This window comes from Pseudothermotoga sp. U03pept (assembly GCF_051235805.1).
Lineage (GTDB): Bacteria > Thermotogota > Thermotogae > Thermotogales > DSM-5069 > Pseudothermotoga_B.
Genome location: NZ_JBPNXV010000001.1, coordinates 1 through 115,343, shown reverse-complemented (window position 1 = coordinate 115,343; position 115,343 = coordinate 1). Strand labels below are relative to the sequence as shown.

General features: G+C 43.2%; 116 protein-coding genes, 5 tRNA genes, 1 other RNA gene and 1 other annotated feature (1 of these 123 running past the window's edge). Of the genes, 32 read left to right on the top strand and 90 right to left on the bottom strand.

The annotated features are described in order from the left end of the window. The 5 genes in view from ACSFC1_RS00610 to ACSFC1_RS00590 are tightly spaced (at most 6 nt apart) and all read left to right on the top strand, a layout consistent with a single transcriptional unit that may run on beyond the window. Window positions 1–179 carry the final stretch of a restriction endonuclease gene (locus tag ACSFC1_RS00610; RefSeq protein WP_435564202.1) on the top strand. The gene continues 301 nt to the left of window position 1, outside the view, so 179 of the gene's 480 nt are visible here — the last part of the coding sequence; its start codon lies beyond the left edge, outside the window; it ends in the stop codon at window positions 177–179. Between the two features lie 6 nt (window positions 180–185). Beyond that, window positions 186–1,451, top strand: a complete 1,266-nt coding sequence (gene ablA / locus ACSFC1_RS00605; RefSeq protein WP_435564201.1) for a lysine 2,3-aminomutase — start codon at window positions 186–188, stop codon at window positions 1,449–1,451. Further along, complete coding sequence (locus ACSFC1_RS00600) at window positions 1,439–2,341, top strand: hypothetical protein (protein WP_435564200.1); 903 nt, start codon at window positions 1,439–1,441, stop codon at window positions 2,339–2,341. The genes ablA and ACSFC1_RS00600 overlap by 13 nt, the downstream gene beginning before the upstream one ends. A 2-nt stretch (window positions 2,342–2,343) precedes the next feature. Next, window positions 2,344–3,444, top strand: coding sequence for a DNA polymerase III subunit beta (gene dnaN / locus ACSFC1_RS00595; protein ID WP_435564199.1), 1,101 nt, complete (start codon window positions 2,344–2,346; stop codon window positions 3,442–3,444). Window positions 3,445–3,446: 2 nt separating this feature from the next. Beyond that, window positions 3,447–4,286, top strand: a complete 840-nt coding sequence (locus ACSFC1_RS00590) for an ABC transporter ATP-binding protein (protein ID WP_435564198.1) — start codon at window positions 3,447–3,449, stop codon at window positions 4,284–4,286. Here ACSFC1_RS00590 and ACSFC1_RS00585 read toward each other — a convergent pair. The 5 genes from ACSFC1_RS00585 to ACSFC1_RS00565 form a co-directional block, all read right to left on the bottom strand. After that, window positions 4,264–4,995, bottom strand: coding sequence for an amino acid ABC transporter ATP-binding protein (locus tag ACSFC1_RS00585; protein ID WP_435564197.1), 732 nt, complete (start codon window positions 4,993–4,995; stop codon window positions 4,264–4,266). The genes ACSFC1_RS00590 and ACSFC1_RS00585 overlap by 23 nt on opposite strands. Next, the gene (locus tag ACSFC1_RS00580; RefSeq protein ID WP_435564196.1) at window positions 4,992–5,714 is read right to left on the bottom strand and encodes an amino acid ABC transporter permease; all 723 of its coding nucleotides are present in this window, start codon (window positions 5,712–5,714) and stop codon (window positions 4,992–4,994) included. The genes ACSFC1_RS00585 and ACSFC1_RS00580 overlap by 4 nt, the downstream gene beginning before the upstream one ends. Before the next feature lie 32 nt (window positions 5,715–5,746). Then, window positions 5,747–6,505 (bottom strand): transporter substrate-binding domain-containing protein, encoded by a 759-nt coding sequence (locus ACSFC1_RS00575; RefSeq protein WP_435564195.1) that lies wholly within the window; start codon window positions 6,503–6,505, stop codon window positions 5,747–5,749. A gap of 275 nt (window positions 6,506–6,780) precedes the next feature. Further along, entirely contained in the window at window positions 6,781–8,112 is a 1,332-nt protein-coding gene (locus ACSFC1_RS00570) for a TldD/PmbA family protein (protein ID WP_435564194.1), read from the bottom strand. Beyond that, window positions 8,109–9,497, bottom strand: a complete 1,389-nt coding sequence (locus ACSFC1_RS00565) for a TldD/PmbA family protein (protein WP_435564193.1) — start codon at window positions 9,495–9,497, stop codon at window positions 8,109–8,111. The genes ACSFC1_RS00570 and ACSFC1_RS00565 overlap by 4 nt, the downstream gene beginning before the upstream one ends. Before the next feature lie 393 nt (window positions 9,498–9,890). Between ACSFC1_RS00565 and ACSFC1_RS00560 the strand changes: the two genes are divergently transcribed. After that, window positions 9,891–10,964: a THUMP domain-containing class I SAM-dependent RNA methyltransferase gene (locus ACSFC1_RS00560; RefSeq protein WP_435564192.1), complete on the top strand. Its 1,074-nt coding sequence runs from the start codon at window positions 9,891–9,893 to the stop codon at window positions 10,962–10,964. Window positions 10,965–10,995: 31 nt separating this feature from the next. Here the strand turns inward: ACSFC1_RS00560 and ACSFC1_RS00555 are convergent, their stop codons facing one another. The 13 genes from ACSFC1_RS00555 to ACSFC1_RS00495 form a co-directional block, all read right to left on the bottom strand. Next, entirely contained in the window at window positions 10,996–15,945 is a 4,950-nt protein-coding gene (locus ACSFC1_RS00555) for a DNA-directed RNA polymerase subunit beta' (RefSeq protein ID WP_435564191.1), read from the bottom strand. 26 nt (window positions 15,946–15,971) lie between these two features. Beyond that, a complete protein-coding gene (gene rpoB, locus ACSFC1_RS00550; RefSeq protein WP_435564190.1) occupies window positions 15,972–19,487 on the bottom strand; it encodes a DNA-directed RNA polymerase subunit beta in 3,516 nt (1,171 codons plus the stop codon). Window positions 19,488–19,643: 156 nt separating this feature from the next. Next, the gene (gene rplL / locus ACSFC1_RS00545) at window positions 19,644–20,033 is read right to left on the bottom strand and encodes a 50S ribosomal protein L7/L12 (RefSeq protein WP_435564189.1); all 390 of its coding nucleotides are present in this window, start codon (window positions 20,031–20,033) and stop codon (window positions 19,644–19,646) included. A gap of 15 nt (window positions 20,034–20,048) precedes the next feature. After that, window positions 20,049–20,591 (bottom strand): 50S ribosomal protein L10, encoded by a 543-nt coding sequence (rplJ, locus tag ACSFC1_RS00540; protein WP_435564188.1) that lies wholly within the window; start codon window positions 20,589–20,591, stop codon window positions 20,049–20,051. Between the two features lie 10 nt (window positions 20,592–20,601). Continuing rightward, window positions 20,602–20,739: a sequence feature (ribosomal protein L10 leader region), on the bottom strand. Continuing rightward, complete coding sequence (gene rplA, locus ACSFC1_RS00535; protein WP_435564187.1) at window positions 20,730–21,434, bottom strand: 50S ribosomal protein L1; 705 nt, start codon at window positions 21,432–21,434, stop codon at window positions 20,730–20,732. (Overlaps the previous feature by 10 nt.) A gap of 20 nt (window positions 21,435–21,454) precedes the next feature. Then, window positions 21,455–21,880: a 50S ribosomal protein L11 gene (rplK, locus tag ACSFC1_RS00530; RefSeq protein ID WP_435564186.1), complete on the bottom strand. Its 426-nt coding sequence runs from the start codon at window positions 21,878–21,880 to the stop codon at window positions 21,455–21,457. A 46-nt stretch (window positions 21,881–21,926) separates the two neighbouring features. Next, window positions 21,927–22,991, bottom strand: coding sequence for a transcription termination/antitermination protein NusG (gene nusG, locus ACSFC1_RS00525; protein ID WP_435564185.1), 1,065 nt, complete (start codon window positions 22,989–22,991; stop codon window positions 21,927–21,929). Window positions 22,992–22,996: 5 nt separating this feature from the next. Next, the gene (gene secE, locus ACSFC1_RS00520; protein WP_435564184.1) at window positions 22,997–23,194 is read right to left on the bottom strand and encodes a preprotein translocase subunit SecE; all 198 of its coding nucleotides are present in this window, start codon (window positions 23,192–23,194) and stop codon (window positions 22,997–22,999) included. Window positions 23,195–23,220: 26 nt separating this feature from the next. Next, a tRNA-Trp gene (locus ACSFC1_RS00515) sits at window positions 23,221–23,297 on the bottom strand. A 9-nt stretch (window positions 23,298–23,306) separates the two neighbouring features. Beyond that, on the bottom strand, window positions 23,307–23,453 hold the full coding sequence (rpmG, locus tag ACSFC1_RS00510; protein WP_435564183.1) for a 50S ribosomal protein L33: 147 nt from the start codon (window positions 23,451–23,453) through the stop codon (window positions 23,307–23,309). 27 nt (window positions 23,454–23,480) lie between these two features. Then, a tRNA-Tyr gene (locus tag ACSFC1_RS00505) sits at window positions 23,481–23,567 on the bottom strand. An 8-nt stretch (window positions 23,568–23,575) separates the two neighbouring features. Beyond that, window positions 23,576–23,651 (bottom strand) — tRNA-Thr (locus ACSFC1_RS00500). A gap of 114 nt (window positions 23,652–23,765) precedes the next feature. Beyond that, window positions 23,766–25,580, bottom strand: coding sequence for an aldehyde ferredoxin oxidoreductase family protein (locus tag ACSFC1_RS00495; RefSeq protein WP_435564182.1), 1,815 nt, complete (start codon window positions 25,578–25,580; stop codon window positions 23,766–23,768). Between the two features lie 129 nt (window positions 25,581–25,709). On the opposite strand from ACSFC1_RS00495, the gene ACSFC1_RS00490 reads away from it, so the two are divergent. Both ACSFC1_RS00490 and glyS read left to right on the top strand, forming a co-directional pair. After that, window positions 25,710–26,555 carry a glycine--tRNA ligase subunit alpha gene (locus ACSFC1_RS00490; protein WP_435564181.1) on the top strand — a complete coding sequence of 282 codons (846 nt, stop codon included), beginning with the start codon at window positions 25,710–25,712 and terminating at the stop codon, window positions 26,553–26,555. Continuing rightward, window positions 26,552–28,567, top strand: coding sequence for a glycine--tRNA ligase subunit beta (glyS, locus tag ACSFC1_RS00485; protein WP_435564180.1), 2,016 nt, complete (start codon window positions 26,552–26,554; stop codon window positions 28,565–28,567). The genes ACSFC1_RS00490 and glyS overlap by 4 nt, the downstream gene beginning before the upstream one ends. A gap of 22 nt (window positions 28,568–28,589) precedes the next feature. On the opposite strand, the gene guaB is transcribed toward glyS, so the two are convergent. Then, window positions 28,590–30,077, bottom strand: coding sequence for an IMP dehydrogenase (gene guaB, locus ACSFC1_RS00480; RefSeq protein WP_435565954.1), 1,488 nt, complete (start codon window positions 30,075–30,077; stop codon window positions 28,590–28,592). Window positions 30,078–30,126: 49 nt separating this feature from the next. Here guaB and ACSFC1_RS00475 point away from each other — a divergent pair, with 49 nt between their 5' ends. From ACSFC1_RS00475 to ACSFC1_RS00450, 6 genes are read left to right on the top strand one after another with little or no spacing between them, the layout of a single operon-like run. Next, window positions 30,127–30,396: an acylphosphatase gene (locus ACSFC1_RS00475; protein ID WP_435564179.1), complete on the top strand. Its 270-nt coding sequence runs from the start codon at window positions 30,127–30,129 to the stop codon at window positions 30,394–30,396. Window positions 30,397–30,412: 16 nt separating this feature from the next. Then, window positions 30,413–31,024 carry a dTMP kinase gene (gene tmk, locus ACSFC1_RS00470; RefSeq protein ID WP_435564178.1) on the top strand — a complete coding sequence of 204 codons (612 nt, stop codon included), beginning with the start codon at window positions 30,413–30,415 and terminating at the stop codon, window positions 31,022–31,024. Next, window positions 31,024–32,133 carry an ABC transporter permease gene (locus ACSFC1_RS00465; protein WP_435564177.1) on the top strand — a complete coding sequence of 370 codons (1,110 nt, stop codon included), beginning with the start codon at window positions 31,024–31,026 and terminating at the stop codon, window positions 32,131–32,133. Before tmk ends, ACSFC1_RS00465 begins: the two co-directional genes overlap by 1 nt. Window positions 32,134–32,138: 5 nt before the next feature. Next, complete coding sequence (gene yfcE / locus ACSFC1_RS00460) at window positions 32,139–32,696, top strand: phosphodiesterase (protein ID WP_435564176.1); 558 nt, start codon at window positions 32,139–32,141, stop codon at window positions 32,694–32,696. Further along, window positions 32,693–33,664, top strand: coding sequence for a hypothetical protein (locus tag ACSFC1_RS00455; protein WP_435564175.1), 972 nt, complete (start codon window positions 32,693–32,695; stop codon window positions 33,662–33,664). Before yfcE ends, ACSFC1_RS00455 begins: the two co-directional genes overlap by 4 nt. Next, on the top strand, window positions 33,661–34,797 hold the full coding sequence (locus ACSFC1_RS00450; RefSeq protein WP_435564174.1) for a trans-sulfuration enzyme family protein: 1,137 nt from the start codon (window positions 33,661–33,663) through the stop codon (window positions 34,795–34,797). The genes ACSFC1_RS00455 and ACSFC1_RS00450 overlap by 4 nt, the downstream gene beginning before the upstream one ends. A gap of 20 nt (window positions 34,798–34,817) precedes the next feature. On the opposite strand, the gene tsf is transcribed toward ACSFC1_RS00450, so the two are convergent. From tsf to ACSFC1_RS00275, 35 genes are all read right to left on the bottom strand, one after another. Beyond that, a complete protein-coding gene (tsf, locus tag ACSFC1_RS00445) occupies window positions 34,818–35,414 on the bottom strand; it encodes a translation elongation factor Ts (protein WP_435564173.1) in 597 nt (198 codons plus the stop codon). Between the two features lie 42 nt (window positions 35,415–35,456). Next, a complete protein-coding gene (gene coaD / locus ACSFC1_RS00440) occupies window positions 35,457–35,942 on the bottom strand; it encodes a pantetheine-phosphate adenylyltransferase (protein WP_435564172.1) in 486 nt (161 codons plus the stop codon). Window position 35,943: 1 nt separating this feature from the next. After that, window positions 35,944–36,558: a metallophosphoesterase family protein gene (locus ACSFC1_RS00435; protein WP_435565953.1), complete on the bottom strand. Its 615-nt coding sequence runs from the start codon at window positions 36,556–36,558 to the stop codon at window positions 35,944–35,946. Between the two features lie 8 nt (window positions 36,559–36,566). Further along, window positions 36,567–37,418: a prolipoprotein diacylglyceryl transferase gene (gene lgt / locus ACSFC1_RS00430; RefSeq protein WP_435564171.1), complete on the bottom strand. Its 852-nt coding sequence runs from the start codon at window positions 37,416–37,418 to the stop codon at window positions 36,567–36,569. Window positions 37,419–37,421: 3 nt separating this feature from the next. Beyond that, window positions 37,422–37,853 carry a hypothetical protein gene (locus ACSFC1_RS00425; RefSeq protein ID WP_435564170.1) on the bottom strand — a complete coding sequence of 144 codons (432 nt, stop codon included), beginning with the start codon at window positions 37,851–37,853 and terminating at the stop codon, window positions 37,422–37,424. Then, window positions 37,850–38,413 carry an aminoacyl-tRNA hydrolase gene (gene pth, locus ACSFC1_RS00420; protein ID WP_435564169.1) on the bottom strand — a complete coding sequence of 188 codons (564 nt, stop codon included), beginning with the start codon at window positions 38,411–38,413 and terminating at the stop codon, window positions 37,850–37,852. The genes ACSFC1_RS00425 and pth overlap by 4 nt, the downstream gene beginning before the upstream one ends. Further along, window positions 38,410–39,066: a 50S ribosomal protein L25 gene (locus tag ACSFC1_RS00415; RefSeq protein ID WP_435564168.1), complete on the bottom strand. Its 657-nt coding sequence runs from the start codon at window positions 39,064–39,066 to the stop codon at window positions 38,410–38,412. Before ACSFC1_RS00415 ends, pth begins: the two co-directional genes overlap by 4 nt. 16 nt (window positions 39,067–39,082) lie before the next feature. Further along, window positions 39,083–40,033 (bottom strand): ribose-phosphate pyrophosphokinase, encoded by a 951-nt coding sequence (locus tag ACSFC1_RS00410; RefSeq protein WP_435564167.1) that lies wholly within the window; start codon window positions 40,031–40,033, stop codon window positions 39,083–39,085. After that, on the bottom strand, window positions 40,033–41,385 hold the full coding sequence (gene glmU / locus ACSFC1_RS00405) for a bifunctional UDP-N-acetylglucosamine diphosphorylase/glucosamine-1-phosphate N-acetyltransferase GlmU (protein ID WP_435564166.1): 1,353 nt from the start codon (window positions 41,383–41,385) through the stop codon (window positions 40,033–40,035). The genes ACSFC1_RS00410 and glmU overlap by 1 nt, the downstream gene beginning before the upstream one ends. 13 nt (window positions 41,386–41,398) lie before the next feature. Next, the gene (gene priA / locus ACSFC1_RS00400; RefSeq protein ID WP_435564165.1) at window positions 41,399–43,594 is read right to left on the bottom strand and encodes a replication restart helicase PriA; all 2,196 of its coding nucleotides are present in this window, start codon (window positions 43,592–43,594) and stop codon (window positions 41,399–41,401) included. 6 nt (window positions 43,595–43,600) lie between these two features. Then, window positions 43,601–43,819 carry a hypothetical protein gene (locus ACSFC1_RS00395; RefSeq protein WP_435564164.1) on the bottom strand — a complete coding sequence of 73 codons (219 nt, stop codon included), beginning with the start codon at window positions 43,817–43,819 and terminating at the stop codon, window positions 43,601–43,603. A gap of 2 nt (window positions 43,820–43,821) precedes the next feature. Then, on the bottom strand, window positions 43,822–44,355 hold the full coding sequence (pyrR, locus tag ACSFC1_RS00390) for a bifunctional pyr operon transcriptional regulator/uracil phosphoribosyltransferase PyrR (RefSeq protein WP_435564163.1): 534 nt from the start codon (window positions 44,353–44,355) through the stop codon (window positions 43,822–43,824). After that, window positions 44,349–45,197: a hypothetical protein gene (locus ACSFC1_RS00385; RefSeq protein ID WP_435564162.1), complete on the bottom strand. Its 849-nt coding sequence runs from the start codon at window positions 45,195–45,197 to the stop codon at window positions 44,349–44,351. Before ACSFC1_RS00385 ends, pyrR begins: the two co-directional genes overlap by 7 nt. Beyond that, window positions 45,136–46,317 (bottom strand): tRNA guanosine(34) transglycosylase Tgt, encoded by a 1,182-nt coding sequence (gene tgt / locus ACSFC1_RS00380; RefSeq protein ID WP_435564161.1) that lies wholly within the window; start codon window positions 46,315–46,317, stop codon window positions 45,136–45,138. The genes ACSFC1_RS00385 and tgt overlap by 62 nt, the downstream gene beginning before the upstream one ends. Continuing rightward, the gene (locus ACSFC1_RS00375; RefSeq protein ID WP_435564160.1) at window positions 46,274–46,912 is read right to left on the bottom strand and encodes a cyclodeaminase/cyclohydrolase family protein; all 639 of its coding nucleotides are present in this window, start codon (window positions 46,910–46,912) and stop codon (window positions 46,274–46,276) included. The genes tgt and ACSFC1_RS00375 overlap by 44 nt, the downstream gene beginning before the upstream one ends. Next, entirely contained in the window at window positions 46,909–47,658 is a 750-nt protein-coding gene (gene deoC / locus ACSFC1_RS00370; protein WP_435564159.1) for a deoxyribose-phosphate aldolase, read from the bottom strand. Before deoC ends, ACSFC1_RS00375 begins: the two co-directional genes overlap by 4 nt. Before the next feature lies 1 nt (window position 47,659). Further along, a complete protein-coding gene (locus ACSFC1_RS00365) occupies window positions 47,660–48,208 on the bottom strand; it encodes an HD domain-containing protein (RefSeq protein ID WP_435564158.1) in 549 nt (182 codons plus the stop codon). Between the two features lies 1 nt (window position 48,209). Then, a complete protein-coding gene (locus ACSFC1_RS00360; RefSeq protein ID WP_435564157.1) occupies window positions 48,210–49,418 on the bottom strand; it encodes a hypothetical protein in 1,209 nt (402 codons plus the stop codon). Continuing rightward, window positions 49,372–50,058, bottom strand: a complete 687-nt coding sequence (radC, locus tag ACSFC1_RS00355) for a RadC family protein (protein WP_435564156.1) — start codon at window positions 50,056–50,058, stop codon at window positions 49,372–49,374. The genes ACSFC1_RS00360 and radC overlap by 47 nt, the downstream gene beginning before the upstream one ends. Then, entirely contained in the window at window positions 50,039–50,578 is a 540-nt protein-coding gene (locus tag ACSFC1_RS00350) for a Maf family nucleotide pyrophosphatase (protein WP_435564155.1), read from the bottom strand. Before ACSFC1_RS00350 ends, radC begins: the two co-directional genes overlap by 20 nt. Next, window positions 50,502–51,107, bottom strand: coding sequence for a Gx transporter family protein (locus ACSFC1_RS00345; RefSeq protein ID WP_435564154.1), 606 nt, complete (start codon window positions 51,105–51,107; stop codon window positions 50,502–50,504). Before ACSFC1_RS00345 ends, ACSFC1_RS00350 begins: the two co-directional genes overlap by 77 nt. Then, entirely contained in the window at window positions 51,104–51,445 is a 342-nt protein-coding gene (locus ACSFC1_RS00340) for a NusG domain II-containing protein (protein ID WP_435564153.1), read from the bottom strand. The genes ACSFC1_RS00345 and ACSFC1_RS00340 overlap by 4 nt, the downstream gene beginning before the upstream one ends. Before the next feature lie 10 nt (window positions 51,446–51,455). Next, entirely contained in the window at window positions 51,456–52,508 is a 1,053-nt protein-coding gene (locus ACSFC1_RS00335; RefSeq protein WP_435564152.1) for an FAD:protein FMN transferase, read from the bottom strand. After that, entirely contained in the window at window positions 52,478–53,467 is a 990-nt protein-coding gene (gene amrS, locus ACSFC1_RS00330) for an AmmeMemoRadiSam system radical SAM enzyme (RefSeq protein WP_435564151.1), read from the bottom strand. The genes ACSFC1_RS00335 and amrS overlap by 31 nt, the downstream gene beginning before the upstream one ends. Before the next feature lie 11 nt (window positions 53,468–53,478). Then, a complete protein-coding gene (gene amrA, locus ACSFC1_RS00325; protein WP_435564150.1) occupies window positions 53,479–54,003 on the bottom strand; it encodes an AmmeMemoRadiSam system protein A in 525 nt (174 codons plus the stop codon). Window position 54,004: 1 nt separating this feature from the next. Further along, the gene (locus ACSFC1_RS00320) at window positions 54,005–54,808 is read right to left on the bottom strand and encodes a 6-phosphofructokinase (protein ID WP_435564149.1); all 804 of its coding nucleotides are present in this window, start codon (window positions 54,806–54,808) and stop codon (window positions 54,005–54,007) included. Between the two features lie 20 nt (window positions 54,809–54,828). Then, a complete protein-coding gene (locus ACSFC1_RS00315) occupies window positions 54,829–55,578 on the bottom strand; it encodes an anaerobic ribonucleoside-triphosphate reductase activating protein (RefSeq protein WP_435564148.1) in 750 nt (249 codons plus the stop codon). Window position 55,579: 1 nt separating this feature from the next. Next, entirely contained in the window at window positions 55,580–57,361 is a 1,782-nt protein-coding gene (locus tag ACSFC1_RS00310; RefSeq protein ID WP_435564147.1) for a ribonucleoside triphosphate reductase, read from the bottom strand. A 139-nt stretch (window positions 57,362–57,500) separates the two neighbouring features. Continuing rightward, window positions 57,501–58,862, bottom strand: a complete 1,362-nt coding sequence (locus ACSFC1_RS00305) for a M14 family zinc carboxypeptidase (RefSeq protein ID WP_435564146.1) — start codon at window positions 58,860–58,862, stop codon at window positions 57,501–57,503. Window positions 58,863–58,875: 13 nt separating this feature from the next. After that, window positions 58,876–59,820 (bottom strand): oligopeptide/dipeptide ABC transporter ATP-binding protein, encoded by a 945-nt coding sequence (locus ACSFC1_RS00300; RefSeq protein ID WP_435564145.1) that lies wholly within the window; start codon window positions 59,818–59,820, stop codon window positions 58,876–58,878. After that, window positions 59,802–60,779: an ABC transporter ATP-binding protein gene (locus ACSFC1_RS00295; RefSeq protein WP_435564144.1), complete on the bottom strand. Its 978-nt coding sequence runs from the start codon at window positions 60,777–60,779 to the stop codon at window positions 59,802–59,804. Before ACSFC1_RS00295 ends, ACSFC1_RS00300 begins: the two co-directional genes overlap by 19 nt. Then, a complete protein-coding gene (locus ACSFC1_RS00290) occupies window positions 60,776–61,621 on the bottom strand; it encodes an ABC transporter permease (protein WP_435564143.1) in 846 nt (281 codons plus the stop codon). The genes ACSFC1_RS00295 and ACSFC1_RS00290 overlap by 4 nt, the downstream gene beginning before the upstream one ends. A 10-nt stretch (window positions 61,622–61,631) precedes the next feature. Next, on the bottom strand, window positions 61,632–62,606 hold the full coding sequence (locus tag ACSFC1_RS00285; RefSeq protein WP_435564142.1) for an ABC transporter permease: 975 nt from the start codon (window positions 62,604–62,606) through the stop codon (window positions 61,632–61,634). Window positions 62,607–62,664: 58 nt separating this feature from the next. Beyond that, a complete protein-coding gene (locus ACSFC1_RS00280) occupies window positions 62,665–64,227 on the bottom strand; it encodes an ABC transporter substrate-binding protein (protein WP_435564141.1) in 1,563 nt (520 codons plus the stop codon). Window positions 64,228–64,246: 19 nt separating this feature from the next. After that, window positions 64,247–64,624, bottom strand: a complete 378-nt coding sequence (locus ACSFC1_RS00275; protein ID WP_435564140.1) for a hypothetical protein — start codon at window positions 64,622–64,624, stop codon at window positions 64,247–64,249. Window positions 64,625–64,889: 265 nt separating this feature from the next. Between ACSFC1_RS00275 and ACSFC1_RS00270 the strand changes: the two genes are divergently transcribed. Continuing rightward, a complete protein-coding gene (locus ACSFC1_RS00270; RefSeq protein WP_435565952.1) occupies window positions 64,890–65,363 on the top strand; it encodes a methylglyoxal synthase in 474 nt (157 codons plus the stop codon). On the opposite strand, the gene ACSFC1_RS00265 is transcribed toward ACSFC1_RS00270, so the two are convergent. From ACSFC1_RS00265 to groES, 5 genes are all read right to left on the bottom strand, one after another. Continuing rightward, a complete protein-coding gene (locus ACSFC1_RS00265) occupies window positions 65,314–66,345 on the bottom strand; it encodes an NAD-dependent epimerase/dehydratase family protein (RefSeq protein WP_435564139.1) in 1,032 nt (343 codons plus the stop codon). The two genes, ACSFC1_RS00270 and ACSFC1_RS00265, sit on opposite strands and share 50 nt — an antisense overlap. A 2-nt stretch (window positions 66,346–66,347) precedes the next feature. Continuing rightward, window positions 66,348–66,779 (bottom strand): MarR family winged helix-turn-helix transcriptional regulator, encoded by a 432-nt coding sequence (locus tag ACSFC1_RS00260; RefSeq protein ID WP_435564138.1) that lies wholly within the window; start codon window positions 66,777–66,779, stop codon window positions 66,348–66,350. A gap of 110 nt (window positions 66,780–66,889) precedes the next feature. Continuing rightward, window positions 66,890–67,154: signal recognition particle sRNA large type (gene ffs / locus ACSFC1_RS00255), an RNA gene on the bottom strand. Between the two features lie 735 nt (window positions 67,155–67,889). Further along, window positions 67,890–69,509: a chaperonin GroEL gene (groL, locus tag ACSFC1_RS00250; RefSeq protein WP_435564137.1), complete on the bottom strand. Its 1,620-nt coding sequence runs from the start codon at window positions 69,507–69,509 to the stop codon at window positions 67,890–67,892. Window positions 69,510–69,524: 15 nt separating this feature from the next. Beyond that, window positions 69,525–69,794, bottom strand: a complete 270-nt coding sequence (groES, locus tag ACSFC1_RS00245) for a co-chaperone GroES (RefSeq protein ID WP_435564136.1) — start codon at window positions 69,792–69,794, stop codon at window positions 69,525–69,527. A gap of 261 nt (window positions 69,795–70,055) precedes the next feature. On the opposite strand from groES, the gene ACSFC1_RS00240 reads away from it, so the two are divergent. Then, complete coding sequence (locus ACSFC1_RS00240; protein ID WP_435564135.1) at window positions 70,056–70,916, top strand: YitT family protein; 861 nt, start codon at window positions 70,056–70,058, stop codon at window positions 70,914–70,916. A gap of 82 nt (window positions 70,917–70,998) precedes the next feature. Continuing rightward, window positions 70,999–71,199 carry a hypothetical protein gene (locus ACSFC1_RS00235; RefSeq protein WP_435564134.1) on the top strand — a complete coding sequence of 67 codons (201 nt, stop codon included), beginning with the start codon at window positions 70,999–71,001 and terminating at the stop codon, window positions 71,197–71,199. On the opposite strand, the gene ACSFC1_RS00230 is transcribed toward ACSFC1_RS00235, so the two are convergent. Beyond that, window positions 71,177–72,292 carry a lysylphosphatidylglycerol synthase transmembrane domain-containing protein gene (locus tag ACSFC1_RS00230; protein WP_435564133.1) on the bottom strand — a complete coding sequence of 372 codons (1,116 nt, stop codon included), beginning with the start codon at window positions 72,290–72,292 and terminating at the stop codon, window positions 71,177–71,179. The two genes, ACSFC1_RS00235 and ACSFC1_RS00230, sit on opposite strands and share 23 nt — an antisense overlap. On the opposite strand from ACSFC1_RS00230, the gene ACSFC1_RS00225 reads away from it, so the two are divergent. Together ACSFC1_RS00225 and ACSFC1_RS00220 are read left to right on the top strand one after the other, a co-directional pair. Beyond that, window positions 72,291–73,298: a rod shape-determining protein gene (locus ACSFC1_RS00225; RefSeq protein WP_435565951.1), complete on the top strand. Its 1,008-nt coding sequence runs from the start codon at window positions 72,291–72,293 to the stop codon at window positions 73,296–73,298. The genes ACSFC1_RS00230 and ACSFC1_RS00225 overlap by 2 nt on opposite strands. Then, window positions 73,299–73,958: a hypothetical protein gene (locus ACSFC1_RS00220; RefSeq protein ID WP_435564132.1), complete on the top strand. Its 660-nt coding sequence runs from the start codon at window positions 73,299–73,301 to the stop codon at window positions 73,956–73,958. It begins immediately after the preceding gene. On the opposite strand, the gene ACSFC1_RS00215 is transcribed toward ACSFC1_RS00220, so the two are convergent. From ACSFC1_RS00215 to ACSFC1_RS00185, 7 genes are read right to left on the bottom strand one after another with little or no spacing between them, the layout of a single operon-like run. After that, the gene (locus ACSFC1_RS00215; RefSeq protein WP_435564131.1) at window positions 73,918–74,790 is read right to left on the bottom strand and encodes a tetratricopeptide repeat protein; all 873 of its coding nucleotides are present in this window, start codon (window positions 74,788–74,790) and stop codon (window positions 73,918–73,920) included. The two genes, ACSFC1_RS00220 and ACSFC1_RS00215, sit on opposite strands and share 41 nt — an antisense overlap. Next, the gene (locus ACSFC1_RS00210) at window positions 74,774–77,110 is read right to left on the bottom strand and encodes an alpha/beta hydrolase (protein WP_435564130.1); all 2,337 of its coding nucleotides are present in this window, start codon (window positions 77,108–77,110) and stop codon (window positions 74,774–74,776) included. Before ACSFC1_RS00210 ends, ACSFC1_RS00215 begins: the two co-directional genes overlap by 17 nt. Before the next feature lie 13 nt (window positions 77,111–77,123). Beyond that, the gene (locus ACSFC1_RS00205) at window positions 77,124–77,954 is read right to left on the bottom strand and encodes a polyprenyl synthetase family protein (protein WP_435564129.1); all 831 of its coding nucleotides are present in this window, start codon (window positions 77,952–77,954) and stop codon (window positions 77,124–77,126) included. Beyond that, on the bottom strand, window positions 77,944–78,498 hold the full coding sequence (locus tag ACSFC1_RS00200) for a bifunctional nuclease family protein (RefSeq protein ID WP_435564128.1): 555 nt from the start codon (window positions 78,496–78,498) through the stop codon (window positions 77,944–77,946). Before ACSFC1_RS00200 ends, ACSFC1_RS00205 begins: the two co-directional genes overlap by 11 nt. After that, window positions 78,495–79,238: a lysophospholipid acyltransferase family protein gene (locus ACSFC1_RS00195; protein ID WP_435564127.1), complete on the bottom strand. Its 744-nt coding sequence runs from the start codon at window positions 79,236–79,238 to the stop codon at window positions 78,495–78,497. Before ACSFC1_RS00195 ends, ACSFC1_RS00200 begins: the two co-directional genes overlap by 4 nt. A gap of 15 nt (window positions 79,239–79,253) precedes the next feature. After that, entirely contained in the window at window positions 79,254–79,910 is a 657-nt protein-coding gene (locus ACSFC1_RS00190; RefSeq protein ID WP_435564126.1) for a HesA/MoeB/ThiF family protein, read from the bottom strand. Between the two features lie 3 nt (window positions 79,911–79,913). Continuing rightward, window positions 79,914–80,207 (bottom strand): hypothetical protein, encoded by a 294-nt coding sequence (locus ACSFC1_RS00185; RefSeq protein ID WP_435564125.1) that lies wholly within the window; start codon window positions 80,205–80,207, stop codon window positions 79,914–79,916. 35 nt (window positions 80,208–80,242) lie between these two features. Between ACSFC1_RS00185 and ACSFC1_RS00180 the strand changes: the two genes are divergently transcribed. The 4 genes from ACSFC1_RS00180 to ACSFC1_RS00165 all read left to right on the top strand — a co-directional run bounded on the left by ACSFC1_RS00180 (window position 80,243) and on the right by ACSFC1_RS00165 (window position 85,308). Continuing rightward, entirely contained in the window at window positions 80,243–81,019 is a 777-nt protein-coding gene (locus ACSFC1_RS00180; RefSeq protein ID WP_435564124.1) for a PfkB family carbohydrate kinase, read from the top strand. Then, window positions 81,016–81,960, top strand: a complete 945-nt coding sequence (locus ACSFC1_RS00175) for an MDR/zinc-dependent alcohol dehydrogenase-like family protein (RefSeq protein WP_435564123.1) — start codon at window positions 81,016–81,018, stop codon at window positions 81,958–81,960. The genes ACSFC1_RS00180 and ACSFC1_RS00175 overlap by 4 nt, the downstream gene beginning before the upstream one ends. Before the next feature lie 133 nt (window positions 81,961–82,093). Next, complete coding sequence (locus ACSFC1_RS00170; protein WP_435564122.1) at window positions 82,094–82,723, top strand: redox-sensing transcriptional repressor Rex; 630 nt, start codon at window positions 82,094–82,096, stop codon at window positions 82,721–82,723. Window positions 82,724–82,785: 62 nt separating this feature from the next. After that, the gene (locus ACSFC1_RS00165) at window positions 82,786–85,308 is read left to right on the top strand and encodes an adenosylcobalamin-dependent ribonucleoside-diphosphate reductase (protein ID WP_435564121.1); all 2,523 of its coding nucleotides are present in this window, start codon (window positions 82,786–82,788) and stop codon (window positions 85,306–85,308) included. Window positions 85,309–85,807: 499 nt separating this feature from the next. On the opposite strand, the gene ACSFC1_RS00160 is transcribed toward ACSFC1_RS00165, so the two are convergent. Together ACSFC1_RS00160 and ACSFC1_RS00155 are read right to left on the bottom strand one after the other, a co-directional pair. Next, window positions 85,808–86,569, bottom strand: a complete 762-nt coding sequence (locus ACSFC1_RS00160) for a TspO/MBR family protein (protein WP_435564120.1) — start codon at window positions 86,567–86,569, stop codon at window positions 85,808–85,810. Window positions 86,570–86,880: 311 nt separating this feature from the next. Further along, window positions 86,881–87,336, bottom strand: a complete 456-nt coding sequence (locus ACSFC1_RS00155; RefSeq protein ID WP_435564119.1) for a hypothetical protein — start codon at window positions 87,334–87,336, stop codon at window positions 86,881–86,883. A 280-nt stretch (window positions 87,337–87,616) separates the two neighbouring features. Here ACSFC1_RS00155 and ACSFC1_RS00150 point away from each other — a divergent pair. Beyond that, a tRNA-Leu gene (locus ACSFC1_RS00150) sits at window positions 87,617–87,704 on the top strand. 359 nt (window positions 87,705–88,063) lie between these two features. Continuing rightward, window positions 88,064–88,140: transfer RNA gene (locus ACSFC1_RS00145), tRNA-Met, on the top strand. A 101-nt stretch (window positions 88,141–88,241) separates the two neighbouring features. Here ACSFC1_RS00145 and ACSFC1_RS00140 read toward each other — a convergent pair. The 8 genes from ACSFC1_RS00140 to ACSFC1_RS00105 all read right to left on the bottom strand — a co-directional run bounded on the left by ACSFC1_RS00140 (window position 88,242) and on the right by ACSFC1_RS00105 (window position 96,147). Continuing rightward, window positions 88,242–88,733, bottom strand: coding sequence for a hypothetical protein (locus ACSFC1_RS00140; protein ID WP_435564118.1), 492 nt, complete (start codon window positions 88,731–88,733; stop codon window positions 88,242–88,244). Window positions 88,734–88,827: 94 nt separating this feature from the next. Next, a complete protein-coding gene (locus tag ACSFC1_RS00135) occupies window positions 88,828–90,462 on the bottom strand; it encodes a hypothetical protein (protein ID WP_435564117.1) in 1,635 nt (544 codons plus the stop codon). A gap of 225 nt (window positions 90,463–90,687) precedes the next feature. Further along, window positions 90,688–91,515: a MurR/RpiR family transcriptional regulator gene (locus ACSFC1_RS00130; protein WP_435564116.1), complete on the bottom strand. Its 828-nt coding sequence runs from the start codon at window positions 91,513–91,515 to the stop codon at window positions 90,688–90,690. Beyond that, window positions 91,505–92,395 carry an ROK family protein gene (locus ACSFC1_RS00125; RefSeq protein WP_435564115.1) on the bottom strand — a complete coding sequence of 297 codons (891 nt, stop codon included), beginning with the start codon at window positions 92,393–92,395 and terminating at the stop codon, window positions 91,505–91,507. The genes ACSFC1_RS00130 and ACSFC1_RS00125 overlap by 11 nt, the downstream gene beginning before the upstream one ends. Continuing rightward, window positions 92,392–93,210 (bottom strand): carbohydrate ABC transporter permease, encoded by an 819-nt coding sequence (locus ACSFC1_RS00120; RefSeq protein ID WP_435564114.1) that lies wholly within the window; start codon window positions 93,208–93,210, stop codon window positions 92,392–92,394. The genes ACSFC1_RS00125 and ACSFC1_RS00120 overlap by 4 nt, the downstream gene beginning before the upstream one ends. 4 nt (window positions 93,211–93,214) lie before the next feature. Then, window positions 93,215–94,105: a carbohydrate ABC transporter permease gene (locus ACSFC1_RS00115; RefSeq protein WP_435564113.1), complete on the bottom strand. Its 891-nt coding sequence runs from the start codon at window positions 94,103–94,105 to the stop codon at window positions 93,215–93,217. Between the two features lie 69 nt (window positions 94,106–94,174). Beyond that, entirely contained in the window at window positions 94,175–95,467 is a 1,293-nt protein-coding gene (locus tag ACSFC1_RS00110; RefSeq protein ID WP_435564112.1) for an ABC transporter substrate-binding protein, read from the bottom strand. After that, the gene (locus ACSFC1_RS00105; protein ID WP_435564111.1) at window positions 95,464–96,147 is read right to left on the bottom strand and encodes an N-acetylmannosamine-6-phosphate 2-epimerase; all 684 of its coding nucleotides are present in this window, start codon (window positions 96,145–96,147) and stop codon (window positions 95,464–95,466) included. The genes ACSFC1_RS00110 and ACSFC1_RS00105 overlap by 4 nt, the downstream gene beginning before the upstream one ends. A gap of 592 nt (window positions 96,148–96,739) precedes the next feature. On the opposite strand from ACSFC1_RS00105, the gene ACSFC1_RS00100 reads away from it, so the two are divergent. The 6 genes from ACSFC1_RS00100 to ACSFC1_RS00075 all read left to right on the top strand — a co-directional run bounded on the left by ACSFC1_RS00100 (window position 96,740) and on the right by ACSFC1_RS00075 (window position 104,547). Beyond that, on the top strand, window positions 96,740–97,783 hold the full coding sequence (locus tag ACSFC1_RS00100) for a GntR family transcriptional regulator (RefSeq protein WP_435564110.1): 1,044 nt from the start codon (window positions 96,740–96,742) through the stop codon (window positions 97,781–97,783). Window positions 97,784–97,936: 153 nt separating this feature from the next. Then, a complete protein-coding gene (locus ACSFC1_RS00095) occupies window positions 97,937–99,238 on the top strand; it encodes an ABC transporter substrate-binding protein (RefSeq protein ID WP_435564109.1) in 1,302 nt (433 codons plus the stop codon). Between the two features lie 230 nt (window positions 99,239–99,468). Further along, entirely contained in the window at window positions 99,469–99,618 is a 150-nt protein-coding gene (locus ACSFC1_RS00090; RefSeq protein WP_435565950.1) for an RRXRR domain-containing protein, read from the top strand. 106 nt (window positions 99,619–99,724) lie between these two features. Beyond that, the gene (locus tag ACSFC1_RS00085) at window positions 99,725–100,597 is read left to right on the top strand and encodes a carbohydrate ABC transporter permease (protein WP_435564108.1); all 873 of its coding nucleotides are present in this window, start codon (window positions 99,725–99,727) and stop codon (window positions 100,595–100,597) included. Window positions 100,598–100,610: 13 nt separating this feature from the next. Beyond that, the gene (locus tag ACSFC1_RS00080; RefSeq protein WP_435564107.1) at window positions 100,611–101,441 is read left to right on the top strand and encodes a carbohydrate ABC transporter permease; all 831 of its coding nucleotides are present in this window, start codon (window positions 100,611–100,613) and stop codon (window positions 101,439–101,441) included. Between the two features lie 31 nt (window positions 101,442–101,472). Continuing rightward, window positions 101,473–104,547: an alpha-mannosidase gene (locus ACSFC1_RS00075; protein ID WP_435564106.1), complete on the top strand. Its 3,075-nt coding sequence runs from the start codon at window positions 101,473–101,475 to the stop codon at window positions 104,545–104,547. 67 nt (window positions 104,548–104,614) lie between these two features. Here ACSFC1_RS00075 and upp read toward each other — a convergent pair whose 3' ends face one another. The 13 genes from upp to ACSFC1_RS00010 form a co-directional block, all read right to left on the bottom strand. Beyond that, a complete protein-coding gene (gene upp, locus ACSFC1_RS00070; protein ID WP_435564105.1) occupies window positions 104,615–105,244 on the bottom strand; it encodes a uracil phosphoribosyltransferase in 630 nt (209 codons plus the stop codon). A 40-nt stretch (window positions 105,245–105,284) separates the two neighbouring features. Further along, window positions 105,285–106,142: a signal peptidase I gene (lepB, locus tag ACSFC1_RS00065; protein ID WP_435564104.1), complete on the bottom strand. Its 858-nt coding sequence runs from the start codon at window positions 106,140–106,142 to the stop codon at window positions 105,285–105,287. A gap of 1 nt (window position 106,143) precedes the next feature. Continuing rightward, the gene (gene rplS / locus ACSFC1_RS00060) at window positions 106,144–106,503 is read right to left on the bottom strand and encodes a 50S ribosomal protein L19 (RefSeq protein WP_435565949.1); all 360 of its coding nucleotides are present in this window, start codon (window positions 106,501–106,503) and stop codon (window positions 106,144–106,146) included. A 9-nt stretch (window positions 106,504–106,512) separates the two neighbouring features. Further along, a complete protein-coding gene (locus ACSFC1_RS00055) occupies window positions 106,513–107,082 on the bottom strand; it encodes an RNA methyltransferase (RefSeq protein WP_435564103.1) in 570 nt (189 codons plus the stop codon). Continuing rightward, on the bottom strand, window positions 107,072–107,812 hold the full coding sequence (trmD, locus tag ACSFC1_RS00050) for a tRNA (guanosine(37)-N1)-methyltransferase TrmD (RefSeq protein WP_435564102.1): 741 nt from the start codon (window positions 107,810–107,812) through the stop codon (window positions 107,072–107,074). The genes ACSFC1_RS00055 and trmD overlap by 11 nt, the downstream gene beginning before the upstream one ends. Further along, a complete protein-coding gene (rimM, locus tag ACSFC1_RS00045) occupies window positions 107,812–108,318 on the bottom strand; it encodes a ribosome maturation factor RimM (RefSeq protein ID WP_435564101.1) in 507 nt (168 codons plus the stop codon). The genes trmD and rimM overlap by 1 nt, the downstream gene beginning before the upstream one ends. Beyond that, window positions 108,315–108,539 (bottom strand): KH domain-containing protein, encoded by a 225-nt coding sequence (locus ACSFC1_RS00040; protein ID WP_435564100.1) that lies wholly within the window; start codon window positions 108,537–108,539, stop codon window positions 108,315–108,317. The genes rimM and ACSFC1_RS00040 overlap by 4 nt, the downstream gene beginning before the upstream one ends. Then, the gene (gene rpsP, locus ACSFC1_RS00035; RefSeq protein ID WP_435564099.1) at window positions 108,523–108,819 is read right to left on the bottom strand and encodes a 30S ribosomal protein S16; all 297 of its coding nucleotides are present in this window, start codon (window positions 108,817–108,819) and stop codon (window positions 108,523–108,525) included. The genes ACSFC1_RS00040 and rpsP overlap by 17 nt, the downstream gene beginning before the upstream one ends. Before the next feature lie 14 nt (window positions 108,820–108,833). Next, a complete protein-coding gene (ffh, locus tag ACSFC1_RS00030) occupies window positions 108,834–110,135 on the bottom strand; it encodes a signal recognition particle protein (protein ID WP_435564098.1) in 1,302 nt (433 codons plus the stop codon). A gap of 204 nt (window positions 110,136–110,339) precedes the next feature. Then, a complete protein-coding gene (locus ACSFC1_RS00025; RefSeq protein WP_435564097.1) occupies window positions 110,340–110,816 on the bottom strand; it encodes a metallophosphoesterase in 477 nt (158 codons plus the stop codon). 181 nt (window positions 110,817–110,997) lie between these two features. After that, entirely contained in the window at window positions 110,998–111,693 is a 696-nt protein-coding gene (locus tag ACSFC1_RS00020) for an ABC transporter ATP-binding protein (protein ID WP_435564096.1), read from the bottom strand. After that, the gene (locus tag ACSFC1_RS00015) at window positions 111,677–112,429 is read right to left on the bottom strand and encodes an ABC transporter permease (protein ID WP_435564095.1); all 753 of its coding nucleotides are present in this window, start codon (window positions 112,427–112,429) and stop codon (window positions 111,677–111,679) included. Before ACSFC1_RS00015 ends, ACSFC1_RS00020 begins: the two co-directional genes overlap by 17 nt. Beyond that, on the bottom strand, window positions 112,407–113,315 hold the full coding sequence (locus ACSFC1_RS00010; RefSeq protein WP_435564094.1) for an ABC transporter substrate-binding protein: 909 nt from the start codon (window positions 113,313–113,315) through the stop codon (window positions 112,407–112,409). Before ACSFC1_RS00010 ends, ACSFC1_RS00015 begins: the two co-directional genes overlap by 23 nt. Before the next feature lie 326 nt (window positions 113,316–113,641). Here ACSFC1_RS00010 and ACSFC1_RS00005 point away from each other — a divergent pair. Beyond that, the coding region (locus ACSFC1_RS00005; RefSeq protein WP_435564093.1) for a methyl-accepting chemotaxis protein at window positions 113,642–115,343 on the top strand (1,702 nt) is incomplete at its 3' end.

The window sequence follows — 115,343 nt, the reverse complement described above, 5'->3', positions numbered from 1 at the left end:
CCCTTATAGCAGCAGCTATCTATGGAGTGGACAAAATTGGCATCATAACCAACGGCGAAATACCACAGGCTGTGAGAGATTTTGCCGAAGAAATTCGTGCGAAAACCTTTGTGACCAAGGTTGCTCTGATTGGAAAAGGCGAGATAGAGAGAATGCTCAGAGGCGAGAGAGTGCTGTAAGGAGGCATGAGCGAAATGAGAGATTTCAGAGAAATCCCGATTTGGAAAGACGTATCAGAAGCAGAGTGGAACGATTGGCATTGGCAACTGAGAAACAGGATAATGGATCTCGACACGCTTCAAAGGGTAGTCAATCTAACCGAACAAGAACGAGAAGGCGTGAGACATTCTCTGAAATTCCTGAGGATGGCGATAACGCCGTACTACGCGACCTTAATGGACTCAGAAAACCCTAAATGTCCTGTTCGCATGCAGGCTATTCCAACTGCTAAGGAGTTGAACATATCGAGTGAAGAAATGTCCGACCCACTTCATGAAGACATCGACTCGCCGGTAAAAGGGCTCACTCACAGATATCCAGACCGTGTGCTTTTGCTGTTGACCGATCAGTGCGCCATGTATTGTAGACATTGTACTAGAAGAAGATTTGCAGGCGAGACCGATGCCCCACTTCCCGATGAATATCTCGATAAGGCTGTTGAGTACATCAAGTCTCACAAGAAGATAAGGGATGTACTCTTGTCTGGAGGAGATCCACTGACTCTCTCAACAGAGAGACTCGAAAGTGTCATCTCAAAGATTCGAGAGATAGAACATGTGGAGATCATAAGAATAGGAACTCGTACTCCTGTTGTCCTGCCAATGAGAATCACAGAGGAACTCGTGAACATGCTGAAGAAATATCATCCCATCTGGTTGAACACTCATTTCAACCATCCCAAAGAATTCACCGACGCGTCCAGAAAAGCTCTTACGATGCTGGCAGATGCAGGGATCCCACTGGGCAATCAAAGTGTTCTGCTTCGAGGTGTGAACGACTGTCCACAGACGATGAAGAAACTCGTGCACGAGCTGGTCAAAAACAGAGTCCGACCTTATTACATATACCAATGTGATCTGTCACGAGGCTTGTCTCATTTCAGGACAACTGTCGCAAAAGGTATAGAAATAATCGAGTATTTGAGAGGTCATACCTCTGGTTTTGCGGTACCGACCTATGTAATAGATGCCCCTGGAGGCGGAGGAAAGATACCCATAGAACCGCAATATCTCATCTCAATGGGTGAAGGTAAAGTGGTAGTCAGAAACTACGAAGGAGGCATCTTCGTCTATCATGAACCTCGCGATTATAGAAGCGAGTGCCAAGAGGACTATATCGAAGATGAAAGAAAGAGTACAGATGGAATAGCATCACTGTTGACTGGAAAGCGAAAATATCTGATTCCAGAAGATTCAGAGAGAATTCGGAGGTCACGAGATTGGCAAAGGTAATCTACGTTGTGGGCAATGCCAAGAATGTGGGAAAGACAACAGTTGTAAAACATCTCATACAGACAACAAATAATATCTGTGTTGCAAGTATCGGTTTTGATGGTGAAGAGTTCGACAACATAACTGGCTCGCCTAAGCCATATATCGAGCTCAAAGAAAACGATTTTGTTCTCACTTGTGAAAAATTTCTAAATGGCTCACACTTTTCAATCATGGAAATAATCGATGAAAATCCATTAGCAGGGACAATACTCTTAGCAAGATCGTTGTTACCTTCACGCGTCATAGTTGCCGGAGCAACACCAAAAGCGATTGAGATTGTCTCAAGAAGAGATGACTTCGAGACACTCATAGTTGATGGAGCTTTGGATAGAGTTGTACACGCAGGATTTACAGAGAAAGCTCGCTTAATCTTCGTGATAGGTTCAGATCCACAAATGGGTGAAAGAGAGCTCACAAGATCGATAGAACGTGTCTTTCAAGCTGTGAGACTCTCGCTTGCTCCTGAAGATGTGAGGGAGACCTTCAAAGACTGTGAAATGGTTTGTGGGCTGAAATCTGATGGTTCTGTTGTAAAGATGGGTGATTCGTTGCTCAACTACAGCGCCCATGAAAAAGAAGAATACGAATGGATCTTTGTCCCAGGTGTGCTCGTAGAAGAGACGGCGAGAAAGTTCAGTTCGGTGAAGTTTTGTTTGGCAAATCCATTTTCATTTTTCGGGACTCTGTCGAAATTTGATAATATATATACTGTGAAAGAGTTGATACTCGAAAAGATCTACATAAATCTTTTTGACAGACCATGGCTTGAAGAAAAAGTTGTTAGACTTATAGAGTCGTATGGATATCGCCCATATGACATAATGTATATTGATTCTCAGGAGGGATAGCGATGAAAATCACCGTAGAGGCAAGTGAACTTTCCAATAAGATCTCGATTGTTTCAAAAACGGTGCCTTCCAAGACGATCAAGCCCATAATGGAATGCATTCTTTTTGACCTTTCACAAGAAGGAACATACCTTCACGCAACTGATCTGGAAACAGGAGTCAAAGCCGCCTTAGATTGTGAGACAGAGGAATTCGGCAAATTCGCCGTTGACGCAAAGATACTCTATGAAATTGTGAGAACTTTACCCAACGAAGGAAAGGTCCAACTGAGCTTCTCTTCGGGTTTGCTGAGTGTGGAATCTGGTCGCAGTAGATTTAGGGTTCCAACGATGGATCCAAGTGAGTTCCCCCAGGTTACACTCCCAGCGGAGGGTTATTCACTTGCCGTTGAAGCCAAAACAATCAGTGAAATGATAGAGAGAGTGATCTTTTGCGCCGCAAAGGACGAGTTCATGAGAAATCTGAACGGTGTCTTTTGGGAGATCGGCAACGGCTTCTTGAGACTCGTTGCTTCCGATGGTTTCCGCCTGGCTTTAGCTGAGGAAAGACTTGCAACACAGAGTGAGTCAAACTTCCTGATATCTTTGAAGAGCATGAAAGAGCTGCAGAGCATCTTACAGAACTGTTCCCAATCTACCGTTACGATTCGTTACGACGGAAAAAGGTTATCTCTGAGCACTTCGAATATCGAAACTGTTATGAGAGTTGTGGAAATAGACTTTCCTGACTACAAGAAGGTCTTGCCCAAAGCCTTTAAGAGCAAAGTGATACTTTCGAAAAATGACTTACTCGAGGCTCTCAGGAGAACTATGGTCATAGCAAAGAGAGGAAGCGAATCGGCAAAATTGGAAATCAATGAAGAAGTTCTGTCTTTGAGCAGCAGGAGTCCTGACTCAGGTGAAGTGAACGAAGAAATCTTTGTGAGAAAAGAAGGCGAGGATATCGTCGCCGCATTCAATCCAACCTTTCTCTTGGAAGCCTTAAGACACATTCACACAGATGAAGTTGAATTCAACTTTGTGGACAGTACAAGCCCTCTGCAGATAAACCCTCTGAACGTAGAAGGTTATCTGTACATAGTAATGCCGATAAGGATTGTGTAAAGATGAAAATAAGTTGTTCAAAGGTCAGTAAATCATTTTGTGGTAAGAAGGTTCTTGAGGATGTAACCTTCGAATCTCAAGAAAAATGCATCGCGTTTTTGGGTCGCAACGCGGTTGGTAAAACTACTCTGCTCAGAATCTTTGCCACAGTTGTTAAGCCACAGACAGGGTCTGTGAAGATAGACGATGTAGACTTGGTGAAAGAGCCGAACAAGATCAGAAAGATTCTGAGTTTTGTACCAGAGAAACCTTCATTAATAGGGGAGCTCAGTGCTTGGGAAAATATAAAGCACTTCGCGAATATAAGGAAAATAAAGGTTAGGCCGGATCAAATCATGGAGAGATTTGGCATACCCATCACAGACCAACCCGTTAAGACCTTTTCAAAGGGTCTGCTACAAAGACTCGTGATTGCAATCGCTCTGATGAGTGAGCCACAATTGGTCATTCTCGATGAACCCACGAATGGGCTTGACCAAGAATCGACGCAATCTTTGTGGCAGTTGCTTTTGGAAATGAAAAAGAAAGGCACCACGATACTGCTCAGTACCCACGACGAAGTCGAAGTAACCACATTGGCAGATTATGTGGTGATTTTGGATGAAGGCAAGGTCGCCTTCAGTGGGCTTGTGAACGAATTGCCCACAGGAAGGTTTTACATCGTCCAGGTGGAAGGTGTCTTCCCTTCTGATAGTTGTGTTCTTTCTACCTTGAATGGAAAAACCTCACTCCTTGCAGAAAAAGAAAAGCTTCCTGAGCTGCTCGAACGGTGTAAAGTACTCAATGTCAAAAACATAGGTACCAGAGAATTGATCGAACTCAAGAATAAACGCTTGCTATGAAATTTCTCGCACTCTGAGAAACAGGTTGGCTGAAAAAACTATCTGGATCTGAGTCCTCAATAATGATCCCATCTTCCATGTACAAAATCCTCGAAGCGACGCTCTTGGCAAAACTGACTTCGTGTGTAACGACTATCATTGTGTGACCGTTCAACGCCAATTTCTTCATGACTTGGTGAACTTCTCCAACAAGGGTGGGATCGAGCGCCGATGTTGGTTCATCGAAGAGTATGAGGTCAGGCTTCATCGCTAAAGCACGTGCAATCGCAACCCTTTGCTTTTGACCACCCGAAAGTTGTGAAGGATAACTGTTGACTTTCTCAGTTAATCCAACGATCTCAAGGGCATTCATAGCAACTTGATATGCTTCATCTCTTGAGAGCTTTTTCACCTTCACCAATCCGAGCATGACATTTTCTATGGCAGTCATATGACTGAACAAATTGAAATGCTGAAAAACAAAACCAATTCGAGACCTAACACGTCTGAGAAGATTCAAATCGTTGTTTATTTTCTCGTCCTTGAAAAAGATCTCACCACTGTCTGGGGGCACCAGATAATTTATGGTTCTGAGTAATGTTGATTTGCCAGCACCAGATGGTCCCATGATTACCACGATCTGCCCTTGAGATACTTCGAAGGAAACACCTCTGAGAACCTCTGTTTTTCCATATTTCTTGTGAACATCAACAACCCTGAGTAAAGTCACGGTATTGCAAGCCTCCTTTCGAGCCAGTGCCCTAAGAAGGAGAGAACACTGGTTATGGCGACGTAGAAAACCGCTATGGTAAGATAACTTTCAAAAGATGCAAGTGTCTGTGTTCCAACTTGACGTCCAGTCATGGTCAGCTCTGCCAGGGCTATCACCGATGCCAAAGAGCTGTCTTTCACCAAACTTATCGATTGTCCTATCAATGCCGGTAGAGAAATTCGAATCGCTTGGGGGAAATGCACATATATGAAAACCTCCGATCTCGTCAGACCCAAAGCAAAGGCAGCTTCAAGTTCTCCTTTGTCAACGGCATCGAGACCAGAGCGAATGATTTCAGCAAGGTATGCACCCTCAAAAGCTGATAGGCCAAAGACGGCTGCCCAAAATCTGTCGAAAGGAAATACACTCCCAAGGCCATAATAAGTCAGAAGTATGACAACAAGTAAAGGTGTATTTCTGAAGAAAAAAACGTACAAAGAGGCAAACTCTCTCAAGATGCCGATAGATCTTCTCATGAGTGCAAAGATTATGCCTATCGAAAAGGAAAGCAGCAGCGAAAAACCACTCAAGCTCATCGTGGTTATTAATCCATTCAAAAATACAACACGATATCGAACAACAACGGACCAATTGAACGGGTAAACCTGCGCGATTGAAAAATAGATCACAATGAGAAGGCAAGCTGTTAGAAGAATCGCGTAGATCTTTCTTTTCACAGTTTCACCTCCACGAGCGAGGGCTTACGCCCTCACTCAGTTTCAAGCCATTTTCTGTACAGTTCATCGATCAAACCAGTTGTTCTTGCCCACTGCACAAAAGTATCAAGCCATCTGAGTGTCTCCAGGTCACCTTTCCTTATGGCAATTCCAAGATCTTCAAGGCTCAACAATTCTTGAACCATTCCGAGCGTATCGTATTTTTGAGTTAAGAACTTAACGTAGATCGAATCATTCACCATGATCTCTGCCCTCTTTGAGACCACTTGGAAGGCTGCCTCATCCATGGTTGAAAAAGTGAGAATCTTCGCCTTTGGAAACATTCTTCTGGCAGTGAACTCCCCGGTTGTACCGAGTTGAACGGCTATGTTTATCTGTTTTTGAGAAAGTTCTTCGTAAGTCGGTGGAGTTTTATAGACTGATTTGTTGTACAATATAGCCTGGCCTACTGTGAGATAAGGCAGCGAAAAATTCACCTTAAGAGCGCGTTCGGGCGTTATAGTCATACCGGAAAAGATCATGTCAAACTTTCCAGAGAGAAGGGCAGGTATGATACCGTCCCAGTTGACGATCACAAATTCAACTTTTACTCCAAGAATCTCAGCCATCTTGGTGATGAGCTCGATCTCAAGCCCGACGCGCTCTCCCTTTTCATTGGTACCATACAGCGGCATGTAGCCTTCGTCTTGACCAATCCTTAGAACACCCCTTTTCTGGATCTCTTCGATCAAAGAACCAAAGACTATCAACCCTGCCAACGCTAAGATTAGAAAAACCAAAAACCTTTTCACCAAAACCACCTCCATATAAAATAAAAACCGGGCTGTTTTTCACAGCCCGGTTGTCAACTTTTTCTTCCCTAATCAGGTGGCATCCAACGAAGCACCACCCGGGGGATCAACCGGGCTATACTTCGCAGGATGCTTTATTTCAATTGTTAGAGGTTGGAGCCAAGTATTACGATCTGTCACATTTGATCACCTTCACAAATGTTTTTCATATGATACTACAGTAACAACAATCTGTCAATATCAATTTCAGATCAAAATGCAGCTCTTGTTCGTTGTCAAGACAGATTACCCGCGACATCTATGCTGTCGAGCAAAACTGACGGAAAGTATGCAGAACCAGAAACCAATTCTGAATCGTTTCCAACTTCCTCTATGCTTTTGAGTAAATCGATGAAATTACCAGAAATAGTTATCTGTTCCACCGGTTTTACGACTTCACCTCTTTGTACGTAATATCCGACTGCGCTAACTGAAAACTCGCCAGAGACCGTCCTGACGCCAGAGTGCAATCCATCAAGGCCAGTTATTATGACACCTTCATCCATCTTTTTCATGAGTTCTGGGAAACTACTCTCACCAGGCTTGACAATACTGTTCAATGGTACACACTTGAAGGTGAAAACATTTCCCGTTGGTTGCACTCTGTCTTTTTTCGCAGATTTGAGAGAGTGAAAATAGGTCGTCAAAACTCCTTGGTCGATGAACAACTTCCTTTTGGTTGGTACACCTTCGTTGTCAAAAGATCTCTTTATCGGTGTTTTGTCAAAGAGCGGATCTTCCAAGACAGTCAGTTTGTCACTCGCTATCTTAGAGTTGATCTTACCCTTGAGTGGAGAAAGTCCTTTCTGAACACTTTCTGCGGAAAAAATCGGCATGAAGGCAGAAAAGAGGTCTGCAAAGACATCATTTCTCAGTATTGCTCGGTATTTACCGCTGCGAAGACTTTCAGCTCCAAGTTGTGAAAGTGCCTCTTTTGCAGCCTCAGATGCCACTTTGTTCAAGTCTATCTCGTTTGGGCTTGAACCAAAAACGGCTTTCCAGCCTTTCTTTGGCTTATTACCGTCCGATGCCACAAGATAGACAAAACAAGCACCCAAGCCAGTGCTCTCAGAGAGTTCAACTCCTTTGGTGTTGAAGATAGTGATTTGGTAAGCTTCGTGTGAGTAAGAACTCATGATCACCATGGCAATTCTTTTGTCACAAGAGAGTGCCTTCTCTTCTAAGAACTTTGCCATTCTTATCTTCTCTTTCACGGAGATCGATGCAAACTGATCTTCAAATCTCTGTGAAGGTGAATACTCTCCTGATCCATCGTAGATAGAATCTTCTTCGAGAGTATCTGTTATTAAAAAATTCTCGTATGCGCTGTCTACCAAGAATTTCACCGCGTCTTCATCAATGACTTCCGAAGAAGAAAAAGCAGACTTACCGTCTTTCAAACCTTTGAAGGTGACGACAAAAGAATCTGCATCTGTATAATTTTCGACATTCTGTTTGCTCACCGTAACACCAAATTCCTTGATTTTCATAAAGAGCAGTTCACAATCGTCAAAACCTTTTTTCTTCGAATAGGCGAAGACCTTGTCTTTGAAGGTTTCTACTCTCATCTATTTCGCCCCCCAACTATGAGTTCAGAGACTCTGATCGTGGGCTGCCCCACATCTGCAGGAACACTACCAGAGACAGACCCACACATTCCTTGACCGCGTGCTAGATCATTTCCAACCATGTCTATCTTCTGAATCACCTCAGAACCCTTCCCAATCAAAGTTGCTCCACGAACAGGTTTTGTTATCCTACCTTTTTCGATGAGATATCCTTCTGCCACGGCGAAGTTGAACTCACCAGTCGCAGGGTGAACAGATCCACCACCCATCTTCTTCGCATATAACCCATAGTCGGTAGCAGAAATTATCTCCTCTGGCAAGTATTTGCCTGGCAAGATAAAGGTGTTGCTCATCCTCGAAGTCGGAATGAACTTATAGTTTTGTCTACGAGAACACCCGTTTGGCTTTATGCCGAGTTTGGTTGAGTTGAAACGATCGACCAGATAAGTTTTCAGTATGCCATTCTCTATCAAAAGATTTCTCTGAGTAGGTGTGCCCTCGTCGTCTATGTTGGCTGATCCCCAGGCATTGGGTATCGTTCCATCGTCCACTGCAGAAACGCAGTCAGCAGCGATCTTTACACCCAACTTCCCAGCGAATACAGATGCACCCTTTGCCACAGAGGTAGCCTCTAAGGAATGACCACAGGCTTCATGAAAGATAACTCCACCGAACTCGTTTGCAACGACGACTGTCATCTTTCCGGCTGGTGCAAACTCGGCTCTGACCATTCTATCGGCAATCCTCGCGGCTTCAGCACCTATGTCCAAAGGATTCAGCAAGTTGAAAAACTCAATTCCCATAGCTGCACCAGGTCCATAAAAACCAGATTCTTGCTCTCCATCCTTTGAAGCCACAGCGTTAACTACCAATCTCGTTCTGACCCTGCGATCTTCTGCCATCAACCCATCTGAATTAGCTATGAACACCCTTTGATCGTAATCTAAGTACCTAACAACGACCTGTGTTATGAGATTAGAATAGCCCTTTGCCCCTTCATGAGCCAACTTCATTATTCTGGCTTTCTCCGATTTACTAACCTCTTGTGGATAATAGAAGATTATGTGAGAGTTCTTGATATCGCTTCTTGACATATCTATTGGCTTTTCAAGATCTTCATTGATATCAAGGGCATCGGTCAATCTTTCAAGCATTTTGAAAAGCTGCTCTTCTGAAGGATCATTGGTGTAAGCGTAAACCTGCTGATAGCCTTTGAAAATTCGCAATCCTATTCCAAACTCTCGACCACTTTTGGCTGTCTCCACCCTGCCGTCGATCATTGACATAGCCGTCTCGAACCTGTCCTCGGCGAAGACCTCGACAAAGTTTGCCCCCTTTCTCACCCCGTGGTTTATCAAATTCTCAACAACCTTTTCATTCAACAACAGATCCACCTCCTAAAAGGATTGTATCACACGATTCTTAGCAAAGCGAATCAATTTCGTTTGTACTCTTTCAAAAAGAAAGTGTGTTCCCTTATAGTTTACTTTGATCTGATCTCGATCCTCTTCAAGATTGCATACAGAACACTTAAACCCCCTGTCTGATCAAGACCCACCGCACTGTTTGGTTTCATCCAAGCTCTCGCCTTTTGTCTTCTTGACGCTTTTCATTGTGTTTTCGTTCGATCAACTGACCCTTTAAAACAGAGACTAAAGAACTGTGTCTGCTTTAATTACAGCAATACTCTATTATCATAAAATGTAGCCGTTCATCACAATTCCATGAAAGTGATATGCTTCTTGGCTGAATCTCTGTAGAATAGACCAAGAGGTGAGATGGTGGAGTTAGTTGCACTTTGCAGTTCAGGTCTTGAAGGGGCTGTTTGCATCGAATTAAGGAGACTTGGCTTGAAGATTGAAAAGGTTACGGCTGGGCATATACATTTTCACGGGCAGTTGTGGGATATACCAATGCTGAATTCATCCCTGTACAGCGCCGACAGAATCATGATTCACATGAAAACCTTCGAAGCCACTACCTTTGATGAACTGTACGAAGGTACAAAGTCCGCAGACTGGCAAGAGATAGTCCACAGAAATGGCAGGATTTTGGTTGAGAAAGTCAAAGTGAGAAACTCAAAACTCTCCGCAACAGGTGCCATTGCCTCAGTTGTCAAGAAAGCAATCTACGACAGCATAAAGTCAGCGAAAGAAACAGATGACATTGAGTATCCAATATACATCTACACAAAAAACGACATCGTGACTTTGATGATCGACACAACTGGAAGAGAAGGTTTGAGCAAGCGAGGTTACAGAATAAAAACCTCAAAAGCTCCTCTCAGAGAAACGATCGCCGCAGCATTGATCCTCATGAGTGGATGGGACGAAAAGACACTCTTGATTGATCCGTTCTGTGGAAGTGGAACAATACCTATTGAAGCTGCAAGAATTGCCATGAGAATACCAAATCTCAGAAACTTTTCCTTCGAAAAATGGCAGATCTTTCAAAATTTCCAAAAACGAGCAACTGGACCGAGGAAAATTCAAAGCTCAACTATATCGATGGGTTTTGATAAGGACTGTGGAGTGCTCAAAGTCGCTAATGAAAACGCACATAGGGCAAGGGTGTCAGACAAGATAATCTTCAAGTGCAAATCTTTCGATAAACTGAGCCCATTCACACCAGGACAGGCTCACGTTGTGACCAACCCACCTTTTGGAATGAGGCTGAAAGAGGGAGATTCACATTTCTACAAGGATCTTTCAAGACTCTTCTGTCTATTCGAGAATTGCAGAATTTGTTTGATAACACCAAAAGAAAACTTCGAAGATATGGTAAAGAAAAGGGCGACCAAGAAATTCAAGTTTCAGAACAGTGGGATATGGACATGGTGTTACATTTTTTGACAAACAAAAAAGGGGCATCTCTGCCCCTTTTTCATGCCATCTTTTCTGCTTCCGCCGCTCTTGGTGTCTCTTCTATCTGGATGTTTGCAAAGGTTTCCAGACCAGTTCCTGCAGGTATGAGCTGACCAACAATGACATTCTCCTTCAATCCATCTAAGAAATCTAAGCTTCCTTCGATTGCCGCCTCCGTCAACACTTGTGGTGTTTGCTGGAACGAAGCAGCACTCAGCCAACCTTTCTGCTCCAAAGAAGCTTTGGTTATTCTCAAAAGTCTTCTGCGATATCTCATAGGTTCTTTCGGTGCTATTTGATAGAAGGTTGGCTTTCCCTCCTCGTATATACAAACCTCTTTCACACCAGTTTCAACAGCTTTATTCAAAATCTCTTCGGTCAGCTCACTGCCTTCTGGAGCTATTTCCTCAATTTGGTCTTCTACCTTACCGACAATCTTTCTGGCGAGAATTTTGCCCAGAACAAAGTTTCTGTTACTCTGAACATTCGCATTCGCTTTGAGTATTTCTTCATTTATCTTCTCGGCTTCAGATACAACCAACAGTTGACCTGGTAGGTAATCTGTATCTCCAGGATCGATTACTTCAACTCTTCCAAGCATCTGCTTTATTATGATCTCGAAGTGTTTGTTGTGTATCTCGACTCCTTGTTCGACATAGACCTTCTGCGTCTCTTTGAGCAAGTACACCGCTGTGGCTTCAACACCAAGTGTGTCCATGAGTTTTCTGAGTCTTACCGCACCCGTTGTCAGCATCATGCCAGGAAGTACCTTCTGACCAATCCTCACCTTGACTTTTGTCTTCTCCTGTACTTCGTATTCGTGTATACCACCAAGGTAGTCCTCAACGTAGATCTTTTGTTTGCCTTCAACATCTCTTATGTCCTTTACAAAACCAACTTCCATTGCGAAAACACCTTCTGGTTCCTTCAACTTCTTTCTTGCCTCAAACAATTCTTCCGCTCTGGGCAAACCCTGAGTTATATCTGCTGTCGTTGCTATACCACCCGTATGGAAGGTCCTCATAGTGAGCTGTGTACCTGGCTCACCTATTGACTGTGCTGCGATGATGCCTACAGCTTCTCCTACATTCACAACTCTGTGACTCGATAGATCCATTCCGTAGCACATCGCACAGACTCCTCTTTCTGCTTCACAGGTGAGCACAGATCTGACATAGATATTCGGTCTTACCTTGATGCGGCTTATTCCATTTTCTTCAAGCAACTTTGCCGTCGCCTCATCTATCTCCTCTTGATAGACCAGTAGTTCTCTTTCTCCTTTGTTGTCAGAGACACTCTGTGCCGAGACAGTACCCACCACTGGATACATCTTCACTTTCAGCGACTTTCTGCCCACGTTTCTTGCCACTCTGATGACATCCCAAGTGAGTTCTGTGCCGGCTTCAACGTAGATTCCCTCTGCCTTCAGATCTTCAGCCAATTCCGTGTAGCAATGCGGTATGTGCAAGCTCTGTAGATCGAGTGTCTGCTCGATAGAAACTGGTACAGAGATGAAAAGATTTGCAAGGAACTCAGCATCATCATCAGAAAGCATTGTATTCCTAACATATTCTTTCATCGATGCCGGGTTCTTGATCACTTCACCACTTACAGGATCCAATATGTCTTTTGCCAAAACTCTACCGAACAGAAAGTCTTTCATCTTTTGCACCGTTAAATCATCGCTGATCAATTCAATAGCCTTTATTCCTTTTTCAGTGCCACAGTCTGTTGTCGTTATGACGACGCTCTGCGCAACATCGACCAACCTGCGTGTTAGATAACCTGCAGACGATGTTCTCAATGCTGTGTCTGCAGCACCTTTTCTCGCACCATGCGTTGAGATGAAAAATTCCATGCTCGTCAAACCTTCGCGGAAGTTTGAAATTATCGGGATCTCAATTGTTCTGCCGGATGGATCTGCCATTAGACCACGCATTCCAGCAAGCTGTTTAACCTGGTCAATATTACCTCTGGCTCCGGAGTTGACCATCATGAAAACTGGGTTGAAGGGATTTTCTCCCAAGGCACTATAGGTGGCAATTTGAACATCTTCCGTTGCCTTACCCCAGATTCTTATGATCTCCTTGTATCTCTCATCAGAGTTCAGAAAACCTTCACTGCATTGTTGTTCCACGTATTCCACTCTTCGCATTGCCTGTTCAATTATCTGTTTCTTCTTAGGCGAGACGATGAGGTCCTTCAGTGAAATCGTCAAACCAGAGATCGTCGCATAATGAAAACCGAGGTCCTTCATGTTATCGAGCAAATCTGCTGTGGCATCAATACCATGGCGTTTGAAGGTGTCATAAATGACATTCTTGATTTCCTTTTTACCAAAGATTCGTCCATAATCTCTCAAATCTGGTGGGATGATTTCGTTGAGAATTATTCTCCCAACGGTCGTTTTGACCCTTTCTTCACGATCGCCAATTCGTACCTTTGCCAATATTGGTGTGTGAAGAGTTACATGACCAAGGTTGTAAGCGAGTATCGCCTCATCTGTTGAACCAAACCGATACTTTATGTTCTGAGGTTTGACCTCATCAAAATCATTCCCAACAGCCGTCAGGTAGTAAACTCCAACGATTACATCTTTACCAGGCATCGATATCGGCTTGCCATGTGCCGGCGAAATAATGTTGTACCTCGAAAGCATCAAATACTTCGCTTCAGCCTGTGCGGCTGCAGAAAGTGGTACATGTACTGCCATTTGGTCACCGTCAAAGTCAGCGTTAAATGGTGGGCAGACCAATGGATGTAGTTGAATAGCGTTGCCTTCTATGAGCTTGGGTTCGAAAGCTTGTATCGACATTCTATGAAGTGTTGGAGCTCTGTTGAGCAAAACAGGATGCCCTTTGATGACCTCCTCGAGCACGTCCCAAGCTTCTGGCATCTCCTTTTCGATTATCGCTTTCTTCATCTTACGGGCTGTCTTGCCTGATTCTCCACCTTCTTCGAGAAGTTTGGAAAGTACAAATGGTCTGAACAGTTCCATCGCCATTTTCTTCGGTAAACCACATTGGTGTATCTTCAGATCAGGTCCAACCACTATGACCGCTCTACCTGAATAATCAACACGCTTTCCAAGCAGATTTCTTCTGAATCTTCCCTTTTTACCCTTGACAAGATCGGTCAAGGACTTGAGTGCCCTTCCATTTCTGTCAGCAACAGCCTTACCAATCCTGCCGTTGTAAATAAGACTGTCAACAGCTTCCTGTAGCATTCTTTTTTCATTTCTCACTATGATATCTGGGGCATTTAACTCGAGAAGTCTTCTAAGTCTGTTGTTTCTGTTTATTACTCTTCTGTACAAATCGTTGAGATCGGTTGTCGCAAATCTTCCACCGTCTATTTGAATCATGGGTCTGAGTTCTGGAGGAATAACAGGAACAGTTTCCAAAACCATCCATTCCGGTCTTGCATTGGACTTTATTAAGTCTTTTACTATCTTCAACCTTTTCAGAAGTTTCAACGATCTGCCACTACTCTTGGCAATCTGAGACAACTCTGATTCAATCTGCGCCTTCACCTTTTCCAGATCGATCTTTTCCAACAACTTTTTAACAGCATTCGCACCGTAATGAGCTTCAATCTTTCCTGGGTAAAGTTCCCTATAAGCCTCATACTCGCTCTCTGTTATAATCGATCCCACAGTTAAACCAGTCTCTTCAGAGACTTTCTCGTCAATCTCAGTAACAGCAACTATAGGTCTGTCATTCTCGACCTCTGCCTCCACTAGAAATTGATCAGGATAATATTCTTCGAAGATTTTGTATTCACGGGAGGAGAGTACCTCTTCCTCGAAGAGGAATCTGTCAGCAAGGTAATCTCCTGCTTTGACTCTGTCTCCATCGTTTACATAGACAAGTGCTCCTTCGAAGACTGGATAAAGCTTTTCGTTCATAACTTGCTCTATGTAAAGTGTGCCAGTCGAGAGCACTTCATAGGTACCGTCCTCCATCGGTTTGACGTTCAATTCCTTGCCAAAGACTACCTTCCCTGCAGCTGGACTGAGAATCGGTTGAATCATACCGGCGCTCAGAAGCTCATCTGCAGCCTTCACCTTAGCGCCACTTTTTACAAGAACTTTGACACAGTACGGAACAGTTATGGTAATGGGCTGCTCCTTACTTGTAGCGAGCGGTTTGATCGTCATGGTGGATGCAACTTCATCTATCTCGACTGTGCCATCAAATGGTGCATAGAAAGGTGGAATCTGTTTTTGGGCAACTATTGGTGTGTCCTTGGTAATTGTCTGATCGTTTTTCACCAAGAGAATCATGCCTGGCTGAAGCTGAACAGGTATTCTTTGGCTGTCTCTGACAATGATCCAGGTTATCTCCCTGCCGGTAGGTCCTTTCTCAGTCTTAATCTTGACTTCACCGTCGATATCAGAAACAACAGGAGATTTTGGGCTTTTCACTGTAACTGCAGTCTCAGCATCAAAATCCAGTACCTTCTTGTATATTCCATACTCAGTCTCATACAGCACATCGGCAAGAGCAAACTGCGTCTTTTTGGGATCGGTCACAATGTAAGATCGCTCTATGATTCGTACACTGCCGTGATATATGATATTTTCCAGATCCCGTGCTGGTATGTTCAACAAGGTGGAAAGCACACTTGGACTACTTTTCAAGTACCATATGTGAACCACAGGGGCTGCCAATTCTATATGGCCCATCCTTTTTCTCCGGGATTCCTTGGATTCTACCCTGACGCCGCATCTTTCGCAGACTGTCCCTTCGTATTTCTTGCCCTTGTACTTTCCACAAACACATTCATAGTCTTTCGTTGGTCCAAAGATCTTTTCACAGAACAACCCGTCTCTTTCAGGTTTGAAGGATCGGTAGTTGATAGTCTCGGGTTTCTTGACCTCACCACTGGACCAACTCCTTATCGTTTCTGGTGATGCCACTCCAACCTTGACCGATGCTATCTTCCTCTTAAAAGTAGATATCGCCATCTGTCTTTCCCTCCTCGGCAACCTTTTCAAACCCGGTCGATGTCGACTTCATTACCACTCTCGTCGTACACTCTAACATCGAGTGCCAGACCTCTGAGTTCTTTAATCAAAACACGAAAACTCTCTGGTATACCGGGTTCAGGTATGTTCTTGCCTTTGAGGATTGCTTTGTAAACCTCGTTCCTACCCTTGATATCGTCTGACTTGATAGTCAACATTTCGTTGAGAGTGTGTGCGGCTCCATGGGCTTCGAGTGCCCAGACTTCCATTTCTCCAAACCTCTGACCACCGAACTGTGCTTTACCACCAAGTGGTTGCTGGTGAATCAGCGAATATGGACCAGTGGACCGAGCGTGTATCTTGTCTTTGGCTATGTGGATGAGTTTCATCATATAGATACTTCCAACGACCACAGGTTCAGCGAAAGGTTCTCCACTTCTTCCGTCCCTGAGCACAACTTTGCCGGTGGGATCTTCTTCGTCATCTCCTTCTTCAAGACCAAGAACACGCCTTTCTTCGTAGAGCCACGGGAGAATCTCGTTCTCTTTCGCACCGTCAAAAACAGGCGTCGCAAACCAGTTGTTTGTGAGTCTCGCTAACCATCCAAGATGAGTTTCGAGAATCTGCCCGACGTTCATCCTCGACGGAACTCCCAGTGGGCTCAAAACGATCTGAACAGGTGTCCCGTCCGGCAAGAAAGGCATATCTTCTTTCGGCAGAATTTTGGAAACCACGCCTTTGTTTCCGTGTCTTCCCGCCAATTTGTCGCCAACCTCGAGCGTCTTCCTGCACGCAACATAGACCTTGACGAGTTTGTTCACACCCGGACCAAGATCTGAAACATCTTCTTTATCGAAAACTTTGACATCTATGACCCTACCATCCGTTCCATGAGGTAATCTGAGTGAAGTGTCCTTTACATCCTTACCACGTTCTCCAAAGACAGATCTTATGATCTTTTCTTCCGGCGTCGTTTCACCCTCGCCTTTCGGCGTAACCTTGCCAACGAGAATATCCTGAGGACCAACATAAGCACCTATTCTGACAATACCACTTTCATCAAGGTTCTTCAGCAATTCTTTGCTCACGTTCGGAATATCTACCGTTATTTCCTCTGGACCAAGTCTTGTGTCTCGTGCCTGTGTCTCGTAAACTTCGATGTGAACCGATGTGAATGTGTCTTCTTCGAGGAGTTCTTCACTCACGAGTATGGCGTCTTCAAAGTTGTAACCTTCCCACGGCATGAAAGCAACCAGCACATTCTTCCCTAATGCAAGTTCTCCCATATCCGTTGCAGGACCATCGGCTATCACATCGCCAGCCTTCACAATATCTCCAACGTTGACAACAGGTCGTTGATTTATAGTGGTATCCTGATTGGTGCGTATGAATTTCATCAGTAGATACTCATCTAAGATCGGTTTGCCATCCTTCAAAATTGGCTTCCCTTCTTGATTTGTCCTCTCGATGATTATTCTTCTCGCATCCACTTTCTTAACTACTCCGTTGTGTTTTGCCAGTACGACATATCCAGAATACAAAGCTGCATCGTATTCAATACCAGTTGCAACGAATGGAGCCTCAGGCTTTACAAGTGGCACTGCTTGCCTTTGCATGTTAGAACCCATCAACGCTCTGTTAGCGTCATCGTGCTCGAGAAATGGTATCAATGCCGTTGAAACACTGACAATTTGCTTTGTTGAGACATCCATGAATTGAACCTTGTCGCGATCTACATATTGAACTCTTTCCATGAACCTCACAGGCACCTTCTCATCCACTATTCTTCCATCTTTGTCCATCTTGACTGTACAAGGAGCGATGTTGTAATGTTCTTCCTGATCTGCTGTGAGATATTCGATCTCGTCTGTTACATAGCCATTCACAACTCGTCTGTATGGTGTGGTCAAGAATCCAAATGCATCCAAATCTGCATACACCGCGAGAGAAGTTATCAAACCAATGTTTGCACCTTCCGGTGTTTCAATTGGACACATTCTTCCATAATGAGAATGGTGGACATCTCTCACTTCAAATCTTGCTCGTTCACGTTTCAAACCACCAGGGCCAACAGCCGTAAGTCTTCTTTTGTGAGTCAGCTCTGCAAGTGGATTCACCTGTTCCATGAACTGAGAGAGGGGGCTGGTAGCAAAGAATTGATTGATGCTTGCTATTATGGTCTTTACATTTATCAAACTCTGTACAGATATCTTGTCCAATGAATTGTAAAGAGTCAGTCTTTCCTGTATCAATCTCTGAGCACGAGAAAAAGCCCTTTCGAATTCAAGTTTTATGAGCTCACCAACGGTTCGAACTCTCTTGTTTCCTAAGTGATCTTTTGTATCCATTATGGCAGGATTCTTACTGACATCCAAGAGATACCTCGTTGCAAGAACAATATCGAGTGGCGTTAGAACAGGTTCGTTTGACTCATAACTACGACGCTCTGCTTCTTCCTCCGAGATATGTTCCACCTGAACAAGATAACCTTTGAAAGCCTTTTCCAACCTTCTGTTGATCTTGTACCTTCCGACATCGGAGAGCTCAAATCTCTCTGTACTGAAATAAAGACTTGTTAGATAAGCCCTTGCGGTATTAACCCTGGGGATTTCACCTGGTTTCAACTTTCTGTATATCTCTATATGAGCCTGGTCTGAGTCTACATCACCGTGGGCATCGATCATCTTCTCAAGAGTCTTTTGTGCCACAGGATGCGCTCTCACTATTGTTGTCAATTTCGATTCGAGAATCGCCTTTGAAGCAGCTTTGGTGAGGACACCACCTCTTTCAACTACTTTCACGCCATCGATGACAATATCGTGCAAAACAATGGATCCGATTGCCTTTTCCATCGTGTAATCGTCGGTCTCAATGACTTCTGGGAAGAGATCGAGAATCTTCATGTTGTCCTCATAACCAAGTGCCTTGAACAACAAGAATAGATTAATACGTCTCTTGCGATCGATTCTCGCGTAGAAGACATTTTCCGCAGTGTGGTAAAGTATCTCAAGCCACGCGCCTCTGACAGGCAAGAAGTGTGCAACATATATCGGAGCCATGCTTTGAGTCTTGGGTATCTCGTCGACAAAGTAGACACCTGGTGCTCTAACGAGTTGACTCACTACAACTCTCTCGGCACCGTTTATTATGAAGGTTCCGTTCTCAGTCATGTACGGTATTGAGCCAAGGAATGCCTCATCTTCGCGCATCTCTCCAGTGTTGGCATCGGTTATTCTCACCACAGCGTAAACTGGCACTGTGTAGGTGAGCCCCTTTTGCTTGCATTCTTCAACAGACGCATTGGGTTCACCGATCTTCGTCGAAACGAACTCCAAAAGAAGTCCCTTTTCGCCTTTCTTAAGATCGCCTTTGTGTGGCTGAGAACTAATAGGAGAGAATTTCTGCAGAATTTCCATAAGACCGTTCTCCAAGAAGTCTCTGTAGGAATCAGTCTGCATGGATATGAGGTTAGGTACTTTTACTACATCCTGTATGCGGCCAAAGGTGAGTCGTTCCCTTCTTCCATAACGAACGGTTCGCATCAAATCACCCCATTTTGTGGTATCATATCCTTAGGAGTAGAAAGAAGTCTCTGAGACAGCAGTGACACCAGAATATGCTAACACAAGAAAACCTATACCAGCATAGCTGGTATAGGTTTGATACACATTTTTTTCGAATAAGAAAACCTATTCACATTACTTCAACGTAACTTCTGCTCCTGCTTCTTCGAGTTTCTTCTTGATATCTTCTGCTTCATTCTTGGGTATACCGGTCTTCACAACAGCGTCTGGGCTTCCAGCCTTTTCTACCAAATCTTTCGCTTCTTTCAGACCGAGTCCGGTGATCTCTCTGATGACCTTGATGACTCCTATCTTGTTTGCCCCAAAGTTCTTCAAAATAACATCAAACTCTGTCTTTTCCTCAGCTTGTGCTTGGGGAGCTCCAGCTGCTGGAGCGGCTACTGCTGCTACTGCAACCGGTGCAGCTGCTGTAACACCGAATTTTTCTTCAAGAGCCTTGACAAGTTGAGCAAGGTCAGCAACCGTTAACTTTTCAATCGCCTCAACAATTTGTTCTACATTCATTTTACCACACCTCCATCATTGTGATTTTTTCTCCTTTATGGCATTCAGTGCGTAAACAAGTTTTCTCAGAGTTCCATTCAAAACATAGACGAGGTTCGCAATAGGTGCTTGTACTCTTCCGATAACCATCGCGTAGAGTTCCTGTCTTGTTGGCAAGTTAGCCAAATCCGCAACTTGCGCTGGTCCAAACCATCTTCTCTCGAGATAACCACCTTTGAACATGCCTTCAATCTTCTTTTCCTTTGCAAAGGAATTGACGATCTTCAAAGCATCTACTGGATCACCTGAGCGAACATACAAAACCGCAGTTGGTCCAGACAGAGTTTCTTCAAAATCTTTACTGTCGTAACCAACTTCTGTGAGAGCTCTGCCGATCAACGTGTTCTTGGCAACTGTGAAATGAGCGTTCTTCTGGTACTTTGAATATATCCTGCGTCTGATATCACGCATAGTCGCAACGTTGAATCCTGTATAATTCACAAACAGAATCAACGAAGATTCGCCAAATTCCTCTTTGAGCTTTTTGAGTATCACTTGTTTCTGTTCTCTCGTTATCAAATTTGCACCTCCTTTCAACAAAAAAGGTCTCTTACCCAAGAAGAGACCCCACGCCAAGAGAAGCGCATTCACAAATGAACTTCGCCTCGGTAGGCGGGGAGTACCTCTTCCAATAACCTACTTTCTTCGGCGTGATATTCAATTTGATGCTTCAAGATCTGCTTGATCGAGCTTTATCCCAACTCCCATCGTGGAAGTAACAACAATCTTCTTTATGAACTGACCCTTGATACCAGCGGGTCTGAGCGCAATTATCTGTTTGTAGGCAGAGATCAAGTTCTCTTTCAACTTTGCCGTGTCGAATGAGCGTTTTCCAATCGGTACGTGCAAACAACCAGTCTTATCACTTCTGACTTCAACTCTTCCCATTTTGAATTCTTTCACAGCAGACTCAACGTCTTCTGTGACAGTACCTGATTTTGGTGAAGGCATGAGCCCACGTGGACCAAGTATCTTTCCAAGCTTGCTTATTGACTTCATCATATCAGGTGTTGCTATGGCAACATCAAAGTCTGTAAAGTTTTCATTTGTTATCTTCTCCACCAATTCTTCACCGCCAACATAGTCAGCACCGGCTGCTTTCGCTGATTCAGCCTTGTCTCCTTTTGCAAACACCAAAACTCTGACTGTCTTTCCTGTACCATGAGGCAAAACAATCGTACTGCGAACCTGCTGTTCTGGTCTCTTTGTGTCTATATTCGTTGACATGTGAAGCTCTATTGTCTCATCGAATTTCGCAGTCGCTGTTTGTTTGACTAAGTCCAAAGCCTCATCAATTTTGTAGAAACGTGCTCGATCGATCTTCTTTCTGATTTCCTCGTATCTCTTGGAGTGCTTCGGCATACGCCTCCTCCTTCCCAAAATTAGTCTGCAATCTCAATACCCATACTTCGAGCAGTACCTTCGATTATCTTAACCGCTGCTTCAAGATCATTTGCCGTTAGATCGGGCATCTTTATCTTCGCAATCTCTTCTACTTGTTTTCTGGTAACCTTCCCAGCACTCTTTCGTTTTGTTTCTCCTGAACCCTTTTCAAGACCAGCGGCTTTCTTCAGCAGAAAAGATGCTGGTGGAGTCTTGACGACAAAACTGAATGATCTGTCTTCGTAAACAGTGATGATAACCGGCAGAATCATACCAGCCTTATCGGCAGTCTCAGCGTTGAACCTTTTACAGAACTCCATTATGTTTACTCCTCTTTGACCTAACGCAGGTCCAACAGGAGGAGCAGGAGTAGCTTTGCCAGCTGGAAGCTGCAGCTTAACCTCTGCTACGACCTTCTTTGCCATTCAAATTCCCTCCTTCGGTGGTCTGGGAAACAGCATTCCCTCCCACTCATTCAATCCTTTCAACTTCCGATGTTTTAACAGTAACCGGTGTTTCCCTTCCAAATATAGTAACCGCAACACGCAATTCTTGTTTCTCTGGATCGATCTCTCTTACAACCCCTGCAAAGTCTTCAAATGGTCCTGTGGTGATCTTCACGACATCACCCACTCGAAAACCAAATTCTACCTTCACTGGCTTTGCCTTTTCTTCATATGTTTCTAAGCCGGCGAGCCTCAAGATCAGGCGAGCTTCTCTTGGTTTCAGTTCCAAAGGTTGACCGCCGGAAGAAACAAAATCTATTATGTTGGGAACGTTTTTCGCAAATTGCCACGTTTCATCGTTCATCATCATCTCCACGAAGATGTAGCCAGGGAACAGCTTTCTCTTGTGTGTCTTGGCTATCCTGATCTCTTTACGAGTACCAAGATCGACTATTTCTACCCTGCCATTGGTATCAGAACAAATCTTCCTGCCTTCTGCTAAGAGTTCGCCGTTCTTAACTTTCCTGCCTTTGCTGACCTTCTGCGCGTCAAAAACCTCAAGTGGTATGTGGTAAATGTCTATTTCTCCGTCTTCCCTCTGTACCTCAACCCTTTTCACTCTTTCATTTTCGACTATCTTGCCATCGAGTTCGCAGATGTATTCAAAATCTTTTGTGAGTGGCATACCTTGCTTAATGCGTGCTCCAATCTTTATACCGGACTCGAGTTTAGAACCTTCAGGTAGAAAATAGGTCTTCGAATATTTTCTGTCGATGGTCTCCACAAGAATCTTTCTGTAGTTTCTCACGTTGACTATCGTACCAGCATGTCGAGCATGAATCGACGGTTCTTCAGCCAACAAATCACCTTTTAACACGTCAGAACCGTTCTTAACAACTATCTTTGCATTCAAGGAGACTACATAACGCTTTATAGATTTTGAAGTTGCATCCAAAATCGTTTCTTCAGGGATCAATATTCTGCCAAAGAATCGATCTGAGCCAGTCGATTTTATCTTGGTTTCCAAATTCTCTTTCGCCGACTGCTCAAAGCCTGCCATGGTTCTCAGAATGAACCATTTTTTTCTCACGAATATCACCCTACGCCCAATGCTTTAAGGATCGCTCTGATGCTCCCAGAGAGAAATAAATCGAGCAAGAAGAAGTAAACCCCCATCACCGCCAGTATGAGGACTACCACTGAAGTGGAGGTCAAAAGTTCACTTCTGTTGGGCCAATGAGTTTTCTTTGCCTCTGCGAAAACTTCTCTTAGAAATTTCTTTATCTTCTCCACAAGTATCCCTCCAGGATACAAAAAATTGGCAGGGCCGGCAGGAGTCGAACCCGCAACCCCCGATTTTGGAGACCGGTGCTCTACCCAGTTGAGCTACGGCCCTGCACATCACTCATTTGGCTTCGTTGTGGACCGTGTGCTTGTCACACTTAGGACAATACTTTCTGAGACTGAGTTTTTCCTTGGTATTCTTGCCCTTGTCGGTGTAATAATTCTTCGTTCCACAAACAGAACACTTGAGAGATATCTTATTTCTCATCCTGCCACACCTCTTATTCGCTAAAAATGGTGGTGAGGGGAGGATTTGAACCTCCGAAGGCGTTCCGCCAGCGGATTTACAGTCCGCCCCCTTTGGCCGCTCGGGCACCTCACCACCTATGTTGGAGCCAGCGAAGGGACTCGAACCCCCAACCTGCTGATTACAAATCAGCCGCTCTGCCGGTTGAGCTACGCTGGCACCACATCCTTGTCAATTATATGCTTACTGACATACCTTGTCAAGGAACTGCATTCTGAAGATACTACATTTGTCATCAAATCAGATTAAATGTTTGTATCACGTTGGAAAAATCTAACGGAGAAAATCATTCACATCTTCGAACACAAAATCGAGTTCTTGCTTTCTGAGTGTCTCTTTTGTTGGTATGCCTCTCTCATCCCAACCTCTCAATCTGTAGTACTCAGTCAACAAAACATCGTATTTTTCCTTTTCCAATTTCATACCGTCAACTTCTTGCTCAAACCATCGACTCGGTGGATAGTCCATCGATCTGTCCCAGTTGCCGTTGAACTCTCTGACCCAGTAGCATCTTATCAAGGAATAGACTCTGTCAGCCGCTTCGTAGATCTTTGACAACGTCCATTCTTTTCCAGTTATTGCACTCAGTATCTTCGCATACCATTCCAGATCAAGACCGAGTTCCACCCAAGGAAGACGGCATGCTGTGAGCATCTCGAACATTCCACCTCTAATTCTCTGTTGTTCAACGACCTTGTTCGCCTTTTCTAAGGAGTAAGTCATCGTGTACTTGGAGGCAGAACTCTCTTCCAAAGGCGATGAACCTATCTCCCAAGCGATAACCCAAGCCTCCTTGTGGTGTGCGCCTATTGCACTGGTACCATAAGCAAGTGCCATGGCAGGGTATATGTAACAGTTGTAAGCAGAAACCTCCAAGCCTTTAACGTGCATCGCCATACTCTCAAGATTCAGCTTTTCACCTGCAGTTTTAACACCTTCTGCGAGCAAATTCGCAAGCTCTCCCTCTCTGTATGCAATCTTCTTTGTCAGCTCAACGGCCTTCTCGTATTCTCCAAATCCAGGTGCATCCTTTATTATTCCTTTTTCGTGTGCTTCCATCGCAAAACCGAGCACAACGCCAAGTGATATGGTGTCCATACCAAGCTCATCGGCAACTCTGTTCAAAACAGCCACACGATTCAAGGAAGGCATGCCGGTATTGGGTCCAAGCATACCAACATTTTCGTAATCGAGCTCGCTTTCCTTCCCTTCCATGTCCAACACAACATTTCCGCACATCATATTGCAATTTGGACAACCTCGTTTGGATACTTTCATCGCCTCCATTGAATAGCCGTCAACACATCGAGCATACTCGAATTTCGTCTGTAGGAAATTCCTCGTAGGCAAAGCACGATTCTTGTTAGCCCACTCCACTGTGGCAAGAGTTCCTTGCCTCATCCAGAAATCATAGCCAGGTAATTTTGGGATCACCTTGTAGACCTCTCGAGTGTACTCATCGAAGAGCTTCTTATCCTTTACTTCAACATCCCTTGTTCCTTTAAAAACAATTGCTTTGAGCTTTTTGCTCCCCATTACCGCACCAATCCCCGGTCTCCCACCAGAACGACCTTCCTGCGATATTATTACAGCGTATTTCACAAGGTTTTCTCCGGCTGGCCCTATGCTCAGGACCCCTACATTTTCACCGTGAACTTGCTTCAGCTTTTTCTCCGTCTCGAAGGTGCTCAGTCCCCAGAGTCCCTCGGCACTCAGTATAGACACATTGTCGTTTTCTATGTAAAGGTATACGGGCTTTTCAGAACAACCTTCGACAACAACAGCCATGTACCCAGCCTTTCTGATGTGAACAGATGCCATGGTACCGATGTTCCCATCACCATAACCATTTGTCAGAGGACTTTTCGCCGCAACTACCAACTTCCCTCCACTTGGGGTTCTCAAACCGTTGAATGGTCCTGCTGCTATTACAAGCTTGTTCTCAGCCGAGAGTGGATCAACTTTCTTTGTCTCGTCCCAAAGGATCTTAGATGCAAGACCTCTTCCACCTATGAAACTGTCTAAAGTTTTCTGGTCAACCTCTTGTTTGCTTACCTTTTTGGTGGTGAGATTCACCCTCAAGATCATCCGGCTTTCCTCCCTTGACAAAGTATTTGCAATGCAAGTATAACAAAAACCAGCTCATTTCACAAAAAGTGAAACTCTTGAAAGCAACTGTGCGAAGTCGTATAATGAGCATGAAACGGAGGTGCTTGAATGTACTTGCAAGAAGTTATAGAAAAGTTAAACGATTACTGGGCTAAGGCCGGTTGTATGATAGACCAACCGTACGACCTTGAAGTTGGCGCTGGTACTTTTCATCCTGCAACCTTCTTCGGCTCGCTAAAAGAGGGTGAATGGAAAGTGGCCTTTGTACAACCCAGTCGAAGGCCTACCGATGGGAGATATGGTGAAAACCCAAATCGACTACAAAGGTATTTCCAGTATCAAGTGATCATTAAACCCTCTCCAAGAGATTCACAGAAGCTGTACTTGGATTCTCTTCGTGCTCTGAATATAGACTTGAGCGAACACGATGTTCGTTTCATAGAAGATAACTGGGAATCACCGACACTTGGTGCTTGGGGAGTCGGATGGGAAGTCTGGCTCGATGGCATGGAGATAACCCAGTTCACATACTTCCAGCAAGTCGGCGGAATTCCACTTAAGACAATACCACTGGAAATAACTTATGGCATAGAGAGAATCGCCATGTACTTACAGGGCAAGAGAAGTATTTTCGACGTGATGTGGAATGAAAAGATCTCCTATGGTCAACTTTATCTTGAGAATGAAAGACAATTTTCAAGATATAACTTTGAACTCTCAAATGCACAAAGTCTTTTCACGCTGTATGAAATCTATTCAGCTGAGTTTGAAGCGCAGATTGAAAAGGGAAACTACCTTGTGGCTTATGATTACATGATCAAGTGTTCACATACCTTCAACTTGCTCGATGCGAGGAATGCAATAAGTGTGACTCAAAGACAGCAGTACATTAGATCGATAAGATCTATGGCGAAACGCTGTGCAGAAGCTTACTTAGGGGGGTTAATGAAATGAAAAATGACGTACTTTTCGAAATGGGTGTTGAAGAACTCCCAGCAAGTGAAATGGATAGAATAAAGGAACAGCTTCTGGAAAATGCCAAAAACCTCTTGCAAGAATCAAAGATCGATTGTGGAAAGATCGAGTGTCATGTAACCAATCGCAGAATCTGTTTGTTCATAGAAGATATTTCTGAAAAACAACAAGACACTTCGATCTTGAAAAAGGGTCCTTCTGAGAAAGTTGCCTTTCTCGACGGCAAGCCAACGAAAGCATTGATGGGTTTTCTGGCTTCTAATCAAGCTTCTGAAAATGAGATTCTCCTTCAAGATGGCTATGTGTTCATCAACAAAAAGATAGATGGCAAGAACACCGATCAAGTTCTTCCCGAGCTTTTCAAAAAGCTCATCGAGTCACTCAGATTCACTAAACCAATGAGATGGGGAGATGGGGAGTACGAATTCGTAAGGCCAATCAAATGGATACTATGTCTTTATGAAGACAAAGTTTTACCAGTTGAAATCTTCGGTTTGAGATCTTCAAACCAAACACAGAGTCATCCATACCTCGGACAAACGATAGTGATCGATAGACCATCAGAGTATGTCGAGGTCTTGAGAAAGTCATTCGTGCTGGTGAGCGAGACCGAAAGGATAGAACGAATAAAACAAGAACTGACAGAAATTGAGAAAACATACGATCTTATTTGTGAGAAAGACGAAGAGATGATCAAAAAGGTTACAAAGATCACCGAATGGCCTCTCGCCATAGTTGGCAAATTCAAAGAGGAATACCTGCGACTGCCCGCTGAGTTGATCAACGTTACTATAAAGCATCATCTGAGTGCTTTCACAACAAACAGAAATGGAAAGATAACACCTCACTTTGTCGCCTTCCTGGACAGGCCTAATGGAGATCTCAGCAAAGTCGTTGATGGTTATCAAAACGTTGTTAACGCACGTCTTGAAGACGCTCGTTATTATCTCGAGATGGACGAAAGGTACAATCTCGAGCAGTTCAACGAGAAACTCAAACAGATGGTATTTCAGAAAGAACTTGGCACCCTGTACGACAAAGTGAACCGCATTGAACGAATCTCCCTCTACATGGTGGAACGAACTGGAATGTCAGCACTTTCAGAAAAAGTTCAAAGGGCTGCAAGGCTTTCCAAAGCTGACATTGCCACTCATGTTGTTTACGAATTTCCAGAACTACAAGGAGTTATGGGGAGGATCTATGCGTTATCAAGTGGCGAAGATGCAGAGGTGGCACTTGCAATAGAGGAACAGTACTCAGATAACCCGCAAACAAAAGTCGGTGCGATCATTGGTGTAGCCGATAGAATCGATACGATCATGGGCAATTTAGCCGTTGGTAATACGCCGAGCGGTTCAAAGGATCCATTTGGTTTGAGAAGCAAGATGGAGACGATCTACAAGACAGTTGTTCACCACAGGTGGGACATCGATATCCCAGAACTCTTAGAGTTCGTTCTTTCACTGCTCAGAATTCAGTGTGACAGAGGCATCATCAATGATTTCATGAGCAGTAGGTACTATGCATTTTTATCAAATCTCGGCTTTTCTTACGATGTCTCGAGGGCTGTAAACCACCTTTGGACCAAACCACTCAGAGGTTTTCTTTCAGCAAAGGCTCTGTCTGAAATGGCAAACACAGAAGATTTCAACACACTCTGCGTTGGTTTTGAAAGAGTTCACAACATCACCAAAAATCACAACGACACACACTTTGATGGGGCACTCTTCGAAAAGCAAGCTGAAACTGACTTATTGAACCAGTTCGTACACGTGAAGTCCATCGTATTAGAAAGCCTGAAAGAGCTCAATTACGAAAAGGGCTTACGCGCTCTGATAGTGTTAAAACCTTATATCGACGAGTACTTCAATGAGGTCTTTGTCATGTCAGATCGAGAGGACATAAGAAAGAACAGACTTGGATTTCTCAAAAGCATCGACAATCTATTTATGCTCATCGGTGATCTAACGCAACTGGTTAAAAGAGAATAGGGCGCAAAGCGCCCTATTTTTATCACTGGTCTGAAAAAGACCAGTAGTTGGGCGATTCTCTTGTTATGATTATGTCATGTGGGTGACTTTCCCTGACACCTGCTGATGTAACTCTGATGAACAAGGCTTTTTCTCTGAGCTCCTGAAGGTCGTTGGCTCCAAGATAACCCATACCAGATCTCAATCCACCGATCAACTGATGTACGACATCTTTCACAGTGCCTTTGTAGGGCACCATTCCTTCGACCCCTTCGGGAACAAATTTGAAATTCTCACTTTGAAAGTAACGATCAGCACTACCTTTTTTCATGGCAGTCTCACTGCCCATACCTCTGTATGCCTTGTACTTCCTTCCTTGGTAGAGAATGGCATCCCCTGGTGCTTCTTCAGTGCCAGCAAAGATACTTCCTATCATGACAGAGTCCGCACCAGCTGCCAGGGCTTTGACAATGTCACCAGAATATCTTATTCCTCCATCCGCAATGAGAGTAACACCACGAGCTCTACAGATCTTTGCACATTCCATAATAGCCGTGAGCTGTGGTACACCAACTCCGGCAACCACACGAGTTGTACAGATCGAACCAGGACCGATTCCAACTTTGATGCAATCTGCTCCTGCATCGATCAAGGCAAGAGCACCTTCTTGTGTTGCGACATTACCAGCCACGATACACAACTCAGGAAAGCTCGCTTTTATCTGTTTGACAGTCTCAATGACCTTTCTTGAGTGTCCATGTGCGGTGTCGACAACTATGAAATCTACTTGTGCATCTTTGAGCGCCTGAACTCTTGCAAGAGTCTCCCCGCCAGTTCCAACAGCAGCTCCAACAATCAGTCTACCCTTTGAATCACGCGCCGCCAAGGGATGTTCAACAACACTCATGATGTCTTTAATTGTTATGAGGCCAACCAACCGATTCTGTGAATCAACTAAAGGTAACTTCTCAATTTTATTTGCGTGCAAAATCTGTTTTGCCTCTTCAAGACTTATCGATGGCTCTGCAACGATCAAATGCGACATTGGCGTCATGAGCTCTTGAACACTGCGCGTATAATCTTCCTCGAATCTGATATCTCTGTTGGTTATCAAACCCAAAAGGTGACCCTTTTCATCCACTACCGGCAGTCCACCAATGCGATAGGTGGACATCAACTGCAGTGCCTTTTCAATGGTGTCATTTACATGGATTGTAACAGGATCATAGATTACCCCATTCTCTGTTCTCTTGACAATTGAAACTTGATGTGCCTGTTCTTCGATAGACATGTTCTTGTGTATAACTCCCACTCCACCCTCGCGAGCCAGTGCCTTTGCAAGCTCTGCTTCTGTAACAGTATCCATCGCAGCACTAACGAGTGGTATATTCAACCAAATATCTTTGGCAAACCTTGTTCTGATATCAGTCTGCACGGGTAGAACTTCGCTGTAGCGCGGAACTAAAAGAACGTCATCAAAGGTTAATCCTTCTTGTAAATTCAAGATGCCACCTCCTACACAACTGTGCATTTTCGATGTATTATGTTTTTCAGAAATTATATCACCGGGGTGGTTAACTGTGCCTGCATTTTTCATAAAGATCTATGGACATGTGCAAGGTGTCGGTTTCAGATACTTCACTTACAAAATAGCGAGAAGACTTGGTGTAACAGGATATGTGAAAAATGCAGACGACGGTTCAGTACACATCCATGCCGAAGCCGATAGAGACACTCTTAACGACTTCTTGAACCAAGTGAGTCGTGGACCATCGATGGCGATCGTTACAGATGTAGAATACCAAGAGGTAGCGGTAGAAAACTTCAAATCCTTTGAAATCACAGATTGAAAAGAGGAGGAAGAAAATGTTCATCTCATTCGAAGGCATTGATGGAAGTGGAAAAGGCACCCAGGTAACTCTTTTCCTGTCATACCTTGCAAGACGAGGCCTGCCTTATATTTGTGTCAGAGAACCAGGCGGTACCGAACTCGGTGAAACGATCAGAGAAATTCTTCTTGCCAAAGAGGAGATTTCGATCTGTCCAAGAGCAGAACTTTTCTTGTTCTTGGCAAGCAGATCACAACTCGTCTCAGAAGTTGTATTGCCTGCCTTGAGAGAAGACAAGGTAGTGGTTGCAGATCGTTTTATCGATTCGAGTGTCGCCTATCAAGGCGCAGGTAGGAAACTCGGAATGAAGGTTGTCGAAGAACTGAACGACTTTGCCACTTGTGGTTTGAGACCAGATCTGACTTACTACATAGACATCACACCCGAAACAGCATTTCAAAGAAAGCACGGTTCTGATAGAATTGAATCAGAAGGTTTAAAGTTCTTGACCACTGTGAGAGAAGCATATTTGAACCTGCTCGAACAGCATTCAAATCGAATAGTGTTGATAAACGGTGAAAGATCTGTCGGCGAGATCCATGAAGAAATTGTCAGGATCTTTGAGAATTTCAGTGGGAGGAACAAATGATGCAGTTTTTGAGAATGGTTCTAACAGATCTCAAACGCATTTTTAAGAGTCGCATCTCCGTTTTGATAATTGTCCTGGTACCATTACTCGTCGTTCTGCTGACAACTGTTTTGTTTAGCAGTTACAGTCTTTTCAACGCAAGAATAGGCGTGGTCAATCAGGATACAGATCCGCTTTCGAGATTCACCGTCGGAATAATCATGTCTCTCTTCAGAGGAGGAACGATATCTTACGCTGGTCCTGACTACCAGGAGAGATTACTTCAAGGTGAGTACAGTGCAATAGTGGTGATACCGAAGGATTTCACCAAAGATCTGTATGCTGCAAAACAAACGTCTATAAGATTCATTCCAAGTCCTGTAGACCTTCAGATATCGTCCGCTATGTATCAACTTTTCAAATCCATGTTCGAAGACTTACAAGGAAGCCCATTTTTCGATCCACAGGTGATAAGGTATCTCTTTGCTTCTCCAGGTTATCCAGCACCAAAACTGATAATGAGCGAACGAGAAGAACTTTTGAGTTTCAAATCTCTCCTCACACCAATTGCCGTCTTTCTCTGCGCCGCGTTTGTCATACTCGCACTCTCTTGCACTTCTATCGTGATGGATAGAGAAAGTGGATTGACAGACCTTTATCTGTCGATGAAAATCAATCGCGTATCTTATACTGTCTCAAAGATCGCCGCTTTCACGACAGTTGGTATTGTAGAATCTCTTATCGCCTCGCTGTTGTTTCTTTTGCTGAAAGTAGAACTTCCGATTGGATTGCTCTTGGTTCTGATATTGTTGAACTCATTTTTCCACGCAGCTCTTGGAGTCTTTCTGTCTTATATGGCAGTTAATACCCACGTTGCAAATCTTTTCAGTTTGAGCCTTGTGGTTATTTCTTTCTTTCTGAGTGGTATGATCGTTCCGATAGCATCGATGCCCCGTGTGATTCAGCTCTTTTCAAGACTATCTCCGCTTTTTGTGATGAATTACGCTCTGAGAAAAGCCCAGTTATACAGTACTGTTAAGATTGGAGAACTTTCTATCGTGATAATCATGTCCGTCTTGACCTTCACCATGACAATCGCATCAACAATGCTTTGCTTTAGAAGAAGGTGAGAATCTTGCACAGAATCTTGGTTGTTTCAGACACACATGGTTCGCTCTCAAGTTGGGAGGAAATTGAAAAGCATATTGGTTTTGTCGACGAGATATACCACCTTGGAGATGTGCTCTATCACGGACCAAGAAATCCCCTTCCGAATGGTTACAATCCTGCTCAGCTTGCCAAGAAATTAAAAGAAAGAAAAAGCATAAGCTATGTTAGGGGAAATTGTGACGCAGATGTAGATCTTTTGGTACTCGAAAATGATGATATGCCGAAAATTGCTTTCATAACCTTGAACGACTTTAAAGTAATTCTTCTGCACGGTGAAGACATCCACACAGATGAACAAATGCTTCAACTTCTTGAAAGGTACAACGCCACTATCCTTGCCTATGGACACACTCACATCCCAAGGCTTGAGGTTGTAAGATCGAAGATCCTCTTTAACCCGGGCAGTCCTTCACTGCCTAAAATGAACCATCCACCTACTGTTGGACTGATAGAACTTACCGAAAGGCTCAGAATAGCCATATACGAAATCAACGGCACTTTGTGCAAGGAGATCTTCCTATGATAGATTTCTGTGAGATGATCAGAGAACTCAACCCGAAAATAGAAATGGTACGGGACGAGGGCGCTATGTTACCTGAAGATATCGATTACGCCGAGACTGCTTCAATAATCGAAGAAGACAAGGTTGAAAAGGCTTCACCTTATGAAACTCTCGTGTTCGTTGATAGCAGAAGGAGAACCTTTGAATCTATAAACATTCATGGCTACATCGCCTTGCTGAGTCAGATAGTCACAGGTGCCGTTGTTTTTGAAAATGGAAGATGCCAGGCACTTTTTTCTCCAAACAAAGGTCCCGAGTCGAAGTTAGTCTTAGCTATTCCACATACACTGGCAAAGATTCTTGATGTAAACGGAGAAGACGTGCGCATTGGGAACTTAGTCTGCAGAGTTGCCATCGGCAACAATGCAAAGATTGCTTTAGATTCATTCATGCAAGAACTTGAACGCGTCCATGTCAGTAAATACACAAATGACTTTCTCACGATCAAAGATGGAAGCATTGACTTTGCAACTCCTTCCTTTCAGGTCGAAAGAGGACCAGTTGGACTCGTCAAAAACATTCAGAAGGCATTCGTTAGCTTCGAAGTATTCAAAGCTTATAGTTCAATGCGAAAATCGCAGAGATCAAAGTGCATCTCGACCAAACTCGTAACAGACAACTCCCTTCTTCGAATCATGTCTTATCTGAAGCTGGTCGGTACTTCTGGCTTAAGAGGTCTTGTGCGTATTGAAACAATAATTGAAGAAGAGAGGTTCGGCAGCACGAAGTACCAAATCTTTGAGACTTTTAATCGTCTGGCTTCGACTTTGTCTGTTCTGGTAGACGAGAACTTTTTTATCCCCAGAGCACCTGAAGATACCTTACCGGTGATTTTTCTGGAACGTTGCTTGGATAGATACTTTTACAACCCAAGATACATACACTGCTCTGTCGTAGAGGCTTTCGGGGGAAGGGAGACGATAATGTGAGGGGATTTTCTACAAGATCAGTTCATGTTGGAGAGATTCACACCCTTGATTCTGTCACAACTCCGATTTTTCAAACGGCGAATTTTCTGATGAACCCAGACAAGTACAAAAAGACCAGTCGCGAGAACCACATCTACTCGAGAATATCAAATCCCACCGTTAGAGCAACCGAGCAAAAACTGGCAAATCTGTGTGGTGCAACAGATGGCGTCTTGTTTTCATCTGGAATGGCTGCTATAACCTGTTCGCTTTTGTCAGTTCTCTCACAGGGGGACAAAGCGATCTTCTTGACTGAGTTATACGGTGGAACTCACAACTTGGTGCGAAATCTGCTACCAAGATTTGGCATCAACTGTGACTTCTGCCAAATCGATGAGATAGAGTCGCTTTCTCTGGATGGTGTCAAAGTTCTCTATGTCGAATCCTTGACCAACCCACTTCTGAAGTTCACCGATATAGAAGTTCTTTCAGAAAGAGCTCATCACAGCGGTGCTCTGCTTATAGTCGATAATACCTTTCTGTCACCGTACAACTTTAGATCACTCGATTTTGGAGCTGATATCGAGATACACAGTGTGACAAAATACATAAATGGGCATTCAGACGTCATTTTGGGTTTTGCAACGAGCAAGGACAATAATTTGGTGAACGAGATCTGGGGGAAGATGTACTCACTTGGCTTGAATCCAGATCCCTTTGAAGCGTATTTAGTTTCGCGATCTGCCAAAACCCTTGCACTTCGAATGGAACGACACAACGATAATGCGAAGCGGATAGCGATATATCTAAAGAACCATCCGAAGGTTCAGAATGTGAGATACCCCATCTTCTATGAAAGAATTCCGAAATGTTACGAAAGGTGTCCGGGCTTTGGAGGAGTTATCTACTGTGATCTTCTAACACAAGAAAGGGCTTTGAAATTCGTGGAAAATCTGAGGATATTCAAAGAGGCAACTTCACTGGCTGGAGTTGAATCTTTGGTAACCATTCCTTCACTCACTTCACATGCCTCGCTGAGCGACGAAGAATTGAAAAGGGCGCAGATCTCAAAAGGTGGCGTGAGAATTTCGGTGGGTATAGAAGATGTAGAAGATCTCATAGACGATCTTGAGCAAGCGCTGAGCAAAATTTAAGGCGCCCTGCGGCGCCTTTTTTATTCTGCTCCAACTTGCATTCTCACAAACCTCGTGACTCTGATGTTTTCTCTTATCTTGCCTATTAACTCGTCGATCACCTGTTTTACAGTCTTGGTGTCCTCAAAGATGTATTTCTGATCGTACAGACAGACCTCTTCGTAGAATTTCTCGAGTTTGCCTTGAACTATCTTTTCAATCACGTTCTGCGGTTTGTTCGAATCTTTCAGTTGCGCGGCGTAGATTTCTTTTTCCTTTTCTATAACTTCAGCAGGGACATCCTCTCTACTCACATAAGTTGGGTTCATCGCGGCTACATGTTTTGCCAAATTATAGGCAAGTTCTTTGAACTCTGGCATCCTCGCAACAAAATCTGTTTCACACCCGAGTTCAAGAAGAACTCCAATTTTATCGTTGAAATGAACATAGGAAGTGACTACTCCTTCCTTAGTAGCCCTGCCAGCTTTTTTTTGAGCCACGGCAGCCCCGCGCTTTCTGAGTATCTCAACGGCTTTTTCGAAATCCCCTTGCGCCTCGCTCAAGGCTGTCTTGCACTCCATGACACCTGCACCGGTCATCTCTCTGAGTTTCTTAACCATCTCTGCGCTTATCTGCATGCGGAAACCTCCTTTTGATTTTGACAGAATAGCCGAGCCATATTATATCACGAAATTCGATCTGAGTTTATTCAGTGCTTCAACAACATTTGGCGGAACCCACATACTGACATCTCCACCCATTGCGGCAACCTCTCTCACCAATCCGGAAGAAAGAAAAGAAAAGCGTTCGTCAGTCATTAAAAAAACCGTTTCAAATTCATGGCACAGGTGTTTGTTTGCTATCGCCATCTCCAATTCATACTGGAAATCAGTCACCGCCCTTAGTCCTCTGATAACTACCTTGATCTGATTTCGCCTCAAATAGTCCACTAATAAACCTTCGTGGTAGTCTACATGGACCTTACCGTTATTGCCAATCAGCTGGGCTATCATCTTCATTCTTTCTTCAGCAGTGAAAATTGGCTTTTTTCTTGGGTTTACCATCACAACAACCCACAACTCGTCGAAGATCTTCAGAGCACGGTTTATTATGTCAAGATGCCCATAGGTGATCGGATCAAAAGAGCCTGGATAGACAGCCCTCACATCAATCACCACCACAATCAGTCTGGAAAATACGTTCATCGTCAATTCTCACACATGTGAGCTTACCACCATAGACACAACCTGTATCGATACCTATTTTGTCTCTTGAGATCAAAACCTTGTGCAATGGGGTGTGACCAAAGACGACCCGATAACCAGGCAAGGGATTTTCGCTGTATATAAACTCTTCTCTGATCCATATCAAATCGAAACTGTCTTGATTTTCAAGTTCAACATGAGGTTTTACACCTGCGTGGACAAAGAGATATCCTGGCTCGACGTGATAAAAGACAGTATTCTTGAGAAATTCAAGGTGTTCTGGTGGAATCTGTCTCACATCACCATAACTTCTGATCGTTGCACGAGCGCCGTTCATCATCCACAGGTCGAAATCCTGTCCCTTTAGAAGATAGTTGAGCATCATCCACTCGTGATTACCACGCAAAAAAACACATTCATAGTCCTTGCTCAGTGCGATTAGTCTATCGATGACCGCTCTGCTATCTGGTCCACGATCGATGTAATCCCCAAGAAATATCAACTTGTCACCGCCACTGAGGGGTAACTTCATGATCAAACTTTCAAGTGACTCTATACATCCATGTATGTCTCCAATGGTGTATATCAGTTCAAATCCCCCCGTCTTTGCACAAACAGTACAAAACCAACAGCTATCATAATCGCACTGAAAAGTTGTGCCGATCTGAGATTACCAAGATAAAGACTATCGAGTCTCAATCTCTCTATGCAGATTCTACCAAGTGAGTAAAAACACAGATATAGTGCGAAAACTTCACCGAAATTCTTTCGATTTTTGCTCATATAACGTGTGAGTAGGAAAAAGATAAGAAGATCCCAAATACTTTCATAGAGAAAGGTAGGGTGGAAATACTCGTATTGAAGATAGCCAACAGGTCTGAATCTCAGAGGAACATACATCTTCCAAGGAAGGTTCGTCGGACCACCAAAGGCTTCGTAGTTGAAGAAATTTCCCCATCTGCCTATTGCCTGTCCCAGAGGAAGGTAAGCTGCACCGAGATCGAGTACTTGAAAGGTAGTGAAAGAAACACCCTTTCTGTATCTCGCGTAGACTACGCAGGTAACTATTGCGAAAAGAACAGCACCTTGTATTGCCAGTCCGCCATGCCACACCATGAAGATTTCAATGGGATTTTTCGTGTAGTACCTCAAATTGAAGATCACATAGAACAACCTTGCTCCCACTATTCCAAAGATCACAGCATAAAAAATCAGTTCATCCAGTTGATCGACCACGATCTGTTCTTTTTTTGCCCTTTTCCGAGCCAGGTAATAAGACAAAGCTATGCCTGTGAGTATGAAAATGGAATAATAACGAAGCTCGAACTTCCCCACTTTGAAGATTGCATTAGACAAGATCAACTTTCCCTGAAAAACTTGAATGAGGAATAAAGAAATCAGAAGCAGGAAAATGACTACCAAGATGGCTTTCAGCATGAGTTATTTCTCCAGAATGTGCTCTCTTATATCGTTTATTTGCTTTTTTATCTTGTTGGCAGTTCTATAATCTTCTTGCTTCAACGCCTTTTCCAAGCGACTCTGCAAAATGTATATCCGCCTTCTCGCAATCTCATGTAGATCATCTTGAGATATCTCATTCTTGCCAAACAGAATCCTCAAAATAGCCACAGGAGCAACTGAAAAAACGAGATCAACAGAAGAAAGACTATCTGGGTTTATCTCACCAAGATCTGTATCCTGAACCATCTCGATATGTCCAACAAGGTATTTCAGACCCTCTTTTGATAAACCTGAAGCCTTTGACAACTGATCTTGCAAGCAACGACGACAGAGGGTCACCTCTTTCATCATCCCATCAGATATGAATTTGAAAACTCTTGCATCTGCACCACCACAAGAATCACACTTCACGAAATCACCTCGTAAGAATTGAAAAGAGACATCGCCTTGTCAACACCTTCATTGAGAATCACCTGAAGGGCATCGGCCGCAACGTCTAAAACACGATCCAAGAGCTGTAGCTCACCTTCGCTGAAATCCTCGAGCACATAGTCCACCAAATCTACCGCCTCAGGTTTAGGACCTATGCCTATTCTGATCCTGACGAAATCGCTTCTACCTGTGGAATCGATTATAGATTGCAGACCCTTATGTCCACCAGAACTACCCTTGGCTCTGATGCGAAGCCTTCCACATGCAAGGTCTACATCATCGTACACAACAATTATATCATCGGCCTTGCAGCTAAAATCTTTCAGGGACTCTTCTACTGCCCGTCCACTCAGATTCATGTAGGTCATTGGTTTGATCAAGACACACTGTTCACAAGAACTGAAGGAATAATAATGTCTCCTCTCCCAATCAGTGCATCTCTTGATGGAACTGTATCTGTCGACAAACATAAAGCCCACGTTATGCCTGTTAAAGGCATAGCGTGGACCTGGATTGCCCAACCCAAAGACCAATTTCACTTTTCTTCTTCCGCTTCTTCCTCTTCTTTCTTACCCTTCTTTATTACCTCTGGTTCTGCAGTTGTTTCTGCAGGTTTGAGCTCTTCTTCAACTGCGAGGCCACGTGGCACAACAACGGTAACTATTGCCTCTTCTGGGTGTAGCAAAACCTTCATACCTTCTGGGAATTTCAAATCCTTAACATGTACAGACTCTCCAAGACCGAGCTTTGTGACATCTATCTCTATGTACTCCACGACAGCAGAAGGCAGTGTTTCAACTGGTAACTCGTTGTGTATAACCTCCAGAATACCACCCTTTTCTACGCCTTCCGCCTTGCCGACGATGCGAACAGGAATGTTTATCTTCATTGCATGACCCTTCGCCGGTCTGTAGAAATCGATGTGGACAATTTGATCTGTCACTTTGTCCACTTGGACTTTCTTGACAAAAACATCGATAACTTCTACTCGATCAGCGCACTTCAGCTCGAGTTTCAGTGGCAAGGCTTCAGAGATCTTGTGAAAAGCCCTTTCTACCTCGAGTCTGTCCAGAACGATACTCAAAGGCTCTGTTTCTGGACCATATACAACAGCAGGAATATAACCTTTGTTGCGCAATCTTCTAACAACTCTCTTGCCGTGTTCAGTTCTCACATTCGCTGAAAGTTGCATGGCTTTCTTTCCCTCCTCATCTGAACAATATGCTCACCGAAAGATTTTTCCTTATCCTTATAATCGCTTCTCCCAGTAATGAAGCTATGCTGAAAACACAGAATTTCTCAGGTAACTCTTTGTGGTAAACAGTGTCTGTTATGTACACCTTGTCGATGTTGCTGTTTTGAATCCTTTCAACGGCGTTACCTGAAAGAACACCATGAGTTGCACAAGCAAGTATACGCCTTGCGCCAGATTTTTTCAAGATCTCTGCCCCTTGAACCAAGGTTCCACCAGTATCTATTATATCGTCAAACATCAAGGTTATCTTTTCCTTGACATCACCAATAACATGAACAACCTCTGCAACGTTGTCAGCAGGTCTACGCTTGTCTAATATTGCCAGCGGCACACCGAGTTTCTCGGCGAATTTGCTTGCCCTGCGAACTGCCCCAACATCCGGTGCAACGACAACAAGATCACTTTTTTCCTCTCTGTAAAGCTTCAGAATTTCTTCACTGAACACCGGAAAACTGTACAGATTGTCAAGTGGTATGTCGAAAAAACCTTGTATCTGTTCGGCATGAAGATCAACTGTTAGAACCCTTGTTGCACCAGCAACAGTTATGAGATTTGCGAGCAACTTGGCGGTGATGGGATCTCTTCCCTTGGCTTTCCTGTCCTGTCTTGCATACCCATAGTACGGTATCACCACGGCTATACTGTTTGCTGAAGCCCTTTTGAATGCGTCTATCATTATCAACAATTCCATGACATTTTCGTTTACTGGAGGCGAGAAAGACTGCAGGATAAAAACATCATGACCCCTAACGGTTTCGTTTATTTTCACATTTATTTCTCCATCTGAGAACCGCGAAACTTGGCAGTCTCCGAGTCTCATTCCCATGTACTCAGCAACACGCTTGGCTAACTCGAGGTTCGAATTACCTGCGAAGAATTTCAAATCATTTCTCTGAAACGGCATCAGCCTTCCTCCTTTTCTTTTTTTCTTAGGACCCAGTTCAATTTGTTCTCCTGCCGTGCTCTTGCTATCGCTAAACTCCATTCAGGCACTTCTTCTGTAATTGTAGACCCTGCAGCCACAAAAGCTCCCTTCTTGATCTTAACAGGTGCTACCAGTGCCGTATTGCTACCGATGAAGACATCATTCTCTATAACCGTTTGATTCTTTTTCTTTCCATCAAAGTTGCAGGTTATCGTTCCCGCGCCAACGTTGACGTTCTCACCTATCTCTGAATCACCAAGATAGGTCAAGTGTTGTGCTTTTGTATTCGAACCAATCTTCGAGTTCTTTACCTCCACGAAATTGCCAATCTTCACCTTCGAATGCAGAACTGTGCCTTCTCTGAGCCTGCTGAACGGTCCTACCGAAACACCGCTCATGATATGCGCACCAACACACTCAGACCTCACAATACTTACACTATCTTCAATCACACAGTCTACAATCCTTGTCATAGGTCCTATGATACAGTCTTCACCTATGATCGTCTTGCCTTCTATGAAAGTCATTGGGTGAACAACGGTGTCCTTACCGATCTTCACATCGCTGTCTATATAAGTAGTGGCTGGATCTATAATCGTCACGCCTTCAAGCATTAGTTTTCTGAGTATGCGCATCCTTTGAATCTTCTCAGCTTCAGCCAGCTGAACTCTGTTGTTGATGCCCGAGAAATCCTCCACTTCTTCTTCCTTGTGAACATTAACCTTCTCAAGCAAACCGACTGCATCGGTGAGATAATACTCCTTCTTCTTGTTGTCGCATTTTATCTTTGGGAGCACTTCTAAGAGTTTCTTGCCTTTGAAAACGTAGACACCTGTGTTGATCTCCTTGATCTTTCTTTCTTGCTCAGATGCGTCGAACTCCTCGACTATCTTAACGAATCGGCCCTGACCATCTCTGATGATTCTTCCATAGCCTGTTGGATCTGGTGATTCAATCGAAACAAGTGTCACGTCACAATCCTTTGAGCGATGATCCTGAATTACTCTTTTGAGCGTTTCTCCTCTCACCAGTGGCATATCACCGTAGAGAATCAGTACATCATCAGAAGGGTCCAAAAACTCTCTCGCGCTCATGACGGCATGGGCTGTGCCAAGCTGTTCGAGTTGATATGCCACTTCTACACCGTCTGGAAGAACTTCCTTTACCCTTTCAGCCTGATGTCCCACGACAACGCATACGTTGTTTGTAACTTCTGAAACTGCGTCCAAAACCCACTGGATCATAGGTTTGCCACACAGTGGGTGGATGACCTTTGGGTATTTTGATTTCATCCTAGTGCTAGCACCAGCAGCTAACAAGAGGCTTACCATGTTATCAGCCCCCTCACCACAAATGTGGAGGGTTCACCAATACCCTCCAACCTTTCTTGCCAAGTTTTGTCAGTACATCATCCAACTTTGACAGCGTCCTTTCAACTGTCTTGGTCTTTATCAGAAAATGGAATCTGTACTTGCCCCTCAATTTGAAAACAGGATGCTCAACGGGTCCAAAAATCTCCTCACCATCTAATGAGCTGGTGCACGAACTGATTATCTCCCAGCCCAGCGATGGTTCTTCACTCTCAAGAACAACCTGAACCAAATCGACGTAGGGAGGATAGCCAACATCCCTTCTCTTTTGTAACTCTTTTAGGTAAAATTCTTCTGTATCTGAAGTAAACAGATGCCTCACAACCTCGTTTTCTACCTCCATACTTTGAAGAACCATAGTGGCACCTTTTGCCATTTCGATGCCTTGATTCAACTGCTGAAACACTTGAACCCTGAAGTTGTAATCTGGCTGAAACAACAGACCGTCGAAATCAAGGAAGGCGATCAGACCAATTCGAGATATCCCAAAACCGTGTAGAAGAACCCTTGTACCCACAAGGATATCGAGATCTCCTCGCTCAAACTCCAAGAGACGATCGAGAATCTGTGAGTGATTCATCTCATCGCTGTCAATTCTTGCGATCCGTGCCGACGGAAAGTTGTACCTTATGATCTTCTCTATTCTCTCGGTCCCATAACCTTTTGGATACAACGCTTGGGCACCGCACTTTGGGCAAATATCCTTTGCAGGCTCGATATGACCACACTGATGACATTTGTAGAGATTGGCATGGCGATGAAAACTCAGTGCAACATCACATTTTGGGCAGATCAATATGTGCCCACAAACTGCACAGATCACAAATGGTGCGTAACCCTTTCTCCTGACTACGATCAGGACGCCATTACCTTTTTCAAGATTACTGCGAATCTGATCGAGCAACTCCTGTGATACGAAGGTTGTCTGCTTCCTCATATCAATCACAAAGATCTTTCTTCTTTCAGATTTGATTTTGATGATCCTCGATCTATCCAGATTAAAGTAATCACTAACTCTCCCAGTCGCAGAGCTCAGAATGATAGGTATTCTACTTTCCTGCGCTCTTCTTCTTGCCATTTCGACGGCATCGTAGACTGGCTCATCAAATTGATAGTAACTTTCATCTTCATCACTCTCAACAACAACAGCACCGAGATTCCTAACAGGTAGAAAAACCCCCATTCGCGTCGTTACAAAGACTTTTGCTCCACTCTTCTGTGCATTGAACCACGCCAAAGCCCTCTGAGATTTCGACTGATTCCCGTGATATGCATAGACATCTGCTGTGAAAGATCTTTGAATCATACCCATAACGTACGGTACTTGTGATGAAAGTGGAACCATGTACAGCACTGACTTGCCTTCTTCGATAATTCTCTTCAGCACACTGTAAATTGACCTGAATCTTTCTTCAGTTGAACCACCAACGACAAGCAGTTCCCCACAGTTCTGTCCGGCAGGTATAGACAGGTCATTCGCTTTTATTTCAAAACCTTGGAACAAAGGAACGGTCGTGAAACGTATCAATCCCTTTTCTTCCATTTTCTTTAACCTTTCAACGTTCACCCCTGTTGCTTCGATTAAACGTTCAATGGTCGCTCCTTCCGCTGAGAAAAGATAATTGACCACGTCGAATTCCTCGGCTTTCTTCGCAAGTGAAACCGCTTTACTCAAAGGGATATTTAACATCACGAACAAATCTCTGTACCTACGTCTTGGAGTCTTCATCGCAACAAATCTGTGTAACTTCACCAACCCCTTCTTCAGGTAGGTGTCAAGGGTTTCTTCACCATAGACAGAGAGAAAGTCCTTCAATTTGAGTGACTTCAAGCCAAGTAAGTCTGTGGTTGGTTCAACAACCACCTCTGTGTATTCATCAACAAATGACGGTATCACCAAATCAAAAAGTTGTCCCATTGGACTGTAGAAGTGCTGTGAAGCCCATCTAACCATCTCGATCATCCCGGTTGGCAGAAAGCTCAAACCGTCAGGTCTTTCCAACACAGGCTTAGTACCACAGTGTGGCTCTGTCAACCCAACGACATAACCGACAGTCTGCCTGTTGTTGAAGTCAACCAAAACTCTTTCTCCAGGTTCCAATTCCCAGTCAGAAGAATAAAAGAAGGTCTTCTTAAGAGGTATTTTCGAAATTGCAATCTCGTACGTCATCAAGAATCAACTGTCTTTTCTTTTCCAAACAATCCTCTCGCCAAGAGTTATTGAGTGGAGGGTTTCGGGAAACTGCAGAGGAAATTTCTCCAAGATCTCTATTATCAGGTCTTGCGGTATAGAGGTCTCAATCCAAATTTCACTGACATCCACATCGTATCTCTCTCGCTGGATAATTGTTCCAAGAACCTTCTCAATAGCCTTCGCGTACCTTTCATACAGCACTGTTATTCCTCCAAATGAATTATGTACACAGCATCCTCACCGTCAATTTCTTTCAAATTCACATTAACTCTTTCACGATTCTTCGAGGTCGGCAGATTCTTTCCTACAAAGTCGGGTCTTATGGGTAACTCTCTGTGGCCTCTATCGACAAGCACTGCGAGCTGGACACACTGAGACCTCCCACGATCCGAGAGGGCATCCAATGCAGCACGAACAGTTCGACCGGTGAAGAGCACATCATCAACCAGTAAAACAGTCTTCCCATCTATGGAAAAGCTTATTCTCGTTCTGTCTTCGTTACACCTTTTCTCGTCATCTCTGTATGGTCCTACATCGAGTTCACCAACCAGAGGCTTCTTGCCTTCGATCATACCGACAAACTCAGCAAGTCGGCGCGCAAGAAAGACTCCTCGGGTGATTATTCCAACGAATACTACGTTATCAATACCTCTATTTCTTTCAATGACTTCATGTGCCATTCTCATCAATGCTCTTCTGATCTCTTCGGCAGTCAGTATCTTAACCTTATCTACCATTTCACACCTAGGCGAAAATCAATGTGCCAATCATACTCTGGTTCTTTGAAAGGATCATCAAAACCACTGAGTTTGCTGAACGGATAGTACACGGAAACACCGATGTCAAAATTACCAATCTTGACATTACCACCGAAATCCATCGAAAGTGCACCCTTTGAAAGACTCGGTTGATAGAAAAATGGAACAGTGAAGTACAGGCTCACTGGTTCTAAGTGCAGCTGAGTGCCAGGTGCAAAGTTCCAGAATTCATTAGAGACGTACATCACGTCAAAAGAGAACTTCATCTCATCGAACTCTAAGGAGACTCCTCCACCAACATCTGCCATCAGACTAAAGCCACTATCTGAGGACCAGACTCTGAACTTCTTCACAGCCAGGCTGTAATAGACATAGCTGTCTTCAACGAATTTACCTCTTGTACCAAGATCGACAAAAACAGAATAGGTTTCTGGGTTTCCAGTACTAGTTATTCTCTCAATTCCTATGTTCACACCCAGTGCGGTACTGCCAACTTTGCCAGCCATTCCATACAGGAACGACAATCTTTGAGCCTGATCACCAAAGTCACTGGAAAGTTGTAGAACGCCAGCTAAGGTATCCTGTGCAGGCTGAATCAATGCAACAGAAAAACTGCGTAGATTGTTCACACCAAACCTCAAAGTGTTTGCCATCAACAATTGGCGAAACTCGTTTTCTACTATTCCTGCAGGATTAACCCTAAAAGCCCATGGACCTGTAGCGCCGGCATAACGTCCATCACCAGCAAAATCGATGACATCACCGAGACAGAGCGTCACCAGCAATATCAGAGCAAAGCCCATCACCCTCACCTTTGACATAAGAGTCAATCACCTCCTTCTTGTATTCAGAAAAGGTGCCATTTGCAATAGAATCTCTCAATCTCTGCATAAATCTCATCATGAAGCGCAAATTATGATGTGTGAGTAAGATACCTCCAAGAACCTCTCCACGATCGAATAAGTGATGAATATACGATCTTGAATGATTTCTACACACCGTGCAGTCACATTCTTCTTCTATGGGCTTTAGATCGTTCTTGTATCTCGCCGATCTTATGTTCAACCTACCTCTAAAAGTGAGCGCAGCCCCGTGCCTTGCAAGTCTTGTTGGAAAGACACTGTCGAACATGTCAACACCCATCTCTACCAGATGTGCTATTAACTCTGGCGAACCACCACCCATGAAATATCTGGGCTTTTCTTCGGGCAACGACTCCAATGTAACACTCGCCAAGCGCAAGGTTTTTTCAAACTCTTCACCAAGGCTTAAACCCCCTATCGCAAAACCACTGAATGGAAGTTCGGAAAGTTTTTGCGCACTCAGTCTCCGAAGATCCTCATATACCCCGCCTTGCGCTATGGCAAACAACAGTTGCCAACTGTTGACGCCGTGTTTCAAAGACCTCTCAGCCCAATACTGAGTTCTCTTAAGAGATCTGACGGCTTCTTCATAACTGTCATTGGGACTGGGGCAATGGTCGAGAACCATCACAATATCAGAATTCAAGGTCTTCTGTATGTCAATCGAAAACTCTGGTGTCAGAAAGAGCTTAGATCCATCAACGGGAGATTTTATCATCACACCATCATCGTCTATCTGCCGCAACTCCTTCAGACTGAAGACCTGAAATCCCCCGCTATCAGTAAGTATACCACCATTCCAGCCCATAAAACCATGTAAACCTCTGTGAAGTTTTATCACATCCAAGCCAGGTTTGACTGCAAGGTGATAAGAATTCCCAAGTAAGATCTGAACTCCTATTTCCTTCAGTTGATCAACGCGCATTAACTTGACGTTTGCATTCGTGCCCACGGGCATGAATACAGGCGTTTCGAAGACGCCGTGCGCCGTATGGAGTTTACCAACTCGAGCTGTTCCTGACCGTGCGGTTATCTCAAAGCTCAAGCCCTGTTCTCTGTGTTGCAAGCTGTCTGACACTTCTCAGCGCTCCTTCCACCTCACCTGTGAAGGTCTTCAATTCATGAAGCATATACTCTTTGAATCCTTCATCTTTGATCGACTTCAGATTTATCAAAACATTTGCTTTGGCTGAATAAAAGGCACTCGTTGCTAATTCTGCAGCACTCACCGCATCAGATATTGCATTCACATTTCCCCATTCAGTAACACTCAGTGCGCTTTTCAATATCTCTTTCATGTGACGACAAGACTCATAAGGAACTCGCGCAGCTTTTTTCAGGGCTTCCTGAATGAGCTGACTTCTTTTCTCCTTCTCTTCAACGGTGTTCTTCGGTAACTTGTAAGCAGCCATAACTTCGTCAAAGGCTTTCACATCGAGATCAATACTCTCAAGCAAGGTTAATCGCTTTTCTTTCATGAGACTCACAACCTTTTCCATTTCAGCGTGCCAATCCGAATAATCTGCCCTTGAAAGAGTGAGATTTGCAACCATCTCCACTAAGGAAGCCGCCAAAGCGCCTACCAAGGCACTGACAGCACCACCACCAGGTGTCGGGCTCTTATCGGCAACCTTCTCGACAAAATCCCTTATCGAAAGTTTTTCAAAACTCACCTCTCCACCCCCTCAGAGATTATTTTAATCGAGGAACTAGTTCCTATTCTGCTCGCTCCTGCTCTCATGAGTTCAACAGCCTGGTTGAAATCTCTAATTCCACCTGAAGCCTTTACTGAGAGTTTTTCCGAGCACCATTTCATCAGATGAACATCTTGAACAGTTGCTCCAGCTGAACCAAAGCCAGTTGATGTTTTGACAAAACTGGCTCCTGCAAGCTCACTTATCACGCAAGCCGCTATCTTTTCCTCATCAGTCAGATAACACGTCTCGATTATAACTTTAACCGGCTTTCCCTCGCAGGCTTCCACAACGGAACGAATATCCTCATAGACATAGATATACTCCTTCGACTTTAGCATTCCTATGTGGATCACCATGTCAATCTCATCGGCGCCCATCTTGACCAACTCACTGGATTCCCTTGCTTTGATGTATTGAGTCGTTGCACCAAGCGGGAAACCGACAACACTCACTATCTTCACCTGCGAACCTCTCAACCTTTCAGCGGCGTGTTTTACAAATGAAGGATTCACACAAACACCGTAAAAGCCATACTCCACAGCTTCATCACATAATTTTAAGATCTCATCTATTGTCGCAGTAGCTTTGAGTAATGTGTGTTCAATAGATTCTTTCACCTGCTTTAGATCGATTTTTCTGTTCTCAAGGTTGAAACTGTATTCTTTCTTGTACTTCACTATCTTTTCCTCTATTGCACCTTCTATGTTGTTCACGAAAACCACCTCACAAACCTAAGTCTTTACTTATCGTGCGCATCGCATCCAAAGAGATGGACAAGAATTCCTCCAGAGACAGCCCCAACTCTTCGCAACTTTTCATCTGTTCTCTGCTCGCACCCTTTGCAAACAATTTCTCTTTGAATCGACGCTCTAAGAAATCTGTATCAATCACCGAAAGTGATTTTTCTGGTGTAATGAGTGCAGCCGCAACGATGAATCCCGTTACAGGATCTGCTGCATAGATTGCCTTCTCCATTTTTGTGTTTAACTCCTTTTTCTCGCAGTGAGCCAGTATCGCATCGAGAACACTCTTTGGAAGATCTGAATCTTTCAGCAACTCGATTGTTTTAAGTCCGTGATTCTCGGGGTCATCTTTTGTGTAGTCGTAATCCAAATCATGCAACAGACCAGCCAGTCCCCAGAGTTCTTCATCTTCTCCAAATCGCCGAGCAAGTGCTCTCATGACTACTTCAACTGCAAGACAGTGCTTTACAAGATTCTTTGTCTTCACATGTTTTTTCACCAGTTCATAGGCTTCATCTCTTCTGAGCATGTTAAACCCTCCTGTAAAGATTTCTACAGTGTCTCTCACCATAGTACAATCTAAGAAATTCTATATCTCTGTACACAATTTGAACATCGCCATAGCGATCGACCAATTCAAAGAGCTTCTTGACACCCTCTTCTGGATCATCTACACCTATAACCACCTTTGATGAAAACTGCTTACCAAGAACCCCACGTAAGCAAACAGGTAAGTCGCCTCTACTCAATGGAACAAAGCCAACAGACTCACAAGAATTGATCAAATTAGATAGATGTTTCTTTGCACTCTCGACATCCTTTCTTCTCACAGATTCACTTAGAAGGAGTATAAGAGCCATCGGGTCAAAATCAGACAATGCCAGGATGAGATCACGCTCAAAAGTACCCATCTCTGTGTAATCTATTGCCTGATTCAGTATCGAAATCCTTGGACAAAATGGATATTCATCGCTCTTAGATCTCTTTTCTTTGCAGGCAATGTACTTCGCACAAGCGTATGATTTTTTGTCCAGAATTTCGACGATCTTGCTCGATCTTTCTTCACTTTCTAACAGTGCTGAGACCAACAGAACTAAAAGTTTATACCCACCCCTTGATATACAACCTGTCAGCAGTGAAGAATTGATTTGACCAGTCTCATAAGCTTCGGTCAAGATCCCAAGATATGGATCTTGCGAGTTGGCATAGGATATCTTGAAAACTTTCGCCGCCTCACGATATCTACCTGCAAAAAGCAAAACCTCTGCGACGGAGAGCAATACTGCGGTTGAGCTGGGATACTCCGTGAGCAATCTCTTAACATCGCTAAAAGGCGGTCTCTGAGTTCCATAAAGGCTCATCGTGAGATCGATAGCGTCAAAATACTCACTCTTTTGGCCAAAGCAGCCCTTCTTGGAGAAATCACCTTGAAGCAACTGTTCCAAAAGTTGCAAAAAGAGACGCTGCGAACCCTCCTCTACTTGCATGAGCCTTTTATGAATTGAACGGTATATCAAAGAATCGCTCTCACCGTAAGTGTAATAGTTGAGGTCATAGAGTGATCTAATATCTTGAACGGGAATATTAAGGTCCTCTTCAAAAGAAAGCTTTACCTTGCTCGGTGCAACATCCTTCTTGGGCTGTTCTTTGGGTTTTATTCCTTTCTTCTGTAAATCTTTCTCCATCTCCATCTTAAGTCTTAGGAGATTCAAAATCCTTTCGTCCTTCTCTTCTTCCATGAGATCTAACCTCCAAAAACCCTTCGGCTCTGAAACTGTAATAGCTCTCCCTACCTACGATCAAATGATCTATCAGCCTTATGCCGAGTATCTCACCGGCGTTGTTTATTGCCTGGGTAGCTCTCTTGTCCTCTTCACTTGGGGTTGGATCTCCCGATGGATGATTGTGCACAAGTATTATCGCAGTTGCGTTCGATCTCACTGCCGTTCTGAAGATCTCTGCAGGATGAAACAACGTCTGGTTATTCGTCCCATGAGTGATGTCCTTGTGAAAAACAGCAGACAACTTGCTATCTACAATGATAACACGTAACACTTCCTTTTCAAAGAATCTCATATCGTGACAGTATTCAAAAACCGAAGCCGGTTTATCCAATGCAATGCGAGCGTTGGAAAGCTCTTGATACAATCTTTTTCCAAGTTCAAGAGCAGCTTTTAGAGAAGTGGCTTTTGCAATCCCAACCCCATCAACAGCGGCGATCTCTTCAATTTCAGCATTAGAAAGCGCTCGAAGTGATCTGTCAAATCTGTTGTACAATTCTTCAGAGACTTCGAAGACATTCTTCCCGCGTGTACCAGTTCTCAGCAAGATAGCAATCAGCTCTTGTTCTGACAACCCTTCAGAACCAACCTTTAACATCCGTTCCCTTGGTTTCAGAGTTCCACCACCCTTTTTTGTAGAAATATTCCCACAAGTCAGCAATTGGCATGCCTATTACAACATATGGATCACCAACAACAGACTCAACAAAGGTGGCTCCGAAATCTTGCAAGCCATACGACCCGGCTTTGCCTTGAGAGTAATTTGCTGCGTAGTATTCGATAATTTCCTGTGGAATCTCTCTGAACTTTACCCTCGTTGTCCGCGTCTTAAGCCAAAGTTCGCCTTGGCTTACCACTGCAACAGAGGTATGAACAGAATGCCATCTTCCAGCTAATCTCTCAAGCTGAGATTTGGCATCAAGGTGATCTTTTGGTTTCCCAAGAACAGTTCCTTCAACCTCCACAACAGTATCTGCACCAATAACCACTGCGTTTTCCACCCTGTTAAAAACATCTATTGCTTTGAGTAGCGCTAATCTTTCAACTGTCTCTATGGCATCTTTGCCATGGTTTTCTTCTATCTGTGGAATGATCACTTCGAAGTTTGGAAAGAGCATTTTCAGTATCTTCTGCCTCCTCGGTGATGAAGACGCCAAAACCAATCTTTTGAACATGTGAGATTACCCTCCCAACGATATAGGCATTTGCAAAGGCACCGGGTAACCCAAGCACCAACATGTACGGTAATATCCAAAAAATCACCTTGCTCTGAACGAACAAAGCCCCAACACATGCTTGTACAGAGTTGTTAGCAGCACTACCAAGTACACTCACACCTAAGAGTCCAAAGATTTTCATTTTGAAGGCAAAGGCCTCGGTCAGTGCTGCTGCAATCGAACCGAAAACACTCATAAAGAACGCCACGTCCAGGAAATGCCCAACGAGCAACGAGCCTACAAGACTCTTGCCAAGGGCTACCATCAACCCTTGCCTGGTTCCGAATATCACTATAGAAAGCAACACAACCAGATTTGAAAAACCCCATCGACCGTTGGGAAAAGGAAATGGAACGAAACTTTCCAGTACATGTATCGCTATACCAAGAGAAATCAGCACAGAGGTCAATGCTATCTTTCGGCTTCTCACCAAGTCATCACATCCACCTTGGTTTTACCGACAAATCTCACAACAACTTTGTTTGGAATGCACACGATTACACCATTTGGACCAATGCTCCCAGTTTTTTCACAGATCTTCAATGGGCAATCACTGTCCTCAACACGGACCTTCCCTTTCTCAAAGACTATATCCATAACATGCTTTTCTTCCGTTTTCAACTCATATCTACCGTCTTGAACCAGCGTTAAGACCAATTTCCCATCTTTGAAGACTTCTACATATCCTTCAGATTTATTCTGGTGTGTGAAAAAGAAAAATATCAAAAAACCAACCAGCAGAACGGTCAGTAAAACAAAATCTGCCAATCTGAATGTTCTACTTTGCTTGCTCATAGATTGAGAAAGAAGTAGACCTGTGAAGCTTACCCTCTTGATCGATCAGCAAGACACTTCCACCCAAACGCGGATACTCCAGAACGACATATTCCCAATCTGGCGCCATTACAAAGCCAGCCGTTGACAACACATCTGCAGTTGTTGCTTCTCTTGCAACGACCGTCACCGATTGTGCACCAACTGCCGGATAACCAGTCCTTGGATCGAAGATATGATGATATCTGATATCGCCGACTATGAAATATCTTTCGTAATCACCTGAAGTCGCAACAGCACCATCTTTCAGGTATATATAAGTGATGGCAGAATCTGCTTTTCTCGGATCTCTGACACCAATAACCCAAGGTCTTGAGCCAAACTTTGGTCCAAGAATTCTTATATCTCCACCCGCTTCAACAAAGCCTGTACAATTCGAATCAACTTCCTTCGCTATTTGATATGCTCTATCGAGTGCATAACCTTTAGCTATGCCACCCAAGTCCAAGGTTACTCCATCTTTTAATCTAACTCTCCGCATTCGATTGTCCAGCTCCACCTTGTCAGCTCCGCAATGTCTTAAAATTTCCTCAATCTCGTTGCTCGAAGGAATCTTTGTAGGCATCTTCTCTGAGATTCTATCAAATCCCCACAGTCTTATCAGGTTGCCGAGCGTAGGATCAAAGGCACCGTCAGTGATCTGCGAGAACTTTAGCGCAGCATCTAAAAGCACGAATGTCTCTTCATCCAGATCAACCCAATCAGTTGATGTGTTTATTTTACTGATGACACTGTTTGGATTGTTTGGATCAAACTTCTTGTAAATTCTGTCCAGCTCATTGAAAATTATTTCTGATAAAGTTTTAGAACCCTTCTTTGATGAAACAACGATTCTACAGTAAGTTCCAAGTGTGAAACCCGTGTGTTCATAATAACTCGGCGGTGTTCGAACAAAGATACTTATCACCAAAGAAAGACCGATACCAATACCAACCAAAAAAATCAGGAAAACAACACGATTTATCTTCAGAAGATTCTTACTATCTTTTTTCCACACTTTTTACACCTACCTTGCGCATCTAGCAACTCTACTCGAACATCGTAACCATCTCTTATGATAACAGTACTTCCACACTCTGGGCAGACAGTACTCTCATACCTCGCGTCCCAAAGGTTTCCTATATAGACAAAGTCCAAATACTGACGTGCTAAGTTGTAGGCATCCACCAGATACTGGGGTGATGTTGGAGGATTGCTCATCTTGTAATTCGGAAAATACCGTGAAAGATGTAGTGGAATAGACCTATCTATGCTTGCCAACCACTTGAATTCTTCTTCTAATTGCTCTCTGCTATCGTTTACACCAGGGACGATCAGCGTTGTTATTTCGACATGAACACCAAAAGAGATAGACTTTTCAATGGTCTGTTTCACGATCTTCAAATCACCACCAAGACGACGATAGAGTTCTTCATCAAAGGCTTTCACGTCTATGTTCATCGCGTTTATAGACTGCAGTAGCAATTTCAAAGGCTCCAACTCGACAAGACCATTTGTCACCAAGACATTGTACAACCCTTCTCTGCTCGCAATCCTCGAAGTGTCGAGAACAAACTCAAACCAAACAAAAGGCTCGTTGTATGTATAAGCAATACCCCTTGAGCCACGTTCTCTCGCGATAGAGATAAGTTGTTCGGGCATGACTTTCTTCGTCGGAGCCACTTGCTGAGAGATCTGCCAGTTTTGACAAAATGGACATTTCATGTTGCACCCAAAAGTGCCAACAGAGAGTATCCTGTCTGAAGGATTAAAATGAAACAAAGGCTTCTTCTCAATTGGATCAAGGGCTATCGAGGTTATTTGTCCATAGTTCATCAGTTCCATAACCCCATCTTGATTCCTACGACTCAAACAAAAACCGATTTGCCCTTCAGTGAGAACACAATGGTGTGGACATAATTCGCATCTTATTTTTCCATCGCCAAGACTGGTGAAGTAGAGCGCCATTTTCTCCACCTGACCACCCCTCAGTGATACCTTTCAACGGTGAATCTGTACACGACGATCTTTTCCCCGCTGAAGATTCCGGCCTTTCTCTTCGCTATTGCAAGCTGCTGATCAACAGTATCAACACCCGGTAAGTCCGGCAACAAGAGCCCTTTTCTGAAACCACTTACAACTATCACACCATACCTCTTTGGATCGAGCTCTTCCAGCTTAGAAACCTTCTCTGGCTCACTTAGAATATCGACAGTTACTTCAATATCGTCAAGTTCGTCAACCGTAACTGGCGAAAATCTTGGATCTTCCGTTGCCGCAGCTATTGCGTTGTCTCTTATCTCCTCAGCCAAGTTTTCCCTTGCAGGAAGATAAGTGCCTATGCAACCTCTCAAAGATCCATCGAGTTTGTGCAAACTGACAAACGCACCTGACTTTCTCGCCAGAAGATCTTTTGGTGCGCTATCCTTGAATGGATCAACTAACCTGCGTAATTTTATCCAATTCTCGATACTGCTAATAGCCCATTTCACATAAGGATGTTCACCTCTCATATCATGTCCCCCCTTGATTCATAACAAGAGAGATCTCTCTGATTTTCTGGAAGGGAAGAATCTCAAAACCACTGCGATAGGTCATGAAAACTCCCCCCCTCGCTGTCAAAAAAGATGGAATTGCCTTTGCAAGACCTCTGGCAAGGGCGAGATCTTCTGCCAATGGCTTGCTCACCACCAAAATGCCATCTACTTTGATAACGCAATCATATGCACAGCAGGGATTGTTCCACCAGAGAAGAAGATGATCATCTGCCTCGGTGAAGAAAAAGTTATGCAGATATCTCATCTTTTCAATGAGATCTTTGAAATCCTTAGACAAGCGCAAAACAATGCCCCTACCAGAAGCAAGGGAAAGGTTTTTGAAACGATAGATGCATTCGCTGATTTTGTTTACAACAGTGCTGAAACCCATTCTGTAGAACTCCTGATTCAAAACAAAGTCAGCCGAAGGTATGAAAACGACCTTTACTCCAGCCGAAAACAACTCATAGGCTGCTAAAAACGACATAGTGTTGCCAACAACAACCAAGAGTTCTACATCGTTTTTCACCAGATTTTGAATCATTTTGAACTTAAAGGACCTTGGTATTTCTCTGAGGAAAGAACTGGAAAGAATCGACCCGCCAAGATCTTGAAACCGCCAAGACTCCTCAACAGATATTTTTCTTGGTTGATCATCACATAGTCCTCGCCAACCATCCCAGAAACCCAAAACAGCACCTTCAACCAACTGTTGAACCAACGTATGTATAAATTTGTTCACACTTGGGCATATGCCTTCTACCAATAGCCCAACTTTCACTCAAAGCCTCCCAAGATAAATTATACCCTCTGCGGATTGCCCACCACCTTTTGCAAAGAGCCTGTAAAACCTCGAAGAACGAACTCTTTGAAATGGTCACTGCAAAGCTGTGCAATCTCTATCACGTCTTCATATCGTGCCGGTGGCAACTTACTGAATGATGGGTCAAGATTGTTCCCTGTTCTACACCTCTGCACGACGTATTTAGACGCGCCTTTCAACCATTCGCAGATCTGATCGAAGTCCTTTGCTGAGAGTATTGAAGGATGAAAGGTTGTGCGAAATTCGTACTCTGGAGCAAGAGTCTTTATGAGGTTCACAGATTCGGATAGATCATCAATAGATATCTTTGTTCTGCAAACTTGTTCGTATTTGTTCAACGGAGCTTTTATATCCATGGCAATGAAATCGACTAACCCCTCTCGGAGAAACTTCTCAAGAACCCTTGGTTGGGTACCATTTGTGTCTACTTTCACCTTCAAACTCAGCTTTTTCACGTCGTAGATCATAGACGCTAAGTCACCACAGAGTGTAGGTTCCCCACCTGTGAAACAAACCCCATCGATCATCCGTTTATTTCTCTCTAACCACCTCAAGACTTCTTCCCAGGAAAAACGTTGGAACGGTCTTTCATTATTGACCAGTTCTCTGTTGTGACAATAAACACACCTTAGATTGCAACCAGATAAGAAAACAACAGAGCACAGACGATTTGGATAATCCAACAGACTCACTTTAGTCCATCCACTAACGAAGAGCAAGACGACCACCTCAAGAGATCTTGAAAGATCTTCTAAATCTGAACTCTTCTTGTTTCCCAGGATTCCAGTTTTGAACTGGCCTGTAGAAACCAACCACTCTACTCCAGACCTCTGTCGGTTGTCCACAAATAGGACAGTTGTATTTTTCTCCAGCGATGTATCCATGATCACAACAGATACTAAAGGTTGGAGTGACAGTTATGTACGGTATACGATATCTCTCAAAGATTCTCTTTATCATTATTCCAAGTGCTTTCGTGTCTTCAATCTGCTCACCAAGGTAAATGTGAAATACTGTACCTCCTGTGTACATAGCTTGAAGATCTTCCTGTAATTCAAGAACTCGAAACAGATCTTCTGCGTAACCCACCGGAAGTTGTGTAGAATTTGTGTAAAATGGTTCCTTCTCACCGCTGGTAAATATATCTTTGTAACACTTCTTGTCAATTCTTGCCAACCTGTATGAAGTTCCCTCAGCAGGGGTCGCTTCAAGATTGAAAAGGTTACCCGTTCGTTCTTGATAATCGATCAGCCTCTTTCTCATGAAATCAAGTACCCCGAGAGCAAAGTCTATACCTTCCATCGTATCAATACCTTTACCAAAAAGGTTCATCAGAGCCTCGTGCATACCCACAAGTCCTATAGTACTGAAGTGGTTAAACCAGTATTGTCCAAAAGTGCTTTTGATTTTTTCAAGATAAATCTTTGAATAGGGATATAATCCTGCTTCAGTCAGTTCTTCTATAATCCTTCGCTTAATCACTAAACTCTTCTGAGCTAATTCCATAATCTTTTGAAGCCTTTCGAAAAATTCCTCAGCAGATTTGGAGAGATATCCTATTCTCGGCATATTGATCGTTACAACTCCAATAGAACCAGTCATCGGATTTGCCCCAAACAAGCCACCGCCTCTTCTGTAAAGTTCGCGGTTATCGAGTCTTAACCTACAACACATGCTTCTGACATCTTCAGGAGATAATCCTGAACTGATAAAGTTTGCAAAGTATGGTACACCATACTTTGCAGTCATCTTCAAAATTCTTTCTGCAACATCGCTGTCCCATGGGAAGTCAGGAGTGATATTGTATGTCGGTATGGGAAAACTGAAAACTCTACCTTTGGCATCACCTTGAAGCATCACTTCACAAAAGGCTTTGTTGATCATGTTCATCTCTTTCTGAAATTCTCCATAGCATCTGCTTTGAAACTCTCCACCCACAATAACAGGCTCGTTCGCAAGATAAAGTGGAACTTTCACATCCATCGTTATGTTGACAAAAGGTGTTTGAAAACCAACTCTTGTGGGGACATTCAGGTTGAAGACAAACTCCTGCAAACACTGAAGAACCTCTGAATAAGACAGATTATCATAAGCTACAAAAGGTGCAAGAAAGGTGTCAAAGTTTGAAAAAGCCTGCGCACCAGCAGCCTCACCCTGCATTGTGTAAAAGAAATTGACAATCTGCATGAGCGCAACTCTAAAGTGCCTTGCCGGTCTGCTCTCTATCTTCTGTGATACTCCACCAAAGCCTCGAAGCAACAGTTCCTTCAAATCCCAACCGCAACAGTATGGAGCTAAGAGGTTCAAGTCGTGAATGTGAAAATCACCATCTAAATGTGCTCGAGAAATCTCAGAAGGGTATATCTTCTCAAGCCAATATGCCGTCGTGGCTGCGGAAACCAGGTAATTGTTCAAACCTTGAAGCGAGTAATTCATGTTGCTGTTCTCTTTGACTTGCCAGTCTTGTACTGAAAGATATTTCTCTATCAAACTGGTTGCACCAGAAAGCATTTCTACACCCCCATATACTATATGATGTGTACATATGCAATGATACACTATATATAGTATACTGTCAAGGAATGCAAAAGGTGTTCTTGGATGGAAGAATACGATATGAAAAGAAGGCAGCGCACAGGCGCTGCCGTTTTCAATTCTTGAGGGAGGTGTATAGACAGCTATATAGTCCTGCCATCAACTGAATTTGAACCAATTTCTTTATTGGAATTACAGTGAATTTGGTTTTCTTTTCGAGCATCTCAATGCGGGAGTCTATCTTTTCCTTAACCTTGTTTATTATTCTGTTCAATTCTTGCCCTTTACGCTTTTGGGACCTCATCAGTCTGTAGAGCATCCCCCATTTGAAGAGTGAGTAAGACTTACTGCTGATCTGGTTGTCAAACTTCTCTGCCACTGTGGCTTCTCTCTCAAGTTCCTCTGCGGTCTGAGCCCACTTGAGTCTGGCATCGAAAGACTTCTTAAAGGACTCCATGAAATACTCCAGTGCATCCTGAAACTTCGTGTGCGTATCAATCTTGTCTTTTATCTTTTCGTACAAAGATACAAGATCATCCATGTCCTTTCTCTCAAAGTCCAGATCCTGAAGGACCAACTTTCTTCTTTTCACTTTAGTCAGACTGGTGTTGTCGACCCTTTCATCATAGTAGTAAGGAACTTCACAAACCAGTTCAAATACTTTTTCGTTGAAATGTCTTGCGTAACCATAACTACTCTCACCACTCATTATGATCAAAGCTGGGTCTATCTTAGAGTACTTCTCGTAGTAATCGTAAGCGTCCTCCGTAGTTGGCATCAAAAAGACTGCGCGATTGAACTGCTTCACATAAGGCACCTCCGGCTCACCAAGAGACAGTGGCACCTTTTGATCACTCGCTGCCTTCTCAAATATTGGGTACAGCAGTGGGGCATCTTCACTTATGTAGTAATAAACCCCACCGAACCCAGCGTTGTGAAGACTGTATATGAATGAAGGATATGTTTTTTCTATTATGTTCATCAACGCACGTGTCTCGTTGGTTGGCTTGTCAAAACTCAGTGTCTTGTACTGAATGGGGAATGACCATTCGACCTGCTCGTTTCCAGCTGGTCTGTAGTAATTGTAAACATAATCTCTGAAAGAGTATGGTTTGTTGAACCAACCTTCGTTGAGTCGTGCACCGTCGACATCGGCAACCTTCACAATATACCAGGTGAAATCAAAGAGTTCACGGAATTCTTTACTCTCTGCCAACTTCCATGAGAGATAGTCGAGCATCACACTTCCAACTGGTTCGTTTGGATGCGGAAAACCATACAATAGAGCTGTCTTCTTCCCATTGCCAATCTTCAGACAATAGATCGGCTCACCCGAAGCAGAATGCCCAATCTCAAGAAATTCGACGATATCCGGATAAGACTCCTTCAATCTCCTCGACGATTCATTGAGTTCATCGACGGTCATGAATTTCTTGTAATTGGGAACCTTTTCAATAACCTCTTGAATGATATTCATCTGCCATCCCTCCTCATATTTTGTGGCATGAAGCCCAGTGCTGTGAATCGATCTCTCTCAGTTGTGGTGCTTCTCTTTCGCAAATCTCATCGGCATATGGGCATCTGTTGGAGAAATTACAACCAGTATGTGTATTGAAAAGAGAGATCAACTCCTTAGGTTTGAGCTTCTGTTTTTTCTCAAAAATCGAAGGAGAATAACTTATGAGCACCTTTGTGTACGGATGCAGTGGCTTCTCCACAACGTCGACAGATCTTCCCATTTCGACGATCTTTCCCAGGTACAAAACGACCACCCGGTCACTCACATACTTTGCAAGAGATATATCGTGCGTTATGAACATCACTGCTGTCTTCTCGGACTTTACCAGCTCAACCATGAGGTTTATCACACTTGCCCTAACTGATAGATCGAGCATCGACACACACTCATCGGCTATCAAGAAGGTTGGTTTGAGCATCATTGCCCTGAGAAGAGAAAGTCTCTGAAGCTGTCCACCCGACAGTTCATGCGGATATCTCGTCAAAAAGGCATCCACAGGCTCAAGACCAGCACGATGCAGAAACTCTTTCATAATCTCTATTCTCTGTGAATCATTGGCTCCAATCTTGTTGATCTTCAACGGTATCTTCAAAGAATCTCCTATGCTCATTCTTTGATCAAATGACTCATAAGGGTTTTGGAAGATTATCTGGATCTCCCTTCTTGTCTGTTTATCGAGCTTTGTAGTACCACTGATTCTCTTACCTTTGAAAAGAATATCACCATCAGTCTCTTTCTCTATCCTGCTTAGAACCAATCCGAGCGTTGACTTGCCACAACCGCTCTCGCCAAGCACACCAAAGATCTCGCCCTGCTCTACATCAAAAGAAACATCATCTAACGCTTTGACGGAATACCGTTTCAACAGTCCCACTGTGAAGTACTTCTTAAGGTTTTTCACTTGGACAAATTGCATATCTCATTCCTCACCTTCAAGCAAGCCACACCGCGACCGTTTTCATCACAAAAAGGCGGCGTTGTTTCAAGGCACTCATCAGAAACAAGTGGACATCTGCTGGCAAAGACACATCCTTCAATTGGTTTGGAAAGATCCGGAAGTGTGCCTGGAATACTGTACAACTTACCACCCTTCTCGACATGGTCAGGCAGAGAGGCAACGAGAGCTTTTGTGTATGGATGAAGTGGTCTATGAATGATATCTTCCTTCCTCCCACACTCCATCAATCTGCCAGCGTACATGACCGCAATATTGTCACAAAGCTCCGAAACGACACCCAAATCGTGGCTTATCACCATACCAGTCAGTGAGAGTTCTTTTATTAAACTCTTCAGCTCTTCGATGATCTGCCCTTGTGTGACAACATCCAAGGCAGTGGTCGCTTCATCCAGAATGATGAACTTGGGTAAATTCACAAGCGCAAGTGCTATCATTACTCTTTGCATCATGCCACCAGACAGCTGATGAGGGTAACAACCGAGCACTCTCAAGGGTAGATTCACCATCTTTAAAACCGATTCGAGTCTTTGTCTGATTTGATTCAAATTCATCTGAGGATTGTGAATCAAAAGAGCTTCAGAGATCTGATCTTCTATCTTGTGAACAGGGCTCAGCGCGCTCATCGAACGCTGAAAAACCATCGAAAACTCCTTCCACCTTAATTTTCGCAGTTCGTCCTCATTCATCTGAGTGATCTCACGACCCAGAAGTTCAATTGTTCCTCCCAGCACCCGAGCATTTTTGGGAAGAAGGTGCATTATCGCATGTGCAAAGGTACTCTTGCCAGAGCCAGATTCGCCCACAACGCCGAGAAACTCATTTTCTTTCACAAAAATACTCACTTTTTCTACGGCGTATATCTGTTTCTTTCCGAGCAGATACCTCACAGTCAGATCTCGTACGTTCAGAACATTCATTCGTTGCCCACCTCACTCAAAGCTGGGTAGAGCGCACGCTGTAGACCATCACCTATGAATGAGAAGCCAATCACAGTCAGAATCGTGAAAATACCAGGAAAGACTATTATCCACCAAGCAAAGGTCATGTAAGACTTGCCCTCGCTGATCATCTTGCCCCAACTCATCACATTTGGATCTCCAAGTCCCAAGAAGCTGAGTGCTGCTTCTGTCAGTATTGCGCCGCCAATCTGAAGTGCGCTGTTCGCAATAACGGGGTACATACCGTTTGGTATTATGCGAGAAAAGATTATTCTAATCTTGCTCTCACCATTTGCGCGGGCTATTTTGACGAACGCTCTTTCCTTTATGCTTAAAGTCTGTGCACGCATGATCCTTGCGTTTGATGGCCAAGTCGTTAGACCAATAACAATCATGATGTAAAACAAATTTCTACCAAAGATTGCCACTATTATCAATATGAGAAAGAAGACAGGTATCATCAAGAATGAATCGATGATCTTACTGATCACCTCATCGGCAATTCCACCATAATAACCAGAAACCGTTCCAACGAAGATACCAATCAGCGCGGAAAGCCCTGCTGCCACAAAACCAACCAACAACGACGTTCTGGTACCGTATATCACACGACTGAAGACATCCCTACCCAAATGATCTGTGCCAAAAAGGTGGCTTGAACTCGGTGATCTTAAGATCTCACTGCTCATTTGCCCTGGTTTGTACGGACAGATCCACTCAGCAAATACGGCACAAAAAACCATTGCCAGAAAGATGAACAACCCTGCTGATCCATATTTGTTTGAAAAATATCTTTTGATAAATCCCCTGGTAGCGTTCATTTGACCACCTCTAAGTCAGTCTAATCCTTGGGTCAACGAAGGCTATGACCAAGTCGGTCACAATCATGGCAACGCTGATGAAAACTGCCATAAGAAAATAGATACCCAATATTAACTGATAATCTCTTCTGTATATCGCATCCAAGAGTAACCTCCCCATTCCAGGCCAGGCAAAGACCGTCTCGATGATCGTTGTGCCAGTTATTGAGAACCCTAAGGTTATACCAAGCATCGTTAAAGAAGGAATGATCGCGTTTCTTATGACATACTTCTTGAACAGTCTATCTCTTGTTACCCCAACAGCCAAAAGGGTAGTCACATAATCTTGCTTGTAATTTTGAATTATACTTGCTCGGGTCACTCTGTAAAAAACTGGTGTCTGCAGCAAAATCAATGTAACAGCAGGCAAAGTAAGATGGTGTAAGAAGTCCAAAAGCTTTCTCACTCCAAGATAAGACTCTCGAAGATTGAACATCCCCGAGGTGGGAAACCATCTAAGCTTAGCTGAGAAGGTCAAAATCATCATTAATCCAAGCCAAAAGGATGGCATCGCGTAAAGTATGTATGAAAGGATTGAGACCAATGTATCACCGCGAGTTCTTTGTAATTTACTCACGAGTATCGCCAGGTAGGTGCCAAGCAGAAAACCCAGAATACTACCCGTCAATGTTAAAGTCAGCGTTGGAATTATTCTTTGTCTTATCAAAACCCAACTGGGCTGATCATAGACATATGAGTAGCCAAAATCCCCCTTCAAGAGATTTCCAAAATACACCAAGTACTGCACAATTAAAGGTCTGTCCAAACCATATCTTTTTTTCAAGGCTTCGACCATCTGCTTTGAAGGGTTCTCAAGTCCAACCATGATCGTCACTGGATCACCTGGAGCCAAATGGATGATAAAAAAATTCAATGTCAGAACCAAAAAAACTAAGATTACTGCCGATAGAACCCGCCGGATCAAATATCGAGCAAAATGCTCCATCGCTTGGTGTGCACCTCCTTGATCAATAAAAGCCACCCACACAAGTGGGTGGCTTGAACTATTTGTCCAACCAAGTCTTTGCGAAATTATTCAGAGCAATCTTTCCGGTGAGTTGGTAAGGCATATCTTTCACGTACTTTTTGTGAACATAGTTGGCGGCAACCTCGCCAATGGGGTAGAACGGCAGGTCTTGGGCGAGAATTTCTTGAACTTTGAAATAGTACTGCTGTCTCTTACTAATCTCTGAAACAGTTGCTCCTTTATCGAGTAATTCGTCGACTTCTTTGGAAGAATAACCCATTACGTTAATGTCTCCACCCGTACCCACTCTCAGTTTCAGGTTATCAGGATCAGGGCCTTGGAATCCGTTGAGAACCGTTAAGTCGAAGTCACCACCCTTCAAACACTTTTCTATGTAAGCGGCTATTTCGTATTCTTCCAATTTTACCTTGATCCCGACTTTGTCCAGTTGTTCTTTTATAATCGTTGCCATGTCTCTCCATACCTGTCCCTGGAAATAGACTAAGGTTACTTCGAATCTGTAACCATCTTTCCCTCTGGGGTATCCAGCCTCATCGAGCAATTTTTCAGCCATCTTTATATCCTGGCTTGGCGCTTTCGCAGATGAATTATAAGCCCATGGAATTGCTGGGGTATAGAACCCATCGCTTACAGAACCGTACTTTATTGCCTTATCGAAGATCTCCTGTCTGTTCAAAGCATAGGCAGCAGCAAAACGCACCTTAGGGTTGTTGAATGGTGAAGGACGCCTTGCCACGTTGAAGCCCATGTAATACCTACTGGGGGCTGGTTTTTGAAGCACAACTATGTCTGGTATCTTCTGATAGATCGGAATGTGGACGTTGCTAACATTATTGTTCACATCGACCTCACCGGCGAGTAATGCCTGTTGTGCGGTATCTTGGTCTGGAATTATCTTGAAAACGATCCTGTCCAAATATGGCTCTCCCATGAAGTAATCAGCGTTCTTTTGCAGAGTAACATGACTACCCTTGACCCACTCAACAAACTTGAATGGTCCTGTTCCAATGGGCTTTTGGTTTGCGGGGTTATCGATCCAATCAACTGGCGAACCATCTTTGGTGATATCGTAGATATGTTTTGGCATAACCCAAGTTCCATACCAAGCCAAGAAGCCGATGAACGGTGCCTGAGGTTGACTCATCCTAAAGACCAAGGTGTAGTCATCAACCGCCTCAATCGATGTTACCTTCTCAAAGTGTTTTGAGGCAGGTGCCTCTGGATGTGATTTAATTTGGCTGAAGGTCCATACTGCATCCTCTGCTGTGCAAGGCTTACCGTCGTGCCACTTGACACCTTTCCTCAAATGAAAAGTGTAGGTTAGTCCATCGGGAGAGACCTCCCAACTCTCTGCCAAATCTGGTATTACGTTGTAATCTGCGTCCAAGGCAACAAGTTTGCTGAAAATGCAACCGTAGATACCGTTTCCTGCGTCGTCTGTCTTTGCATCCGGATTGAAAGAAATAGGATCACTCCAATGTGCGATAACCAATGTTCCACCTTTCTTGGGCTTTTCGGCGGCGAATAAAAAAGCGCAGACCACAGCAATAAACAGTACAACCACAAAACGCTTTGCCATGAAAACACCTCCTTTTGATCTAGGAATAGCGATAGAATATCTTCCCTTCGATTGTCACAGTCTCTACTCTCGATCTTGGGCTGAGGAGATCTTCAATGAAAACAACTACAGCATCCATTGGATCAAGCCGTTCGACTACACTCAAGTGCGGGGTTAAAGGGTCAGTGAGTTCAAAGCCATGGTCTTTATTCTCACCCTTAGGACGATGTATTCCGATATGTGTGTGTGGATTGATGAACCCAAGCAGTGCGTAATGTCTACTGGCACAGATAAAATCAGAACTATCAAGCCTATTCTTTGATCTGACTATATCTGGGATCATCTCATTTTCTATGACGAGATCTACACCATTTTTCTGTTCTAATGGTATGAGTGAAGTACCACGACTGATCCTCAAGATAGAGCCCTCCCAAAAACGCGATGCACAGAACATGATAGATAGGCTGAAAAGAAATTCTTAATGACATTTATTGTTGCTAATCATACCATCTGAAAAACAAGGATAATTGAAGAACAGATTACACAAAAAATAAGACACATTGAAGCTCACTGTGAAATAGATATACCGCAAACTCATCAACACAGTTTTTTCAACAAATGTTGTTTTGGAAGAACAAATGATCGAGTAATATAAACTTGGGGGTGTGTTGGTGGAAAAGAGGATGAAAATGGAGGGCAAGAAGAAGATCGCCTTGATCGCACATGACAGAAGAAAGAAAGATTTGATCGAATGGGTACAGTTCAACAAAGGAACTTTGTCAAAACACGAGCTGTACGCGACTGGAACAACGGGAACGCTCATAGAACAGAAGACTGGACTGAAGGTGAGAAAATTCAAAAGTGGACCACTCGGAGGCGATCAAGAGATAGGAGCGAAGATATCAGAGGGAGAAATCGATGTTCTCATCTTTTTTTGGGATCCTCTCGAACCTCTTGCACACGATGTTGATATAAAAGCTCTGATAAGAATCGCAACAGTCTACAACATCCCAGTTGCAATCACGCGGTCAACGGCAGATTTTCTCATATCTTCTCCTTTGTTTGAAAAGGAGTATGAGAGAATACAACCAGATTACGAATCGGAACTCAAAGACAGGATCCTGAAGATCGTTCAACAAAACTCTGAGCAGAACTGACTGGTGATATGTATCCATTGTCCTCAAACCATCTGAGTGCATCTTTCAGTGATTCATACAGTGGCCTTGGACTGTATCCAAGCTCATTCTTAGCCTTTTGGCTTGAATACACATAATTTCTGGTGAGCGTGTGAACACTGTACGGTGTAAGTAATGGTTTTCTCTTCTTTGCCAGGTAGTAAGCAGAGGTAAAGATAGAAAGTGGATATGCCATGTAACTCGGTAGAAAAAGGTCTACAGACCTTGCCGGCCTTATTTTGCGCAAGATTTGAACGAAAGCCCTGATGGTAATGTATTCACCGCTTGCTATGAACAGCTCACCATTTCTGGCTCTTTTGCACGCTTCGATCAACAGAGATACAACATCACGCACATCCACAAAATCGAATGAACCATCAATTCCAACCCTCAAAAGATTCTTCGAGTATAAGAGAAGCAGATTTCCCATCTCTGATACACGCCAGTCGTATGGTCCCACAACACCAGTTGGGCAAATTACAACCGCATACAGACCTTCTTTTGTCGCTCTTAGCACCTCGAGTGTTGCAATTGCTTTTGATTTGGCATAATCACCAACTGTTTTCTTTGGGTCTATCGGAACGGACTCATCAATCAGCGAACCGCACTTTGGTTCACTGAAAGCGTGTATTGAACTGACATAGATAAGCTTTTGTACCTTATTCCTTAAGCATGCTTGAATCACATTTTGTGTGCCAACAACATTCACATCGTATACTGATTTCCTCTTTCCAAGAATAGATATGACAGCCGCAAGGTGATAGACATTTTCAACCCCCTTGCATGCGCTTTCGACAAATTTGGCATCTCTTATGTCACCTCTCACGATTTCCACTTCAAGCCCTTCAAGAGGCTTTGTATCTTCAAACGGAGCTACCATAGCACGAACTTTCAACTGACTGCTCACCAACGATCTCACCAAGACATTCCCAAGATGACCCGTTGCGCCTGTCACCAGTATCATAGTCACTCACCTGCCAGAAAGAGCCTCGAGAGTCTTTCAAAACCTTCTGAAATTATTGAGAGGTCTTTTTCTGGTATCTGCGAGGTTACTCGACTTATCAACTTGGTAAAATCATCCAACACCTGGTTGTACATCTGCCGGCCCTTTTCAGTCAAGCAAATATTTATAACACGCCTGTCTTCATTAGATCGTGATCTTTCAACCAACCCTTTTTCTTCCAGAGAATCAACCAAGAAGGTTATATTGCTCTTCGTCATCGAGAACACTTCAGCAAGTTCACTCATTCTCTGTGAACCTCTTTGCGCTATGTATAAAAGAAGGTAAAGCTCTATGGCTCTCAGATTCTCGAGCTCACCGTTGAAAGTGAGCATCTTTGAAAAAGTGAGAACTAAATCAAAGACAGATCTCAGTATCCTTTCAGCATCCATAACCATCCACTCACCCCCACAGAGATTATATAGTTTATTTTGTGAACTGTCAAGAATTTTAATTTATTACAAGAAAAATTTCCCCGCTTCTGCGGGCTTTGAAAAGAAAAAAGGTGCCACGAACCTACCTTCGACTTACCCAGACCAGGGCATTGTCGTGCCTCCAGCTCCAGTCAGGCACCCCTGCGGCACACGATGAAGACCGCTTATGGCTGCTTCCTTCCGGACCTGACCAGGTTCACGGCACACCGTTGCACAGGACCCAACCTTCGTTGCCTTCAGCACGACCTGTTTCCCAACCCGAGTAGCCTCAGATAGGAATTCAGCCCCGCTATGGCGGCTTTCGGGTACAGGGGACCGCCAACCCCCCGCCTATCGTGGCACCACAATTATTATACATCAACTGTGCTGTTCATATGAATCAACTCAGTATCTATCTGGTTCTTTGATTACAACCTCAATAAAAGCTGGTCTCTAAAGAAATTGGAAATAAGGCTTCAAAATTGGGAATTACTCATCATTTGGCAGGTTAAATTACTGAAGGTGAGTCATAAAAATGCATTTTTCGTCGAGGGAATCCTGAAGTGATAGCGAACCGAGGAAAGCAGTACAACTTCTTGAGAAGTAAGCTATACCTGTGTGATTTCTCATTCATCGCAAATGAGGTTTTTATTACAGACAGTTGCTTGAGCATGATTGAAATCTTTTTCATTGTTATTGACTGAATCTTTGTGAATTCATCAAGAATTCTTTCTTCATAGGAAAAATCTCTAACTGGGTTCTTGCATAGAGATAAGGTATAGCAGTACCAAAACATTAGACCTATGCCAATTATGAACTCTCACTTTCACCAAGATCTTGGTAGGCGCCCTTTTTGTTCCAATATATAATATACGAAATGCATAAAACTAAGAATTGCTGAAAATGCTCTGCTACAGATAAAAAGCCATCGATAACTTGAATAATTTCACTCAGAAAGCTTGAGATGGAACTTAGATACATCTAAGTTCAAAAGTGCCCGACGCCCTCTTAGCACATAGATTTTCATCCACTAACTGTAGGAAATGAAACAAAAAGGAGGGCTTACGCCCTCCTTTTGAATAACTATTTGTATCATCAGTACTCAGGTGGCATTGGTGCTGGTGCTTCTTTCTTCTCTTCAGGTTTTTCAACAACCAAAACTTCGGTTGTCAGAAGCATTCCTGCAATTGAAGCGGCGTTCTGCAAAGCACTTCTTGTAACTTTTGCTGGGTCGATGATTCCAGCTCTGAACATGTCTGTATACTCACCCTTGAGTGCATCGAAACCATAGGACTCATCTTTCGAAGAAAGTATTCTCTCAACTATAACAGCGCCATCGTAGCCAGCGTTCTCGGCAATCTGTCTTATTGGAGCTTCGAGTGATTTGTAGACTATCATCGCACCTACTTTTTCGTCTCCGTCGAGTTCCTTCAACACATTCTCAAGAACCTTTCTGCTCCTGAGTAATGTAACTCCTCCACCAGGAACTATACCTTCTTCGACCGCCGCTCTGGTTGCACTCAGTGCGTCTTCTATTCTGTGCTTCTTTTCTTTGAGCTCTGTTTCTGTAGCTGCTCCAACCTTTATGACGGCAACTCCACCAGCGAGTTTTGCCATTCTCTCTTGGAGTGTCTCTTTTTCATACTCAGAAGTAGTTTGCTCGATCTGAGACTTTATCTGAGCTATTCTCTTCTTGATTTCCTCTGGATTACCCTTGCCACCGATGATGATCGTGTCGTCTTTCTTCACTCTAACAAGGTCTGCTCTTCCAAGATCTTCCAGCGTAACATCCTCGAGGTTGATGCCAAGCTCGTCACTTATCACAGTGCCACCTGTGAGTATCGCGATGTCTTGCAACATAGCCTTTCTTCTGTCGCCAAAACCAGGAGCTTTGACGGCACAAGCAGACAACGTACCTTTGAGTTTGTTCAAAACGAGCGTTGTCAATGCTTCACCTTCTACATCTTCTGCGATTACAAGAATCGGTCTTCCTGTCTGTGCAACCTTCTCAAGAATTGGTATCAACGGCTTGATCGCGCTGAGCTTTTTATCTGTTATCAGTATGAATGGCTCTTTGAGTTCAACTTCCATCTTTTCTGCATCTGTTACAAAATACGGTGAGATATAGCCTCTATCGAACTGCATTCCTTCTGTAAACTCAACATAGGTGTCAAGAGTCTTTGAATCTTCAACTGTGATAACGCCATCTTCTCCAACTTTGTCCATTGCTTCGGCAATCAGTTCACCAATATCAACATTGTTTGCACTTATCGCTGCAACATGGGCGATGTCTTCTCTACCAGAAAGCTTCTTCGATTTCTCCTTGATGTAACCAGCGACTTTTTCTGTTGCTTTATCGATACCACGTTTGAGCAATATTGGATTTGAACCTGCCGCTACGTTTTTCAGTCCCTCTCTGATCATCGCTTGTGCAAGAACCGTTGCTGTTGTTGTACCATCACCAGCGACGTCGTTTGTTTTTGAAGCAACCTCTTTTACCAGTTGAGCACCGAGGTTTTCAAATTTGTCCTCAAGATCAATTTCCTTTGCTATTGAAACACCGTCATTCGTTATTGTTGGAGAACCCCAGCTCTTCTCGATAACAACATTTCTACCCTTTGGCCCAAGCGTTATTCTCACTGCATCTGCAACTTTATTGACACCTCTCTCAAGTGACCTGCGGGCTTCTTCATCAAATTTCAAAAGTTTCGGCATCGCTCACTCCTCCTTTCACTCTTCGATCTTCGCAAGTATGTCATTCGCATCGATTATGATGTAGTCAACATCATCAATCTTGATTTCCGTACCGGCATACTTTGAAAAGATCACTTTGTCTCCTGCCTTTACATCGATGTTCTCAACTTTTTCCCCTACAGCGATGACTTCTGCCTTCATGGGTTTTTCTTTCGCTGAATCTGGCAGTACTATTCCTCCTTCGGTCCTCTTCTCTTCCTTCAAGGGTTTGATCAAAAGTCTCTCACCAAGCGGTGTTACTTTCATACACAAACCTCCTTTCGATCTCCAATATTATCACTCTAAGTTATCGAGTGCTAATTATAGGATACACTACTCTTCTGAAGTAATCAAGTGTCATTTTTCCTAATTATCTGTGAATAAGAGTGAGAAATAGAGATTATTACCGTTTAACCACCCATTTAAAGGATTTTTCTCTGCGAATCGTACCATTTTGTCCTCATACACTCAGAGGCAATTGTATCCTGTGAAGCATGGTAGAATCTTCTTGAAAAAAGGGGTGAGTCTGTGAACAAGGCTCTTATTCTGAAGGAGTACGTCCTTGCGACCGTTGGTGTTATCATAACGGCTGTTGGGTTGGTCGCCTTCCTGATACCCAACAATATAGCAGCAGGTGGGGCAAGTGGTCTTGCTATGGTGTTGAACGGTCTGCTAAAACTTCCAGTAGGTGTTTGGATGTACATAATCAACGGTGCACTGTTCCTGATAGCCTTTATCACCATAGGCTTTGATTTCAGCGCAAAAACCATATACTGCACCTTTCTTATAACTTTTTGCGTCGATCTTTTTGATAGATTCATCAAGATACCAAAGTACATAGCAGGTGACATGATGCTTGCTGTCTTTTTTGGAGATGTTCTAACGGCTATCGGAATGGCAATCACTTTCACCCAAAATGCTTCGACAGGCGGAACTGATATCATCGCTCGTATCTTCAATAGATACTTTGCTTCTTCAATGGGCACAACTTTATTGCTGATTGATTTTGTCATAGGTTTGTTCGCGGGGTTCACTTTTGGAGCAAAGACCGGTATGTACGCAATTCTTGCCATAGTGATCAACGGTATGACCATAGATTTTGTGATGAAAGGTATTGAAACTTCAACCCAAGTAATCGTGATTTCAAAAAAGAACGACCAAATAGCCGATTTTGTTCTCTATCAACTGAAGAGAGGAGCTACCTATTTGAACGCACAAGGTGCTTATACCAAACAAGACAAGAAAATGCTACTCATAGTTTTGAGAAGGAGAGAACTCGGAGAGTTAATTTCTTTCATAAAAAAGACAGATAAGAGCGCTTTTATAATAGTCAGTGAGGCACGCTATACATTTGGAGAGGGTTTTCAGAACATCAAGAATGCATTTTGAACCCTCATATGTGGATAGACATGAAATCGAAAACTATTGGTACAAATGACGTGCAGCACATTATGCGATCAGAGGTGATATTTTGAGAGCTATTTCGAATATCTTTTTCTTCGCAGGATCGGCAGTTTTGCTCTTTGCAATCCTGAGTTTTGAGCTAGGCTTGAGGGCAATGAAAAACGAAGAAAAGGAGAAGATGAAAGGACATAACAGAAGGGGCTGGAAAGCCCTGCTGATCTGTGGTATAGCTTATGCTTTGTCCTTTATGATTGCTTTGTTTGTTTGATATCAAGAAATACCTTAGGCAAGATCAACGATCCGGCAACTATTATTGCGTAGTAAGTGATTAGCCTCCAGGTGATCACAGTTGCCACTACGACCTCTTTTGAAAACATATTTCTGAACATCATGTAGAAAGCGCCTTCAACACCACCTGATGAACCTGGCGTCGGCAGAAAATAGACAACCATTGTCATCACCAGTATCGCACACAAAAACTCGAAATAATTCGATCTGATGCCAAAACCCACCATCAGTACGTAGGGAATACTCACACTGATCAAGATCTCTGACGCCGTAAGTATTATGTTCAGCAACAAGACAGGCTTGGAACGATTCCACAAGCTCTTCAAAAGGTCGAAATAATTTGTCAAAGAGTCCACAGTTTTCTTGAAAACCACCTCTGTATTTCTTCTGGTTATTCGGGACAATATCCTTGTGAGAAGCTTCGATGTGAAGATCTTGTAAGTGAAAGTTTTGGAGAATATCAGCAACAAAAAGAACAAGTACGCGCTGCAAGTCAAGACCAAGCCCGTGTACACAAGAAAGGCCGAACCAGCATCTGATATGATCCTCTTGCCAGCAAAGATGAGCAAAAGAAAAGAGCCACTGATCATCACAGACAGTGATGTGATGAACTTAACTCCAATAGCCATTGAAGAACGCTCTATTAGAACACCATTTTTCACCAAATGATAGATTTGAAAAGGCTGTCCTCCTGCTGAAAAAGGTGTGATGGCACTGGTGTAAAGGCCCAGTATCGTGTTTTGAAGACAAAGCCGATAACTGACTTTCTCACCATTCAGCGATAAGAGAAGTTTTGTCCTGAGGGCATCTACAAATACGAGAAAAATGTAGCTACAGCAAGCGAGTAAGAAAAACCCCATGTTCATGGACTTCAGTGCTGCAATGATTGTCTCTCTTGCACCGAAAAAAGATATTAGTCCGGTCATGCCCAAGCTTAGAATTATGCCTATCAAAATCTTAGTTAGCACAGCTATCACCTTTTGCCATATTACTCTATCATGTTCTTTTGTTTTTTCAAAGTTCGTGATAAAATCAAGCTGAATCGTTTCAATGGAGGCTGATTTCGTGAACATGAGACGTGACCTTGGTATAGATCTTGGTACAGCAAATACACTCGTGTACGCACGGGGAAAAGGAATCATTATAAATGAACCATCTGTAGTTGCTATTAACGCAGATACCGGTGAAGTTCTAAAAGTTGGAATGGAAGCAAAGATGATGCTTGGCAAAACCCCCGCATCGATAATTGCACTGCGCCCATTGAGAGATGGAGTCATAGCCGATTACGATGTAGCACTTTCAATGCTCAAATACTTCATTGGGAAGACCAAACCGACGATTTCTTTTCTCAAGCCAAGAATTGTGATAGGGGTACCCATTGGAATAACAGATGTGGAAAGACGTGCCATATTAGAAGCTGGTCTTGAAGCAGGCGCCTCAAGGGTTTTCTTGATAGAAGAACCCATGGCGAGTGCGATAGGAATAGACCTCGACGTTGAAGAACCAAACGGAAATATGATCGTCGATATAGGTGGAGGAACAACAGAGGTTGCTGTTATATCACTCGGCAGTATTGTCGTGTGGGATTCAATAAGAATTGCTGGTGATGAAATGGACGAAGCAATCGTTCAGTACGTAAGAGAAACCTACAGAATAGCAATCGGCGAAAGAACTGGCGAGAAGATAAAGATGGAAATAGGAAATGTCTACAGAGCCGAAGAATACGATGCACTTGAAACAACTGTAACCGGTATCGATCTTTCCACTGGACTGCCAAGGAGAACTGTTTTGAGAGGAGCTGAGATTCGTGAAGCATTAACAGTACCAGTAGCTGCCATAATAGACAGCATAAAGTCCACGTTGGAACGAACTCCACCAGAATTGGCAACAGATATCGTTGAACGTGGCATAGTCGCAACAGGTGGAGGATCGTTGTTGCGAGGTATCGATAGGCTAATCGAAAAAGAAACAGGAATTAAGGTTGTTAAAGCAGAAGATCCGCTGACATGTGTTGCAAAAGGCGCTGGGAAAGTTCTCGACAAAGTGGAAATATTGAAGAAACTTCAGCAGGTGGACTGAATGCCTGTCAGGCAAGTTAACCAGTTGGTCGCGTTTTTGTTTGTTTTTGCACTCATCTTTACACTCGATGTGGTTTCATCGCAGTTCATAAGTTCCATTTTGTATCGCTTTCTAAATCCTCTCTCGGTGATCCCATTCAAGAGCAGAATATTCGCAACGCATGTCGTAGAAGGTATTAAGATCTCTCTAAATCAGAACGGTTCAGAAAGATCTCATCAACCATTACAGCTTCCCTTGGGAGACCTTGTCGTCCTGGGTCTCAGAGGGGAATACATCGTTGCAGTTGGCGAATCAAAACCAGGTGACGTGGCAGTTGACCCAGATAAAGGACGCTTGGTTGGGATCGTCAGGAATTCAGACAATCAAGTGACCTGGATAGAATCAATCTTCTCTTCACAGGTGATCGTGCAAGTCACACTGGAATCATCTGGTACCAAAACCGATGGAGAACTTTTTCTCGGAAACAGAATCAGAGTTTATGAGAACATTGACGTAATTGGCTTTGAGGTTGAGATATCAGACACCTTCCCTTGCGGTACTCTTTTGAAGAACCTTGGATACGCGAAAATTGGCAGAGTCATTGATAGAGAAGGGATTTACTACATAGTTGACAACAGTTTTACCGTTCCCTCTCGTCTTCTGATCTTTCCGGGGTATTGATTATCTTTTGCATCAAATCTGATAAGATCTTCGCGTCTTCTTCGTCATAGGCATTCTTTTCTTCGAGCTTCTTTAGAATTTCAAATGGATCCTCTTGGGAACTTAAAGTCACTGTCTGCTTTGGCTGTTCTTTGGAGAGTATCTCTTGAACTATCGAGTCAAGTTGGGCTTCGATTTCTTTGAGTTTTTCATCGTTTTCAGCAACAGTAGTTGCGTTTTCTTGTACAGATATCTCTTCAATGAGTTTCTCAACTTCACCTATGCTGTTTTCAACCTTTGCCTCAAGGGTTTCGACGGTGGGTTCCTCAACATTTGTTGCTGCAACAGTTCTCTTGTGTCGTTTCCTCAAAAAATAAACGGCAAGAAAAGTCAGTGAAAAGCTAAGGGTGAAGACACCAAGTACAAGGAACAAAGGCAATCTCTTTTCCTTAGATGGTTCCTGTGAGGTCACAGTGGAGGTTGTCTGGGAAACTCTAGACCTTATCCAAACCATCCATTCCTCAGTTGGTTGACCTCCTCGACGAATCAAATCCAATATCTTCGCTGCGATAGGGTTACTCCTCTCGTACGGTTCAAGATACGCCTTTGCTTTCTGAAGATCGCCAATCGCAAATGCACAGATACCCATTTTTAATTTCAGCAGGTTATCGTAAGATTCCAAAGATGGTTCTATCTGAATCGCCTTTTCAAACCACTGTAAAGCTTGCTCGTACTTCTCTGAAGCATAAGCGTTCAAAGCAGATGTGTAATACTCGTTAACCCCATAGGTCAAGACTGCAAGCAAGACTACCACAAATCCAACCAAAAACCTGCTCTTATTGAGGCAGTTCATAGACCTCTATCCTCCTGTCTACGAGTGCGTAAACCTCCCTTGCCGTCGGTAAAATCTTTCTCAGTGTACCGTTGAACTTGTGAATCTCTCCCTTCACATTCATACTCTTTTGGTCAAAGAGCAGGGCAGAAGAATTTCCACAAATAAAGAGATATCTATCACCAAAACCCATGAAGATAGGATCTATCCAACCTTCGGCAACGATGAACTGAGCTTTCGTAGAAAGATCATAGAAAACCACTGAATAGCTCCTCAAACCCAAAATCAAGAGATTTTCCTTTCTGACACAAGCTGTGAAATCAACTGATCTGCCCTTGGCATTTATCTGTGAAGAATTCAAAAGTTCTTTTAAGGAACCATCAGTACTCGAGATAACATACACAGCTTCATTTGTGAGTAAATGTGGAAAATCACCATCTACAAATTTCGCATACTCACCCGGCAGATCAGCCAATCTTTTCCACTGATTTTCCCACTTATAGAATACCAATTTCTTCTCCTTTGCCACACCGAAGATACCGATATCACTGACCAACACATCTACAAAGTTGTTGAGCAAGTTCACATTGTCAACTCGAGAAAATCTGTTTCCATCATACAAAACAGCACTCTTATCACTGAAGAAACCAAGTTTGCCAGAAACAACATGTGCATATCTAAGTTCTCCTCTATACAAAAGTTTTGAACCTATGTCATACAATCCATCATCACGCTGTATCAGAATTTTTGAGTTGACTTGAAAGATATCGATCGCATTTTGCAGCTGCAGAGTCTTTGTCCTTTTCATGAACTGAGCAACTGTAAATGAATTCGGAACCTTAATCTGTAAGGATTGTGTGGTCTTTTGTATGCTTTCGGACTCCCTCGCTCCAGAAACTTTTTCTGGATATGTCTCAGCTTTGTACTGCGGAATCTTCAGAGGCTGGTAAGCCAGAAAAGTCTTTATTTTTTCCTGAAACCTTGAAGAGAGATAACAATCAAAGAATGAACCCTCCGCCACAAAAAACTCTACTCCGTCGATCTTCGCACTCTGCAATGTTACTACACCATCACCTACCTCACTAGCCAACTCAGGATAAAAAATCTCGATTGGTGTTCCTTTAACGTTTATTGACATAGGTGGGCTATTTCCAGCAACACACAAGTACTCTATGTCTTTTCTGGGACTGCCCAATAAATTGAGAAGTTGAGAAGACACAGAGATTTCCCTGTAGATTGGACCAATGGATTCAAGATAGAAGAGTAGATGTGACTTTATCGAATCCACAATCGATCTGTCCAAACCGAAATTGGTCGCAACTATATTGGAGGGTTTGTCGAAGAAAAGCGTCCCGAAGTAGATTGGATTCACTACATTTGTTCCTTTGTTTGGTGTACTCACCAAGACAATTTTTCTCACATTTCTGATCTCTGGGTGTCTTTCGACCGCCAAACGTGCTATCAGGCCGCCGATACCATGAGCGAGGATGTCAAAATCAAGGCTTTTCAATCTCATAAGCTCGGCTGCCAGTTTTTCGGCTTCGTAGAGTAAGTAACTGCTCAAAGTACTTGTACGCGAGAACTGCCGAAATCCATTCATGTACGATTTGGATTTCGTGCTAACTATTGGATATTCATAATACATAATCGTTCGATTTGGGAAAATCTCATCCCACAGATTGATTTCCTGTTTGAAAGTACTTGGTACAAAACCAAGAAAGTTCCTGTCCATGTCTGGGACAAGCAAAAGAACTGGTTCAACACTTTTCGAATTTTCCTTGATCAACTGTAGACCAAGCTTTTGCTTCTGCGGAACATCTGCTATTATCCCAATCACAGAAGCATGAAAGGCTTCGACTTCAACGTACGCACCTGATTCATCCATATCTATATGAGCACCGCCAAGAGTCCTGTAAATCGGCTCAGACAAATTGGGAATGTAAGCCAATTTCACATTGCCATACTCCTCGCCGAGATAAAGATTTTTCGGAAGCCGATAACGAATCACCACAGGTCTCATCGCAAATTCCTCTATTCTGTCAGTCGGAGAAACCTCGTAAACCTCAGATACAAAGACTGTTGAAAGCTGAGGATGTAAATTTGAAAGCGTTATTCTCTTTATCTCAAAACTCTTTTGTCTGTTGTATGCACCTTCTGGTACCGAGATCGTCAAAGCTTGTGTGACAATACTCGCAGCCTTTTCCGGAGTTGCAACAAAAACTCTTCTGAAAATCTTTAAGCCGAAAAAAACGACCAGAACAACAGCAATACCGGCCGTGGCTATTATCAAAAGTAACTTTTTTCTCGCCACAGTTTTCAGAACTTCCAATATCTTTTCCACCATTCTCACTCTCTCAGTTGGCAAAACTTCTGAGAAAACCTGTCAGTTCTTTCATCTGCAGTTTCTCTAACCTGTTGATAACTCCCTTAAATAAATTATCGGCAAAGATCTGGGCTTTCTGCACACCCATGATACTCACTACTGTGGGTTTGCCAAGAATTTTATCTCTTCCCACTGATTTGCCGGTTTGCTTCTCATCAGCCAGAAGATCCTTCAGATCGTCGATAATCTGAAACCATACACCAAGCAGAGTTCCCAACTTCGACAGCTTGTCGATCAGATCAAACCTTTCAGAAAGTATTGGTCCACAAGCCAAGCAGAAAGCAAAAAGTGCACCTGTTTTCTTCGCATACATTCTCAAGACGTTACCGAGCTCCTCACTTTTACCAGTGTATTCAACATCCAATGATTCACCTATCAAGACATCATAAGTTGCCCTTGAGAACACCTCGAACAAAACTGCCTTTTGCAGAGGAGTGGCATCAGACAAACTGAGTACCTCGAATGCCTTCAACATCAAACCATCCCCTGCGAGTATGGCAAAGTCATTTCCATAAACCATATGGCAAGAAGGTTTTCCTCGCCGAAGTGGTGAGTCGTCTATTTGCGGTAGATCATCGTGAATTAAAGAAGCTGTATGAAACAGTTCAACCGCTAACGCTGGATGCCAAACCAAATCGATCTTTACTGACATGTCCTCGCTGGAAAGTTTTATCAAAAGTGGTCTGAGTCGTTTTCCGCCAGATGAGAGACTGTAGTTCATCGCTTCCTCAACTTTCGTTGAAGAACCTATCAACTTTGCTAACTTTTCGTTGAACTGCTTGAGGAATTCTTCATTCTTCATCCTCTTGGTCTTCCTTTGGCTCGTCTCTGAGCATCTGTCTGAACTTGTCGATATCCAAGTTTTCAATGAATTTCTTGAACTCTTCATCTGAAGTCTCTTCTGGTATCTGCAAATCGATCGCGTGTTCATCCACTATCTCATTGCTCACATAGATTGGTATACCCTTTTTCACAGCAAGAACGATTGAGTCAGATGGCCTGGCATCTATTTCTATTAACGCGTGTTCATCCGAACCTTCGTCTTCTTCACCTTCGACATACGTCAAATCCCTTATCACCAATGTTGCATGGTAGACGTTGTCTTTCACAGAATGAATAACTGCCTTTTCAAGACGAGCATCGAGGGCTTCCAAGATGTTGACAATCAAATCATGTGTGAGTGGTCTTGGAAACCCAAGCCCTTCAAGACTTATTGCCAAGGCGTTTGCCTCACAAGCTCCAATCCATATGGGTACCACCTTGTTTGTGCCCTCGATACCAAGTATGACCACAGGGGAGTTGTGTACCTTATCCAATACCAATGCCTTGATCCAAGCCCTTCTCATTTCAGATCACCTCCGCTGGCTTTGAGCCGTTCTACCCCAAGACGCACGGTTTCTTCTACCTTTCTGGTGAGTTCTTCTTCATTGGAAAAGTTCGATGGATCGATCGGTGGGTGAATGATCATCGACACAGGACCCGGGTTCAGAAAGAGGCTGCGCTTGGGTACCAAGAATATTGTACCCCAAATTGAAACAGGCAGAACTTTCACACCAAGTTTTCTTGCCACCTTGAAGATAGCCGTCTTGAAGTTGCCAACAGTACCATCTATGGAACGAGTCCCTTCGGGGAAAATCAAGAGAGAATGCCCACTCGACAGAGTCCTCATGATTTTCTTGATCACCTGCGCACCTTCCACGGGATTTTTCCTATCCAAGAAAAATCCTCCCATGTACTTGACGAACCAATTCACACCAGGAACCTTCAATAACTCTTTCTTGGCGACCATTGGCATCGGTCCTATATATCCAAGAATCAAAGGTATATCCATCAAACTCTGATGATTTGCAACCACAAGGCAGTTGCTCTGTATGTTTTCCACACCCAAAACAGTTATCGGTGAAAACATCCACTTGAAAGCATTTCTGCCAAAGATCTTTATCTGTTTATCCACAAATCTTCTCGCTTTCTCTTTGCTAGCGAAAAGCTTTATCATGAAACCTATGAGTAGAACAATCGTACCGTAAACTAGAACATACAAGACGGCTGCTACGAGAAAATACACCGTTACGAGAATTCTTTTCACAATATCACCACCAGTTCAGACGATTCTCACTTTTTCAAAACTGTTTCTTAGAAGATCGACCAGCAAGATTTCACCCACCAACGAGTCTTTCATGCCACAGATGAGTTTGATCACCTCAGCTACCTGTACACTCGCCATCAATACAACTAAGGGTGGAAAAACCTGCCTTACCCTGTGATCGTTCACGCCCCTAAACAAATTTCTTAATGTTGGAGTCTTGCCATAGACGATTGTCGTGGCTTGACCGATATACCCTTCGACACCGGCATGCACAAGTGGGATCGACCTTCTCTGACACAGCTCATCGAGTACGAACTTCGACTTGAAGTTATCAAGGCAATCCACGACAACATCAACATCAGGTAAATTGAAGCTCTCATCTATAGTATCTTCAATCGCCAGCAACTCACAAGATGGACTTATTCTTTTCAGTTTGACCAACGCCTCTTCTACTTTTTTCTTTCCAAGGCTATCTCGATCGTACAAGATCTGCCTGTTCAAATCTGGCTCATCAACAGAAGCGTTGTCTGTAAAACAAAGACTACCAACCCCTGTTCTGACAAGCAATGACAAAACAGCGCAGCCAAGTCCACCTGTGCCGGCGACAAAGACCTTTGCTTTGTGGAGTCTTTCCATACACTCACCGAGTAATTCGTTGTGCCTTTCAAACATCTCTCAACCACCACTCACAGGCACAAAGATTACCAATTCACCTTCTCTCAACGAATTAACATCGGCATCTAAGATGTTGATCCCGTTGTTCAGAGCAACAACCCAACTCTTTGAAAGTTTGCCATCTTTTTCTGCCAGAAGATAGACACTCTCTTCCTTCTCGTCGACTATTAGTTCTACACGTTTGTTTAGACTCTGTGAGATAGATTGAAAGATCTTTTTTAGACTGCTTTCTTGTACCTCTATTTCTTTTACTCCAACCAATGTATCTGCGATATTTCCAAATCTAATCTTCACATTCTCACCCCGATTTCTATTATACTTTTCGATGGGTGATCTTCATAAAAGTTGCAGTTGTGGGTGGAACCTTCTGGGATGTCTACATATATGGTGAACAGCCACACAGTTCAGAAATACTAGAAATGTGCGGAGGTTCCGGGCTGAACGTAGCCTATGGATTGAAAAAGAAGGGATTTGATGTCCAGTTCTTCTCGAACATCGGTACAGATTACAGAGCCGAATTGATCCTTCAACACCTGGAGAAACTCGAGTTCAGCACCGAAGGTATCAGAAGAATTCCAGACCGCACAGGTTACCACATAGCCTATAATGAAAGACCTATCGCCGTTGACAGAGGAGTTAATAGAGTCGAGATACAGATAGATGAAGAACAGCTCGCACAGTTCGATTATCTTTTTGTTAACACCGAGGTCCCTCCAAAGAGTATCTACAAGCTCCTTGAGCTCTTCAAAGACAAAATGGTATTTCTCGATATCGGTCCGCTTGCAAACTTGGATTCAGAAAAACTCAATCGCAACAACCTTTTGATAATCGGCAATGAAAGAGAAGCTCAGAAAATCAACTGCCACGTGGTCAAACTTGGACCAAAGGGAGCAAGATGGGAAGAACTTTTTGTAGATGGAGATGGTGTAGAGTATCTTTACAGAACTGGATGTGGAGACGTCTTTGATGTCGTTCTCATCTCACATCTGTTGCGCTCGAAAACTCGCGTAGAGGCATTGAGAATGGCAGTGAATGAAGCACAAAGACTTGCCAAATCAGTGAAAGGAGCTTTTAGCAAGATGGAGAAATTGGGTGATGAACTGTGAAGGCATTATTTTACGACGGTGAAAAACTCAAATTGTTGGACATCGAAAGACCACAGATCAAAGCCGATCATGCACTCATCAAGGTTACAATGGCTGGTATTTGCAACACAGATCTTGAGATTCTCAAGGGTTATATGAATTTCAGAGGGATCTTGGGTCATGAATTCGTCGGTGTGGTTGAGGAAGGTCCAGAGCAATTGATTGGCAAGAGAGTTGTAGGAGAGATAAATATTCCATGCGAGAAGTGTGATCTCTGTTTGCAAGGATTACACAGACACTGCAGAAGTATCAAGGTAGTTGGCATAAGAGACTATGATGGTGTCTTTGCCGAGTATGTACTGCTACCTCTGAAGAATCTTCACGCGGTACCAGATGAAGTGGAAGATGAAAGGGCAGTTTTCATTGAACCACTCGCGGCAGCCTTCAGAATACTTGAGCAGGTTCAGATAACAAATTCTCAAAGTGTAGCAGTCTTGGGAGACGGCAAACTCGGTTTGATCATCTCAAAGGCTCTCAGCTTTTCAAAAGTGAATCATCTGCTCTTCGGAAGACATACAGAGAAACTTTTAAGAGCACGGTGGACAGCCACAGAACTATCAGAGAATTTCAAAAGGTATGACCGATACTTTGATATTGTCATCGATGCAACCGGAAGAAAATCTGGCATTGAACAAGCACTTTTTCTTGTGAAACCCGAAGGAACGGTGGTTTTGAAATCAACGATCGCTGATGAAATGACTATAAATCTGAGCAAAGTAGCAGTCAACGAGATAAAGATAATCGGTTCCCGATGTGGACCTTTTACCAAGGCTATATGGGCTTTAAAAGAGGGCTTAGAAGTTCGTGATTTGATCGAAGCGATCTATGATCTTTCAGAGTACGATAAAGCCTTTGAAAGAGCGGGCAAAGGATCGCTGAAGGTTATCTTTAAGATGGATTGATCCCGCAACCTTTGTGAATTGTCCTGTTTAAAAGTTCAACTCAGTCTCTGTCGTTGGTGAAGACGAAAGGTTGTCTTGAGCCGATTTTGATGGTAAAATAATCTTGTGAAAAACTGAACTAAGGGGGTTTGACATGAACCGCATTCCAAAACCAACCATCAAAAGGCTTGCTATCTATTACAGATGTCTTGAAAGGCTGAGGGAACAAGGTGAAGAAAGCATTTCTTCTAAAAGACTTGCCCAGCTGATGCAAATAAAAGATTCACAGGTGCGCAAAGATCTTTCCTATTTCGGAACTTTTGGAAGGCGTGGAATTGGCTATAACATACAATATCTAATGGACGAAATTCAGAAAATACTCGGAATCAACAAGAAATGGAGAGTTGTGATAATCGGTGCAGGTAATATAGGCCAAGCCATAGCGAGGTTCAAGCAAATAGAAAAACACAACTTTGAGATCGCTGGAGTTTTCGACGTTGATACCAAGAAGATAGGAACGAAGATAACCGATGATTTAACCATTTCCAGCATGGAAAATCTCGAAAGCTTCATCGATCAAAACCATGCTGAAATCGCCGTCATAGCGACGCCCGCGGAAGTTGCACAGGCTGTTGCAGAAAGATTGGAAAAAGCAGGTATAAGGGGTATAATATGTTTTGCCCCAGTAACCTTAAGTTGCAGTGTACCTGTTGAGTATGTGGACATAACGGTTTTCTTCAAAACCTTGGTCCATTATGTTGTGTCACAAGAATACAATATATAGTACCTACTTGCCACCATACACAATCTGTAGTATAATTCCCCCGGAAGGGGGTTTGATTTTTTATGTACTCAGATCTTATTCAAAGGTACAAAGAGATCGTACCGTCGGAAAACGCGACGAAAATACTCAAAGAGAGGTATCTCATCAAAGCACCAGATGGGCAGTTCTTGGAAAACTCATGGCATGATGTTGCCCGTCGTGTTGCTCGGGTGATTGCAACCGCCGAACTGTTGAATAACCCCAATTTCGAGCAATTCTCCAGCACTCAAAAACTCGAGTTCGTGAAATCTCTTGAAGAAGAATTCTTCAATTTGCTGGCAAGTAGGATTTTTATCCCAAACAGTCCCACACTTTTCAACGCTGGAATGGGTGTGGAACACAACCTTCTCTACAAACCGATTGAGCAGATGACCTTAGAGGACTACGAAAGAATAGTGAGCTCGAGAAATCATCTTCACATGCTCTCTGCTTGCTTCGTTGTGCCAGTTGAAGACAGTATAGATGGCATCTTCACTGCAGTTAAGGAATACGCCTTGATAACAAAAGCCGGAGGAGGCATAGGTAGTAACTTCAGTCCACTGAGACCTAATGGAAGTTTCGTTGCCGGAACTCATGGCAAGGCTTCAGGACCGATAAGTTTCATGCATGTCTTCAATTCAGCTGTGTCTGTTGTAGAACAGGGCTATCGCAGACGTGGTGCATTAATGGGCATACTGAACATCAATCATCCAGATATACTCGAGTTCATCTCTGCAAAGAAGGGAAACGATGGTGAAAAGGTGTTGAGGTTTTTCAACATTTCCATTGGTATTCCAATGAGACGCGAGGAACTTTTGAGGATGTACGAGAACAACGGCACAGTCAAACTGACGCATCCGAGATGGCAAGGGCAAAAAGATCTTAGAGTCAGAGAAATCTTTGAGAAGATGGCGCAGAATGCTTGGGAAACAGGAGACCCAGGAATGGTCTTCTTGGGAGAGATGAACAGATACTATGCCCTCTACCCAGAGAGGGAAATAATCTCAACAAACCCGTGTGGAGAAATAGGGCTTGGGGCTTATGAGGCGTGCAATCTTGGTTCTATAGACTTGGCGAAGTTCTGTGATGATTCTGGACATTTTGACTGGGAGGCTCTCGCCAGAGTCGTTAGGCTCTCGGTGAGATTCTTAGACAACGTGATAGATGTCAGTGTCTTTCCCATAGACAAGATCACCAAAGCCGTCAAAGACTCGAGAAGACTTGGACTCGGAATCATGGGATTTGCAGATCTCTTATACAAAATGGAGATTCCATACGACTCACAAGAAGCACGAAAACTTGCAAGAGACATAATGGCTTTCATGTCTTTGAATGCACATGAAGAGTCCTCCAAGCTTGGAGAAGAAAAGGGCAACTTCCCTCTTTACGAAAGGAGCAGATACCGCACAGAGGAAAACTTCATACCATTCTCGATGGACGAAAGCCAATACGATCAAGAACTGATTGAACATTTCAGAACATTGGCAAGAAAATACAAGAGAAATGTTGCTGTGCTTGCAATTGCGCCTACAGGATCTATCTCAAACATTGCCGATACCTCTTCTGGACTTGAACCAAACTTCTTACTCGCTTATGTGAGATATGTCAACAAACAGAGCAGTAATGAACGAGAGGCATTGTTTTATGTTAACGAAGTTCTCAAAAAGAAGATCCCAGCTGATTTACTCGAAAGAATAAAAGATAAGCTCATCGAAGATGGGACTATGAAACATCTGGACGTAGATGAGAGACTCAAAAAGATCTTCGTCGTTTCACACGACATAAAGCCCATGGATCACCTCCTCATGCAAGAGGCATTCCAATCTTATGTCGACAACAATATCTCAAAAACTATAAACATGCCCAACAACGCCACTCCCGAAGATGTTCTGGAAATCTACGTTGAAGCTCTGAAACACAAAATAAGGGGACTGACCGTCTATCGAGATGGCTCACTGCAAACACAAGTTTTGACATCGGCAAAGTCTGTGAAAACGAAAGATGCGCCTAAAATCAAATTCTTCATCCTCGATGAAAAACACAGACTGAGGGCGAAACCGAGGAAAGAAACCCTTCGAAGCGTTACGAGAAAGTACAAGACACCTTCTGGCACTACTTACATAACTGTCTCCTTCGACGACACTGGTGAAGCAATAGAAATTTTCTTGTCGAATGGTACTGAAACTGCTGAGGCTATCGGAAGACTTTCCTCAACGGCACTACGTGCAGGTGTTTCTGTAGAAGAGATCATCGAGCAACTGGTTAAGGTAAAAGGAGAGTACGTGAGAAATGTTGGGTATGAGATCAAGAAAGCCATAGAGGATTTCGCGGAGCTCTGGACACAGAAAGAAATCGTACAAGATGAATTTCTCAAGATAGACGGAACGGCTAAGACACCAGAAGAAATAGAGAAATTCGTGGTTGCAAATGGCCTTGAATGGAAGCAAGGTTACTACGTAGATTTGGACGGAAACACATACTGCCCATCTTGTCTTTCGAAGAACTCGTTGATAATGCAAGAAGGGTGCACCAGCTGCAAAGTGTGTGGATGGTCCAGATGTAGTTGAGATTCTGTCATCTTCTCAGATAGGGAATACTAAGTTCCATAAAGCGTTATCTTTTTCTATGGGGATGGGGGGCTTGGTTTATTCATAAGTGTTCAAAGTTCACAAGGAATTTTGTACTCACACTCACACACCAAAGTTGAGAATAAGTGAAAAAGTTGAAAGCAAGAGCCAGATGGAAAAAAACCAGACAGCAAATAAAATATGTTCTGGTTAGATTGGATAATGCATAAAAAGTACACAAAAATGATTGTCATCAATGACTTCACAACCATAAGACTACGATTCAGGGAAATATTTCTTGGCAACCAAATTCAGTTATTCTTTGATCTTTGCAAAATCACACCTTAAATCCAACATAAATGGATCGATATCTATGACTTTGCCTCGTTTCAGTGTCGGGAGCTCGAAATTCATCCTTTCAAAAGCTCTTGCTTTTCTCAATAATTTCACCACGATTGTTGAGGTTTGCTTCGGGGACTATTCATTCGGCAATTAATCTCTAAGGCCTTTCGTCTTCTCTTATGGGCATTGAACAGTATTTGTTCTTGTAAAACTGAATCACAGATATGCCAACAAGCACAACCAAGCCTATCAGTGCTATCTTAGGCAATATTTCGTACTGCTTGTTGAATCCTTCTGGCGATGTCAGATTCTTGTATATGCCATAGTACGCCCAAGCAATGGGAAGAGGAAAAATGACATTCTTGATCTTCGACAAAACCAGCCACGTGAGTAAAACCGCAACCGAAAGAATCAACACACCCCAGATCTCAGAAGATATACCGAAGCCTTTCCACTCAACACTCACAAGCCAAAGAGTTATATTCGCTACCGTTGCAATGAACAGCCAACCGGAGTACAAGCCGAAAGTTACCGGGAACAGGAATCTTCTCTGAGTCTGAAGCTTACCAATCTTCTGAACGATGAACACATCTGTTAAAAGCAGTCCAAAAATCGCTAATGTTGAAAGTCCTATCAGGTCAAAAGAGAACAACACGATCCAAACAATATTGAAGATGCAAGATAACCAAAACAGTAGACTGATCTCATCGATCATTCTGCCGTAATAACTGTCCTGGTGCCTTATTATCATAACCAAGACGGAGGAAATCAAGAGAATATAGATCAAACTCCAGATACTGAATGTGGAGGGTGCCGGTGTTATCAATGTAGGATACGAATCGGAAACGTCCTTCTGTGAACGCCCGTTGATAAAACCAAAGGCTCCCAGTGCATTCACAACAAGCGTTAGGACAAGCAAGATACCACTAATAAAAGCCTTCTTTCTTCTACTCGTACAAATAACCTCCTCAAAAGATTCATCCAGTTTCCATAGATTGGTCTTTATTTAATTATACATTGACACGCAAAAACTTTGATTTTATGATTATGCTGCTTCTCTGTTGTACAAAAACCCTGATTCCCAAGGCTTTCGACTATAACACACCAACGTCCAAAACTTTGGATAATCGTTCCGTGGCGAAAAACATTATCCTTTTCACTTCGGTTTCAAAGATGATAGACATGCATGCTTATTGAGTGATGCTTTTGACTTCTCTATAAGGGGGCACATTATGAATTATTACTTTTGGAACTCACCGCAGGATTTGAACTTATCTTTCTAAGTAAGCAAAGACCTGCTATGCCAGTTTCAACAACAGCTGAAATATACAAGACTATCGCTGTGAGTACTAGTATAAATGGCCAACCTTTGGATTCTATGTCACCCGAAGCAAGACCTGTTACAACAGCTATGCCTTGCCCTGTGAACAAAAGCAGAACTGCTGATAGCAATCCAAGCCCAATATGCTTCATGTAGTATTTTGTTCTCAGTGAGATCCAAAAAAGAAGAACCGCTCCTGAAAGAAATATCAGAAACATCTCTGCAGGCATTAAGAAGTCAAACAAAAATACACCACTTTCCATCAGTTTTATTACGGAGAGCAAGACAGGAAATACCAACGGGGTCCACGCAAGGATTAAACCTATAACAGTCAGCACTTTATTTACACTTAATCTGCTCGCCAAGAACTCATCTCCTACCTTCAAGTATACTCTTCTTTCATTCTAACGTCCTTGTGCTGATGTTCTTCTTTAGCCTGCACCTTTTAATCACATGAAAAATCGTACCTGCACTCTCAAATCTTCTGCACCTTTGAGCACTAACAACAAAGAATATGAATGGCAAGATATTCTTGTTGGTTACTTGAAATCTTTCTAAAGCATTGATTGATGATACTTGAAGCTGTTTCTTGAAAAGATATTGTCGTATCTGGTATAATGAACCGTTGAGAAGAATACTTTGGCTGCCGGGGTGGCGGAATAGGCAGACGCTGCGGACTTAAAATCCGCTGGAGGGAGCCTCCGTGTCGGTTCGAGTCCGATCCCCGGCACCAGTTTGCAGAGATTTTCACAGCCTCAAAGACAGTTCTTCTTCCCTTGAAGCGTAACGACATTCTCGTGTCTTCAGACATGAATAGTTTATATGTGTCAAAACAAGCGTCTTCACACTCGATTTATTCTGTGATTTATGTTATGATAAACACGTAGGGTTGGGACGACCCGAGCTTAACGGCTATACCTGTGGAGATTGGGTCTCTACTGTTGGGAAGTAAAACTTTAGCTTTTCAGCAGCAAGCTCGGTCAATGAAGCAGGAAGCCCGTGATTTTAGTCATGGGCAGTTCACGCAAGGCTCTTTCTGAGCTTCAAATGATTGACAAGGACTATCGAAGAGGGTATAATTATCCTTAGCGTTGCGGGGTGGAGCAGTCCGGCAGCTCGTTGGGCTCATAACCCAAAGGTCGCAGGTTCAAATCCTGCCCCCGCTACCAGAATTTGAAAGGGGAGGAACGATGTCCTCCCCTTGTTTTTTGGAAAGTTTCCAAACCCCTTCGCAACCGAGCTTCAAATTCATCAAAAAACTCTCGAAGCTTCATTTCGCAAACAGATCCAGGTCGCAGTAGGTTGTCGAATCAACGCCTTTCCACAGAGTTGCCCAGCTGTTGTCAGCGAGTTTGATCATTATGTCATTCTCTGGACAGTACTTACCGTTAACTGTAGTGTTCTCTCGGAAGTGAATCTCGACCGTGTGTCCGATGTAAGTTGAACCAACGAGGTCAAAATGCGCCCAGTTCGCTATGGAGAAGTGCTTCCCGTTCCACTTGTTTTTTGGTAGCCAGTGCACGACTCCTTGCCTTTTCCCGTCGACGTAAAATTCCACGTACGCGTCAGCGTCCTTCGCTGTCATGTAGTAGAAGCGATGCATGTCTTCGGTACAGTAGAACCGGACGTAGTCATCGTTGTGTTGAAAGAACGCACCGATGTAGGGGAAGTCTGTTCCCCAAGTCTTGTTCTTGAAGGTAGCACCCGTCGTGAGAATCAGTACCATAACCAACGTCGCAGCCAGCACCACTTTCTTGACCATGTTAATCCCCCCTCGACTCGCCCATCTGATCAGATGGGCATATATTCGAATATGTAGAACTTGGTCATTAAAAGTTCATTAGAAGCTTTGCTCCTCAGAAGGTGTACGTACCACTTGCAAGTTCCCTTTCCCAATTCCAGAACTGGTAACTCACCGACGGAATGCCACCGCACAGACTCTGCAGCCATCCAGCCATCTGAACTCCTCCGGATGTACTTATTCCACCTTTTATTCGATAACCGACCTGGTTTGAAGATCCTGTTGTGTATGTCTCTCCTTTGATCGAAGGTGTGAACCTCACGAACGGTCCTGCAACGTAATAAATGTACGCAGCGAGCGTGAATGGTAGTCGCCCGGTTGTATCAGTTGCAACTTTGGCATTGGCTTGGAAGCGTACATTTGAGTAATTGACATTGTAAGTTGGAGTAGTTCTCCAGCTGCCGTTTTCGTAGGTGACCTTTAAAGATGTGCTCACCGCGTAAGTTGAGGAGAAACTGAGTCCTATTGAACCTCTGATAAGTGCCTCCGCCTCGACATCCAGACTTGCCTCTAAGACCAACACCACTGGGATGGTGCCCACCCAAAAAACCAGGACTGTCGATTTTCTTGCGAGGTCCTTAGACCAGCTTGCCTGTAGAGTGCCACCCGAAGAGACCTCCAGTGAAGGAGTCAAAGAAGGTGAGAACGACACAGCCGTTTCAAACTTTTTGAGTCTGTAGCTCCAAGAGAACCAACCAGTCTGCACCCACTCGTGTTCCCATGTCAACGAAACATTGAAAGCGAGCGTGACGGTGATCTTTGGCGTTACCCTGAGTGGTCCAGAGCTGAAAGTGTACGAGAAAAGTTCTCCCGAGGAGACGCTGAAACCCCAGCTGCCCGAGAAGTTGTCTCTCATGATTTCCTCTGGAGGACGAACTGGCTTGGTCAAACCTTCACCCCTGATCTTTTGGTTGGAAAAGATTACCTTGAAAGATGCATAGTCACGCAGGTTGCTCAGCACAACAGCGCTCATGGTTGGATCTAACAAGTTCTTTGGTGCACCACCGGTTATGTTGATGGTCTCTCTCAGCACATATCCTCGTGGTTTTCTCTCCAGCACTGCTTTATAAGTGTTTTGCCCGCCGAAATCCACATTCCACGTCGTGCCAGCCTCTTTTTGCGTCGGCAGTGCGGGTGATATCGCCTCGATGATGGAACCCTCAGGCAGGACCACCTCTGTGATCTTTGTAGTCTCCAAGGAGTTCTTCTCAGAACCAAGGAACACGGAGATGAAAATCTTCTCGTCCAGCTCGTTCTTGAAGTACCTGAGCAAAGCCGCTGCGATCGACTTTTCGTCCCCTTCGAATCTTTTCCGTCCCAAGACGAACTGTTTGTTCTCGTAGCTCAAGAAACCCTGGGCTTTCATTCTCACAGTCCACTTGAAGCCATCGCTTGGGTGAATTTGAAGATCGCCGATCGTAAGAGAAGGAGTTGTCCCGTACAGGAAATAATACGATTTGCCAAGTTCGTTCGAAAGTTTCCTGAGGAGCGTCATATCTGTTTGGAGCTGGTCGAAGTAGATTTTATAATATTTCGATAGCTCCGAAGGTGGTACCGACTCGGTTCTCGTGATGATCGCTGAGCCATCGTGCTGGATCTCAATGCGCTCCTCAATGGTCCTTTTGAACTGCGCCGCGTTCAAAACGATCGAAGTCAGTACAACCACCGTGATCAGAATTTTCTTTAACATACTATCTCCTCCCTTCAAAATACATTGAGATCTTCGGTGAATCGCGAAGATTCTCATTCTTGAAGGGTAAGGTGTGCTTGGTGCGGCTCGATACGACTGTCGAGGAGGTTCCAAGGCTCGCAGAGTTCCTGACTGTTTTGTGAAGAGATGCTCGATTCGTTTCAACTCTATTGGGGACTGATTAAAAAACGATTAAAAGCGGAGAATCGTCGGCTTCGATTTGATTCAGTATATCCACCTTTCGACAGAACGCGCGGTACGGTTCACATTTTGAATAGCTCTTTCCCCGAGAAGCAACTTAGTTTGTTCAAAAAGTACCTCCAAGACATGCAATTGCGCTATTTTCGACCGTATTGCACCGCTTTGAAATGGGTTTTCTCTGATAGCAGTGAGCAACACAAAATCTGCATACTGAGTAAGAGGCGATTTATTGTAACCTGTAATGGCAATCACACAGGCTCCATTTTGTTTTGCGAGCTGTGCCATATCAACTACAACGGCTGTTGAACCACTTTGGGAAAACGCAATTACACAGTCTTTTTCATCACATCTCGACATACTCATAACTTGGAGGTGTGAGTCTGGCATGTACTTCACATCTAGTCCTATTCGCATGAATTTGTAGTATGCATCGAGTGCTGTTACACCAGAAGCACCTACACCGAGTAAATAGAGGCTCCTACACGCTGATATCTTTTCTGCACACTGACAAATTACCTTCTCGTTCAATTTCAACAGTTTTGAGGTTTCTTCTATTGCTTTGACATGATTCTCCCTGACCATAGACAGTACATCTGACTGATTTGTCCTTTCCTCTTGACGCCCAAGACTTCTTGCCAAGGCTATCTTGAAAGGATGAAAACCAGAGAAACCGAGTTTCTGGCAAAAACGCACGATCGTTCCTTGACCTACACCAATCTCATCGGCAAGTTCTGTTATACTCATATCAATCGTTTCATCCGCATGATCAATCACAAATTGGGCGAGTTTATTTTCTTTTTCAGTAAAATGCCTTTGGTTTATTTTGATGATTGTTCGAACATCATCTGTCATCCAATCGACTCCCGAGTAACCTTTCTTGAGCATGGATTGCTGCCCCAATTATACCAGCATCATTACCAAGAACTGAAAAATCGATTTGCGAAACTTTATACAGTGACTTGTCAGAGTATATCCGAACATGTTTTCTGAGGATCTCAAGTGCCCCTAAACCAAGTTCACAAAAACCACCACCGACTACAACCACTTCTGGGTCCAGAGTGAGAAAAATTCTATCAACTAATATGGCTAGATCTTCACATACTTTTTCCACAGCCAAAACTACTTGTGCATCTCCTTGCTTGAATCTATCTATCAACCTTTTCCTGTCTTTTTCGTGTGAGTATTTGTGCAGGATTTTCATGGAGATATATGTTTCTGCACACCCTTTCTTACCACAATTACAAGTTCTGCCATTTGGTCTGAGTATCGTGTGACCCATCTCACCAGCTTCCCAACAGTGTCCGAAAACCAGCTGATTATTTAGAACAATACCTCCCCCTAACCCTGTGCCAATTGTTAACAAAACTAAATTTGAAACATTCCGACTCCTGGCTTCAGCCAGTGCAGCCGCACGCGCGTCGTTGAGAACGAAACAAGGAACTTTGTATTGGTTCTCTATAATCCTCGAAAGTGATAATCCTGACCAATTAGGTACATTGGGAGATGCGTATAGAATTAAGCCCTTGTCTGAGTCAACTCTCCCAGCTGTGGCGATGGCTATAAACTGAGGTTTCTCATCATACGTGAGTAAGTCTTCTATCACCTTGCAAAGGGTATCCAAGGGTTTTCGTTTATTCAAAGGTCTCACACTTTTGAATAGTATTCTATTATTCTCTACCACACCTCCTTTAACTGTTGTACCTCCGATATCGACGCCCATCGCATAAGTCATTCTTTCATACCCCCTGAGAATGCTTCCACAAGGTACTTTTGAATGTAGAAAGCGAATATGAACGGAGGTATCACTGCAAGTGTTGTGGCTGCTGCGATTCTTCCCCATTGAACTCCCCATGCAGTTATGAACAAACTAGCGCCAACAGTAAGAGTGGTAGCCTTCTTAATACTCAGGATTAGAGCAAAGAGAAATTCGTTCCAAGAGTATATAAAGCTCAAGATAAATACAGCTGTTATTGATGACGAAAGCATTGGAACTATTATTCTGATAAGAGTCTGAATCCTTGTAGCACCATCTAGAAAAGCTGATTCCTCGATTTCTTTTGGTATGTCCTGCATGAAACTGGCAAGCAAAGGTAAAGCAATAGGGACATTAACAAGTATGTGTATCAGAATTATACCTGTTCTTGTATCCACCAGGTTGAGGTGTTTGAACAAAACATAAACTGATGGGGCAAATATTATAAGTGGTACAGCTCTTAGGTTGGTTATAAAAGCAATAAGTGATGGTGAACCTATTCGCAGTCTTACAATTGCATACGCAGCTGTAAGGGAAATAAAAACAGTAATAGTAGAAGAAAGTAGCGCAATAAGCAGACTATTAACGAGGAATTTTGAAAAGAGAAAAGTGGGACTCGTGAAAATGTCGGCATAATGTTTGAGCTTTGGAAGGAAAACCAAGGTAGGTGGTGACTGTGAGATAGTAGCATTGTCTTTGAGCGAAGTCATCACAACATTGATCAGTGGTAGATTAAAAACCAATATGATTAGAAGTAAGACGAACCAGTCTAGAAAGGTTCTCTTCCTTTTCATGTCCTCACCACTTTCTTTTGATCAGCTTAACAACACACAAAACTGGGGCTAGCATTATCAGAAACAATACTATCCCCGCTGTACCTGATAAACCGTGATCACCCATCGTGAACCCTGTTCTGTAGATAAAAATACTGATGCTCGTCGTCAAATTACCTGGACCGCCCCCTGTGAGTACGTAGATCGAATCAAAAACTCTAAATGACTCAAGGAACCTCAAGAATGCTGCTGTCGCAATGGCAGGACGTATGTAAGGTAAAAGAACGTAGCGGATTTTATTGATGGTTCCTGCACCATCTATGCTGGAAGCTTCTATCAATTCCACCGGGACCCCTAGTAGAGCTGCATAAATAATTAGGAAAACAAACGCTGTCCATTGCAACGCATCTATACCAACCAGAGTCCAAAAAATATTTTTAGGGCTGAAAAAATCTATGTCTATACCAAAGAGAAATTTCACGTAACCTGGCACAAGCCCTATGAAATTGTTAAACAGTATTCTGTTCATGAGGCCGAACAGCGAAGGAGCCATAAACATTGGATTTATGAGAAGGGTGAACAACAGTTTCATACCGCGAAACTTTGAGTAGAAGAAATAAGCTAGGATAAAACCTAAAATCAATTCAATGAGTGTTGTTACCGAGCCAAACGTTAAACTAAACTTTAATGAAGCCCAAAATGTCCTAGAGTACGGTAACCTTGCATAATTCTCAGCACCGACAAATGTTGAATCCTCAAGGATGCCAAAATACACATTCCTAAGACTTATATAAAATAAAGACACGAGAAGATAAGCAAAAAATACTATCAGACCGATCAAAGGAAGCAGGAATAAGGAATTTGTAATCTGCTTTTTTTTAGCGTAACTTATAGTTCTCCACTCCTTTCCTTCCAAGCTTCTTCACCTTACTAAGAAATCCCCCGCGCAAAAACAGCGGGGGATTGTACAAATACGTCACTTCACTCACTTTAGTAAGGCTTCACATTCTTTTTGAATTTGCTCGAGAGCATCCTCCAGATGAATTTGTCCAGTCCAGTATGCTGTCAATTTGTTCGACATAATTTCAAGAATGGCCATTGTTTGCGGGACCGTGGTCTCGACATAGCCATATCTTTTGACATGCTCGGCTATTACCGGAAACTCAGGGCGAATATCACCCATAGCTTTCAAGACTGTTTCCACAGGAGGAATACCCCCATTTACTGCATACATTTTCATAGCTTCTTCAGTTGTTAAGAAGGACAGGAACTTTAGGGCTGCATCCTTCTTCTTGCTGTATTTGCTAAGAGCTACACCAAGGCAATGAACATGAGTAGATGGCCTTGGCCCAGGCACAGGAGCAAGCCCGACTTTGTCGAAAACTAAGGGTGATTCGTTCTTATCAGTCAGTATACGGTAAGCGGCAGACCACTGAATCATCATAAAGGCATTGCCAGTCTTAAAAGCCTCGTTTGCTTCGCCAAATTCATATGTAGTTACTCCGGGTGGTACTGTTCCCATGTCATAAAGTTCTCTAAACAGAAGACCGGCAACTTTTGCCGCATCTGTCCTTATGCTGAATTTACCTTCTGTGTCAAACCACTGACCTCCCATGGACCAAAGAACATCGTTCCATATCATGATGTTGTAAACCAGATTTTTCATTTGTAGAACATTTCCATACGCTGTTGGAGAATCTGGATTATACTTTTTTGTGAAAAAGAGGGCTACTGCTTTGTAGTCGTCCCAGGTCCATTCTTCTGGTCTTTTAGGAGACAACTTTTTACCTAAGTACTTCACACTCAGCTCTTCGTATCTTTTGATCCATGCAGGATCACTCATCAGCCTATCGAGCAAATCCCTTCGGTAATACAAGAAATGGTTGCTGACGTCCAAGGGTAGGCCATAAACAAGTCCTTCGTAAGACATGCTTTCGACTGCTGATGCGATGAATAACTCTGGCTTCAGATCAAAACCTTCCAAGGCTACCAGATGGGGCGCAAGCCTACCTATTATGTAAGTCGTAACAAAAACTATGTCCACAGAGGATGATCTAGCATTGAGCAAAGTTTCTTGTTTTTCCCAAAAGCCTTCTCTTGAGAAATTCACAACTTCAACTTCAATCCCTATCTGTTTTCCAACAGTGGAATTCCAGTGAGCCACGACTTTTTCCATCGCCTCACTTTCTGGTCCTGGCCAATAAACCATAGTTACCTTGTTAACAGAAAAAGCTAAAACCACGATTGCTACAATCAGCAAAATCAACAATTTCCTCATCCATCATCCCTCCCCTTTATGAAAGTGGTTGAACCCTCCACGAATTTCTTAACAACCAACCAAGGTCTTGTTATGGCAGTTCCTATGACAACAGCGTGCGCACCCATTTGAAAAGCGAGTCGTACCTCATCAACGGTAAAATAACCACCTTCAGCTATTACAGGTATTTCAAATCTTGCACAGAGTCTTCCCACAAGAGCAATGTTTGGTAAGATAACATCTTTTGTGTAAGCTGTATATCCAGACAAAGTTGTTGCTATGTAATCCGGCTTGAGGGGAGCTATCATTTCTGCATCGTTTTCATCGGCGATGTCTGCTATGATACCAGCCGTAGGAAAAGCTGATCGTATCTGTTCGAAAAGTTCATACAAGGGAATTGGTCTTTCTCTTCTCGTACAGTCAAGCGCTACAAAATCAGCGCCAGCTTCTATAACACTTTTTGCATGTTCAAAAGTAGGAGTTATGAATGCTTCGTAATTTCTGTCTTTAACCAAGCCAATAATTGGAATGTGAACTGAATGTTTGACGGCTCTCACGTGTTTTGCATCATTTGTTCTAATTGCCACTGCACCAGCAAATTCAGCAGCTTTTGCCATGTTCACAACAAATGAGATGTCTTGCACAGGATCTCCGGGTTCTAACTGACAGCTTATTATTATGCCTCGAGGTAATTCTCTCACTTCATCTCCCACCTTTGGAGTTTATTTCCACATCTCATTATATATTTGGAGATTATTTCTGTCAATAGTCATAACAACATCTCGTAACAATTCTCTGTGGTGTCATAATGAGGGTTAATACCTTTCCTATAACAATGATGCTGACCTCGTTTTTCGTCAGAGCAAACCTGATCGTCTCCTCAGATCTTGATCCGACTGAACTGGCATTTGTCCTTCACATTTCTGCAGTCTTTCAACGTTTGCAAGAGCAAACACCCATCATCAAGGATAGAGAGGTTTCTATGCCATAAGCCTTTAAGTTATCCAGTTTCTGTAATATGTGTAATAAGAGATTAGCTTCACATTTCAGGCAAATACGTCCTTTCAGCCAACAACAGACGTCAATTTGCGAAATTGTGCAAAACCTTCTTAGTAACTTGTGCTTTTTTACCAAAAATGAAATTATCCTGTCTCTTGCATTCATCGCATGATCTGCGATCACGTCAAGCTTCATTGCTGTATACTTGAGAATAGATCCATTGTGTTCGTGCTACACAGACAGAGTACACAGGATTCTTTCGTTCGTACGGAACGCAAAAAGGGAGGAGTATACATGAAGCCTGCTTATATTCTGATAATGGATTATATAAAGGCCAAGATTCTTTCCAAGGAATTGAGACCTGGAGATAAGGTCCCGTCGGAAAATGAACTGGCGAGAATGTTCAACGTCAGCAGACTAACAGCCAGAAAGGCGCTCGAGAACCTTGAATACGAGGGTATAGTAACACGAATCCAAGGTTTGGGAACCTTTGTAGCATCTGTTCATGAACAGTTGAAGGGTGTAAGGATTGGGGTGTTGATAACAAACTATCAAGACACTCGCGCTTCAATGTTGTTTGGGATTGTAAGAACTTTCCAGAAATTCTCTATCGATGTTATCCCTTTCAATTTAGACGCACTTTTCACCAACACAATTCATGAAGAAAGAATGTTAAGAGAACTTCTGAAACTTGAAATAAAAGGTTTGATAATAGAACCTCGCATCAGTTCTCTTTCTGACACTTTGTTACTAGGTTTGATCAACGAAAACTTTCCTGTTGTGTTCGTCGACAGAATAATTGAAGGCTTTCCAAAGGTACCCGTCGTTTATTCCGATAATCGAAACGGGGGGCAGATAGTCGGCAAACACATGAAAAAACATCATGTAAAAAGCGCTCTCTTTGTGACAGAAGAACCATTTGATGTTTCCAGCGTCAAAGAGAGATTTGATGGACTCAAGGATGAAGTCACAGAGATCACGTGGAAGATGATCACTGACTTTGATAAGGACTTCCACAGTGCTGTGAAGACTGTCCAGAGAGAGGGTCTCGAGGCTGTATTTTTCTGCAATGACTATCTTGCGATCAGAGGCATTACATACTTGAAGGAATACGGGTACAAAATCCCTGCAGATATAAGTGTGTATGGTTTCGACGATCTGAGAGTCAGTCTCTATGCATATCCCAGATTGACCACTGTTCATCAAGATTTCCAGGCCATGGGTGAACTAGCCGCACTACAGTTGGTCAAAATTTTCTTAGGAGAACCACTTGAATTTGAGGAACGTGTACCTGTGAGTTTAATAGTGAGAGAATCATGTGGTTGTAACAAGTTGTAATGGTGAGTTTTTCTTTGTAGCATCTTGTATATACAAGGATAATCAGGTATAACTGGCTAAATTCAAATAATACTACCGTCAATTAGGTTTGACATATTCTATAAAACAATGTAGCATTTTCGTCGGAAACCTTACTTCTATGGAGGTGAAAGCATGAAGAAATTCCTCACGGTCCTCGTTCTCAGTTTGGCACTCTGCGTTTTGGGGGAAGTAGTTGAGATCACATTTTGGCACAGTATGACAAACCCTGTAGAAAGAGAAAGCATAGCTGGAATCGTGGCAGAGTTTAACAAAACACATCCAGGAATCAAAGTGAATATTGTCATCGTTCCGGGATCAGAAACCGAAATTACGAAACTCATGACAGCGGTTGCCGGTGGAACTGGGCCTGATGTGTATTATCTTGATCGCTTTACCGTGGCACAAAGAGCCGCATATGGGGTTCTCGAGCCATTACAGGACTATCTCGTTCAACTTGGTTACGACATCGGTAAATTGAAAGAGCAGTTCTTCAACTTTGCGACTGAAGAATGCCTGTGGAATAATAAGATGTGGGCTCTGCCATGGGACACTGACAACAGAGCTCTGTACTACAACAAAAAACTCTTTAAAGAGGCTGGATTGGATCCTAACAAACCTCCCGTGACTTTGAAAGAATTAGAGGAATATGCTGAGAAACTCACAAAGAAGGCAGCAGGAAGATATACTCAGGTTGGCTTCATACCGTGGGCATTCCAAGGGTGGCATTATACATGGGGTTGGGCTTTTGGAGGTACTTTCTACAACGCTCAAAGTCAGAAACTAGTCTTTGCCGATGATCCAAGAATTGTGAAAGCTTTTGAATGGCTCGGAGAATGGGCGAAGAAATACAACATAAAAGAATTAGAAGCTTTCGTTTCTTCGTTTGGAATGAGTTTCTCAGGAGCAAGCATAGGTGGGGCAGAACCAATAAACCCATTTTTGGCTGGGAAACTCGCGATGGTAGTAGATGGGAACTGGCTACTCGCTCAAATAATGCAATTAGCTCCAAAAGACTTCGAATTCGGTATAGCTTCCATACCTGCTCCAGAATACGGTGAGAAAAACAGCACTTGGGCAGGAGGATGGTCGCTTGTTATACCAAAGGGGGCAAAGCATCCAAAAGAAGCAGCAGAGTTTATCCATTACATGGCGACAAAAGGACAGATAAAATTCGCCGCTGACACCCAACATCTCCCCACTTTGAAAGAAGCCGTCCCAGGACTTCTGAGTGTTTCCCCATCAGAGCAGAAAATCTTCGCTGATCTGCTGCCAACCGCTCATGTAAGACCGCCTCTTCCAGTTGGAGCTTTACTCTGGGACGAGCTCACTAACGCAATGCAAGCAGTTATTTATGGTGAAAAGACTGCAGCTGAAGCACTTAAGAATGCACAAGAAAAAGTGCAGAAAGAACTCGATAAATGGTTAACTAAATGAGAGAAAAATGAAAAATCACACAGCCGCTCTTGTAAGAAGAGTGGCTGTTCCTTTCATAGGTTCAGGAAAGCAGATGTGGTCAACTACCGCCGCTTAAAGAAGTGGAGGCTTGAAAAGTCTTAGCCAGGGGGCATCAGCTCTATCGGGCTACATTAGACAGTCGGAGTGCTGTTCAAGTTCAGGCTTTCTCATGCAAGTTTAAAAAGTCCTAAGGAGGCTTGCTGTTTGTAGTGTATGTAATTTCAAAGACACAAAAACCACTAATGCCAATAGAAAGGCACGGCAAAGTAAGAAGGCTTTTAATGCAGAAACTTGTAAAGGCAGTCGAGCGAGAATCGTTTACTATCAAGCCGCTATACAATACACTTCAGGGAAGATAGATAACAGTGCAAAACATAAAGGGAGGGCAAAGACGTTAATGTTAGAAAGGAGGAAAGAGCGCATTGCTCTGCATCTTGCAGAAGGTGGAGTTCGTTGCGCTCGTATATGATGAAAAAGCACAAACAGTTTCTCACAGCTATGCTTTTCGTTCTGCCGGGAATAATAGGCCTTTTGGTCTTCAGAATATACCCAATTTTCGCTTCATTCTTCTTCAGTTTTACCGAGTATCATATAACCTTGCCACCGAAATGGGTAGGATTCGATAATTTCAAGGAGCTATTTCATGATCCTCTTTTCTTAAAAAGTCTTCAGAATACATTCGTGTATTTCATCGGTTTGGTCCCCGTTGGCTTAATAGTTGGAATCTTGCTTGCTCTACTGCTTGTGAAAGATTTCAAAGGTATAAGTTTTTTCAGAGCAGTAATGTACATGCCGTCCGTGGTTCCCATTTATGCATTCGCTGTGGTCGCTCTGAATTTTTTCAATCCATACCTGGGCCTTGTGAATGGATTTCTTGCGAAATTCGGTATCTCAGGTCCTCTATGGACAGCAGACGACAAACTTGTCAAACTCACAATAATTCTCATCGCACAATGGGGTGCAGGTCAACAAGCGATGATACTCATGGCAGCAATGAAAGATATTCCGAAGGAGTTTTATGAAAGTGCATTAATAGATGGGGCAAACAGATGGCAAGTTTTCAGAAAAGTAACTTTGCCATTGATAACCCCAGCTATTTTGTACTATTTCATCACTTCTTCTATTCTTGCACTTCAATTTTTCGAACTACCTCAGATCATGTTTGGTGGAGGGCCAAACAACGCCAGTCTATCGATAGCAATATATCTCTACAGACATGCCTTCAGATATGGGAACATGGGATATGCTTCTGCAATGGCATGGTTTATATTTTTGATCTCCCTTGGAATATGCGTCTTCTATTTCAAAACGTCAAGAAAATGGGTTTTCTACAGCTGAGGAGGGGACTTCGATGAAAAGAGGAGCAGACGTGAGAACTCTCTTACATGTGATATTCCTAATTTTGGTCACCATAATCTATATGGCACCTTTCTTCTGGATGATTTCCACTTCTCTGAAACCGAACTATGAACTGTATGAATTCCCTCCGAAACTGATTCCATCAGTTGTTGAATTTACCAACTATTCGAAAGCTGTGCACAGGTTCCCATTCTTTGTATACTTCAGAAACAGTTTGATGATAGCAGGAGGTGCTGTCTTAGGTGCTCTGATTTCTTGCCCACTGGTTGCATATGGATTGTCAGTTCTCAAATGGCGGGGTCGGGAAATAGTTTTCTATGCCATTCTAGCAACCATCATGCTGCCAAGTGCTGTCACGTTGATACCAACCTTTTTGATCTTCAGTAGGCTAAATATGGTCAATACTTTCTGGCCTCTAATTCTTCCGTCTTTTTTCGGACACCCGTTTTACATCTTTCTCATCCGTCAGTTCTTTCTCACGCTTCCGCGTGACTTATTCGAGGCTGCTAAGATAGACGGTGCTTCAGAATTTCAAACATATTTCAAGATAGCACTTCCGCTGATTAAACCCACTCTCGTAATAGTTGGGCTTTTCCAGTTCATAGCCTCGTGGAACGATTATCTTGGACCTCTGATATATCTTACAGATGAGAAGAAATATCCATTAGCTCTTGGATTGCCCCAGTTTCTGGATAGATATGGAACGCTCTGGAATCAAATGATGGCCGCTGCAACTATAGCCGTCGTCCCTACTCTGATTTTCTTCGTTTTCACACAGAAACATCTGTTGGAAAGTATAAAGTTTACTGGGTTAAAAGGATAGAAAATTCCAAAACAGCAGGGAGGAACTTATCGTGGGTGAGAAACTTTTCTACAGACTTCTCAAGAATATTTCAGAAATTCTTCCTTACACAATTGTGGAACAAAGACCGCTCAATTCCTGGGATTTCACCAATGGTCCACTTGAGGAAAAACCAACTGAATACGAGCGAAAGGTCGATTTTCCATTCAGATGGGACTTCGAAAAAGCGCCAGTCTGGTTTGCAAGAGATTTGGAACCTATCTCACCTCAGAAAGGACAGAAAGTTTACTTGAGACTGTGGTTTGGTGGAGAAAGTCTCATATTAGTAGATGGGAAATTATATGGTGAAATAAACGAACATCACAAATTGATCAACATTACAAACCTTCGTGATGAAAAAATCCATCGTGTGGAAGCACAAGTGATGCCAAGAGGTTTATTCGGTAAACCACAAGAACCACTTTTCACAGAAGCCTTTTTACTCATTGTGGACGAAGAAATCTCAGAAATACTGAAAACAGCGGAAATTGCCCTCAGAACGGCAAATATCCTTGAAGGACACGTATCAAGAAAGATCTTCGATATCTGTGATGAATTTCTTTCGGGTCTGTGGGTACCAAGAGATACAAGAACATACCTGAGAACTGCCCAGCAAGACATAGGAATTAAGGGAGAAATAGAGAGCGTCTGGAATGCACCGAAATTCGAAGATTTCACAGGAATCAAACTACAAGAAGAACTGAAAGAAGAATTGATCAAAGGATATAAAACCTTCAAAAGCAAGCTTGAAGAACTTAAAAAAGAATATCCACCTGCCGGAACAGTTCACCTCACCGGACATTCACACATAGACTATGCCTGGTTGTGGCCAGTAGAAGAAACTAAAAGGAAAATCGCCAGAACGGTGGCAAACGCAGTTGCGCTGTCAAGAATGTTCCCGGAATTTGTCTTCTCGCAGTCTTCTGCCCAGATATACTGTGATTTGAAAGAGAAATATCCTGAACTATTCGAGAGTGTTAAAGAGCTTGTAAGACAGAACAAATGGGAACCAGCGGGTGGCATGTGGGTAGAATCGGATTGCAACATTCCGAATGTTGAATCCATGATAAGACAGTTCTACTATGGTCAGAGATTTTTTGAAAGAGAATTCGGAAAGAAAAGCAGAGTTTGCTGGTTACCCGACGTTTTCGGCTTTTCCTGGGTACTGCCGCAGATTCTCAGGCAAGCCGGGATTGAGTACTTCGTCACAACAAAGCTGAACTGGAACGACACAAATGAATTTCCCTACGATCTCTGCATCTGGCGTGGAATAGATGGTTCTGAAGTTTTGTACTGCAGTTTTAACAATCCTAACGAAGGCTACAATGGCAAGATAGACCCCGATACGATATACAAAACCTGGAAGAATTTTAGACAGAAAGAACTGACAGACAGGGTACTTCTTTCTTTTGGCTACGGTGATGGTGGTGGTGGTCCTACCGAAGAGATGTTGCAAAACTATCGTATCCTAAAGGAATTTCCGAATCTTCCAAGACTCGAAATCCAAAGTGTTGAGAAATATTTCGAGTCGTTACAACTTCAGAAGAATCTTCCAATCTGGGACGATGAACTTTATCTTGAGTGTCACAGAGGCACTTATACCTCTCAGTCAAATGTAAAAAAACTCCACAAAGAGGCAGAAGATGCCCTTTATCTTGCAGAAATCGCTTCTGCCTTTTGTACAGATAACTATTCGACTGAATTAGACGAGCTGTGGAAAATCGTCTTGAGAAACGAGTTTCACGACATTCTACCTGGTTCGTCGATCAAAGAAGTGTACCAAGATGCTGAAAAAGAACTTTCATATGTAAAGAGAAAAGCCACAGAGATTTTCGAAGAAGCTCTTGATCATTTGACTATAGACAAAAGCGCAAATGTGATTTCTATCTTCAATCCTTCTTCATTCCCCAAGAAATGTGTTTTTTCTTTGAACGAAAACCTTAAACTATCCTTCGATGAAAGATCTGTACTCACCCAGAAAACCTTCGATGGTAGATACATTTACTTTATCGATCGTGAGATTGAACCGCTTTCAAAAATAGAACTGAACGTTTGCGGAATAAACAGCGACTGGTCTGAGCAGCCCAAAGAAGGTAACTGCTATTCAATGGAAAACGAGTATCTGAAAATCTCTGTGAAAGAAGATGGAACCATACAAATATACGATAAGAAATTAGAGAAATTAGCATTCAACGACCACGGGAACATTTTAAAAATGCACAAGAACATTCCTTATTATTGGGACAACTGGGATATAGCAGATGGTGTAGAAAGAACAGGCTTTGAACTAAAGGCTTCCAGAATATCAAGAATCGAGTCAGGACCTGTAAGAGAAATTATCAGAGTAGAATACGAAGCTGAAGGAAGTAAGATTACACAGGACTATATTCTCGTGAAAAACTCGAAGAGATTGGATATCAAAACAAAGATCGATTGGCACACGAGGAGAGCTTTGCTCAGAGCATATTTTCCAAGCACCGTTTTAACAAGAAAAGCAAGATTCGATATCTCAGGTGGATTCATTGAAAGGCCCACTCACAAGAACTCAAAACACGAACAAGCCCGTTTTGAAGTCCCTGCACATAGATGGGTTGATCTGTCCCAGACAGACTTTGGAGTGGCAATCTTGAACGACGGGAAATACGGTTACACAGTTGATCAGAATGTTGTAGGATTATCACTCATAAAAGCTGGAATATTCCCCGATTTCTTTGCAGATGAGGGCTTTCACGAGTTCACATATTCTGTATACATCCACTCCGACAATGAGATCAAGACGGTGGTCAAGGAATCAGAGGATTTGAACAAACCGCTTATTGTTGCAAGAGGGAGATTGACAATACCTCAATGCTTGTTAAAGATATCACCCAACAACTTCAAGCTAACAAGCCTCAGAAAAAACGAACATGGAGATATCGTGTTGAGATTGGTAGAGATACTCGGAACATCCGGCAGACTTCTGTTGCAAACTCCCTGGAATGATAAAACGTTGCAGTTAGCTAATATTCTCGAAGAAGAAAGACAAACTGTCGACTTCCCATTGGAATTTCATCCATTCAAAATCTACACCTTTATTTTCGAATCATGAGTTTTTGAGAATCTATCTCGCTCATCATAACTAGCTGAATGAGCACAAGAAGAGCGGCATTAGCCGCTCATTTTGTTCTGTACAATCTATCGCCTGCGTCACCTAAACCAGGCAAGATGTACCCATGCTCATTCAGTTGCCTGTCAAGAGCTGCCGTGTATATGGGAACATCAGGACAATGAATCTCGAACTGTCGGACACCTTCTGGTGCGGCGATGAGGGAAACAAAAATTACGTTCGCTGCTCCTTTTTCTTTAAGTATTTTCACTGCGTGTACACCAGAAAATCCGGTTGCAAGCATTGGATCGAGCACGAAAACTGCTGTCGCGTCTCTCACATTTGGCAACTTGCAGTAATATTCAACAGGCCTCAAAGTCTGAGGATCTCTGTAGACACCGATATGACCAACAGAGGCATTCGGCAAAAGTTCCAAGATACTGTCTACCATGCCAAGGCCTGCACGGAGTATGGGAACGACTACAACTTTTTTGTCCTCGATCGCATATCCTGTGGTCTTTTCAAGGGGTGTTTCAATTTCAAATTGAAGTGTCTCGATCTTTCTTGTTGCTTCGTAAGCAAGAAGAAAAGTTATTTCTCTAAGAAGTTCGCGAAATTCCTTTGGACCGGTTGATTTGTTTCTCATTATTGTAAGTTTGTGCTTAATCAGTGGATGATCCACTATGTTGAGATTGTTCATCTTTATACCCCCTATTGACAAAAATAAAAGGGGAGAAAAACTATCTCCCCTGTACTGGTCCGAAATTTTTCAATGGCCATATGCGCAATATGGGTCTTCCAATGAGGTGATCTACCGGTACAAATCCAAAGTACCTGCTGTCAAAACTGTCTTTGCTGTTGTCACCCATCATGAAGTAGAAACCTTGAGGTACTTCTACTTCTATACCATTTGAGGTTTTGCGTACGTACTTGGACAAGTCTATATCTCTGTAGATTTCATCGTAGGTTTTGTCAAACGGTATTCCCAACGGTACAGGGTACATACCACCAACAACGGAGAAAACAAGATTTGCCGTGTACGAGTTCTGCCTTGCCAGGTTTTGCAAAAACGCCCTGTACTCAGTGGTCTTTTCTCTCAAGCGACTTGCCTCGATGAAAAGTTTCAAAAGGTCGGGATTCTCAAAGATCCCCTCAGGTGCATACACTCTTTTCTCAAAACCATCGGGAATCTTACCGTTCACGAAAAGATGGTAATTCCCATCCTCACCCAGCTTTATCTGTAAAACATCGCCAGCTTTTCCAACAAGTCTCTTGACATACTTTACATGTCCTTTGAACTTTGCCGGGGCGAAAAGATCCATGAATTTGTCGAACCAGCGAAGCATTGTCTGGGCGCGTTCATCGATGAAAGGTGACCAAAAAACGACAATATCGCCTATCTCAGGTTCCCGAGCAGTATAGGTGATCTTCTCAATGAACAGTCTGTCGCCAATGTTGATCGTGGGAATCATCGAACCAGTTGGTACAAGCATCGTCTCAAAAACAAACAGCCTGATGATCGTGGCTGCAACAATGGCATAGAGCAGGGCTTTTCCCCACTCTATTGCCTCTTTCTTTAAACTTCTTTTCGGAGCCATCTTACTCCTTGGACTCCTTCTCTTTGCGTTCCTTGAGTTTGATCTTGCCCTTGACATCTCTTATGTAGTACAACTTCGCACGACGCGCTAACGATTTTCTCACCACTTCGATTTTTTCAACAACTGGTGCGTGATATGGAAATGTCCTTTCGACACCTACTCCGCCGCTGGCAATCTTTCTGACGGTAAAGGTTTTGCCCAAACCAGAACCTCTGATACTGATCACTATTCCTTCGAAAACCTGTATTCTCTCTTTACCACCTTCGACGACTTTGACATGAACTCTCACAGTGTCACCTGGTCTGAACTCTGGCAACTGCTTGTACTGATCTTTTTCAACTATCCTCACGAGGTTGTCCATGCTCATAGTTTATCCCTCCTTTTCTCCAATAAGCCTGTCGATGATTATCGCTGCTGCCGCCCTAACCGAAAGATGGTTGTAATCAGATCCCGCACGAATTGGCTCCAGCGCATAGTCACAGATCTGTAGAACTTCATTGGCTAAGCCCCAGCTGGTACCAAGAAATATTAGAACAGGTCTATCAGTGGTTCTAATCAAAGACCGTGCCTCTTGATAACTCAAAGAATTTTGCCTCTTCCTAGCTGAGGTGAAAAACTTCAATGGTTCCTTACCTGTGTCCTGTTTTATGCTTTCAAGAACCTCTTCTATGTATGATCTTATTTCAACAAGTTCAAGAGCCTGGGTTCTACTGAAATTCCTCTCTCTGCCATAACTATCGATCCAATATCTGAGTACCGTTCTGACAACTTCTTGTTGCGCAGGAAGATTTGTCACCACATAATACTTTTTCAGATTGTAAGTTCGCGCTGTCCTAGCAATATCATGCACATCGAGATTTGTAACGGCACTTGAGACAATTCTACCATCTTTCCCAAGGACAGGATAATGTATCAACGCTACTCGTACATCACTCAGCATTGTCTTTCAACTCCCTAATAAGCCAAATCAGAGCTTTTTTCTCTTGCTCTGAGAATTGCCTTTTTATGAAAAGATCTGGTCTACGTAGTGCCGTTCTCTTCAGACTTTCTGCAGTCCTATACAGCTCTATTTTCTCATGATCTCCACTCAGGAGAATCTCTGGGACCTTCATACCGTTGAAATCCGCCGGACGTGTGTAATGAGGATAATCCAGTAAATCGCTGTAAAAGGAATCTCTCTTCACAGATTCCTCTTCGACCACCTTTGGTACAAACCTACTCACAACATCACAGATCACCATTGCCGCGAGCTCTCCACCGCTGAGAACATAGTCTCCTATTGATAACTCAAGATCTACGATCTTGCTTACTCGCTCATCAACGCCCTCATATCTCCCACAGAAGATCAATAAATTCTCCTTCTGTGAAAGACTTTTCGCAACGCTGTTATCAAATCTTATTCCCTGCGGTGAGGTCAAGACTGTAAAGAGACCACCGTACTTTTCACTGCAGTAATTGTAAACCCTGAAAAATGGCTCTGGTTTCATCACCATACCAGGACCTCCACCGTAAGGATAATCGTCGACGACTCTGTGCTTATCTTCTGTGAAATCTCTGAAATTCAAAATCTCTATTTGCAGTACCTCGTTCTTCACAGCTTGACCAATGACTCCGTATTCCCTGACTGAAGCTACAAACTCTGGAAAGATGGTCGCTATCAAAATTCTCATTAAATCCACTCCGGCATCTTGACAACCAAACGCCTTTGTCTCTCAAATCCTATCACGTAATCGTGTATCATCGGCAGCAAGATCTCTTGTTCGTTGTTTTTCACCACTATAACTTCATTGGAACCTGTGGTGATGATGTCACAAATCTTGCCCAAAAAATCGCCGTTTTGATCATAGACATCTAAATCGAGTAATTCGTAGTAGTAATATTCATCAGGTGAATTCAACCTTGGCAAATTCTCGACTTTCACAACCAAATCAAGTCCCACGATCTGTTTTGCAGTTCTTTCGTCGTCAATTCCAACTAATTTGGCAAGGAATGTTTTTCCACTTCTCTTGATATGCTCTAACTCAACTTTGTACACTTCATTGCGAGAACTGTCGTATATGAAAAGTTCTTTCAGCTCTTTGAAGATCTCAAGCACATTTGTCGTTGGTTTAATTCTTACATCTCCAAATAAGCCGTGCGTTTTTGCGATTGTACCAACAACAACGTAGTCTTTCACCTTATCACCCTTAGAGTGAAATCTTCGTTGTCCAAAAGTGCTGATAGCAAAACTTTGAGAGACTTAATCGTTCTGCCATCCTTGCCAATTACTTGACCTACGTCTTCTTCGTTCACCACTATCTCGATGACTTTACTGTCATTTTCATCAAACTCTACTACAACGACGTCTTCAGGGTGTTTCACTATACCCTTGAGAATGTACTCAACTAACTCCTTCATCACTTTTCTCCTTTTTCGCGTATTTGATCTCGTGAACTTTCTTCAGAACCCCAGCTTTGCTCAGAATATCTGCAACCGTGTCACTCGGCTGCGCTCCTTTTAGAATCCACTCAGTTGCTTTCTCGACGTTTAGATTGATTTGTGCAGGTTCTTTGAGAGGGTTGTAATACCCAATAGACTCGATGTACGCTCCGTCACGTTTTTTCCTTGAGTCCACCACTACGATCCTGTAGAAAGGCATGTGCCTCTTTCCCATGCGAGTTAATCTTATCCTTACCACCTTTACACCTCCTGTCATATTTTGAACGGAAGTCTGAGCTTCCCGTGTTTTAACCTCTTCATCATCTCTTTCATCTCTTCATAAGATTTGAGGAGTTTGTTCACATCTTGAACCGTTGTGCCGCTACCCTTTGCTATCCTTTGCTTTCTGCTCGCGTTCAAAACCCTGGGATTTCTTCTTTCCTCTGGCGTCATGGAATTGATTATCGCTTCGACGCGTTTTAACTGTTGTTCACTCGCTTGTAGATCCACTTTTGGTGCACCAGGCAACATCTCCATCAGCGATGAGAGAGGACCAAGCTTTTTCATCTCTTTGAGTTGCTCTTGAAAATCTTCGAGCGTGAACTCGGCTTGTAACATCTTCTTCCCCATTTTTTCCATCTTCTGCGCATCGAGTTCTTTCTCTGCTTTTTCGATCAAAGTCAGTACATCACCCATACCGAGAATTCTCGCTGCAACTCTATCTGGGTGAAACTGTTCAAATGCATCTATCTTTTCTCCAACACCAACGAATTTCACAGGTTTTCCCGTGACATGACTGATTGAAAGAATCACACCACCACGCGCATCTCCATCCATTTTGGTTACGATGAAACCAGTGAGCTCAAGTCTTCTGTTGAACTCCGCTGCAGAATTAACCGCATCTTGTCCAACCATCGCATCGACGACCATGAGAATCTCATCTGGCTGTGACAGTTCTCTAACTTGCTCCAGCTCTCTCATCATCTCATCGTCTATATGGAGTCTGCCGGCTGTGTCGAGAATGATCACGTTGTACTGTGAGTTCTTGGCATGTTGGAGAGCTTCTTTCACTATCTTCACAGGATCCTTTCTGTCTCCTACGAAAACATTCACTTGAATGGATCTGCCGAGCTTTTCAAGTTGGTCTATCGCTGCAGGTCTGTATGTATCAGCAGCAACGAGCAGGACATTCCTACCAGATCTTCTCAGATGGTTTGCAAGTTTTGCGGCTGTGGTAGTCTTTCCACTTCCCTGAAGACCCACGAGCATCACAACAGAGGGATGGTGCTTCAAATTCAAAGGCACAGCAGAGTTCCCCATTATGTTTATCAGCTCATCACGAACGATCTTGATGAACTGCTGATCAGGAGTGAAACTTTTCAGCACTTCTTCACCGAGTGCCTTTTCTTTCACGGAATCTATGAATTCTTTTACAACTTTGAAGTTCACATCAGCTTCGAGCAGAGACAGTTTAACCTGCCTGACTGCTTCGCTGATATTCTTTTCGGTCAATCTTCCCTGACCAGTTATTGATTTGAATATTTTGCCTAACTTCTCCTGAAGATTCTCAAACACAGCAAACACCTCTCTGAATGTTAAACCATAAACCAGGGAAAATCAATTAAAAACAGTGCACATAAGAAACGGCTTGTCCACTTTTATATTACACATATGTTGCAATAGTTGGGTGTGTTATCCGAATGCACAAATCAAAGCAATTCAAATGTAATATACACTTCGAAGGTCCAGAAATAAATGACTTTCCAGATAATACATCTTTCAGGCTCGATAAAGCTCTACTTCTTTGGTCTGCGGGTTTACAAAGACGACCGTTGCCTCCTTGGCAAGATAGCCACTCGCATCACCTGGGTTTATCAAGACCGTTTTTTCGGTTCTTCTCATGTCTACTCTGTGTGTATGTCCATAAAAAATAAAGTCGTAGTAATTCGATTCCAGCAACGCATCGAGGGCAGAAGGTTCGTGCATCAAAAGTATTCTGTAACCATCGATCAAGAGTTCGAGTGGTCCTTTTCTGATCCTTCCAGAGGACTTTTGATTGAGCAGAATGATCTCTCCGTCGTTGTTGCCAAAGACACCATGCAGATCGAAGCCATCGTTCATAATCTCACTCAGCGCAAATGGCGAAACGATATCCCCACAATGAAACACATGGGTGACACCTCTTCTAATTGCCTCTTCAATGAAATGTCTTATCTTTAAGAGATTGTCGTGAGTGTCAGAGATCACCATCCACATCTTAACCCCTCCTTCAACGATCAGTTAGATCGAAAACCTTACCCCTTGGTAGAATCGTCCTATCAAATGATAACACCTTTGCAGAACAAAGCTCTTCATTGTTGGATCACAGGTGGACTCTGAATCATCGAAATATACACGCAGAAAGCTATCTGGGAATCTTTTCTAAACAGAAGTTGAGTCAACGATCGTTTTCTCTCTCCAGTGAGAGAATTCTTTGTTCTACGTGCAGAAGCTCGGGATCGAACAGATCGCCGATTTCTCTGTCAAGATCAATTCGTTCGACTATCGTCGCTGGCTGACCGGCAAGGACATATATCCTTTGAGATAGACAAGCTGCTTCTCTTATGTCGTGAGTGACCAATATGTATGTCGTACCAACCTTTTTCAGTATCACTCGTAGATCGTCGATCAACTTTGACTTTGTCACAAGATCCAAGCTCTGAAACGGTTCATCGAAAAGAATCAAACCAGGATTCGTTACTATAGCCCGCGCCAAATTCAGCCTCTGCCTCATGCCACCGCTCAGCTTTCTTGGCTTGTAATCTTTGAAACTCTCAAGACCAACGAGCCTTAAGACGTCAAGTATCTTCTCATCTTCCTCACACACAAAGAACAGATTTTCATATGCCGTACACCAAGGTATCAATCGATCTTCTTGAAAAACATAACCGATTCTCTGAAATTCTCTTTTCACCTCTCCACAACTTGGACTTTCAAGAGATGCGATGATTCGCAAAAGAGTTGTCTTTCCGCAACCCGACTTACCAACTATTGCAACAGACTCTCCTTCACAGACAGTTAAAGTTATGTCTTTGAGTACCTTCAGCTTTCCAAAATCTTTGCACACGTTGGTTAACTCAAGAACTTTTTTCACCAAAATATCTCTCCCAGATTGAAGAAAATATGAGCTCAAGCACAAGTCCAAAGACAACCGCACTCAGGGTAAAGGCAAATACCTTGGGGGTATCTACATAAAACTTTGACTGAAAGATCTGTAATCCAAGTCCATTGTCTCCGATCAAATACTCAGAAACAATAGCAGCCTTCCACATTCCACCAATGCTGAGGTTGATCGTACTGAGCAAGAAAGGTAGAAGCGAACCAAGATAGATCTTCACGAAAACCTTTTTCTTTTTCACAGAATAGACCTTTGCCATCTCAAGCAATCTGATATCCACCGTTCGTACTCCTTCAGCGATGTTGAAGATGGCTAAGGGAAGAAGAGTAATGAACACGATGAAAATCACACTCTTTGAACCTATACCCCATAGGAGTATCACAGTACTCAACCACGAAACGATCGGTACAGATCTAATGACCATCAACAGTGGTCGAAAGAGCTCATAAAAACTCCTAAACACACCTATTAGAAAACCAAGCACCAAACCAATCAGCAATGCGAGAAACAATCCCAAGAAGGCTTTGTAAAAGGTTTGCCATAGATAAAGAAACAATTTTCCAGAACTTGCAAGTTCAAAGATCTGCACAAGTACAGAATGTGGAGCAGGAAAGATCAAAGAACTCCCGACAAACAATGAAGCAATATACCAAACAGCTATCAGAAAAACAGTGCCGAGTAAAAACCACTTAAAACGCGAAAAAGTCGTCATCTGGCACTCTGGGCACAGCCTCTGGTTCTATTTGATTGACAACACTCAGATAGAAGATGATCTCTTCTTTCTTTTCTTTGGCAGAGTTGTACCTATAAATCGTTCTTTCCAGCGCCTGTTCTATGACAGCAGGGTTCATGCCACCCAAATACTTTGCAGAAAGTTCAGAGACCTCTCTTTTATTTTGCATTGCGTAATCAATTGATCTTTTCAGTGCTTCAAGTGCAAATAACAGCTGTTCTGATTTCTCGAGCAGATCACCTCTAACAAAGACTCCCGTTATTGGTAGCTGGGCAGGTTTGCCGGTGAGTTTTGACCAAATCTCTTGTAGATCAAAGGCAATAGATGCAGAGGCGTTCTTCACAGCAAGGGTGACAAATGGTTCAGGAAGAACAGCTATCTTTACCTTTCCCGCACTCATGAGCGCAACTATCTCATTTTGAACCGCATACTTGATCGATGTGTTGGACAAGTTGTACCTACCTATCAAAAACCTTGTCAAAACGTCACCAGTTTGCCCTTTTCCTTGTGGAGTGTAGATCTCTTTGCCATTGAGATCTTCTAAGGAACCAAGCTGTAGATCCTTTGTAACTACGTAGAAACCACTCCAAAGCGTCACAGCAGCAAGTCTCAAATCTACGTTTTTCAAATACAACGTTGTACCTATTGACACAGGCAGAATCACTATGTCAACAGACTTTGCAGTTATCTGGGCGTTCACTTGATCGAGTGTTCTCCAAAAATCGATCTTCAAAGGCACCTCTGATGTGACTCTTCCTTCAAGCAATCCAACTACACTGACTACAGTTGGACCAGCCGGAACAAGTACATTGAAAGAAAAAACACTCACCGATACCAACAACACCAAAATCAGCAGCATCTTCATTCTATCACCTCACTTTTATTTTATATCAAACAAATCATATAAGTAGACCATATGAGTCGATAAACAAAGTCATCAGTTAGCTAAGGTAAACAGCTCTACGCATCCGTCTGCTGTAAAAATACATTATTTAGTTCCAAAAGTTGACATGTCAAAAAACGAACGTATCAGTCTGCAGACCTCTGTGAATTTTACAATTACTACAGTTTATTGCAATGCTGACGAAAATCTAATAGATTAGTATCACCAAGTAGGCTTTTTTTCTAAAATATTCCTTTGTCACACAAGTGTTCAGTAGTTATATAATCCTTTGTAAGGAGGAGGTTTTTGTGAAGAGCTTGAGAGGAAAGATGCTGGTACTGATCTTAGTGCCAGTTGTGGCAATCGTTGCTGTTGTGGCGCTGTTAACTTTTCTTCAGGTCAAGACATCCTTCAGCTCAAATGTTGAGGAAATGGCACTGGAAGTATCAGGTAAGGCATCAGACATTATCGATGAATGGCTCAATGGAATCGTTAAAGAAGTTGAATGGCTTGCTGGTACGAACGCAGTCATGAACGCACTAAAAACCGGCAACTGGGACGATCTGATGAAAAACTACCTACCACCACGTTTGAAGAACAAACCTTACATCGAGATGGCTTTCATAGCCTATCCAGATGGTTCTGCTCCAACTACCTTGGGCAATGTTGCGCAAGTTTCAGACAGAGATTACTTTATCAAAATCATGAAACAAGGACAGGACGTTGCAATAAGTGATGCATTGGTGTCCAGGGCAACGGGAAAGAACGTCTTTGTCGTTGCGGCTGCGGTAAAGGATGAAAACAACAAGACAATTGGTCTTTTTGCTGCGACTGTGTTACTTGACACTATAAGCAAGGTCGCATCAGAGATCAAGATAGGTAAAGCAGGTTACGGTTGGGTCGTCGATTCAACTGGTTTGATCCTTGCACATCCAAACAAGGAAGTTGTTATGAAGCTGAAAATCACAGAGGCTTCTAAGGAAGGCTACAAGGGATTAGAAGAGATGGCAAGAAAGATGCTTGCTGGTGAAAGTGGACTTGGTAAAGTGATCAAACCAGATGGTGAGGTAGATCTTGTCTTTTATACACCAATAAACACCGCAAAGGGTTGGTCCTTTGGTGTCAGTGTTCCTGAAGAGCAAGTACTTGCACAAGTGAACAGACTGACTATGATAGTCTTGTCGCTCTTCATTGGATTGATAGCTATAGCAGCGCTGCTCATATTCTTTGTAGCTTCCTCGATCTCCAAGCCAATAAAGGTGCTTGCAAATAAAGCAGTAGAATTTGGCAAAGGAGATTTGACTGTGAAGTTCGAAGCGAAAGGCAAGGATGAAGTAGCACAAATGGCGCAGGCACTCGAACAGATGGCTGAGTCATTGAAAGAGTCAATGAAGGCAATAACAGAAGGTTCAAACCAGATACATGCTTCTGCAGAGAACCTTGCTTCGACAGCAGAAGAAGTGAGTGCCACATCAGAAGAGTTATCCTCACAGATGGAAGAAGTGAACAAATCAGCACAGAACGCATCTGCATCGATACAAGAGGTAACAAGCGGCATACAAGAAGTTGCAGCAAGTGCACAGAATGTATCTAAATCAGCACAAGAATTGACAGAGAAAGCCTCGCAGGTGAATAGTGCAGCAAAAGAAGGAGAAAAAGCAGTACAGTTGATAGCTCAGATAATCACACAGACAAAAGAGAAAGCCACACAGACAGAGAAAGCAGTCAGTCAACTGAGTGAAAGGGCAAAGAACATAGGAGAGATAGTACAAACGATAAACTCTATAGCAGAGCAAACAAATCTATTGGCATTGAACGCAGCGATAGAGGCAGCACGAGCAGGGGAAGCAGGAAGAGGCTTTGCGGTGGTAGCAGATGAGATAAGAAAACTTGCAGAGGAGAGTAAGAAAGCTACAGACAAGATAGGACAGATCTTGAATCAGATACAACAAGGGGCACAGCAGGCGAGTGTAGCGACGAACGAGACGGTGAATGTAGTAGAGAGGGCGA

Excerpts from the sequence above, each read along its gene's own strand:
- ACSFC1_RS00260 (WP_435564138.1), bottom strand. The coding sequence starts at position 66,779 with ATGGTTATGGATGCTGAAAGGATACTGAGATCTGTCTTTGATTTAGTT.
- ACSFC1_RS00015 (WP_435564095.1), bottom strand. The coding sequence starts at position 112,429 with ATGACGACTTTTTCGCGTTTTAAGTGGTTTTTACTCGGCACTGTTTTT.
- ACSFC1_RS00560 (WP_435564192.1), top strand. The coding sequence starts at position 9,891 with ATGGTGGAGTTAGTTGCACTTTGCAGTTCAGGTCTTGAAGGGGCTGTT.
- ACSFC1_RS00095 (WP_435564109.1), top strand. The coding sequence starts at position 97,937 with ATGAAGAAATTCCTCACGGTCCTCGTTCTCAGTTTGGCACTCTGCGTT.
- ACSFC1_RS00365 (WP_435564158.1), bottom strand. The coding sequence starts at position 48,208 with ATGCTCAGAAGAGATGAAGCCTATGAACTGGTGAAAAAACATGTGAAG.
- glmU (WP_435564166.1), bottom strand. The coding sequence starts at position 41,385 with ATGGTAAGCCTCTTGTTAGCTGCTGGTGCTAGCACTAGGATGAAATCA.
- rpmG (WP_435564183.1), bottom strand. The coding sequence starts at position 23,453 with ATGAGAAATAAGATATCTCTCAAGTGTTCTGTTTGTGGAACGAAGAAT.
- ACSFC1_RS00310 (WP_435564147.1), bottom strand. The coding sequence starts at position 57,361 with ATGCTTTCTGGTGCAACCAGTTTGATAGAGAAATATCTTTCAGTACAA.
- ACSFC1_RS00190 (WP_435564126.1), bottom strand. The coding sequence starts at position 79,910 with ATGTTTGAAAGGCACAACGAATTACTCGGTGAGTGTATGGAAAGACTC.
- trmD (WP_435564102.1), bottom strand. The coding sequence starts at position 107,812 with ATGAGAATTTTGATAGCGACCATCTTTCCAGAGTTTGTAGCTTCAGTC.
- ACSFC1_RS00140 (WP_435564118.1), bottom strand. The coding sequence starts at position 88,733 with ATGGTCAAGAAAGTGGTGCTGGCTGCGACGTTGGTTATGGTACTGATT.
- ACSFC1_RS00220 (WP_435564132.1), top strand. The coding sequence starts at position 73,299 with ATGCCTGTCAGGCAAGTTAACCAGTTGGTCGCGTTTTTGTTTGTTTTT.
- pyrR (WP_435564163.1), bottom strand. The coding sequence starts at position 44,355 with ATGGTAGATAAGGTTAAGATACTGACTGCCGAAGAGATCAGAAGAGCA.
- ACSFC1_RS00080 (WP_435564107.1), top strand. The coding sequence starts at position 100,611 with ATGAAAAGAGGAGCAGACGTGAGAACTCTCTTACATGTGATATTCCTA.
- ACSFC1_RS00555 (WP_435564191.1), bottom strand. The coding sequence starts at position 15,945 with ATGGCGATATCTACTTTTAAGAGGAAGATAGCATCGGTCAAGGTTGGA.
- ACSFC1_RS00135 (WP_435564117.1), bottom strand. The coding sequence starts at position 90,462 with ATGTTAAAGAAAATTCTGATCACGGTGGTTGTACTGACTTCGATCGTT.
- ACSFC1_RS00170 (WP_435564122.1), top strand. The coding sequence starts at position 82,094 with ATGAACCGCATTCCAAAACCAACCATCAAAAGGCTTGCTATCTATTAC.
- rpoB (WP_435564190.1), bottom strand. The coding sequence starts at position 19,487 with ATGCGAACCGTTCGTTATGGAAGAAGGGAACGACTCACCTTTGGCCGC.
- amrA (WP_435564150.1), bottom strand. The coding sequence starts at position 54,003 with ATGAGAGGTGAACATCCTTATGTGAAATGGGCTATTAGCAGTATCGAG.
- ACSFC1_RS00280 (WP_435564141.1), bottom strand. The coding sequence starts at position 64,227 with ATGGCAAAGCGTTTTGTGGTTGTACTGTTTATTGCTGTGGTCTGCGCT.
- ACSFC1_RS00200 (WP_435564128.1), bottom strand. The coding sequence starts at position 78,498 with ATGAGAAGGGCTTGGATCAAGGCATTGGTATTGGATAAGGTACACAAC.
- ACSFC1_RS00225 (WP_435565951.1), top strand. The coding sequence starts at position 72,291 with ATGAGACGTGACCTTGGTATAGATCTTGGTACAGCAAATACACTCGTG.
- groL (WP_435564137.1), bottom strand. The coding sequence starts at position 69,509 with ATGCCGAAACTTTTGAAATTTGATGAAGAAGCCCGCAGGTCACTTGAG.
- ACSFC1_RS00290 (WP_435564143.1), bottom strand. The coding sequence starts at position 61,621 with ATGAACGCTACCAGGGGATTTATCAAAAGATATTTTTCAAACAAATAT.
- glyS (WP_435564180.1), top strand. The coding sequence starts at position 26,552 with ATGAAAAATGACGTACTTTTCGAAATGGGTGTTGAAGAACTCCCAGCA.
- ACSFC1_RS00085 (WP_435564108.1), top strand. The coding sequence starts at position 99,725 with ATGATGAAAAAGCACAAACAGTTTCTCACAGCTATGCTTTTCGTTCTG.
- dnaN (WP_435564199.1), top strand. The coding sequence starts at position 2,344 with ATGAAAATCACCGTAGAGGCAAGTGAACTTTCCAATAAGATCTCGATT.
- upp (WP_435564105.1), bottom strand. The coding sequence starts at position 105,244 with ATGAACAATCTCAACATAGTGGATCATCCACTGATTAAGCACAAACTT.
- ACSFC1_RS00455 (WP_435564175.1), top strand. The coding sequence starts at position 32,693 with ATGATAGATTTCTGTGAGATGATCAGAGAACTCAACCCGAAAATAGAA.
- lepB (WP_435564104.1), bottom strand. The coding sequence starts at position 106,142 with ATGGCTCCGAAAAGAAGTTTAAAGAAAGAGGCAATAGAGTGGGGAAAA.
- ACSFC1_RS00410 (WP_435564167.1), bottom strand. The coding sequence starts at position 40,033 with ATGCCGTTTCAGAGAAATGATTTGAAATTCTTCGCAGGTAATTCGAAC.
- ACSFC1_RS00120 (WP_435564114.1), bottom strand. The coding sequence starts at position 93,210 with ATGAAAAGGAAGAGAACCTTTCTAGACTGGTTCGTCTTACTTCTAATC.
- ACSFC1_RS00265 (WP_435564139.1), bottom strand. The coding sequence starts at position 66,345 with ATGATACTGGTGACAGGCGCAACGGGTCATCTTGGGAATGTCTTGGTG.
- ACSFC1_RS00350 (WP_435564155.1), bottom strand. The coding sequence starts at position 50,578 with ATGCTCTTTCCAAACTTCGAAGTGATCATTCCACAGATAGAAGAAAAC.
- ACSFC1_RS00360 (WP_435564157.1), bottom strand. The coding sequence starts at position 49,418 with ATGGAAGAAGAGAAGGACGAAAGGATTTTGAATCTCCTAAGACTTAAG.
- ACSFC1_RS00125 (WP_435564115.1), bottom strand. The coding sequence starts at position 92,395 with ATGACTTATGCGATGGGCGTCGATATCGGAGGTACAACAGTTAAAGGA.
- rplA (WP_435564187.1), bottom strand. The coding sequence starts at position 21,434 with ATGCCGAAGCACTCCAAGAGATACGAGGAAATCAGAAAGAAGATCGAT.
- ablA (WP_435564201.1), top strand. The coding sequence starts at position 186 with ATGAGCGAAATGAGAGATTTCAGAGAAATCCCGATTTGGAAAGACGTA.
- ACSFC1_RS00285 (WP_435564142.1), bottom strand. The coding sequence starts at position 62,606 with ATGGAGCATTTTGCTCGATATTTGATCCGGCGGGTTCTATCGGCAGTA.
- ACSFC1_RS00165 (WP_435564121.1), top strand. The coding sequence starts at position 82,786 with ATGTACTCAGATCTTATTCAAAGGTACAAAGAGATCGTACCGTCGGAA.
- ACSFC1_RS00025 (WP_435564097.1), bottom strand. The coding sequence starts at position 110,816 with ATGTGGATGGTGATCTCTGACACTCACGACAATCTCTTAAAGATAAGA.
- ACSFC1_RS00110 (WP_435564112.1), bottom strand. The coding sequence starts at position 95,467 with ATGAGGAAATTGTTGATTTTGCTGATTGTAGCAATCGTGGTTTTAGCT.
- rplS (WP_435565949.1), bottom strand. The coding sequence starts at position 106,503 with ATGGACAACCTCGTGAGGATAGTTGAAAAAGATCAGTACAAGCAGTTG.
- rplL (WP_435564189.1), bottom strand. The coding sequence starts at position 20,033 with ATGAATGTAGAACAAATTGTTGAGGCGATTGAAAAGTTAACGGTTGCT.
- ACSFC1_RS00305 (WP_435564146.1), bottom strand. The coding sequence starts at position 58,862 with ATGAATATCATTCAAGAGGTTATTGAAAAGGTTCCCAATTACAAGAAA.
- ACSFC1_RS00215 (WP_435564131.1), bottom strand. The coding sequence starts at position 74,790 with ATGAACTGCCTCAATAAGAGCAGGTTTTTGGTTGGATTTGTGGTAGTC.
- ACSFC1_RS00040 (WP_435564100.1), bottom strand. The coding sequence starts at position 108,539 with ATGAAGGAGTTAGTTGAGTACATTCTCAAGGGTATAGTGAAACACCCT.
- tsf (WP_435564173.1), bottom strand. The coding sequence starts at position 35,414 with ATGCAGATAAGCGCAGAGATGGTTAAGAAACTCAGAGAGATGACCGGT.
- priA (WP_435564165.1), bottom strand. The coding sequence starts at position 43,594 with ATGACGTACGAGATTGCAATTTCGAAAATACCTCTTAAGAAGACCTTC.
- ACSFC1_RS00100 (WP_435564110.1), top strand. The coding sequence starts at position 96,740 with ATGAAGCCTGCTTATATTCTGATAATGGATTATATAAAGGCCAAGATT.
- guaB (WP_435565954.1), bottom strand. The coding sequence starts at position 30,077 with ATGCACAGTTGTGTAGGAGGTGGCATCTTGAATTTACAAGAAGGATTA.
- ACSFC1_RS00490 (WP_435564181.1), top strand. The coding sequence starts at position 25,710 with ATGTACTTGCAAGAAGTTATAGAAAAGTTAAACGATTACTGGGCTAAG.
- ACSFC1_RS00495 (WP_435564182.1), bottom strand. The coding sequence starts at position 25,580 with ATGATCTTGAGGGTGAATCTCACCACCAAAAAGGTAAGCAAACAAGAG.
- ACSFC1_RS00415 (WP_435564168.1), bottom strand. The coding sequence starts at position 39,066 with ATGCAACTTTCAGCGAATGTGAGAACTGAACACGGCAAGAGAGTTGTT.
- ACSFC1_RS00300 (WP_435564145.1), bottom strand. The coding sequence starts at position 59,820 with ATGCAATTTGTCCAAGTGAAAAACCTTAAGAAGTACTTCACAGTGGGA.
- ACSFC1_RS00590 (WP_435564198.1), top strand. The coding sequence starts at position 3,447 with ATGAAAATAAGTTGTTCAAAGGTCAGTAAATCATTTTGTGGTAAGAAG.
- ACSFC1_RS00230 (WP_435564133.1), bottom strand. The coding sequence starts at position 72,292 with ATGTTCACGAAATCAGCCTCCATTGAAACGATTCAGCTTGATTTTATC.
- ACSFC1_RS00270 (WP_435565952.1), top strand. The coding sequence starts at position 64,890 with ATGAAAATGGAGGGCAAGAAGAAGATCGCCTTGATCGCACATGACAGA.
- ACSFC1_RS00205 (WP_435564129.1), bottom strand. The coding sequence starts at position 77,954 with ATGAAGAATGAAGAATTCCTCAAGCAGTTCAACGAAAAGTTAGCAAAG.
- groES (WP_435564136.1), bottom strand. The coding sequence starts at position 69,794 with ATGAAAGTAACACCGCTTGGTGAGAGACTTTTGATCAAACCCTTGAAG.
- ACSFC1_RS00295 (WP_435564144.1), bottom strand. The coding sequence starts at position 60,779 with ATGAATGTTCTGAACGTACGAGATCTGACTGTGAGGTATCTGCTCGGA.
- ACSFC1_RS00570 (WP_435564194.1), bottom strand. The coding sequence starts at position 8,112 with ATGAGAGTAGAAACCTTCAAAGACAAGGTCTTCGCCTATTCGAAGAAA.
- ACSFC1_RS00055 (WP_435564103.1), bottom strand. The coding sequence starts at position 107,082 with ATGCTGAGTGATGTACGAGTAGCGTTGATACATTATCCTGTCCTTGGG.
- ACSFC1_RS00385 (WP_435564162.1), bottom strand. The coding sequence starts at position 45,197 with ATGTCAAAGGTGAGGGTGATGGGCTTTGCTCTGATATTGCTGGTGACG.
- tmk (WP_435564178.1), top strand. The coding sequence starts at position 30,413 with ATGTTCATCTCATTCGAAGGCATTGATGGAAGTGGAAAAGGCACCCAG.
- ACSFC1_RS00010 (WP_435564094.1), bottom strand. The coding sequence starts at position 113,315 with ATGAAGATGCTGCTGATTTTGGTGTTGTTGGTATCGGTGAGTGTTTTT.
- ACSFC1_RS00130 (WP_435564116.1), bottom strand. The coding sequence starts at position 91,515 with ATGACAGATGATGTTCGAACAATCATCAAAATAAACCAAAGGCATTTT.
- rplK (WP_435564186.1), bottom strand. The coding sequence starts at position 21,880 with ATGGCAAAGAAGGTCGTAGCAGAGGTTAAGCTGCAGCTTCCAGCTGGC.
- ACSFC1_RS00465 (WP_435564177.1), top strand. The coding sequence starts at position 31,024 with ATGCAGTTTTTGAGAATGGTTCTAACAGATCTCAAACGCATTTTTAAG.
- radC (WP_435564156.1), bottom strand. The coding sequence starts at position 50,058 with ATGTTAAAGGTTGGTTCTGAAGGGTTGTCAGAACAAGAGCTGATTGCT.
- lgt (WP_435564171.1), bottom strand. The coding sequence starts at position 37,418 with ATGCTGAAAGCCATCTTGGTAGTCATTTTCCTGCTTCTGATTTCTTTA.